Here is a 94,057-nt window from a genome sequence, read left to right as displayed (position 1 = left end):
GCCAAGCACGCCCACGGCCAGACCGTCGAGGTCACCGTCGCCGCCGACGGGACCCGGCTGCGCATCGGGGGGCCGGGCCGAGGCGGCCGGTGCCCGGCTGACCAGGGCCAGCGCCTCGGCCACGGCCTTCTCGTCGGCCTCCCGCAGCCCGGTGCCGTCGCCGCCGCCCGGGCCGTCGGGGGAGCCGGTGGCACCGGGGCCGACCCAGCCCTCGGGGAAGCCCGGCGGGCCCGAGCCGGCGGGGTGCGCGTGGGCCGGCGGGAGGCCGGACGGGGTGGTGGTCATGCCGTGCCCGGACCCGTGTCCGTGCCCGGTCCCCCGGGGGCGGACTCGTCGGCCCAGCGCAGGGCGAGGGCCGCGGACTTGCGGCAGGCCTCGGAGAGCGCCGCCTTCGGATCCGCGCCGCCGGCGGCGGCCAGCGCGGCCGCGTAGCCGACCAGGAAGGTGGTCAGCGGGGCGGCGGGGCGGGCGACGCCGTGCGCGGCGTCCCGGGCGAGGTCCAGCAGCTCGGGGATGTCGACGGCGATGTCGATGCCGAGCTCGGACTTGACTGCGGTGATCCATTCGTCGAGCACGTCCCCATGCTCCCTGATCCGGGCGCGGGCCGCCGCGAGGTCGTCCCAGGTGTCGCAGTCGAACGCGGCGGCGGCCGGTCCGGCGATCCGGGCCAGTTCCAGCTCGGCGAGCAGGGCGCGCAGCGGGAGGCCGGTGAGGCCGCCGTGCTCGGCGGCGAGCAGGGCCAGTTCCCGGCGCAGCGGTTCGGCCCGGTAGGCGGCGACCAGCGGCTGGTCGCGGCCGTCGGCGTCGCGCAGCAGCGTGCCCTCGGGGCCGGGGCCGTCGAGCAGGGCCCGTACGGTCGCCCGGTCGAGGAAGGGCAGGTCCGCGGAGAGCACCAGCACCGTCTCGGCGGTGGTCTGCCGCAGGCCGGCGTGCAGGGCGGCCAGCGGACCGCCGCCGGGGGGCTCTTCGAGGGCCCAGGCGACCGGGCGGGCGGTGGCCCGGCGGCCGCCTACCACGACGGTGGTGCGGGCGTCCGCACAGGCCGCCAGGACCCGGTCGAGGAGGGTGCGGGCGCCGACCCGCAGGCCCGGCTTGTCCGCCCCGCCGAGCCGGCTGGCGGCGCCGCCCGCCAGCACGATCGCGTCGTAGCTCATGCGTCCGAGTATGGCGGGATCGTGTTTCGGGCGGGTTCCGAGCCTTACTTGGGGTTTATGGGGGTGGGGGTGAGGTGGGGGGCTTCGCGGCTCCCGACACACCGCAGGCCCACACCGGGGTCTTGCGCGGTGCGGGCCTGGGGGGCTCGGGCCGGGTGGTTCCGGCCCGAGGGCGCTCTACAGGTACGGGCCCGAGCGGATCGGGCCGTGGCCGTCCTCGTCGTCGCCGGAGGAGCCGGGCGGGAGGGCGCGGCGCATCTGCTCCAGCTGGGCGCGGGCGGCCATCTGCTGGGCGAACAGGGCGGTCTGGATGCCGTGGAAGAGGCCTTCCAGCCAGCCGACCAACTGGGCCTGCGCGATGCGCAGTTCCGCCTCGGAGGGGATGGCCTCGTCGGTGAAGGGGAGCGACAGCCGCTCCAGTTCCTCCACCAGCTCGGGAGCCAGGCCGTCCTCCAGCTCCTTGACCGAGGAGGCGTGGATGTCCTTGAGCCGGACCCGGCTCGCCTCGTCGAGGGGAGCGGCTCGCACTTCTTCGAGCAACTGCTTGATCATGCTTCCGATGCGCATGACCTTGGCGGGCTGTTCGACCATTTCCGTCACCGGGACCTCGCGCGACTCGTCATCGGCGCCGCCGACGGCCAACTCGTCCTGTCCCACGATCAGGACGTTCGGGGGGCTGTCCTGCGACCGTTCACTCCTCGGCATCTCCATGCCGCCATTCTCTCGCACACCTACGTCATCACCAGGTGTGCCCCCGTACCGGGGTGATCCACCCTGTACGGGGGCACACGATGCGCCGGTGCGCTATCCGGCGGCGCGGCGGGCCAGGGCGCCGGAGGAGCGGGTGAGCAGGGTGGCGAGCAGGGCGGCGCCCAGCGGGACGGCCACCAGCAGGACCGCGAGGGTGGTCCAGGGCACCATGACCGGCACCCAGGGGGCGCCCTCGGAGGTCATGCCCCAGCCCTTCCGGAGGGCCTCCTGGTAGAGCGCGGTGCGTTCGTGCCGCTGGCTCAGCCGCAGGCCGATCGCGGGGAGCACCCCGGCTGCCGAGCCGAGCAGCACGCCCATGACGGCCACCACCCCGCACTGGAAGCCGCTGAGGGTGCGGCGGACCCGCGGGGGCGCGCCGACCGCGGCCAGGGTCTTGAGGTCGGCCTCGGCGTCGGCCTGGGCGAGGCCGGTGGCGATGCCGGCCGCGCCGATGGTGATCAGGCCGGCGAAGACCGTCAGGGCCAGCAGCACGATGTTGTTCTTGCTGGTGTAGCCCTTCTCGATGTGGACGCTGAGTTCGGTGCCGATCTTGTCGAGGGCGCCGTCGAAGCGCTGGCTCTGCTCGGAGCTCGGCCGCTGGTCCAGCGTGAAGTACGTGCCGTACGGCAGGGTCTTCAGGCCCGCGGACTTCGCGGCCGCCGGGGAGAGCACGACCTTGATGCCGTAGCCCGGGTCCTTGACCTGGTGCACGCGGAAGGCGGACTTCAGGCCGGGGGCGTCCTGGTGCTTGTTCGCGGCCTCGTCGGCCTTCTTCTGGTCGGTGACGCGGACCAGCGTGACCTTGCCGTCCTGGACGAACTGGCGGTCGAAGGTGATCGCGCCGCCCTCGCGCAGGGTGCGCTCGGCGACCGGGTCGTGGACGTTCAGCGCGGTGAGCAGCTTGGCGTCGGCGACCACGACCGGCTGGTCGGTGTAGACGCGGTCGTTGGCGCAGCGCCAGTCCGCGGCCCACTTGCGCCGGGTCGCCTCGGGGAGGTCCATCGGGTCGTCGACGGAGTAGAGCAGGCAGTCGTTCGCCTTGGGCGTGACCAGTTCCAGCGAGCCGCAGCCCTTGTCCATGGACCAGACGTCGCAGTCGGCCCGGCCGACCAGGATGCGCGAGACGTCCGCCCGTACGGAGACCGGGAGTTCCTTCTCCAGGGCGGCCCGGACGGCCGGCAGGTCGCGGAAGGCGCCCGGCTCGGTGGTGGTGAACATGCCGGACCGGTCGGGGAGTTGCGCCACGTAGGCGTGGCGGGACTCGGCGTCGCTGCTCTCGGCGTAGGTGGCCACCGCGACGGTGCCGGCCACCGCGGCCAGGACCGCGGCCACGGCCGGGGCCGTGCGTCCCCGGTTGCGGACCGCGTCGCGCAGGGCGAGGCGGGGGGACAGCGGCAGCCAGCGTCCGGTCCGCCCGAACAGGCCGACCAGGACCGGGGTGAGGGCGACGACGCCCAGCTCGGCGAGGCCGCTGCCGCCGGCGACGAAGAGGAATCCGTCGCCGCTGACGGTCGTGCCGTACAGGGCGACGGCCACGCCTGCGGCGACCGCGACCAGGCCCAGCACGGGCAGCACCCGGTTGGCCCGGCGGACGCCCCGGCGGCCGGTGAGGGAGGCCAGCACGGTCTGCCGGGAGGCGGTGATGGCGGGTACCACGGCGGCCAGCAGGCCGGTCAGCACGGCCAGTGCGGCGATGCCGAGCAGTTCCAGCGGGCGGAGGTCGAAGCCGCCGAAGCGCTGGCCCATCTTCTCCTCCAGCACCGGCTGGAGGGCGAAGGTGAGCGCGATGCCGAGGGTGGTGCCGACGACGGCCGCCGCGGCGCCGATGACCAGGCCGCCGGAGAGGACGATGGCCCGGATGTGGCGCCGGTCGCCGCCGTTGGCGCCGACCAGGCCCAGCTGGCGGCGGGAGCGGCGGGCGCCGACGGCGAAGGCGGGTCCGGCCAGCAGGCAGATCTCCAGCATCGCGAGGGCGACGATGGTGCCGCCGATGGCCAGGGCCTCGGCCTTCGCCGCGTCCGAGGTCTCCTGGTGGCGCTCGTGGAGGGGTTCGCGGTAGAGCGGTACCTCGGACTCGGCCGGCGGGTCCAGGGCCACGGCGCGGGAACGGACCAGCACGCCCTTGGCGTTGGCCTGCTGGACCATGTTCCACGTGAAACCGTCGCCGCCGACGCCGACGTAGTAGCGGCTGGTCGGGGAGACCCCGCGCATCCCCTTGGACGTCAGTTCCTTCTCCAGCCGGTCGAGCAGCGTGCCCTGGGGAGCCAGGACCTCGTCCGTGTCGAGCGAGTCGGGGAGTTCGTACGCGCCCACGATCCGCAGCGGCAGGTCCTCGGCGCCGCGCACGACCAGCCGGGAGCCGACGTACAGGCCCGCGGAGTCCAGGAAGTGCGTGGTGGCGGCGACTTCGCCGGCCTGGGTCGGGAAGCGTCCGCGGTCCACCGCGAGCATCCCTTTCACCAGCGGGTCCCCGGCGTTCAGTTCGCGGACGCCGGTGTTCAGGAGGCCGGCGCGGGTGCGCACGCGCGCGTCCCCGGTGGTCTCCTTGAGGGTCTTGGCGCCGTCCGGGAAGGCGGCCGGGATGTCCGTCGGGCCGTCCGGCATCGGCCGGTCGTCGGGGTAGCCGCCGACCGGTGCGTAGTCGTTCCCGTCCGGGGCCTGCAGGATCGCGGCGCCGGCCATGCCGGTGCCCTCGAAGCGGGCGTCGGCGGCGCCCAGCTGGCGGCTCTGCTTCTGCTCGGGGGAGAGGTCGGCGCTGCGCACCGTGAGGTCGGCGGCGCTGACGCCGACGATCGGCAGGGCGATCATCGCGAGGACCAGGAAGCTGCGGCCCTTGGAGCGCCAGGCGTCCCGGCGGGCGATCCGGACCGCCGCGATCCAGGAGTGGTACCAGGAGTTCACCGGCCGGCCGCCCCGCCCGAGAGGAGGGAGTCGGGCTGGGTGCGCAGGGTCTCGTCGACCACGGAGCCGTCGCGCAGGAAGACCACCCGGTCCGCCCAGGCCGCGAAGCGCGGCTCGTGGGTGACGAGGATGCCGGCCGCGCCCGCGTCGCAGCGCGCCCGCAGCAGCGCCAGGACGGACTCGCCGGTCTCCGAGTCGAGGGCGCCGGTGGGCTCGTCGGCGAGCACCAGGCGGCGGTCGCCGACCAGGGCGCGGGCGATGGCCACCCGCTGCTGCTGGCCGCCGGACATCTCGTCGGGGAAGCGGTCGGCGAGGTGGCCCAGGCCCATCTCCTCCAGTGCGGCCAGGGCGGAGCCGCGGGCCTTGCGGGCGGATATGCCGTCCAGTTCGCGGGGCAGGGCGACGTTCTCGGCCGCGGTGAGCGCGGGGATCAGGTTGTAGTCCTGGAAGACGTAGCCGATGCTGCGGCGGCGCAGGGCGGCGAGCTCCTTGCGGCCGGCGGCGGTGATGTCGGTGCCCTCGACGACGACCCGGCCCCCGGAGGGGGTGTCGAGGCCGCCGGCGAGGGTCAGCAGGGTGGACTTGCCGGAGCCGGACGGGCCCATGACGGCGACGAGTTCGCCGGGGTGGACGGCCAGGTCGATACCGCGCAGGGCGTGCACCTCGGTGGCGCCGCTGCCGTGGACGCGGGTGAGCTGCTGCAGTTGCAGCACGGGCTGTGAGTGGTCAGGCATGGATGAGGGGTCCTTCGGGGACGGATTCAGTTCCGCGGGGCCGGCGTGGCGCCGGTCGCGGACGGGGTCTCGGTGCCGGCCGGGGCCGCGGCGCGGGCGGGTGCGGCGCCGGGCGCCGTGCCGGGGTCCGCGGGGCTCTGGGCGGCGATCCGCACCAGCCGGGTCTCGCTGTGGTCGAGCCAGCGGACCTCGGCCTCGGTCTGGAAGATCAGTTGTTCCACGACGAGCAGCCAGGCCAGGTCGTCGCGCTCCTGGGAGCGGCCGGACTCGATCGCGGCCAGGGCCTGCGCCTTGAGGCGCGTGTAGTCCTGCATGGCCCGGACCGTGGCGTAGCGCTGGGCCTGGATCACGGCGCGGATGTCCACGCCGGGGGCGCCGACGGCCATGGCGAGCTTGATGGCCAGCTCGTCCCGGGGCGGGCTGGTGCGGTCGACCGGGCGCTCGTACCAGTCGCGGAGTTCGGTGCGGCCCTGGTCCGTGATGGCGTAGAGGGTGTGGCCGGCCTCGTCGGCGCCACCGGGCGCGACCAGGCCGTCCCGCTCGAGGCGGGCGAGGGTCGTGTAGACCTGCCCGACGTTCAGCGGCCAGGTGGCGCCGGTGCGGGATTCGAATTCGGTACGCAGCTGGGAGCCGTACCGGGGCCCGCGTTCGAGGAGGGCGAGCAGTCCGTGGCGGATCGACATACTCAGTATGTATACCGAGTATGTCGACGTCCGCAACCACCCCCCGGAGTACATCTCAAGGGGGACCCGCCGGTTCCGTCACTCGGACAGCCTGTCCGAGATGCCCTATTTGTCGGTTCGTGTGAACCTGACCTTGATATCTCGGCGGCTCGGGACGGGAGGGGCACCCCGTGATGCGATCTGTCCTGCTCGCGCGGTGGACCGGCGCGGCGCTGCTCACCTGCCTGCCCGCCCTCGCCCTGGCCTCCACGGCGTACGGGGTACCGGTGCGCCCGGTCGTACCGGTCGCGGCCGCCGAGGCCACCGCCGAGGACCCGGACGCCGACGCGGACGTGCTCGACCCCGAACTGGCCGGCAGCGTCGCCGGGGCCGGCCGGCCCCGCCCCGGCCGGATGGCCGACGAACCCCCGCTGCCCGCGGTGGCCCCCGCGGTCCGGCCGCGCCAGGCCCCCCGGCCGCAGCCCCCGCACCCCACCCCGGAACCCAGCGAGCCCCCGGCCCCCGCCCTCGGCGTCGGCCCCAACGCCCGGGCCGCTGACCTGGCGGCGCACGTCATGCCCCTCGGCGCCGGCCTCGCCCTGATGGGCCTGGGCCTCGGCTACATGGGCGTACGCCTGCGGCGCGGCTGAATCCCAGCCGCGCCGCAGTCGAAGAAGGGGACTCCTACTGGGGGTTGCCCGTGGAGACGTTCAGCGTGATCTTGGCGTTCTTCGGGTCGAGGTCGTCACCGGGGGTCGGGAACTGGTCGAGGACCGTGCCCTCGCCGTAGACCGCCTCGTCCCGCGGCTGCTCGGTGATGCTCCAGCCGGCGCCCTGGATGCACTTCTTGACCGATTGGATGTCCTTGTAGCGGAAGTCCGGGGTGCGGACCTTGGAGGAGTCGTTGTACGCCTCGTCCGGTGAGGTGCACTTGTCCAGCTCGATCGTGCGGCTGCGGTCCGGGCCGCGGTGCCCCGGCTTCGTCGAGGAGCTGGCGGAGGAGTCCTTGGCCGACGGGGTGTCGCCGCCCTTGTCCCCTTCCATGTTCAGGATCAGGGCCGTGACCAGGCCGCCGACCGCGAGGAGGGCGACCGCCACCGCGCCGACCGTGACCGAGGTGCTGCGCTTGCCGCCGCCACCGCCGTCCCGCCGGGCCGGGGCCGTGGTCGGCGAGATCGTGTACGGCGGGGGCGTGGCCGCGCCGTGCGGCGCGGGCTGCGCGGGGTAGCCGTAGGCGCCCTGCTGCGGCACCGAGGGCGGCGCCGGGGTGTGCGGGGCCTGGTAGGCCGCAGGGGTGTGCGGCGTCGGCGTCGGCGCCGGGCCGTACGGTCCCGGGTAGGGCTGCTGCACCGACGGCGGCGGCGCCTGCAGTGCCGCGTCCACCGGCGGGAAGACGGCCGAGCCGACGCCCGCGCCGCTGTTCACCGGGCCGCCCGGCACGATGACCGGCGCACCGGTCTGCCCGGCCGACAGCACCCGCAGGCACTCGTCGCGCATGGCCGCCGCGGTCGGGAAGCGCTCGTTCGGGTTCTTCTTCAGTGCCCGCGCCACCAGCGCGTCCATCGCCGGGGTCAGCGAGCGGTTGACCGAGGAGGGCGCCACCGGCTCCTCCTGGACGTGCGCGTACGCGATCGCCAGCGGCGAGTCCGCCTCGAAGGGCAGCCGCCCGGTGAGGAGCTGGAAGAGCATGATGCCGACCGAGTAGAGGTCGGAGCGGGCGTCCACGCCCCGGCCGAGCGCCTGCTCGGGGGAGAGGTACTGCGGGGTGCCGACCACCATGCCGGTCTGGGTCATGGAGGTGACCCCGGACTGCATGGCGCGCGCGATGCCGAAGTCCATGACCTTGACCAGGCCGCGCTTGGTGACCATGACGTTGCCCGGCTTGATGTCGCGGTGCACCAGGCCCAGCTCGTGGCTGGCCTCCAGGGCCGCGAGCACGTCGCCGGTCACCTTCAGGGCCTTGTCCGCGGGCATCGCGCCGTACTGGTGGACGTCCGCCTGGAGCACCGAGCCGAGCGGCTGGCCCTCGACGTACTCCATGACGATGTAGGGCATCAGCGCGCCCTCGGCCTCGCCCGGGACGGCGACCGTGTCCTCGCCCGTGTCGAAGACCGAGACGATGTTGGTGTGCGACAGTTTCGCCACAGCTTGCGCCTCGCGGCGGAAGCGCTCGCGGAAGGACTGCTCCCGGCCGAGTTCGGTGTGCATCGTCTTGATCGCGACCTGCCGGTCCAGCGCGGCGTCGTACGCGAGGTAGACGGAGGCCATGCCCCCTTCGCCGAGCAAGTCCCTCAGCTGGTAACGGCCGCGGGCCAGGGAGCCGCCTGCATACCGGCCCTGTGTGCCGTCCTGGCTCATGACTGTGCTTCCCCTCGGCGGTTCTCGGCGATCCGTAACGGGCCACAGTCTGCCGGAGGGCGAGGACCAGTCAAGCCGGGTGCCCGTTCCGTGACCACACGGGGACGGGGCGCAATCCCGGACCGGGCAGCCGTGTGAAGGCTGTAGCGTTCGTCGGAGCACCCTGGAGAAGACGTACCGCGCACGCGGCTGGAAACGGACGGCGAGGACTGATGGCACCCGAACCCGAGGGCAACGGCGGCGGGATGTCTGACGTTCCTGAACAGTTCGGCGCAGGCGGCCTGGTGGGCGACGGCCGGTACCGGCTGACCCACCGTCTGGGCCGCGGCGGCATGGCCGAGGTCTTCGCGGCCGAGGACGTCCGGCTGGGCCGCACCGTCGCCGTGAAGCTGCTGCGCGCCGACCTCGCCGAGGACCCGGTCTCCAAGGCCCGCTTCACGCGCGAGGCGCAGTCCGTCGCCGGCCTCAACCACCACGCGGTGGTGGCGGTCTACGACTCCGGCGAGGACCGGGTCGGCCCCAACGTCGTCCCCTACATCGTCATGGAGCTGGTCGAGGGCCGGACCATCCGGGACCTCCTCATCAGCGCCGAGGCGCCCGGCCCGGACCAGGCCCTGATCATCGTCTCGGGCGTGCTCGAGGCGCTGGCGTACTCGCACCAGCACGGCATCGTGCACCGCGACATCAAGCCCGCCAACGTCATCATCACCACCACCGGCGCGGTGAAGGTGATGGACTTCGGCATCGCCCGCGCCCTGCACGGCGCGCAGTCGACGATGACCCAGACCGGCATGGTCATGGGCACGCCCCAGTACCTCTCGCCCGAGCAGGCCCTGGGCAAGGCCGTCGACCACCGCAGCGACCTGTACGCCACCGGCTGCCTGCTCTACGAACTGCTGGCGCTGCGGCCCCCGTTCACCGGCGAGACGCCGCTGTCGGTGGTCTACCAGCACGTCCAGGACGCGCCGGTGCCGCCCTCCCAGCAGTCCCCCGGCGTGCCGCCGGAGCTCGACGGCCTGGTGATGCGCTCGCTGGCCAAGGACCCCGACGACCGCTTCCAGAGCGCCGAGGAGATGCGGGGGCTGGTCCAGTACGCCCTCCAGATGCTCCAGGAGCAGGGCCCGGGCACCGGCACCTGGAACACCGGCCCGGTGACGATGGCGCTGCCGCACGGCCCCGGCGCCACCTCCATGAACCCGACGACCCCCGGCCCCGGCGTCCAGGCGTACCCGTCCCACGCGACCACCTCGCAGTTCGGGCAGCCGATGGTGCCCCCGCTCAACCCGGACGACGGCTCGGCCTACTCCGGCGGCGGCGGGTACGGCGGTGGCGGCTACGGCGACGACCGGACCGCGCAGGGCGGCGGCAGCGGCCGCTGGAAGATGTGGCTGCTCGCCGTGGTCGCGCTGCTCGCGGTCGCCGGCGGCGTCACGTACGCCCTCGACAAGGCGGGCGACAAGGGCGGTCAGCAGCAGGGGCCCGACCAGCCGGGCGTCTCGGCCAGCCAGGACCCCGAGACCGACACCCCCTCGCCCGAGGAGTCCTCCCGCGGCGCGACCGAGGACGGCTCGACCAGCGGCGGCGAGGAGAGCTATTCGCCCAAGCCGCAGCGCTCGCACCGGCCGCCGACGCAGGAGCCGTCGAACGAGCCCTCGACCGAGCCGTCGACCACGGACCCGACGCACAGCGAAGAGCCCAGCAACGAACCGTCGGACACCCCGTCCACGGATACCTCCACGCCGCCGGACGACGGCAGCAACGAATCGCCCGGCACCAGCGAGGGCACAGAGGGCCAGGGCGGCGCCTGAGCGCCGCTGGAGCGGCTTGAGGACCCCGCCGGGACCCCCGGGCGGGGTTCTCCCGCGTCCGGGCCTCAGAGGGCGTGCTGGAAGTGCCGGTCGGCGGTCGGGGCGAGCGTGTGCACGGTGACGAACTGCGGCTCTATGCGCATGTACACCGGGTCGAAGAGCTCCCCGTCGACGTAGTGCGGGCCGGGGCCGAAGAGCTCCAGCTCGGCCGTGGTCGGCTCGACCAGCTCGGCCGTACCGGTGAACTGCACCGCCCACAGGCCGGGGTCGCCGGTGTTGAAGTTGTCGGCCCCGTAGGCGACCACGCTCCCGGCGCAGGCCTGGTGGTAGCCGAACCCCGCGTGCATCCGCAGCACGACTCTGCCGTCCACCACGATGTGCCGGGCGGCCGCGAGGAAGGGCAGCGCGCGCATGCTGGTGGCCACCCGGCCGTACGGCACCCGGCGCAGCAGTTCGATGGCGTGAAGATCCTCTGGGGACATGACCCCACTCTCCGGCGGGGACGGGCCGCCGGGAAAGAGGCCGGGGCCCCCAGGACCGGGGACATAAGTCCCGATAGGGAGGGCGGGTCCCGGGGCATCAGGGCCCCGGGAAACACCCCCGCGCATTCCCGCCGGCCGGGGCCGGGATCATGCCGTCCGCGCTGGTCAGCGCTTTTCCGCCTGGAGGCGCGCGACATAGGCCGCGGCCTGCGAGCGGCGTTCCATGCCGAGTTTCGAGAGCAGGCTGGAGACGTAGTTCTTGATGGTCTTCTCGGCCAGGTGCAGCCGCTCGCCGATGACGCGGTTGGTCAGCCCCTCGCCGATGAGGTCGAGGATCTTCCGCTCCTGGTCGGTGAGGTTCGCCAGCCGGTCGTCGCCCTTGCCGTTCTTGCCGTCGCGCAGCCGCTCCAGCACGCGGGCGGTGGCCACCGGGTCGAGGAGGGACTTTCCGGCCGCGACGTCCCGGACGGCGTTCAGCAGCTCATTGCCGCGGATCGCCTTCAGGACGTAGCCGGAGGCGCCGGCCATGATCGCGTCGAAGAGCGCTTCGTCGTCGGCGAAGGAGGTCAGCATGAGGCACTTGATGTCCTCGTTCTGGGAGCGGACCTCCCGGCAGACCTCGACGCCGCTGCCGTCCGGCAGCCGTACGTCGAGCACCGCGACGTCCGGTCGGGTGGCCGGAATCCGCACGAGGGCGTCGGCGGCCGTACCGGCCTCACCCACGACTTCGATGTCCGATTCGACCGACAGGAGCTCGTAGACGCCCCGACGCACCACTTCGTGGTCGTCAAGGAGGAATACCGTGATTTTTCCATCTTCGCGCACGGAATCAGTTTCACACACTCCCCCCTTCCCTGCCGTGGTTACCCGGGATAACGTGCCGTTGTTCCGGCCCCCTGCAAGGCTGTGACCAGTGGTTGTTCCGCAATCCCCGGATTTACTTGGATTTCCAAGCAAAATGGCTGGTCAACTGGGGTTTCGCGGTGATGCGGCGCACTGGGTAACGTGCTTCGCGCAGGGCACTAAGCCGGGGCACCTGTCACGCCTGTTTCCCGCCGAGTCGCACACACCCCGTGCGCCGGCGGAAAGACGGGCGAGCCGCACTGGACCCCGGACAGACCCCGGGTGCCGGACCGACGGAGGAGCACACGTGACCGTGGAGAGCACTGCCGCGCGCAAGCCGCGACGCAGCAGCGGCACCAAGCGGACGGCCGCCAAGGCCGCCGCGCAGAGTGCCGAGCCCCAGCTCGTACAGCTGCTGACGCCTGAAGGGGAGCGGGTCGACGACCCGGAGTACGCCCCCTACGTCGCCGACATCACCGCCGACGACCTGCGCGGGCTGTACCGCGACATGGTCCTGACCCGCCGCTTCGACGCCGAGGCCACCGCCCTGCAGCGCCAGGGCGAGCTGGGCCTGTGGGCCTCGCTGCTCGGCCAGGAGGCCGCGCAGATCGGCTCCGGCCGCGCGCTGCGCGACGACGACTACGTCTTCCCGACCTACCGCGAGCACGGCGTGGCCTGGTGCCGCGGGGTCGACCCGACCAACCTGCTGGGCATGTTCCGCGGCGTGAACCACGGCGGCTGGGACCCCAACGGCAACAACTTCCACCTGTACACGATCGTCATCGGCTCCCAGACGCTGCACGCGACCGGGTACGCCATGGGCATCACCAAGGACGGCGCCGACTCGGCCGTGATCGCCTACTTCGGCGACGGCGCCTCCAGCCAGGGCGACGTCAACGAGGCCTTCACGTTCTCGGCCGTCTACAACGCCCCCGTGGTGTTCTTCTGCCAGAACAACCAGTGGGCCATCTCGGAGCCCACCGAGCGCCAGACCCGCGTGCCGCTCTACCAGCGCGCCTCCGGCTTCGGCTTCCCGGGCGTCCGGGTGGACGGCAACGACGTCCTGGCCTGCCTCGCGGTCACCCGCTGGGCGCTGGAGCGGGCCCGGAGCGGCGAGGGACCGACCCTGGTCGAGGCCTTCACCTACCGCATGGGCGCGCACACCACCTCCGACGACCCGACGAAGTACCGCCGGGACGAGGAGCGCGAGGCCTGGGAGGCGAAGGACCCGATCCAGCGCCTGAAGGCCTACCTGCTGGCCTCCGGCGGCGCGGACGACGCGTTCTTCGCCGAGCTGGAGAGCGAGAGCGAGACGATGGGCAAGCGCGTCCGCGAGGCCGTGCGCGCCATGCCCGACCCGGACACCATGTCGATCTTCGAGAACGTCTACGCCGACGGCCACGCGCTGGTCGACGAGGAGCGCGCGCAGTTCGCGGCCTACCTCGCGTCTTTCGAGGAGGGTCACTGATCATGGCTGTTGAGAAGATGTCGATCGCGAAGGCGCTCAACGAGTCGCTGCGCAAGGCCCTCGACACGGACCCCAAGGTCCTGATCATGGGCGAGGACGTCGGCAAGCTCGGTGGTGTCTTCCGCATCACCGACGGCCTCCAGAAGGACTTCGGCGAGGAGCGGGTCATCGACACCCCGCTGGCCGAGTCCGGCATCGTCGGCACCGCCATCGGCCTGGCCCTGCGCGGCTACCGCCCGGTGGTGGAGATCCAGTTCGACGGCTTCGTCTTCCCCGCGTACGACCAGATCGTCACGCAGCTCGCGAAGATGCACGCCCGTGCGCTGGGCAAGATCAAGCTCCCGGTCGTCGTCCGGATCCCGTACGGCGGCGCGATCGGCGCGGTCGAGCACCACAGCGAGTCCCCCGAGGCGCTGTTCGCGCACGTGGCGGGCCTGAAGGTGGTCTCCCCCTCGAACGCCTCGGACGCGTACTGGATGCTCCAGCAGGCGATCCAGAGCGACGACCCGGTGATCTTCTTCGAGCCGAAGCGGCGCTACTGGGACAAGGGCGAGGTGGACGTCGAGGCGATCCCCGGCCAGCTCCACACGTCCCGCGTGCTGCGCGAGGGCGACCAGCTCACCCTCGCCGCGTACGGCCCGATGGTGAAGGTCTGCCTGGAGGCGGCCGCGGCCGCCGCCGAGGAGGGCAAGTCCGTCGAGGTCCTGGACCTGCGCTCGATGTCCCCGGTGGACTTCGACGGCATCCAGGCGTCGGTGGAGAAGACCCGCCGACTGGTCGTGGTCCACGAGGCCCCGGTCTTCCTGGGCGTGGGCTCCGAGATCGCCGCCCGCATCACGGAGCGGTGCTTCTACCACCTGGAGGCCCCGGTGCTGCGCGTCGGCGGTTTCCACACCCCCTATCCGCCCGCCCGCGTCGAGGAGGAGTACCTTCCCGGCCTGGACCGCGTGCTCGACGCAGTCGACCGCTCGCTGGCGTACTGAGGGGAAGGGTCGTGACGACGATGACGACGACACTGCGCGAGTTCAAGATGCCCGACGTGGGCGAGGGACTCACCGAAGCCGAGATCCTCAAGTGGTACGTCCAGCCCGGTGACACGGTCACCGACGGCCAGGTCGTGTGCGAGGTCGAGACGGCGAAGGCGGCCGTGGAGCTGCCGATCCCCTTCGACGGGGTCGTGGCCGAGCTGCGCTTCCCGGAGGGCACCACGGTCGACGTCGGCCAGGTGATCATCGCGGTCGAGACGGGTGACGGCGGCGCCGCCGCCCCGGCCGCTGCCGCCGTGCCGGCCCCGGCCGCCGAGCCCGCCCCCGCGGCACCCGCCGAGGACGAGGCCCCGGCGGCCCGCCAGCCCGTCCTGGTGGGCTACGGGGTCGCCCAGAGCTCGACCAAGCGCCGGCCGCGCAAGGCGGGTGCGGCCCCGGCCGCCGCCGCCCCGGTGGCGCCCGCCGCCCCGGCTCCGGTCCCGGCCGCCCCGGCGCCCGCGCTCAACGGCCACGGCAGCCCCGCCGGGGACCGCCCGCTGGCCAAGCCGCCGGTCCGCAAGCTGGCCAAGGACCTCGGGATCGACCTGGCGCAGGTCACCCCGACCGGCCCGGACGGGATCGTGACCCGCGAGGACGTGCACGCCGCGGCCGCGGCCGTGCAGCAGCAGGTGGCCGCCCCGGCGGCTGCGCCGGCCGCTGCGGAGCCCGTGGCGGTCCCGGTGGCCGCCGCTCCGGCGCCCGTGGCCGGTGCCCGGGAGACCCGGATCCCCGTCAAGGGCGTCCGCAAGGTCACCGCGCAGGCGATGGTGAACTCCGCCTTCACCGCCCCGCACGTCACCGAGTTCATCACCCTCGACGTGACGCGCACGATGAAGCTGGTCACCGAGCTCAAGACCGACCCGGACCTGGCCGGCCTGCGGATCAACCCGCTGCTGCTCATCGCCAAGGCGGTGCTGGTCGCGCTGAAGCGCAACCCGGACGTCAACGCGTCCTGGGACGAGGCCGCCCAGGAGATCGTGCTCAAGCACTACGTCAACCTGGGCATCGCCGCGGCCACCCCGCGCGGGCTGATCGTGCCGAACATCAAGGACGCGCACGACAAGACCCTCGCGGAGCTCTCCGGGGCCCTGTCGGACCTGGTCGCCACCGCCCGCGAGGGCAAGACCTCGCCGGCGGACATGCAGGGCGGCACGATCACCATCACCAACGTCGGCGTCTTCGGCGTCGACACCGGTACGCCGATCCTGAACCCGGGCGAGTCCGCGATCCTCGCGGTCGGCGCGATCAAGCTGATGCCCTGGGTCCACAAGGGCAAGGTCAAGCCCCGCCAGGTCACCACCCTGGCGCTGTCCTTCGACCACCGGCTGATCGACGGCGAGCTGGGCTCCAAGTTCCTCGCCGACATCGCCGCGGTGCTGGAGCAGCCCAAGCGGCTGATGACCTGGTCCTGACGGACCGAAGGCGTGATCCGGCCGGCCGGTCCCGCAAGGGGCCGGCCGGCCGCGTTTCCACGCCCACCGGACCGCCGGTCCGGCACCGGCGGCCGGCTGCGATGCTGGCGGTCATGAAGATCGCCGCAGCCCAGCTGACCTGCGTCCCCGCCGACATAGCCGCCAACGTCCGCACCGTGGTGGAGCTGGCCGCCCGGGCGAAGGAGGCGGGGGCGGAGCTGGTCGTCCTCCCCGAGCTGGTCCTCACCGGCTACGAGCTCGGTGCGCTGGCCGCCGACCCGGGCCTGTGGACCGGCCCGGACGACCCGCGGCTGGACCCGGTGCGCGCCACCGGCGTCGCCACCGTGGTCAACTGCGCCGCCCCCTCCGACGACCGCCGGCCCTGGCTCTCCTCGCACGTCTACGGCCCGGACGGCGAACTGCTGACGACGTACGCGAAGCAGCACCTCTACGCGCAGGAGCGGGAGCTCTTCCGCCCCGGCGGGCGGGACGGCCGCTTCGAGCTGGGCGGCATCCGCTTCGCCCTGGCCACCTGCTACGACAACCACTTCCCGGAGCTGACCGGCCGCGGGGTGTCCGACTGCTGCCGGGTGCACTTGGCCAGTTCCCTCTACGGCACCGGCGACGGCGTCCGCGAGCGCGCCGAGCTGTACCCGGCGATGGCGAAGGCCACCGGCATGTACGTCCTGCTGGCCAACCACGTGGGCCCTGCCGGCCCCTGGACCGGCTGCGGCGGCGCCGCCGTCTGGTCCCCCGACGGCACCCCCCTCGCCGAGGCGGACAGCAGCACCCCGGGCGTCGTCGTGGCGGACGTCCCGCTCCCGTAGCTTCCCCGTGCCGCGGCCGCGCGCCGGGCGCGGGCGTCCGGGTGACCCGGGGGGCGGCCGCCCGGGTGATGGTGTGACCACCACACGGTCCTACTTGAGTGTCGGCCGTGGTGAGGCTCGTGTTCCGCCCGCAGTCTGGCTGCGCCGCGCTCGCGGTGTGCCGGATCAAGGACACAGGGACGGAAGACGCTGCATGGCTGTCAGGAAATGGGCCGTCGGGCTCGCTGTCGGGGCCGTACTGGCCGCAAGTACGCCCGCACTGGCCGCAGCGGCGGCCCGTACCGCCCCGGAGCCGCCGCCGGTGAAGATCGCCGCGGCCCTGCCCGGCGGCCTCGGACCCTGCCTCCCGGGCCGGTGCCCGACCACCCCGCCGGGGATGCCGCCCGTGCACACCGGCGACCCGACGTACGAGGACGCCAACATCGCGGTCTACGTCGGCGGCAACTTCCTGGTCCGCGGCCGGGCCGCGGAGGCCGAGGGCAAGGTCGTCGTCCTCGGCAACTTCGACCAGGACAAGGTCGCCGGGGCGAGCACGGTCTACAACGTCGGCATCGTCGGTGCCGGCTCCCAGATCCGCCCGCCGGTCGGCTCGGACTTCCTGACCACCGGCGGGAACGTCTCCGTCGCCGCGGGCGAGACCTTGATGGCCGACGGCGGCATCAGCCCCACCACGGGTGTCGTCCGGCACGCCGGGACGCTGACGGGCACCGTCAGCGGGACCGTGGTCCGCGATGTCGAGGCCGTGGACCAGCACGAGGGACTGCGCGACCAGCTCACCGACGCCAGCCTCTGCTACGCCCGCTCGGCGGCCACCGGCACGGTGAACAACGCGGGCTACGCCACCGTCTTCACCGGTGACGGCACCTCGATGCTCCAGGTCTTCAACCTCGCGGCGAACGTGGCCAACTCCACCGGCGGGGCGCAGGGCATCGAGTTCCACCAGATCCCGGCCGGGGCGACGGTGCTGGTGAACATGGTCGGCAGCCCCTCCGCCACCATCAACACCTACGTCGACGCGGACCCGGCGCTGCGCGAGCGGCTGCTGTGGAACTTCCCGAACGCCGCGACCGTGAACCTGACCGGCAGCGGGCAGTTCTTCGGCAGCGTGCTGGTCGGCAACGCCTCCTCGACCACCACCGTCAGCCTGCCCGGCATGAACGGCCGCTTCTACACCGCCGGCAGCCTCACCCACACCTCGGACACGGCCGGCGCCGAGTTCCACAACTACCCCTTCAACGGCGACCTGCCCGACTGCGGGGGCCCGGTCCCGCCGACCGATGGCCAGGTCACGGTCCTGAAGGTCGACGCGGACACCGGCGCCGCGCTCCCCGGCGCGGTCTTCGAGCTCTGGCACGAGACCAACGGCCGGGAAGGCCTCCAGACGGACGGCATGACCCCGGACACCAAGGTCGGCCAGACCTGCACGACGGGTGCCAACGGCGTCTGCACGCAGCGGATGCCGCTCGGCTCGTACTACTGGCGCGAGACCAAGGCCCCGGACGGCTACGACCTGCCGGACCCGGCGGTCTTCGGCCCGCTGACGCTGACGGCGCAGAACGCCGAGGAGGGCGTGTCGGTCCTGGTCGGTGACACCCGGACTCGGGTCAGGGGCGAGGTCCGGGTCCTGAAGGTGGACGCGGAGACGGGAGACCCCCTCGCGGGCGCCGACTTCCGCCTCTACCGCGAGACCAACGGCATCCCTGACCTCCAGACGACGGGGGCGAACCCGGACACCTCGGTCGGCGAGGCCTGCCTGACCGGAGCCGACGGCTACTGCCGCCGGACCGTCGAGCCGGGCACGTACTACTGGCTCGAGACCGCGGCCCCCGACGGGTACGACCTGCCGGTGGACCCGGTCTTCGGACCGCTGGTGCTGACCCCCGAGAACGCCTCCCAGGGCGTGAGCGTGACCGCCGCGGACAACCGTACGGTCGTCCCGCCGGCCCGCGGCGAGGTCCGCATCCACAAGGTCGACGCGGCCACCGGCGCCTCGCTGGCCGGCGCGGAGTTCCGCCTCTGGCACGAGACGAACGGCACGGCGGGCCTCCAGACCACCGGGATGAACCCCGACACCTCGGTGGGCACCTGCACCACCGGCGCGGACGGCCGCTGCCTGCGGACCGTCGAGGCCGGGACGTACTACTGGCAGGAGACCAAGGCGCCGAACGGCTACGACCTGCCGGACCCGGCGGTCTTCGGCCCGCTGGTGCTGAACTCCGACAACGCCTCGCAGGGCGTCACGCTCACGGCCCGGGACACCAAGACCCCGCCGAAGCCGCCGTACGAGGGCCGGATCCTGGTCCTGAAGACGGACGCGAAGACCAAGCGCCCGCTGGCGGGCGCGGTGTTCGAGCTGTGGCGGGAGACCAACGGCACGCCGGGCCTCCAGATCCGGGGCGTCAACGCGGACGAGCGGGTGGACGACTGCGCCACCAGCGCCCGTGGCACCTGTGAGTTCGAGGACCTGCCGACGGGTGCGTACTACCTGCGGGAGACGGCGGTCCCGGAGGGCTACGTCCTGCCGCGGCAGCCGGTGACCGGCCCGATCGCGGTCTCGGACCGCAACGAGTCGAAGACGGTCACGGTCCGCCTGTCCAACAAGCGCGGCGAGCCGGACAAGGGCGGCAACAAGCCCGAGTAGTCGGCTAGGCGAGCGGGAGTTCGGCCCAGGTGGTCTTGCCGACCACCCGGGCCGCCACCGCCCACTCCGCACACAGCGCGTCCACGATCCGGAGCCCGCGCCCGAACTGATCCTCGGGCCCGGGCCTCCGGATCGTCGGCATCCGCTCCCCGCGCGGATCGGTGACCCCGATCCGCAGCGCCTCCCCCTTGACGCGGAGCTCGACCCTGACGAACCGGTCCTCGACGCTCCCGTGCAGCACGGCGTTGGTGGTCAGCTCACTGGTCACCAGCGCTGCGTCGTTGGCGATCTGCGGATACCCCCACGCACACGCGAGCCACGCGGCCCTCCTCCTGGCCGCCGTCACGGAATCCTGCCGCGGCTCGTAGTCCCGCACGTCGTACCGCTGCCGATGCTGCATGCCCGACCTCCTGATGTGGGGCCTCTGCGGTGGCGTTGCCGTGCGTGCGCACGGTGCTCTTCCGCGTGCCACGCCTGGGCGTGAGCGGCCATGCACCGACGGTAGCGAGAGAAATCTGCTCGCAGCAATCGAACGGGACAGAAATTTCTACCGAGGCGGGTTGTGGCGTTCCGGCGGGCAGGTGGAGACTGGCCGTCCGCTGAGGGAGGGACGTGGGATGCCGGGTAGGAATCCGGACCGGGGTGTGTCGGTGTCGACGGTCCTCGGTCGCCGGCTGGGCGGCGAACTCCTCCGTATGCGAGAGGCCTTGGGCCTCCGTCAGGCTCACGCGGCCGAGGCGCTGACGGCGTCGGTCGCCAAGGTGGCGAAGATGGAGCGCGGGCTGGTCCCGATGCGGGACCCCGACGTGCGCGCCCTGTGCCACCTCTACGGCGAGGATGACGACGACGTCGTCGACGGGCTGCTCGCCCTCGCGCGGCTCGACCGCGAGCGGCGGCGCGCTCGGGGGTGGTGGCACCACGGCCCCGACGTGGGCGGACTGGGCGAGTACATCGCCATGGAGGACGCGGCCACCCAGATCCGCACCTGGCAGACGGCCCTGGTCCCCGGCCTGTTGCAGACGGCCGACTACGTGCGTGCCATGTGCGTGGTGTCGGAGACCTGGAAGGACCCGGGCGAGATCGAGCCGGTCGTCACGGTCAGGATGAAGCGCCAGGCGCGGCTGGCGGGCGAGCGGCCGCTGCGCTTCCACGCCGTGATCGCGGAGGGCGCGCTGCGGCAGCAGGTCGGAGGCCGGGACGTGATGCGCGCGCAACTGGCGCACCTCGTGCAGATGGCCGAGCTGCCCAACGTCCACGTCCAGGTGCTGCCGTACAGCGCCGGGGCGCACCCGTGCATGTCCGGTGCCTTCAGCATCCTGTCGTTCGCCGAGCCCGGTGCCGTCGACGTCGGGTACACCGAGGGCATCGCCTCCGCGGTGTGGGTCGAGAGCGCCGCCGGAACCGCGATCTACGACCGTTCGTTCGACCGCATCGCTCGCATGTGCCTTGCTCCCCGTGCTTCTGTGGACCTGATCCATGGTGTCGGCAAGGGGATGTAGGCATGGCCGAGTTCGAGTTCGTGAAGTCGAGCTACAGCGGGGGTGACATGAACGAGTGCGTAGAGGTCGCGCGGAACGTGCCGGGGGTCGTCGCGGTCCGGGACAGCAAGAGGCCCGCGGGCCCCATCGTCACGATGGGCCCGCGGGCCTGGCGCGCGTTCAGTGAGGGACTGAGGTAATCCGGGCGGACCGCGGCAAGCGGAGCCATGCGGTGCTCTCGCAGTCCCAGCCCCGCAGGACGGCGGTGCCGTGCCGCGTCTCCACGGGGCGCCCCTGGGTCAGCAGGAGTCCGCCGAGGGTGAGGTGTACGGCGTGGTGGTCGGCCGCGACGCGGTCCCACGCCACCCGCACCCCGTCGGCTCCGTCCGGGGCCCCGTACCGGTCGCACAGCCGGGCGTAGTCCGCCGCGCCCCGGATCGTGGACACGTCCAGCTCGGCCCGGTCCGCATCGAGGTCCCGCCAGCCGGAGCCCGCCGCCACGGAGACGTACCCGGAGTCCAGGATGACCTGCCAGGCCGGCACCCCCGTGGGCAGGCGGCTGGAGCTCCAAACAGCCCCGCGCGGCTTCCCCGAGAGTCCTGGTGCCCCCAGCTCGGCTGGATCCGGGTTGTCCAACGGGCCGTCGGCAGGCCCGAAGACGGCCTGCGGCAACGGATACCTGCACGACGTCCCTTTTCCATCAGCCGTGAACGCAGAAGTGCCGGGCCGCCACGGAGGGCGGCCCGGCACCGGGTGCGGACCAGTATTAGTCCAGGACGTCCTTCACCGCGGCCGCGTCAGAGCGCATCGGCGCGGACGAGGCGGCGCTGGCGCCGAAGGTCCAGTTCAGCAGGTTCACCGCGTCCGGGTACCGCGCGTCGTCGTTCAGCAGGACGCCGATCACGGTCTTGCCGTTGCGGACCGCCGAGAAGACCAGGCAGCGGCCGGCCGGGGTGTTGGTTCCGGTCTTGATGCCGATGGCGCCCGGGTACTCCAGGCCGCCCGGGGTCTTGGCGTTCTTCGGCCGGACCAGGTTGTTGGAGTTGTCCCAGCTGTAGTAGCGGGGGCGGCCGTTGGTCGCGATGGCGGTGGCCTTGCCCCCACCGTCCACGATGCCGCGGAAGGTCGCGCTCTTCATGCCCTGCTGGGCGAGCTTCGCCATGTCGCGGGGCGTGGAGTAGGTGCCCGTCCGGACCGGCGAGTTGCCGTCGAACGAGTCGAAGTGGGTGTTCTTCATCCCGTACAGCTTGGCCTTGGCGTTCATCTGCTTGATGAAGTCGGCGAAGCGGGCGGCCTGGGTGGAGCCCTTGCCGAAGGTGTCGGCCAGAGCGGCGGCGGCGTCGCAGCCGGACGGGGTCAGCATGGCGTTGAGCCAGCCGCGGACGGTCAGCTTGTCGCCGACGACGATCCAGGCCTTGCTGCCCTGCACCTTGGCGGCGTAGTCGTTGTACGCCTGCTTCATGGTGATGCGCTTGTCCAGGTCGAGACCCGGGGTCGTGAGGACGACGCGGGCCGTCATGATCTTCGTGGTGCTGGCCAGCGACAGCTTGGTGTCCGCCGACTTGCTGTACAGGACGGAGCCCGTGCTGCTGTTGATCATGATGGCGGCCTTGGCGGACGTCGCCGGCGCGGAGGCGGCCGTGGCGGACGTGGCCAGCGGGGCCGCGAGGAGCGTGCCGGCGACGGCCGCCACGGCGGCGGTGCGGCGCACGCGGGTGAGGCTGAGTATCAAGTCGATGTCCCCGAGTTCGCGAATGTCGGATTTGTCCAACAGGCCGACGATGGCGGCCCTTTGGAGCAAGACGTGCCAGGGGATCACATGGATGCAGGATTGCGCGAACTCTTGACCGATTCGAGATCCACTCGCGTCAACCTCGCGGGGCGTTCCGGATCGTGGAACGGGTGCAGACGTGCATCCCTGTTGTATCTATGATGTGCGCATGCCTGTCTCAGCCCCCGCCAAACAGCCCCCCGCCGCCGACCGTGTCTACCAGCACATCAAGGAAGGCGTACTCGAGCGCCGCTACGAGGGCGGCACGCTCCTCACCGAGGGCGAGCTGGCGGAGGCCGTCGGGGTCTCCCGGACGCCGGTGCGCGAGGCGCTGCTGCGGCTGGAGACCGAGGGGCTGATCAAGCTCTACCCGAAGAAGGGCGCCCTGGTCCTGCCGGTCTCCGTGCAGGAGATCGCCGACGTGGTCGAGACCCGGCTGCTGGTCGAGGAGTACACCGTCCGCCGGGCGGTGCCGGCCGCGCCCGCGCTGCTGGACCGGCTCGAGGAGCTGCTGGCCGCCCAGCGGCGGCACGTGGAGAGCGGCGACCTGGCCGCCTTCGCGGTGGACGACCGCTGCTTCCACGCCGAGATCGTCCGCAGCGCCGGCAACCAGATCCTGGCCCGCCTCTACGACCAGCTGCGGGACCGCCAGCTGCGGATGGGAGTCGCCGTGATGCACGCCCACCCCGACCGGATCGCGCAGAACGTCGTCGAGCACGGCGAGATCCTGGCCGCCCTGCGCGCCGGGGACGCGGAGGCCGCGGCCGCCGCGGTGCGCGCCCATCTGGGCCGGGTCGGCTCCCTGGTCCGGGGCGAGGTCCGATGAGCGCCCCGACCCCCGCGGACGCCCCGATACCCGGTGCCCGTCCGGCCGTCCTCCCCGATCCGCCCGGCGGCTCCCGGGCGCTGGCCGTCTGGTCCATCGGCGTGGCCGTCTACTTCGTGGCGGTGATCTTCCGTACCAGCCTCGGCGTCGCCGGACTGGACGCCGCCGAGCGGTTCCACGTCAGCGCTTCCGCGCTCTCCACCTTCTCCCTCCTCCAGTTGCTGGTCTACGCGGGCATGCAGGTGCCGGTGGGGCTGATGGTGGACCGGCTGGGCACCAAGAAGGTGCTGACCCTGGGGGTCACCCTCTTCACCCTGGGCCAGCTCGGCTTCGCGCTGGCGCCCTCGTACGGCACCGCGCTGGCCGCCCGCGCCCTGCTGGGCTGCGGCGACGCCATGACCTTCATCAGCGTGCTGCGGCTGGGCACCCGCTGGTTCCCGCCGCACCGGGGCCCGCTGATGGCCCAGCTCGCCGGGCTGGTGGGGATGGCCGGCAACCTGGTCTCCACGCTCGTCCTGGCGCCCGTCCTGCACGGCATCGGCTGGGTGCCGGCCTTCGCGGGCAGCTCCGTGCTCGGGCTGGTGGTGCTGGTGCCGCTGCTGCTCTTCCTGCGGGACCACCCCGAGGGCCACGAACCGGCGCCGGCGGCCCGGCCCGGCTTCGCCTTCGTCCGCAGCCAGATAGGCGAGTCCTGGCGGGAGCCGGGCACCCGGCTCGGACTGTGGGTGCACTTCACCACCCAGTTCCCGGCCATGGTCTTCCTGCTGCTGTGGGGGATGCCCTTCCTCATCGAGTCGCAGGGCCTGGACCGGAGCACGGCCGGCGGCCTGCTGACCCTGATCGTGGCCTCGAACATGGTCCTGGGGCTGGTCTACGGGCAGGTCCTCGGCCGCCGGCCGACGGCCCGGATCCCGCTGGCCCTCGGCACGGTCGCGGTCACCGCGCTGCTGTGGGGGGCCGTCCTCGCCGCCTCCGGGGACCGGGCGCCGATGTGGCTGCTGGTGACCCTGTGCCTGGTGCTGGGGTCCTGCGGACCGGCCTCGATGATCGGCTTCGACTTCGCCCGGCCCGCGAACCCGCCGGAGCGCCAGGGCACCGCCTCCGGCCTGACCAACATGGGCGGCTTCATGGCCTCCATGACCACGCTGCTGGCGGTCGGCGTGCTGCTGGACGCGACCGGGGACGACTACCGGATCGCCTTCTGCTCGGTCTTCGTGCTGGAGGCGCTGGGCGTGACGCAGATCCTGCGGCTGCGCGGCCGGGTGCAGCGGCGCGAGCGGGAGCAGGAGCAGGAGCGGGCGGCGGCCCTGACCGGCGGGCCGGTGCTCCCGGCCCAGGCCGCGGAGGGCTCCCCCGTCACCGCCTGACGCGCTACGGCGTGACCGCGAACTCCCGCAGGATGGCGTCGGCCAGCTCCTGGTCGCCCTCGACCTTGAGCCGGTCGGCGACCGCGTGCGGCCGGACCCGGCCCGCGGCCAGCCGGACGTACGTCTCCCAGTCGGTGGTCAGCGTGACGGCCGGGCCGAGCGAGACGGTCGAGTCGATCGAGCCCCGGCCCTCCGCGTCCACCCGCACGGTGCGCAGGAACTCCAGCGGGCCGTGCACGTCCAGCACCACCGCGGAGCCCGCCGGCGCCCCGGCCTTCTTCGCGACCACCTTGGGCAGCCCGTGCAGCAGCATGTCCCGGGCCACCAGCGCGCCGGGGGAGTCCAGGTTCCCGGGCTTGCCGAGGGCGGTGCGCAGGTCCTGCTCGTGGACCCACACGTCGAAGGCGCGCAGTCGCAGCGAGAGTTCGAGGCTGATCTGCTCGCCGAAGGGGCCGCGCACCAGCGTGGCCGGATCCCGCTTCTCGTTCCGCAGCTGCCGCTGCCGCCGGATGACCGTGTACTCCAGCTCGCCGACCATCTCGGGGGAGGTGTGGTGGCGGCGCACGTCCACCTGCACCTCCATGTACCGGCTGGGCTCGTCGACGACGTGCCGCAGGTCCCTGGGCAGCGAGTGGATCGGCCGCGGGTCGCCCAGCGCCTCGCACTCCAGGCCTATGACGTGCGAGACCACGTCCCGGACCGACCAGCCGGGGCAGGGCGTCGCCCGGTTCCACTCGCTCTCCGGCAGCGTCCGGACGAGCTCGGATATCGCCTCGATGGAGTGCGTCCACGCATCGGCATAGGGCTGGAGGACGGGCTGGACGGTCACGGGACCCCTCGTGCTGTTCGGTGGCGCGGTGGCGCGGCGTTCGGACGGAACGGAGTGGGAGGCGGGAGGCTTTCTGCCAAAGTTACGCTGCTGGGGAGCGCCCCGGCAGTGCTTTCGTGTGACGATCGTAGGCCCGAGTTGACGACGTGTGAGCCAGGGCCCTGGCGGAACGGTGGTAGTGTGCGCGCCTCCCTCATCCAAATCGCCGTGAACGACGGCGAGTCGGCTGATTCCCGGCGGGCCCGCGCGGGCGAGCTGGTCCGCGCGCAGCGCGGCTCGGACCTGGTGGTGCTGCCCGAGCTGTGGCCGGTGGGCGCCTTCGCCTACGAGGAGTTCGAGGCCGCGGCGGAGGAGCTGCGGGGCCCCACGTACCGGGAGATGTCCGAGGCGGCCCGGGCGGCCGGGGTCTGGCTGCACGCCGGCTCGGTGGTCGAGCGGGGCGCGGACGGCCGGATGTACAACACCAGCCTGGTGCTCGACCCCGCGGGCGAGCTGGTGGCGTACTACCGCAAGATCCACCGCTTCGGCTTCGACCAGGGCGAGGCGGTGATGATGGGCGCCGGCGACGAGCTGCTGACGGTGGCTGCCGCGGGCCTCACCCTGGGCGTGACCACCTGCTACGACCTGCGCTTCCCGGAGCTGTACCGGGGCCTGGTCGACGCCGGTGCGGACGCGCTGGTGGTCTCGGCCGGCTGGCCGGCCCGGCGGCGGGCGCACTGGACCCTGCTGGCGCAGGCGCGGGCCGTCGAGAACCAGTCGTACGTGCTGGCGGTGGCCTGTGCCGGGACCCATGCGGGCGTGGAGATGGCCGGCCACAGCATCGTCGTCGACCCCTGGGGCGAGGTGCTGGCGGAGGCCGGTCCGCAGGAGGAGGTACTGGTCGTGGAGCTCGACCCGGCCAAGGTCGCGCAGACCCGGGAGCAGTTCCCGGCCCTGAAGGACCGGGTCCTGGGGCTGCCGGTACCGCCGCGTCCGTGATTCCCTTGCGGTCGCCCTGTCCGGAAAGCGACGGGGCAGGCCACTGCTCGGGGGGAGCACGCGTTGAGCACCGACAGCGCCGCGCCAGGCGGCGCGCACACCACGGAGAGAGCCGGGACCGTCGAGGAGGAGCGCCGGGTCACGACCCTGGAGCTCTTCTTCGACCTGGTCTTCGTCTTCACCGTCACCCAGCTGACCGTCCTGTTCGCCCACGACTTCTCGCTCCCGAGCCTGGCCCGGGTGGGACTGATCTTCGCCGTGCTCTTCTGGATGTACGGCGGCTTCGCGCACCTCACCAACCAGGTGCCGCCGGACCGGCCGCGCCGTCGGCTGTCGCTGATGGTCGCCATGTGCGGCTTCCTGCTCTGCGCGCTGGCCGTGCCCACCGCCTTCGCCGACGGCGGGGTGCCCTTCGGCCTGGGCTACCTGCTGGTCACCCTCGTCCACAGCCTGATGTACGGCGAGGCGCACGGCCGGAGCGTCGTCTGGTTCGCCACCCCGAACCTGCTGTGCGCGCTGTCGGTACTGGCCGCCGGGTTCTTCGACGGGGCGCCGGCCTGGGCGCTGTGGGTGCTGGCCCTGGTCTTCCAGTTCAGCACCCAGCTGATCGTGCGGTTCGCCGGCACCGCGCCCGAGGTGGCCGAGGAGACGGTCAGCGGGCAGCTCGGCGGGATGAGCGCGGCGCACCTGGTGGAGCGGCACGGCCTGCTGCTGCTCATCGTCTTCGGCGAGTCGGTGATCGCCATCGGCATCGGCGTGCAGGGCATGCCGCTGACGGCCGGGCTGATCGGGGGCGCCTTCCTGGCGCTGGCCATCGCCTCCGCGCTGTGGTGGATGTACTTCGTCCGGGACGAGGGCCGGGCCGAGCGGGCCCTGGCGGCGGCCGACGGGCCCGAGCGGTTCCGGCTGTCGATGCTCGCGTACTACTACTTCTTCGTGCCGGTGCTGATCGGTGTCGCGGTCTTCGCGGCCGGGGTCAAGAAGGCCCTCGGGCACCTGGGCGACCCGCTGGCCGGCGGGCCCGCGCTGGCCCTGGCGGGCGGGGTGGGGCTCTACCTGGCCGGGGACATGGCCTTCCGGAAGGTGCTGCGGATCGGGACGGTCCGGTACCGGGCGGCGGCGCTGGCGGGGGTGCTGGCCACGGCCGCGGCGGGGCACCGGCTCAACGGCGCGGCGGAACTGGCCGCGCTGCTGGCCGTACTGGTCGCCGCGCTGGTCGCGGAGACCCGGTGGAGCCGCCAACTGCCCTGAGCCGGGGCCCGCTTCGGCGCCCACGGCCGTGATCCGGACAGGAACCGGCCGGAGCCGAGCATTCCGTCGGTGGGTGCGGGACAATCGCCGCGGACCGGCCGGGGCGAGGCCCGGCCGGCACGGGGCGGAAGGCGGCGGCAGGGATGGCGACTCGCACGGCGGAGACGGACCGGACGGTGCCGGGCCCGGCCGGACTCCCGTTCCTGGGCTCGATGTTCGACATGAGGCGGGACACCCTCGGTACCTTCCTGGCCGCGCAGCGCGAACACGGCGACGTGGTGCGGATCTGGGCCGGCCCGCCCGGGCTGCGCGCCGAGGTCTACGCCGTCTTCTCCGCGGAGGGCGTCCAGAAGGTGCTGGCCACGGACTCGGCCAACTTCCGCAAGGACAACGTCTTCTACGAGGAACTGCGGGAGTCCTTCGGCAACGGCCTGCTGACCGCCCAGGACGAGGACTACCTGCGCCAGCGCCGGCTGGTCCAGCCGCTCTTCACCCGCCGCCGGGTGGACGGCTACGCGGCCGCGGTGGTGGCCGAGACGGAGCGGATGACGGCCGGCTGGGGCGAGGAGGTGGAGCTGGTCGGGGAGATGACCCGCTTCACGCTCCGGGCGGTGGCCCGGATCCTCTTCGGCACGGACGTGGACGCGGCCGTCCAGGTGGTCGAGGAGTCCTTCCCGGTGATCGGGGACTACGTCCTGCGCCGCGGCTACGCGCCGGTCAGCCTGCCCCGGACCTGGCCCACCCCCGACAACCGGCGGGCCGCCGCGGCCACCGCCCGGCTGTACGCGGTCTGCGACCGGATCATCGAGCAGCGGCGGGCCGCCGGGGCCGGACCGGCCGAGGGGCCGGAGGCGGACCTGCTGGGCCTGCTGGCCGCCGCGGAGAGCGCCGAGGACGGCAGCTTCGATGCGGCCGAGCTGCGGGACCAGGTGCTGATCTTCCTGCTGGCCGGGCACGAGACCACCGCCACCTCGCTGGCCTTCGCGCTGCACCTGCTGGCCCGGCACCCCGAGGAGCAGGCCCGGGCCCGCGAGGAGGTCCGGCGGGTGCTGGGCGACCGGGCGCCCGGGGCGGCGGACCTGGAGGCGCTGCCGTACCTCACGCAGGTGCTCAAGGAGGCCATGCGGCTCTACCCGGCCGCGCCGGTGATCGGCCGCCGGGCGGTGGCCGCCGCCGAGATCGACGGGCAGCTGATCCCGGCGGGGGCGGACGTGCTGCTGGTGCCCTGGGTGACGCACCGGCACCCCCGCTACTGGGGCGAGGACCCGGAGCGCTTCGACCCGGCCCGCTTCGAGCCGGCGGCGGAGAAGGCCCGGGCCCGCTACGCCTGGTTCCCCTTCGGCGGCGGCCCCCGGGCCTGCATCGGGCAGCACTTCTCGATGCTGGAGTCGGTCCTCGCCCTGGCCCTCCTCCTCCGCGACTTCGATTTCGAGTCCCTGACCGAGGAGGTCCCGGTCAGCACGGCGATCACCCTGCAGGCGGAGGGGGCGGCGCGGGTGCGGGTGGGGCGGGTCTAGGGGGCGGGTCCGGGGTGTGCGGGTCCCCGCACACCCCGGACCCGCCGCGGGGGGTTACGAAACCCAGCCCGAGGTGAAGTCGAGGACGGTGGAGCCGTCCTGGTCGGTGAGCTTGAGGGCGGTGAAGGCGCGGGCCTGGTCGGAGGTCTGGACGCGGAGCGGCGGGCGGTCGGCGTTCAGGGCGTCGATCAGCGGGACCACGCTCTCGGCCGGGGTCTGGGCGGCCCCGAAGGAGCCGGTGGCGTGGCCGATGTACTTGCGCAGGGCGTCGCCGTAGGGGCCGGCGGCGGCCGTCATGGCGTCCACGTCCACCCCGATGTTGTTGACGAACTCGCTCGCCACGGCGCCCGGTTCGACCAGGGTCACGGCCACGCCGGCGGTGGCGGCCACCGGGGCCAGCGACTCCATGAAGCCCTCGACGGCGAACTTGGCCGCGCAGTAGGCCTCGTTGAAGGGCTGGCCGACCACGCCGCCGACGCTGGTGACGGACAGCACCCGGCCGCCGGCCGCGCGCAGGTGCGGCAGGGCGGCCTTGGTGACGTGCAGGACGCCGAAGAAGTTGACCTCCATCACGGCCCGGACGTCCTCGACGGTCTCCTGCTCCAGGGTCCCGACGTGGCCCGCGCCGGCGTTGTTGACCACGGCGTCGAGCCGGCCGTGCTCGGCGACCACCGCGTCGATGCAGGCCGTGACGGAGGCCGGGTCGGTGACGTCCATCTGCCGGACCTCGACCAGGTCCGCCACGCCGGCCGCCGCGGCGGCCTCGCGCAGGGCCCCGGCGCGGCTCGTGTCGCGCATGGTGGCGACCGTGTGCCAGCCGGACCGCGCGGCGGCCACGGCGGCGGCCAGGCCGATGCCGGTGGAGGTGCCGGTGATCACGACGGTCTTGGCGGGGGAGGTGGTGTTCATCGGGGGCCTGCTCTCGCTGGGGGCGACGGATGCTTGCCGTCCATAATTATTGGGCTCCATAACTATGAGCCCGCATATTTGCGGCTGTCAAGCGAGCGGTTACATTGGAAGGCATGCCGCACCGCCCCGACGAGGTCTCCCAGCGAGTCATCGCGCTCTTCGCCGCGATCAACCGCCGCTACGCCCACGAGTCGGAGAGCGCCGCCGCCGGACACGGCCTCACGCCCCTCCAGGCCAAGGCCCTCCAGGCGGCCCTGGAGCCCACCCCGATGCGGAAGGTCGCCGAGCAGCTGGGCGCCGAGCCCTCGAACCTCACCCCGGTCGTCGACCGGCTGGAGGCCCGGGGGCTGGTCGAGCGCAGCCCCTCCCCGGACGACCGGCGGGTCAAGGTGGTCGCGGCCACCGAGGAGGGCCGGACGGTCGCCGCCGACCTGCGGGCCCGGATGCCCTTCGCTGCCGACCCCCTCCAGGCCCTCGACCCGGCCCAGCGCGCCGCCCTCGGCGACCTCCTCCAGCTGATCGCCGACACCCGGCCGTAGCCCGTCCGGGCCGGACCGGGCTCAGTCCTCCTCGCGCTCCTTCTCGGCCATCCGGATCACGCAGACCGCGACCGCGATCAGCAGGACCGGGTCGGCGTCCTCCCGGATCACGTCCACGGCGTACGTCTCGCGGATGTGGAACCACTGCCGGGAGACCAGCGCCAGCAGCTCGCCCTCGTAGTCGATCCGGAACTCCCGGTCGAGCACCCGGCCGTGCACGTCGAGTTCGGTGCCCTCGACCAGGGTCACGCGGTAGTGGTTGCGGATCAGCGAGAGCCGCTTCTTGCGGACGGTGGCCAGCGGGGCCTGGTCCCGCTCCAGGGTCATGGTGTCCCGCAGGCTCAGCAGCTTCTGCCGCAGGGTGATCAGGATCCGGCCGTCCGGGTCCTTGATCTCGAGGGTGTCCCGCAGCCGCAGCGCCTTGCCGTCGACGAGGAAGGCGTGCCGCCCGTACTCGTCCTCGATCCAGTAGTCGTCGCCGACCGCGAGGAGTTTGTCCCGTACGAGGTATTTCATGCGGTGATCACTGCCCGGGCTACGGTGGCCCCATGCCCCTCCTCTACGTGACCGACCTGACCTACCCCGCCCGCGGCCGCCGGTACGGCGACGAGGACGTCCTGCTGACCGGGCTGCTGCGGGCGGAGTTCCCGCTCGCGCTGTGCCACCCGCTGGACGCGGCCGAGCTGATGGGCGGCTTCGATGCGGTGGTGGTCCGCAACAGCGGGCCGGTGCTGGGCCACCAGGCCGCCTACGACGACTTCCGGGCCCGGGCGCTGGCCGCCGGGGTGCCGGTCTACAACCCGCTGACCGGCCGCGGGGACATGGCCGGCAAGGACTACCTGCTGGAGCTGACCCGGACCGGCCACCCGGTGATCCCCACCGTGGACGACCCCGCGGACCTCGCGCTGCTGCCGGCGGTCCCCGAGTACGCGGTCAAGCCCAAGCAGGGCGCCGACTCCATAGGCCTGCACTTCACGGCCGCCCCGGGCGGCCCGGCCGGCGAGGTGCTGATCCAGCCGCGGATCCACTTCGCGTACGAGGTCTCCTTCTACTACGTCGACCACGTCTTCCAGTACGCCCTGTACGCCCCCGACCCGGCCCGCCGCTGGGAGCTGGTCCGCTACCACCCCACCCCCGCCGACCTGGCCTTCGCCGAGTCCTTCATCGCCTGGAACACCCTCAGCCACGGCATCCAGCGCGTCGACGCCTGCCGCGCCCCCGACGGCGCCCTCCTCCTGGTCGAACTCGAAGACCTCAACCCGTACCTCAGCCTGGACCTCCTGGACGCGGCCACGCGTGACGGCTTCGTGAACTCCCTCAAGGCCTCCCTGCGCGACTTCCTGGGCTGATCGGAGGGATGGCAAGCTTGAAGGATGAACGATGCTGCTGCGGCGCCCACCCCTGCGCCCGCACCCCGTAAGCGTGCCCGTGTCCGTGCTCCTGAGCTGGTCGGCAAGGGGGGATGGCTGAACACCGGCGGGAAGGAGCTCGCGCTCGCGGACTTCCGCGGGAAGATCGCGATCCTCGACTTCTGGACCTTCTGCTGCATCAACTGCCTGCACGTGCTCGACGAGCTGCGGGAGCTGGAGGAGAAGCACCGGGACACCGTCGTGATCGTCGGCGTGCACTCGCCGAAGTTCGTGCACGAGGCCGAGCACGCGGCCGTGGTGGACGCCGTGGAGCGGTACGGGGTCGAGCACCCGGTCCTGGACGACCCGGAGCTCGCGACCTGGAAGCAGTACGCCGTGCGCGCCTGGCCCACGCTCGTGGTGATCGACCCCGAGGGGTACGTCGTCGCCCAGCACGCCGGCGAGGGCCATGCGCACGCCATCGAGAAGCTGGTCGCCGAGCTGGAGGCCGAGCACGAGGCCAAGGGCACCCTGCGGCGCGGCGACGGCCCGTACGTCGCCCCCGAGCCGGTCGCCGGCGACCTGCGCTTCCCCGGCAAGGCGCTGGTGCTGCCCGGCGGGAACCTGCTCGTCTCCGACACCACCCGGCACCAGCTCGTGGAGCTGGCCCCGGACGGCGAGAGCGTGCTCCGCCGGATCGGCACCGGCAGCCGCGGCTTCGGCGCCGACAGCCTCAACGAGCCGCAGGGCCTGGCCCTGCTGCCGGACGGCCGGGTCGTGGTCGCGGACACCGTGAACCACGCGCTGCGGGTCCTGGACCCGGCCACCGGCGCCCTGGAGACCGTGGCCGGCACCGGCCGCCAGTGGTGGCAGGGCTCGCCCACCAGCGGGCCGGCCCTCGAGGTGGACCTCTCCTCCCCCTGGGACGTGGCCTGGTGGGCGGACCGGGTCTGGATCGCCATGGCCGGCGTCCACCAGCTGTGGTCCTGGGACCCGGCCACCGGCACCGTCCGCGTCGAGGCCGGCACCACCAACGAGGGCCTGGTCGACGGACCGGCCGCCGAGGCGTGGTTCGCGCAGCCCTCCGGGCTGGCCGCGGCCGGCGACCGGCTCTGGATCGCCGACTCCGAGACCAGCGCGCTGCGCTACGTCGAGCGGGACGGCGAGGACGCCGACGCCTTCCGCATCGTGTCGGCCGTCGGCACCGGCCTCTTCGACTTCGGCCACCGCGACGGCGACGCCGCCCAGGCGCTGCTCCAGCACCCCCTGGGCGTCACCGCCCTGCCCGACGGCTCGGTCGCGGTCTGCGACACGTACAACCACGCGCTGCGCCGCTACGACCCGGCCACCGGCCAGGTCAGCACGCTCGCCACCGACCTGCGCGAGCCCAGCGCCGCGGTGCTGGTGGGCGAGGACATCGTGGTCGTCGAGTCCGCCCGGCACCGGCTGACCCGGCTCCGGCTGCCCGAGGAGGCGGTCCGGGTGGAAGGGGTCGCGCACCGCACGCAGCGCGCCGCCACCGAGGTCGCCCCCGGCACCCTCCGGCTGGACGTGGTCTTCCAGGCCCCGGCCGGGCAGAAGCTCGACACCCGCTACGGCCCCTCCACCCGCCTGCTGGTCAGCTCCACCCCGCCGGAGCTGCTGGCGGGCGGCGAGGGCGCCGGCACCGACCTCTTCCGCGACCTGGTGCTCGCGGACGGGGTCACCGAGGGCGTCCTGCACGTCTCGGCGATGGCCGCCTCCTGCGACGACGACCCCGCGAACGAATACCCGGCCTGCCACGTCCACCAGCAGGACTGGGGCGTGCCGGTCACGGTCGCGGCGGGCGGCGCGGCCCGGCTGCCGCTGGTGCTGGCCGGCCTGGACGCCCAGCCGGACCAGGGCTGATCCGCGGCCGGTGACGGACGGACGAAGGCCCCGCCGGGTGGTACCGACGGGGCCTTCTCCGCATCCTGCCTAAGCGGCTCACTCCGCGAGGAACGCCACCAGCGCGTTCGCCAGGTGGAAGGGGTCGTCCGCGCCGCACAGTTCGCGGGCGCTGTGCATGGAGAGGATGGCCACGCCGATGTCCACCGTCTGGATGCCGTGCCGGGCGGCCGTGATCGGGCCGATGGTGGTCCCGCAGGGCATGGAGTTGTTGGAGACGAAGGACTGCCACGGCACCCCGGCGCGCTCGCAGGCCGCCGCGAAGACGGCCCGGCCGCTGCCGTCGGTGGCGTAGCGCTGGTTGACGTTGACCTTCAGGATCGGGCCGCCGTTGGCGCGCGGGTGGTGCGTCGGGTCGTGCCGCTCACCGTAGTTGGGGTGCACGGCGTGGCCGGTGTCGGAGGAGAGGCAGATCGTGCCGGCGAAGGCGCGGGCGCGGTCCTCGTACGAGCCGCCGCGGGCGAAGACTGAACGTTCCAGCACGTTGCCCAGCAGGGGACCGTCGGCGCCGGTGTCCGACTGGGAGCCGTTCTCCTCGTGGTCGAAGGCGGCCAGCACCGGGATGTAGCCGAGCTTCTCCTGCGCGGAGACCGCGGCCAGCGCGGCCGTACCGGCGTGCACCGAGAGGAGGTTGTCCATCCGGGGGCCGGCCAGCAGCTCCCGGTCGCGGCCGAGGTAGGCCGGCGGGTCGATCGAGTGGACCATCAGGTCCCAGCCCGCCACCTCGCCCTGCGGCAGGCCCTCTTCCTCCTCCAGGAAGGCGATCAGATCGCCCTCCTGGACGTCGCCCAGGCCCCAGATCGGCTGCATGTGGCGCTGCTTGTCGAGCTTGAGGCCGTCGGTGTTGACCGAGCGGTCCAGGTGCACGGCCAGCTGCGGGACCCGCAGCAGCGCGCGGTCGACGTTGACCAGCCGGTGGCTGCCGTCGCGCAGGGTCAGCCGGCCCGCCAGGCCCAGGTCCCGGTCCAGCCAGGTGTTGAGCAGGGTGCCGCCGTAGATCTCCACGGCCACCTGGCGCCAGCCCTGGGAGCCGGTGTCCGGCAGCGGCTTCACGCGGAGGTTGGGCGAGTCGGTGTGCGCCCCCACGATGCGGAAGGGGGTGTGGGCCGCAGCGCCCTCCGGGACGTACCAGGCGATGATCGCGCCCCCGCGGAGCACGAACTTGCCGCCGGCACCCGCGTCCCAGGCGTCCGTCTCCGACAGCTGCCTGAAGCCGGCCTTCTCCAGCCGCTCGGCGGCGTTCGCCACGGCGTGGTACGGCGACGGGCTCGCCGCCAGAAAGGTCATCAGGTCGTCGGTGTGGCCGCGGTCGAAGCGGGCGGGAGAGCTCATGTGGTTCACCTTAACGACGGTCGTGTTCGCCATGTTCGGACTGCGGCGGGTAGCCGAAGAGGCGGGTGCAGTGCACGCCGCCTCATGGTGCGGGGCGGCGCACGGCCCGGACTCAGCCCGTCGGACGGTCGAAGCGCCGCTGCAGCTGTCGCCGTTCGCCCCGGCGGATGCGCGGCAGCATCTCCGGGGTGCCGGGCGAGCGCTGGGAGCGGCGCTTGCGTCCGGCGCAGAAGATACAGGCCTCACCTGGGGGCGCGTCGGGATCGACGGGGGCGCCCGGGTGCTCGGTGCACCCCGACGCGCCCCGCGGCCGGGACAGCTCCCGGGCCACGATGAACGCGCGGTGGACGTCGTCCGCCAGCCGGACGAAGTCCGCGTCGGGCGAGGAGAGGTTCAGGTGGAAGCGCTGTTCCTCGACGGTGCGCAGCAGGTCCCGCAGGCCCTGGAGGGTGTAGGGCGGGTCGGGGACCGGATAGCCGAGCCGGGGCTGCTCCCCGGCGGGCCGGGGCGCGCCGCCCTGGCCGCGCCGGCCCAGGCGCCGGCGGTCGTTGCAGATCAGGCAGCGGCCCCAGCCCTCGGGCGCCTCCGGGTCCAGCGCGCCGTTGGGGTGCTCGGGGCAGCCGGTGTAGGAGCGGGCGGGGGCCAGCCCGGCGGCGGTCTGGAAGGCCGCGTGCAGGGCGTCGGCGACGGGTTCGTACTCGGCCGGGTGGGCCGTCTCGTACAGCTCCCGGGCCTGGTCGCCGAGGGCGCCCAGGGCCGCCTGCAGCTCCTTGAGGGCGTACGGCCGCCCGGTCGGGACGGAGTACCCCCTGCTGCCCGGCTGCTCGTGTGGACTCATACGTACGAGCCTGCCACGGACCGCTGACAACGGACCAGCGGCGCCGGGCGGGCCGCGCACCGGATACCGACGAAGGGCGTGCGGTCCGCGATCCCGCGGCCCCGCACGCCCCTCACCGACTGATCGGTGCGGCCGCCTGCCCGGCGGCCCGGAAGGCCGGCCTTAGAAGGCGGCCTCGTCGAGCTCCATCAGGGTGTTGTCGACGGCCTCGGCCAGCTTGCGCTGGACCGAGACGCCCGGCAGGACCTGGCCGGCGAAGAACTTCGCGGCCGCGATCTTGCCCTGGTAGAAGGCCTTGTCCTTGGCGGACGCGGTGGCGAGCTTGGCGGCGGCCACGGCCGCGCCGCGCAGCAGCAGGTAGCCGACCACGACGTCGCCGGAGGCCATCAGCAGGCGGGTGGTGTTCTGGCCGACCTTGTAGATGTTCTTGACGTCCTCGCCGGTGGCGGTGAGGTCGGTGATCATCTGGCCGACGATCGCCTCGAGGTCCACGGCGGCCTGGGCCAGCGCGTCGCGGGCCGGGGCCAGCTCCTCGCCGCCCTCGCCCTCCGCGAGGAACTTCTTGATCGTCTCGGAGAGCAGGTTCAGGGACGCGCCCTGGTCGCGGACGATCTTCCGGAAGAAGAAGTCCTGGCCCTGGATGGCCGTGGTGCCCTCGTAGAGGGTGTCGATCTTGGCGTCCCGGATGTACTGCTCGATCGGGTACTCCTGCAGGTAGCCGGAGCCGCCGAAGGTCTGGAGCGACTGGGCCAGCTGCTCGTAGGACTTCTCGGAGCCGTAGCCCTTGACGATCGGCAGGAGCAGGTCGTTCAGGCCGACGGCGGCGGAGGCGTCCTCGCCGGCCGCCTGCTTCAGGGCGATCTCGTCCTGGACCGAGGCGGTGTAGAGCACCAGGGCGCGCATGCCCTCGGCGTAGGCCTTCTGCGTCATCAGCGAGCGGCGGACGTCGGGGTGGTGCGTGATGGTGACCTTGGGCGCGGCCTTGTCCATGAACTCGGCCAGGTCCGGACCCTGCACGCGCTCCTTGGCGTACTCGAGGGCGTTGAGGTAGCCGGTCGAGAGGGTCGCGATGGCCTTCGTGCCGACCATCATGCGAGCGAACTCGATGATCATGAACATCTGGCGGATGCCGTCGTGCTTGTCGCCGATCAGCCAGCCCTTGGCGGGGTGCTGGTCGCCGAAGGTCATCTCGCAGGTGTTGGAGGCCTTGAGGCCCATCTTGTGCTCGACGTTGGTCGCGTAGACGCCGTTGCGCTCGCCCAGCTCGCCGGTCTCCCAGTCGAAGTGGAACTTCGGGACCAGGAAGAGGGACAGGCCCTTGGTGCCGGGGCCGTGGCCCTCGGGGCGGGCGAGGACGTAGTGGAGGATGTTCTCCTCCATGTCGTGCTCACCGGACGTGATGAAGCGCTTGACGCCCTCGATGTGCCAGGAGCCGTCGGCCTGCTGCACGGCCTTGGTGCGGCCGGCGCCGACGTCCGAGCCCGCGTCGGGCTCGGTGAGGACCATGGTGGAGCCCCAGCGCTTCTCGACCGCGATCTGGGCGATCTTCTTCTGCGCCTCGTTGCCCTCCTCGTGGAGGATGCCGGCGAAGGCCGGGCCCGAGGAGTACATCCACACGGCCGGGTTCGAGCCCAGCAGCAGCTCGGCGTACGCCCAGATCAGGGAGCGCGGGGAGGTGGTGCCGCCGATCTCCTCCGGCAGGCCCAGGCGCCAGTACTCCGAGTCCATGAAGGCCTCGTAGCTCTTCTTGAAGGAGGCCGGGACCGGGGCGGTGTTGGTCGCCGGGTCGAAGACGGGCGGGTTGCGGTCGGCGTCCTCGAAGGAGGCGGCGAGTTCGTTCTCCGCGAGGCGGGCGATCTCGCTCAGGACGTCCTTGGCGGTCTTGGTGTCCATCTCCGCGAACGGGCCGGTGCCGTACAGCTTGTCGCGGCCGAGCACCTCGAAGAGGTTGAACTCGATGTCGCGGAGATTCGACTTGTAGTGGCCCATTGCGACGGCTCCGTAAGGCTCGGGGAGGCAGGATTCGAACTCGTACCAATCAGTAACGTCATGATGCTACCCGCGGGTAATAAGAAGCAACCCTTCCTCGACGACTGTGACCAGAGTCAATCGAGTCCTGCCTGAGTGCACCTCTCGGTACTCTTGCGCCCATGTACGGCTACGACCAGAACGTGCCGCCGCAGCAGCAGTACGCGGCCCCGCAGCCCCCGCCGCAGCAGATGGCCGGGGGCTACGCCGAACAGCCGCTCTACCCCGAGCCGTCCCCGCCGTCGCTCTCCGACGCGGTGCGGGCCTTCACCACCGGGCAGCTGGCCGCCGAGGACTTCCAGCAGATCTTCGCGACGTCCAAGGTCTACTGCCCCCGCGGGGAGAACCCGGGCTTCCTGGCGCTGCACAACACCCAGCAGCCGGTGATCCCGATGTTCACCACGCTCAAGGAGCTGCGCCGGTACGCCGGCAAGGAGTCCAAGTACTTCGTGATCACCGGCGCCGAGGTGATCGACCTGCTCCCCACCGGCTACGGCTTCGTCCTCGACATGGAGGGCGACCACCGGATGGTGTTCGACGCCAAGGCCGTGGAGCAGATGGTCGACTTCGCGATGCGGCGGATGTACGGCTGACCGAGGGGCCGGCCACCGGGCCGGGGACGGGGGGACGGCGTGCTTCGGGTGCACTTCGGTGCGGAGGACCTGCTCGGCGTCACCTTCGCCGCCGAGCCCTATCCGCTGATGGAGCTGGCCATGGCGCTGGTCGCCTGGCAGCGCACCGACGAGTCGGCGGTCTTCGGCCGCTTCCGGGCCCGGCTCGGGCGCGAGCTGCCGGCCCGGGTCCGCCCGCTGCTGGACCTGCTCCGTCCGGACGGTGACAACCCCTCCTTCGTCGAGCCGCTGGTCGGCGGCCTCGACGAGGCCGTCGAGGCGGTCCGGGCGTCAGCCGGCCGGCTGACCGGCCCCGAGCTGCTGCGCACCGCCGCCCGGGCGCCCGGGACGGACTCCTGGCTGCGGGCGCTGTGGCGGCGGGACCCGGACGCCTGGGACGTGCTGGAGGCGGCGCTGCGGGCCGGGTATGAGAGCGCGGTCGCGCCCCACTGGCCGCGGATCCGGCAGTCCTTCCACGCCGACGTGGCCTGGCGGACCCGGCTGATGGCCGCCCACGGCATCCGCGCCGCGCTGGCCAGCACCCACCCGGCCGCCCGCTGGAGCGGCACGGTCTTCGAGGTGGGGCTGCCCCCGGACTACGAGGTCGACCTCGGCGGCCGGGGCCTGCTGCTGATGCCGTCCGCGCTGTGGACCGGCCGGCCGCTGCTGGCGGCCCTGCCGGACGGCGTGAACCTCCTGCTCTACCCCGCGATGACCCCCCTGCCGCTGCTCGGGGACGCGCCGGCGGACCACGCGCTGGACGCCCTGCTGGGCCGGACCCGGGCGGCCGTCCTCCAGCGGCTGACCGAGCAGCGCACCACCAGCGAACTCGCCCGCGACCTGGACATCAGCCTGCCCTCGGTCTCCGAGCACACCCGCACGCTGCGCGCGGCCGGGCTGATCACCACCGTCCGGGACGGCAAGGCCGTCCTGCACTCGGCCACCGGTCTGGGCGTCGACCTCCTCCACAGCGGCGCCTGAGCCCTCGGGCCGCGAGGTTTCGGCCCACCCCGAAACCATCGCCGCCGCCCCCGGCCGCCGCGCAGTATCGGTTCCGCGGGGGAAGCAACGGGGGACCCCGCAGCAGCAGGTGAACGGGGGTCGGACCCCCGGGAGGAATACCTCCCGGGGGTCTTCCGTTTGCGGGTGTGGCAGAAAGTTCGAGTTTCAACTAAACTCGGAGCGAGAAGGAGGCCCGACCATGCCTGCAGTGACTGTTGAGAACCCGTTGACGCTTCCCCGGGTCGCCGAGCCGGTCCAGGAGACGGCCGCGCGGCGCGTGCTGGCCGTGACGACCGCGCCCGGTGGCTTCGAGGGCGAGGGATTCCCGGTGCGCCGCGCGTTCGCCGGGATCAACTACCAGTACCTCGACCCGTTCATTATGATGGACCAGATGGGTGAGGTGGAGTACGCCCCGGGCGAGCCCAAGGGCACCCCCTGGCACCCGCACCGCGGCTTCGAGACCGTGACCTACCTGATCGACGGCACCTTCGTCCACCAGGACAGCAACGGCGGCGGCGGGGTCATCAACGGCGGCGACACCCAGTGGATGACCGCCGGCGCCGGCCTGCTGCACATCGAGGCCCCGCCGGAGTCCCTGGTCATGACCGGCGGGCTCTTCCACGGCCTCCAGCTGTGGGTCAACCTCCCGGCCTCCGACAAGATGATGCCCCCGCGCTACCAGGACATCGGCGGCGGCCAGGTGCAGCTGCTGTCCACCCCGGACGGCGGCGGCCTGCTCCGGGTCATCGCGGGCGAGCTCGACGGCCACCAGGGCCCGGGCATCACCCACACGCCGATCACGATGATCCACGCGACCGTCACCCCCGGCGCGCAGATCACCCTGCCCTGGCGCGAGGACTTCAACGCCCTGGCGTACGTGCTCGCCGGCCGCGGCACCGTCGGCACCGAGCGGCGGCCCATCGAGACCGGGCAGACCGCGGTCTTCGGCGAGGGCGGCTCGCTCACCCTGCGCGCCGACGCCACGCAGGACTCGAACACCCCCGCCCTCGAGGTGGTGCTGCTCGGCGGCCGGCCGATCCGGGAGCCGATGGCCCACTACGGCCCGTTCGTCATGAACAGCCGCGCCGAACTCCAGCAGGCCTTCGACGACTTCCAGGCCGGCCGGCTCGGCACCATCCCGACCACCGCCCGCACCGGCCTCGGCCACCGCGGCACCGGCCGGGTGGACGAGGAGGAGCAGGCGTAAGGCCGCCCGCCGGAGCGCCGGTCCCTCACTCGGGGGCCGGCGCTCCGGCGTCCGGGGCGGCGTACCGGCCCCGCAGCTCGGACAGCACGCCGAAGCCCGCGGCGGTCAGCGGGACCGCCAGCAGCATCCCGAGGATGCCGGCCACCCCGGCCCCCGCGGTGATGGCCAGCATGACCACCGCCGGGTGCATCTGGACGGTCCGGCTCTGGATCACCGGCTGGAGCACGTGGCCCTCCAGCACCTGCACGGCCAGCACCACGCCCAGCGCCCACAGCCCGATCAGCCAGCCGCGGTCCGCGAAGGCCACCAGCACCGCCACCGCGCCGGAGATGAAGGCCCCCAGGTAGGGGATGTACGCGCCGACGAAGACCAGCGCGCCCAGCCCCACCGCCCCCGGTACCCGCAGCACCAGCAGGCCGACCGTGATGCAGAGCGCGTCGATCAGCGCGATGAAGGTCGTGCCGCGCATGAAGCCCTCCACGGCCTCGAAGGCCCGCCGGGCCATCGCCTCGGCCGGCTCCCCGGCGCCGCGCGGGGCCAGCGCGCGCAGGGTGCCGGCGGCCCGGTCGGAGTCCCGCAGGAAGAAGAAGACCAGGAACATCGCGAGCACCGCGGTGGCGATCACCTCGCCCACCACGCTGATCCCGGTGATCACCCCGGAGGCGGCGGTGCCGCCGAACTTGGACAGCAGCTCCTTGGCGTTGGCGGCCAGGTCCTCCAGGGAGGTGCCGGCCGCCCCGAAGTGCTCCGCGATCCCCGCGCCCGCCTCCTTGAGGCTCGCCACGATCTGGTCGCCGGTCTCGATCAGCGCCGCGACCACCACGTACCCCGCCCCGCCGACCACCGCGACCACCGCGAGGCAGGTGAGCGCGGCCGCCAGCGAGCGGTTCACCCGCATCCGCAGCAGCCGGCCGTGCAGCGGCCGCAGCAGCGCGGTGCCGAGCAGGGCCAGCAGCACCGGGGTGACCGCGGTCTGGAAGAGGGTGCACAGCCAGATCAGCACCGAGACCACGCCGCTGACGAGCAGGAAGACGATGCACCAGGCGGCCAGCCGGCGGACCGGTTCGGGGAGGAGCGCGCTCAACATGGGCCCATCCAATCACCGACGGACCGTCAGCAACCGGACGGAACCGGGGTGAACCACCCGCCCAGGGACCCCTCAGGCGGAGTCCGGCTTCGTCCGCTCGTACAGCTCGAACCAGATGGACTTGCCCTCGCCCCGCGGGTCCACGCCCCAGGTGTCGGCGAGCATCTCCATCAGGAGGACCCCGCGGCCGCTGCTGGCCATCTCGCCCGGCTGGCGCTTGTGGGGCAGCTCGTCGCTGCCGTCCGCGACCTCCACCCGCAGCCGCCGGGCCCCCGGGTCCCCGCTGATCTCCGCGATCAGCACCGCGTCGCCGTCCGTGTGCATCAGGACGTTGGTGACCATCTCGGAGACCATCAGCACACCGGCGTCCACCTGCTCGTCGTCGGCCCAGTCGTGCAGCAGCTCCCGCACCTGGCGGCGGGCCCCGGCGATCCGCTCCGGTTCGGCCTGGGCGACGGTCAGCATGGTCCGCCGGACCGGCCGGACCAGGTGCTCGCCCGGGCTGCCGCAGCCGCAGCCGGGGCCCTCCCGGCAGAGCAGCACCAGCGCGATGTCGTCCTCGCGGCGGTCGGCCAGCGGGCCGGTGGTGTGGTGCGAGGAGGGTCCGTGCACCGCCGAGACCAGCGCGTCGGCCAGCTTCTCCAGGCCCCCGGCCCCCTCGGCCTCCTGGAGGTCCGCCTCCAGCACCGAGCGGAGCCGGGCCCAGCCGGTGTCCAGGTCGTGCCCGCCGGTCTCGATCAGCCCGTCGGTGCAGAGCATCAGGGTCTCGCCGCGCTCCAGGGCGAAGCGGGTGGTCGGGTAGTCGGTGTCCGGGACGATGCCCAGCGGCAGCCCGCCGGCCGTCGGGCGCATCAGGACGGTCCCGTCGGCCATCAGGATCACCGGGTCGGGGTGCCCGGCCCGGGCCACCTCCAGCATCCCGGTCTCCGGGTCGCACTCCACGTACAGGCAGGTCGCGAAGCGCGGACTGCGGAAGTCCACGTCGTCGTACGGCTCCGCGCCCGCCTCCGAGGACGTGTGCAGCCCCGCCAGGAAGCGGGAGGCCCGGGAGAGCACGGCGTCCGGCCGGTGCCCCTCCGAGGCGTACGCGCGGACCGCGATCCGCAGCTGGCCCATCAGCCCCGCGGCGCGCACGTCGTGCCCCTGGACGTCGCCGATGACCAGCGCGAAGCGGCCCGAGGGCAGCGGGATCATGTCGTACCAGTCGCCGCCGACCTGGAGCCCGCCGCCGGTGGGCACGTACCGGGCGGCCACCGTCATGCCCGGGATGCCGTCGCCCAGGGAGGGCATCATCGAGCGCTGCAGCCCGGTGGTGAGCTCCTTCTCGGACTCGGCCACCCCGGCCCGCTGGAGGGCCTGGGCCAGCATCCGGGCCACCGTGGTCAGCACCGAGCGCTCGTCGGGGGTGAAGGTCACCGGGTGCTTGAAGGCGGCCATCCAGGCGCCCATGGTCCGGCCGGCGACGATCAGCGGCAGGAAGGCCCAGGAGATCCGGCCGAACCGCTGGGCCAGCGGCCAGGTCGCGGGGAAGCGCCGCTTGTACTCGTCGGGGGTCGGCAGGTAGATCGCCCGGCCGGTGCGGACCACCTCGGCGGCCGGGTAGTCGGTGTCCAGCCGCATGTCGCTGAAGGGGGCGTCGTCCCCCGGGCCGTGGCCGTGGTGCCCGATGATCGACAGCCGGTCGCCGGCCACGCCGAAGACGGCCAGCCCGTCCGGGCTGAAGCCGGGCATCGACAGCGAGGCGGCCACCCGCAGCACCTCGGCCGTGGACCGGGCCTCGGCCAGCGCCCGCCCGGCGTCCAGCAGGAAGGCCTCCCGGGAGCGCCGCCAGTCGCCGGTGATGGGCGTGTGGGCGGCGGTGGTGCCGGGCTGCGGCTCGGCGATCTCCTGGATGGTGCCGATCAGCTGGTAGTCCTGGTTGCCCGCCGGGCCGAGCGAGAGGACCGGCTTGGAGCGGCTGCGGACGGTGCGCAGCACCCGGCCGTCCACGTCCATGATCCGCAGCCGGGCCTCGGCCAGGGTGCCCTCGGCCACGGCGAGGTTCACGATGCCGTTGATCTCGTTCCAGTCCACCGGGTGGAAGCGGGCCCGGGCGGCCGCCTCGGGCAGCTCCACGGCCTCCGCGGGCAGCCCGAGCAGCCGGGCGGCCTCGCTGTCGAGGGTGACCGTCCCGGAGGCGTTGTCCCAGCGCCACAGGCCGGTCGCGATCGCGGCCAGGACGTCCTCGGTGCGCATTACCTCATATTTACAGGTCATAGTGGCGCCGCGCCCGTTACGACGGCCCGGGTACCCTTGGGAGGGTTGAATCACACCCTGCTATCGCGTCGGAACGACGCGCTGTCGCGAAGAACTGGATGAACGATGCATCGGTACAGGTCCCACACCTGCGGCGAGCTCCGCGCCTCTGACGTCGGCTCCGACGTCCGGCTGAGCGGCTGGCTGCACAACCGTCGAGACCTGGGCGGCATCCTCTTCATCGATCTGCGCGACCACTACGGCATCACGCAGCTGGTGGCCCGCCCCGGCACCGCCGCCGCCGAGGTCCTGGACAAGCTCTCCAAGGAGACCACCGTCCGCATCGACGGCAAGGTCGTCTCCCGCGGCGCCGAGAACATCAACCCCGACCTCGCCACCGGCGAGATCGAGATCGAGGCCGCCGAGGTCGAGGTGCTGGGCGCCGCCGCCCCGCTGCCCTTCACGATCAACACCGACGACGGTGTCAACGAGGAGCGCCGCCTCGAGTACCGCTTCCTCGACCTGCGCCGCGAGCGCATGCACCGCAACATCATGCTGCGGTCCGCCGTCATCGGCGCCATCCGCCACAAGATGGTGTCCCTCGGCTTCAACGAGATGGCGACCCCGATCCTGACCGCGACCTCCCCCGAGGGCGCGCGCGACTTCGTGGTCCCCTCCCGCCTGAACCCGGGCAAGTTCTACGCCCTGCCGCAGGCCCCGCAGCAGTTCAAGCAGCTGCTGATGATCTCGGGCTTCGACCGCTACTTCCAGATCGCGCCCTGCTTCCGCGACGAGGACGCCCGCGCCGACCGCTCGCCGGGCGAGTTCTACCAGCTCGACGTCGAGATGTCCTTCGTCGAGCAGGAGGACGTCTTCCAGCCGATCGAGAAGCTCATGACCGAGCTCTTCCAGGAGTTCGGCGGCGGCCGTCCGGTCAGCTCCCCCTTCCCGCGGATCCCGTTCCGCGAGTCGATGCTCAAGTACGGCAACGACAAGCCCGACCTGCGCACCGCGCTGGAGCTCGTCGACATCTCCGACGTCTTCGAGAACAGCGAGTTCAAGGCCTTCGCGGGCAAGCACGTGCGCGCCCTGGCCGTGCCGGACACCGGTGACCAGCCGCGCAAGTTCTTCGACGGCCTGGGCGACTTCGCGGTCTCCCTGGGCGCCAAGGGCCTGGCCTGGGTCCGCGTCGGCGAGGAGCTGGCCCTGACCGGCCCGATCGCCAAGTTCCTCACCGAGGAGAACGTCAAGGTCCTCGCCGACCGCCTGGGCCTCAAGCCCGGCCACGCCGTCTTCTTCGGCGCCGGCGAGTTCGACGAGGTCTCCAAGATCATGGGCCCGGTCCGCGTCGAGGCCGCGAAGCGCGCCGGCCAGTTCGAGGAAGGCGTCTTCCGCTTCGCCTGGATCGTCGACTTCCCGATGTACGAGAAGGACGAGGAGACCGGCAAGATCGACTTCTCGCACAACCCCTTCTCGATGCCGCAGGGCGGCCTCGAGGCCCTGGAGACCCAGGACCCGCTGGACGTCCTCGGCTGGCAGTACGACATCGTCTGCAACGGCATCGAGCTGTCCTCCGGCGCCATCCGCAACCACCAGCCCGACATCATGTTCAAGGCCTTCGAGATCGCCGGCTACAGCCGCGAGACCGTCGAGACCGAGTTCGCCGGCATGCTGCGCGCCTTCCAGTTCGGCGCCCCGCCGCACGGCGGCATCGCCCCGGGCGTGGACCGCATCGTGATGCTGCTGGCCGACGAGCCCAACATCCGCGAGACCATCGCCTTCCCGCTCAACGGCAACGCCCAGGACCTCATGATGGGCGCGCCGACGGAGCTGGAGGAGGTCCGCCTGCGCGAGCTGAACATCGCCCTGCGCAAGCCGGTCGAGAAGAAGGAGACCGGCGACCGCCCGGTCGCCGACGCCGTCCACCCGGACGCCGCCCGCTAGGTCCGGCACCGGTCACGACGGGAAGGGCCCCGGATCCTTGTGGATCCGGGGCCCTTCCCGTCGTGAGAGGCCTAGGAGCGGCCGGTGCGGCCGGCGACCGCCGGCACCGGGACGCTGCCGGCCGCCCACAGGGTGCCCGCGTCGGGGGTGTCCTGGCGGGACCACACGGCCAGCGCCCGGCCGCCCGGGCCGGCCACGACCTCGGCGTCGAGTCCGGGGCCCGCCGCGGCCCTCATGGGGGCCACGGTCCACCGGCCGCCGGCCGGCCGGACGGCCTGCACCAGCTCCTGGGCCGGGAAGGTCCGGCGCTCGGTCCACAGCACCCTCGCGGTGCCGTCGGGGCCGGTGGAGACGTCGTACCCGGCGATCGAGGGTCCCGACGAGAGGGCTTCGACGGGCGACCAGCGGTCGGCGGCCCGCGGCAGCGCGGCGGTCAGCAGGCGGCTCTGACCGTCCGTCCACAGCAGGGTGACGGTCCCGGCGCGGTCGAGCTGCGGCCGGGCCGGCCGCCCGGCCAGCCCCTCGGGCTCCGCGGTCCTGCGGACCACCGGCCAGCCGGCCGCCGCGTCCGCGGTGGTGGCGACGTGCACCGGCCCGTGGCCCATGTGGTCGGGGGAGCCGTCCTGCCAGACCAGGGCCAGCGACCCGGCGGCGGGGCCCTCGGCGAGCACGGCGGGGGCGCGGCCGTAGCCGCGGAACCGGAGCGCCGGGGCGGACCAGGTGCGGGAGCCGGCCCGGCGGGTGACCGTCAGGACCCGGCTGCTCTCCTCGCTGTCGGCCTGGGTGTAGGCGATGACGGTGGTGCCGCGCCGGTCCACGGCCACCTGGGCGGTGCCGTACAGACCGGTGTAGGAGTTGACCGGGCGGCTCACGGTCACGGCCGCGGACCAGCGGCCGGACGCCGGGCGGGTGGCCGTGCGGACCTCCTTCGGGGCCGCGTACGACTCCGGGCGCCCGTCGCCCCAGGCGGCCGTGACGGTGCCGTCGGCGGCCGCCGCCAGCCCCGGCCGGGACAGCTTGTGTCCGGCGCGCGCGGTCGCCACCGGCACCGCGGCCGACCAGCTGCCGCCCGCGAGCGAGGCGCTGACCAGCCGGGTCGCGGTGTAGCCGCCGCCGGGTGCGTCCGTCCAGAGGGCGGTGGCCCCGGCGCCGACGGCCACCAGCTTCACTTCGTGGATCTGCGCGGCGCCGAGCCGCCTGGGCGCGCCCCAGGCGGTGGCACCGGGCCGGCGGACGGCCGCGTAGAGCGCGTCGGCCCCGGCCGCCGCGGGGCGTTGGGTCCAGAGCGCCACGGCCGTGCCGTCGGCGGTGAGCACCAGCTCCCGCACGTCGCGGACGGCGGTCCGGGTGGTCACCTTGGCCGGCTCGGCCCAGGCCTGCGGCACGGTGACGGCCGCCGTGGTCCGGGCGTGGGCCGTGGCCGTCCCGGCGGCGAGCAGCGGCACCGCCGCCGCGACGGCGGCCAGCGCCAGGCCCGAGGCGAGCGTGCGCAGGCCTCCGGCGGTGGAGTGATGGGACATGTTCCCCCCGTTACGTTCATGGATCTACGCACGGGGTGACCCCGCTCCGGGGCACAAGGTTGTACGGACCGTCAGGAACGGTGCGGGACGGGGCGGATCAGGGGGACGGGGGAGGGGCGGCGGGATGGCCCGCCCCGCCCCCGTACCGGGGTTCCGGTTCCGGTCCGGAGCCGGTCGGCTCCGGCGCTGCCGGTCAGCGGAGGAAGTCGCCGAGGATGCCCTTGACCAGGGCGGACGAGGCCAGTTCGGTGGGGGCCGGGCCCGCGTGGAAGAAGCCGGCGTTGTCGGCGTCCAGCTTCCGGAGGAAGTCGAAGGCCTTGTTGTCCTCGTCGCCGAAGGCCACGAACTGCCAGTGGACGTGCTTGGCGGCGTCGGCCGCGGTGGCCAGGGCCTGCCGGGCCGGCTGCTTGGCGTCCGGGGCGCCGTCGGTCTGGAAGACCACCAGCACGGGGGTGCCGGCGTCGGGGCCGGCCGCCACGTGCTCCAGCACCTGCTCGATCGCGCGGTGGTAGCTGGTGCGGCCCATGTGGCCGAGGGCCGCGTGGGTCTCGGCGACGGTGGCGTGGGTGGCGGGGGTCAGGTCCGCGGTGCCGTCGATGTCCGTGGAGAAGAAGACCGTGTGCACGGTCGCGGACTCGTCCAGGTGCGCGGCCAGCGCCACGGCGTGGTCGGCGAGGTACTGGGCGCTGCCGTCCTTGTAGAACGGACGCATCGAACCGGACCGGTCCAGCACCAGGTACACCCTGGCGCGGGCACCGGCAGCAGCCCGCCCGCGCAGCACGCTCCCCGCAGCCTTGTACGCATCCGCGAGCCCGGGCGCGACCCCCCGCACCTGCGCGAGCGTCAACGCGGGCCCGCCCTCGACGACCGCCTCCGCAGCCGGCTCGGCCTCGGCGACGACCGGCTCCGCCACGACGACCGCCTCGGCAGCCGCGGCAACGGGCTCGGGCTCGACGACGGCCTCGGCCTCCGGCTCGGCGGCCGCGGCGACGGGCTCGGGCTCAACGACCTCGTCCGCCGCCTCGGCGGCCGCGGCGACGGGCTCGGCCTCGGTGGCGACCTCGACCTCCGCTGCGACGGTCTCGACCTCGGCAACGGGCTCGACGACCGGCTCTTCGGCCGCGACGGTCTCGCTCTCGGCCGCCACGGCCTCGGCGTCCTCGGCGACGACGACATCACCTTCGGCGGCGGCGGGGGCAAATCCAGCCTCGCCGGCGTTTGAGGCGCGGGGGTGTGGGGGCAGCGCCCCCACGAGCTCCGGCCCGGCCTCCGCAACCGGCTCCACCTCGACGGCCTCCGGCTCGGCGACGGCCTCGACGACCGCGGCAACGGGCTCGGGCTCGACCACGGGCTCGGCGGGCTCCGAGGCGGCGGGCTCCGCAGGGGCCGGCTCCGCAGGGGCCGGCTCCGCGGCGGAGGCCGGCTCCGGCACCGCCTCCCGCCGGGCCTCCGGCACCGTCGCATCCGGCACCGGCGCCACGTCCACGCTCTGCCGAGGCGCGTCCGCGCCGCCGACAAGCGCCGGCTCCGGCTCGCGCGGCGCGGACTGCGGCGGCACGGTCGGGTTGTCGAAGGAGGCCGCGACCAGCTCCGCCGCCGCGTCCAGCGCCGTCTTGTCCGAGCCGGGCGACTGCGCCGGGACCATCGGCTCGGACCGCTCCGACTGCCCGGTACCCGAGGTGGCGTCGGACTCCGCACGCTCGCGGCCGAACACCTTGCGCAACAAACTCCGAATACCCATGGGCGAGGCCTTTCGCATGAGCTGGGGGTGCGATGTTTGTCCGTCCTGCGGGGTAATCGGCGAAAGATCCCTGACCAGAGTGGACACGTAAGGTTATCGGGAGCGCCCCCTGGAACAAGGGAGGGGAGGCCGTACGCGGCCGTCCCGTGACCTGCGCAAGGTCCGCGCGGGTGAACTCCCGCCCCTTCGTGCCGGATTCACCCTTCGTTCACGCGCCGTCCGCCGCCCCGGCCCCGCGTCCTCCTAGCGTCTCGGCTCGGATTTGGTTCCGACACGATGTCGGCGCGGCGAGCGCCCTCGTGCAGCCCACCGGAGGACATACGTGCGCAAGCTCCTGCCGCTCATCAGCACCCCGCACGCAGGCGGCCGTTCCGCTCTGACCTGCCGCTACCGCTGCGGTGACGCCTGCTTCCACGAGGTGCCGAACACCAGCGACAACGAGTACGTCGGCGATGTCATAGCCGGGGCGCTCTCGCGCCGGTCGATGCTGCGCACCGCCGCCGTGGTGACCGTGGCCGCCGCGGCCGGCACCACCGCCGTGGCCGGCCGGGGCGGCACGCAGGCCGTCGCGGCCGAGGGCGGCCTCGGCGCCGCTTCGGCCGCCGCCGAGCGCGCCGCCCGGGGCCTGCGCTTCACCGCGGTCGCCCCCAACACCGACGACAAGGTCACGGTCCCCGCGGGCTACGAGCAGAACGTGGTGATCCGCTGGGGCGAGCCGATCCTCCGCGGCGCCCCGGCCTTCGACCCGAAGAAGCAGACGGCGGCCGCCCAGGCCGGCCAGTTCGGCTACAACAACGACTTCCTGAGCCTGCTCCCGCTGGGCTCGGGCTACGAGCGCCAGCAGATCCTCGTCGCGAACCACGAGTACACCGACGAGAACCTGATGTTCGAGAAGTACGACCCGGCCAACCCGACCCGCGAGCAGGTCGAGGTCGCCTGGGCCGCGCACGGCCTCGGCGTGGTCGTGGTCCAGGAGGACCACCGCAGCGGCAAGCTGACCGCGGTCCGCCGCCACGAGCTCAACCGCCGCCTCACCGCGACCAGCCCGTTCCGCCTCACCGGCCCGGCCGCCGGCAGCGCGTACGTCAAGACCTCCGCCGACCCGGCCGGCACCACCGTGCTGGGCACCCTCAACAACTGCTCCGGCGGCACCACCCCGTGGGGCACCACGCTGCACGGCGAGGAGAACATCAACCAGTACTTCGCCAACGCCGGCACCGTGACCGAGCCGGTCCAGTCCGCCCGCCTGAAGCGCTACGGCATCACCCCCGGCGCCACCGAGCGCAAGTGGGAGCTCTTCGACAAGCGCTTCGACGTGGCGCAGGAGCCCAACGAGGTCAACCGCTTCGGCTACGTCGTCGAGCTGGACCCGTACGACCCGCAGTCGGTCCCGCGCAAGCACACCGCCCTGGGCCGCTTCAAGCACGAGGGCGCCCAGCCCCGCCTCACCGAGGACGGCCGCCCGGTCGTCTACATGGGCGACGACGAGCGCTTCGACTACTTCTACAAGTTCGTCTCCAGCAAGCGGATGAAGAAGGGCACCTCCCGGGCCGCCCGCGCGCACAACCTGACCCTGCTGGACGAGGGCACGCTGTACGTCGCGAAGCTCACCGGCGACTCCCCGGCCGCGGAGATCGACGGCAGCGGAAAGCTCCCCGCCGACGGGCAGTTCGACGGCACCGGCCAGTGGATCCCGCTCGCCACCGCCACCGCGGACGGCGCCGTCTCGCACGTCGAGGGCATGACGGCCGAGGAGGTGTACGTCTTCACCCGCCAGGCCGGCGACATCGTGGGCGCGACCAAGATGGACCGCCCCGAGGACATCGAGCCCTCGCCGCGCACCGGCCGCGTGTACGTGGTGCTCACCAACAACACCAACCGCGGTCTGCCCGGCAAGGCGGCGGCCGACGAGGCCAACCCGCGCAACGCCAACAAGCACGGCCAGATCCTGGAGCTCGCCGAGAACTTCGACGACCCGGCCTCGGACGGCTTCGCCTGGCGGCTGTTCCTGGTCGCGGGCGACCCCAACGACCCGGCCACCTACTTCGCCGGCTTCCCGAAGGACAAGGTCAGCCCGATCTCCTGCCCGGACAACGTCGCCTTCGACCCGCACGGCAACCTGTGGATCTCCACCGACGGCAACCAGCTCGGCTCCCACGACGGCCTGTTCGGCGTCGCCACCGCCGGTGAGCGGCGCGGTGAGCTGAAGCAGTTCCTGACCGTCCCGCGCGGCGCCGAGACCTGCGGCCCGCTGGTCCAGGACCGCCGGGTGCTGGTCGCGGTGCAGCACCCGGGCGAGATCGACGGCGCCTCGGTGGAGAACCCGCAGTCGGTGTGGCCCGACGGCCCGGGCAAGATCGTCCGTCCCGCGGTGGTCTCGGTGTGGCGCACGGACGGCAAGAACATCGGCGTCTGAGCCTGATATGTCCCCGATGTCGGGGAGTTGGGTGATCCGGGGGTGTGTTTCACGTGAAACACACGCCCGGACACCCCCGGACCGCCGGCTCAACTGCCGTCCAGCGGAACCTTCACCGGTAGCCGCAGGGTCGTCACCGCGCCCCCGTCCGGCGCGTTGGCGAACTCCAGCCCGATCTCCAGCACCTCGGCCTGGCCGGCGACGATGGTCAGCCCCAGGCCGTGGCCCTTGCCCCGGCCCGGATCCCCGGTGCGGAAGCGGCGGGGCCCGCTCGCGATCAGCTCCTCGGGGTAGCCGGGGCCGTGGTCGCGGACCCGGATCACCGGTCCGTCCACGGTGACCTCGACGGGTGGTTCCCCGTGCCGGTGCGCGTTGACGATGAGGTTGGCGAGGATCCGGTCCAGCCGGCGCCGGTCCGTGAGGACCACGGCGTCGGTGACCACCCGCACCTCGGCGGCCAGCCGGGTCGCGCCGACGGCCCGCTCGACCGCCGGACCGAGCTCGCACCGCCCGAGGTCCGCCCGCTCCACCCCGGAGTCCAGCCGGGAGATCTCCAACAGGTCCTCGGTGAGGGCGTGCAGGGCGTTCAACCGGTCGACGATCATCTCCTTGGGCCGGCCCTCGGGCAGCAGCCCGGCCGCCGCCAGTGAGCCGGTGAGCGGGGTGCGCAGCTCGTGGGCCACGTCGGCGGTGAACCGCTTCTCGGCCTCCAGCCGGCTCTGCAGGGCCCCCGCCATGGAATCCAGGGCCACCGCGACGTCCCGTACCTCGTCGTCGCGGCGGCGGCTGCCGGTGGGGAAGCCCACCCGGGCGTCCAGGTCGCCCTGGGAGATCCGCCGGGCCACCGCGGCGGTGGCGGCGAGCCGGCTGCTGATCCGGCTCGCGAGGAAGAGACCGGCGAGCGCCACCAGTCCCGCGGCCAGCGCCGCCGAGGCGAGGATCGCCATGTCGATGTCGGTCAGCCGCCGACGGGTGCCCTCGTACGGCAGCCAGACCGCCAGGGCCTTGCCGTCGGCGGGGGCGGCCGCCCACATCACCGGCTTCCCGCCGTGTTCGCCGGTCATGGAGCCGGTGTCCCCGCGCGCCACCAGCTGCTTCAGTTCCCCGGGCAGGTCCGGCGGGTCCAGGGAGCTGTTCACATCGCCGTGGCTGGTGCCGTACTGGTAGTGCCCCAGGGCGTGGTCGAGCTGGGCCAGGGTGTCCTTGCGCACCTCGCCGACCAGCTGCCGGGCCACGACGTTGTGCACGAGGATGCCCAGGACGAAGGCCACCGCGCAGCACACCGCGGTGATGGTGACGGCGATCTTCCAGCGCAGGCTGCCCACGTCAGGGGCCGCTCTGCGGGCAGGAGGCGCCGCTGCTCTTGGCGCCGGGGCAGTCGTCGAGGGTGACCTGCGAGAGGACCATGGCCTTCGCCTGCGCGTCCCAGACGTAGTCGGAGATGGCCACCAGGGCCGGGTTGGAGGTGGGTTCCCGCACCGCCAGGTGCTCGGCGGCCACCTCCACGCCCTCCAGGACTCCCCGCCGGGCGAGCACCCGGGTCACCTTCCCGTCCCGCAGGGTGTAGACCCGCAGCTCGGTGAGGCGCCCGTCCACGTCCACGGCCGTGATCAGGTCGTCCTTCCCGTCCCCGGTGAGGTCGTAGTAGACCGGCGGGCGGACCGGGCAGCCCGGGTCCGGTTTCCCGCTCTGCGCGCACAGCGCCAGCCGCTGGACGGTCCGGGGGTCGGCGAGCCGGCCGGTGCCGGTGTCCTCGCGGGTGGCCGCGGAGACGTCGGCCCGCAGGATGCCGAGCACGTCGGCCTCGTGCAGGTCCCCGCCGGGCACCGCCGGGGCCCCCGGGACCACCACGGACTCCCCGGCCTTCTGCCCGGGCCCCAGGGGCGACGGATGGCTGTCCGGCCACAGGGTCAACGGCGCGCGCACCTCCCCCAGGTCCCCCTCGCTGCGCAGCCCCTCCTCGTCCGCGCACCCCGCGAGGGCCCCCACCAGCACCAGCCCGCACAGGACCCGGGCGCCGCGGGGGGACGAGCTGCGCAGGGGCATGCTCCGATGCTGCCCCGGGCCGGGGGACGGGGCTTGGGGGGTGGGCCGGACGGGTGAGGGGCCGGGCCGGGAGCCGCCCCGGTCAGAGCTTCGCCACCGCGATGGCGCAGGCCCCCGCCACCTCCTGCCGCAACGGTCCCAACACCCCGTCGTCGGGGTCCGGGGCCTGGTCCGGGCCGGGGCCCGGGACCGGGGCGGGGGTACCCTCGCGGACCGCCACGGCCAGCGCCCGCAACCGCCCCGCCAGCTCGGCCACCTCCGCCGCCCCCGGCTCGGCCGCACCGAAGTTGACCCGTACCCGCGCCGCCGTGGTCGCGTCCACCACCCGCTCCACCGCCACCACCAGCGGCCACCACGCCGCCGCCCGCGGACCGGTGGGCGGCGGTTCGGTCAGGGCCCGCTGGAACTCCGAGCGCACCGCGGACATGTCCCGGTAGATCCGCCGCCGGGCCTGGATCCGTGCCACCCGCGCGGCCCGCAGCGCCTCCGGGTCCCCGTCCACCCCGGTGCGGAAGGACTGCTCGACGTACCGGGCGGCGTCGTCCACCGCGTCGGCCAGCCGGAGCCCGATCCGGGTGCGCCAGCTCTCGGGCCACAGCAGGTACCCGGCGACCAGGGTGATCGCACAGCCGATCAGCGAGTCCAGCAGCCGGGGCCGGATCAGGTCGAAGCCCTGGTGGTTGAGGAGGTCCGACAGGAGCAGGATCACCGGGGTGATCGCCGCGGTCTGGAAGGCGTATCCCTTGGCCGAGAAGGCCGGGATCAGCGCGGCCAGCACCGCCAGGACCGGTACGTCCCACCAGCCGCGCGGGACCTCCGCGAGCACGCCCGCGGCCAGCACCAGCCCGAGCGCGGTGCCCACCGCCCGCATCACGGCCCGGGAGAAGACCGAGCCGAAGTCCGGCTTGAGGACGAAGGTGACGGTCAGCGCCACCCAGTACGAGCGCTCCACCTCCACCAGTGACACCAGGGACTGGGCCAGCCCGATGCACAGCGCCAGCCGCAGCCCGTAGCGCCAGCTGTCACCGGAGAGCATCACCCCCCGCACCGCCCGGCGCAGCCGGATCCGCAGCGCGGCGGGGCGGCCCAGCCGGTCGTCGACGTTGTACGGGTCCGGGTCCGGTTCGTGCACGATGGCCGCCGCGTGCCGCAGCGCCCCGTCCAGGGCCCGTTCGGCCGGCGTGGCCGGGTCCGGCAGCAGGAGGGGTTCCGGGGTGCCGGTGCGGCCCTCCTCGACCGCGTCGGCCAGGGCGCGGACCGCGGCGGGCAGTTCGGGCGGCAGCGGGCGCCCGCGCTGGTGCACCGCCGGCGCCGCCTCCACCAGCGGGATGACCACGTTGAGCTGGGCCAGCAGCCGGACCAGGGCGGGGCTGCGCCCGTGCACCCGGGCGCGGCGGGCCAGCACCAGGTCGTAGGCGTGGTTGAGGGCCGCGGTCGTCGCGTGCCGGCGGTCGTCGTACCCGGCGCCGCCGGCCGCCTCCAGCAGCGCGGCCAGCGCCCGGTAGGTGCCGGCCACCGCGGACCGCTCCGGCCCCCGGCCGCGCAGCGGCCACCCCAGCAGGCTCAGCAGCAGGACGAACAGCCCGCCCGCGGTGAGCAGCAGCGGCGCGGTCCACCAGGGCTCCGGCATCGCCAGACCCGCCCCGACCACGGCGTTCAGCAGGAGCAGCAGCCCGGAGACCGAGGCGACGGTGCCGATCGAGGAGATCATCCCGGAGACCAGCGCGATCAGCGTCAGCGCGGTGACGGCCAGCCAGCCGTGGCCGTAGACCAGGGTGCCGAGGGTGACGCCCACCGCGCCGAAGAGCTGCGGCACGGCGATGTTGAAGACCCGCATCCGGTACGCGTCGGCGGTGTCGCCGATCACCCCCGACAGGGCGCCCATCGAGGCGAGCGCGCCGTACTCCGGTTCCCCGGCGGCGATGCCCACCGCCAGCGGCACCGCCAGCGCGACGCCCGCGCGGAGCACCGCGGCCCAGGGGACCGGGGCGGAGCCCGGCCGCAGGCCGCCCAGCAGCCAGGCGGGCGGGGCCAGCGGATGCGGCCGGGAAGGGGCCGGCCGTGCCTCGTGCATGCTCATTCCGCTTCCGTGGCTCCCGGTCCGTGGTGCAGTGCCGTGCGCGCCGGCGCTTCGCGAATCGTTCCTTCCCCGTACAGAACCGAGCTTATGGGGTGCGGGTGCGCCGTCGGAGCCCGGCCAGCCACGCGCCCAGGGCCAGCGCCACGCCGGCGGCCAGCACCACCCAGGCCGTGGTCCGCAGGAAGGCCGTCAGCGCGTCGTAGACCGCCCCGGCGGCGTCCCGGTCCACATCGGCCGGCAGGTCGTCCAGGGTCAGTCCGCGCAGCAGCGGCACCGCGGCCGCCAGCAGCAGTGCCCCCGCAGCCAGCCCCACCCCGGCGGCGACCAGGGTGGTCCGGCGCCGGGCCGAGAGGGCGACCGCGGCCGCGGTCAGCACCAGGGCCCCGACGGGCAGCCAGATCCCGGCGATCTGGAGCACGTGGAAGCCCCGGCGGAGCGCACCCAGGTTCTCGTACTCCATGACCGTGATCACCGTGTGCGATTCGGGGATGTGCTCGACGAAGGGCACCCCGTCCGCCGCCAGGTCGTCCTTGACCTGCGCGATCACCGGTGCCAGGTCGACCGAGACCTTGTTGCCCGTACCGCTGTCGAGCGAGGTGAAGAAGGCCGCGTGGGCGGCGCGGTTGGCGGCGTTCCAGGCGGTCCGGAAGGACGCGGTGCCCACGAACGAGTCGACCGCCTCGCCCAGCAGGGCCCGTACCGCGGGCTGGAAGGGGCCCGCGTCGAGCTGCCCGTCGATGGCCTCGGTGGCCTGCCGGGCCACCGCGCCGCGCACCTTCGGATTCCCCGCGAGCGGGGACATCGCGGCCACGTAGGCGTCCTCGTCGGCCAGCACGCGGTCGGCCCAGACCGCGGTGGCGCCCAGCGGTACGAGGACGGCCAGCAGCGCGACCAGGACGCCGTTGAGCACCGGGGTCAGAGAACTCCGCACGGCACCAGGGAAAGCCCGCCGCCCGGCCCGCCGCCACCGGGGCTGCTGCGGCCGGGTGAGGCGTTGATCCACTTGCCGGTACCGGGACCCGGGTGTGCCCTGGAGGGTGGGGAGGCCGGGCCGTGCGGCGCGGCCACCGAAAGGAGCGCGTCATGGCACACGCGGCACCCACCGCCCCCGGGCGGCAGATCGGCGGCATGAGGAGCATGGGCGGCGGGGCGCTGGCCCTCCCCCTGGTGCTCGGCCTGCTCTACGGCGTCTACGCGGCCTTCATGAAGCGCGACCAGAGCGCGGTCACCGTGGGCAACGTCTTCTACGGGATCCTCTGCGGCGCGGTCTTCGCCGTGCTGCTCTTCGGGCTCCGGCAGATGGGGCGCGGGATACCGCAGGAGCTGCGGGCCGCGGCCTGGGGCGCCTTCGCGGGCATCGCGATCGGCTACCTGTACAGCATGGTCGGCTTCAGCCTCTGGCGGACCGTGGTGGTCGCGCTGGCCGTGGCCGTGCCGACGACGGTATACTTCATGTACCGCTACCACACCCGCGAGCCGTAGCGCCGGGCCGAGCCGTAGCGCCGGACCGAGGCCCGGCCCCGGGTCCGTACTTTCGGCCGGACGATCCGGGACGAAAGCCCGATACCGGGCGGCGCGGGCTTCCCGGAGACTGGTTCGTGGCGCCGGTTCCCGTGCCCCGTGGTCGAACCTCACGTGACCACTCTCCGTTGCCGAGGGCATCGGGGACCGGCGCTTCCCCCTACCCGGTCGAGGGCCGCTCGAGGACCCAGCGGGGATCGAGCGGGCCCCGGACATACTGCCCACCATGACCGAGACTGCGTACACGACGGACCCCGCGGACACCTCCCACGCCGGTGGCGCGGAGGCCTGGCTGCGGGAGTGGATCGAGGCCCACGGCGGGGTGGCCGGCACCGTGCACCTGCGCCAGGACGAGGACATGGTCCTGGCCGCCGCGGTGAACATCCCCCCGAAGGTGGTCGCGATCGTCGGCCTGGTGCCCAAGGGCAAGGGCATGTGCGGCCTGGCCTTCGAGCGGGACGAGCCGGTGTCGACCTGCAACCTGAAGACCGACGAGACCGGGGACGTGCGGCCGGGTGCCCGGGCGGTCGACGCCAACGCCGCCGTGGCCATCCCGGTGCACGGCCCGGACGGCGCGGTGCGGGGCGTCGCGGGCATCGCCTTCCTCGGCGAGCGGGACATGGACGAGGCCGAACTCGCCCAGCTCCGCCGGGAGGCCGAGGCGCTGCCGCTCTAGCGGGCCGCCGCGGGCGTCAGGCGGCGGTGGCGAAACCCGCCGCCATGGCCGCCGCGCCCAGCACCACGGCCGCCAGGTGCACGCCGGCGTGCCCGTAGTCGCCGTACACCAGCTGCCGGACCAGCCCGCCGAGGGCGGTCAGGGTGGTGACGATGGCGATCTGGGGGACGAGCAGGACGTGGAGGAAGGGCACGAGCGCCAGCAGTAAGGCGTTCAGCCACAAGGGTGCGGAGCCGGTCCAGCCGTGCCACTGCCACACACCGGTCTTCTCGATCTGCACGCTCACGGCGCCGCCCCCGGGTAACTCGCCTCGTTGAAAGGCCTGTTGTACCCGAAGGGGCGGCGTCCGAAGTAGCCTCAGGACACGACGGCCGCAGATTCGCGGGCTGCGGCGGCCGGGGCCGGCTGGAGCAGGCGCTGGGCCAACTCGCCGAAGACCAGCCCGAAGACGGCCCAGAGGGTGGCCTGGATCGCCAGCGAGGCGAGCCGGAACTGCCACATGAGGGTGGCCGGGAAGTCGGCCGGGACCTCGTTGACCGCGGGCAGGAAGGCGTACGCCAGCCCGATCGCGGCCACGAAGGCCACGCCCGCGACGACACTGGCGTGCCAGTTGCCCAGGCGCGGCGCCAGCCGCCGGCCGAGGATCACGGCGCCGGCCGCGAGCAGCAGGCTCAGCGCGATCATCAGCAGGTACAGGGTGGTGCGCTCGCCGACGGTGTCGGGGTCGCCCACCGACGGCGGGTTGGCCGGGTACTTGAAGAACGGCACCAGCGTGACGGCGACGAACGCCCCCACCGCCACCAGCGCGACGGTGGCCCGGGCGTGGAACCGCCCGATCCGGCCGAGCAGGAAGCAGGTGACCAGCGCGGCGATGCCGCCCAGGGCCACCCCGAAGAGCACCACGCCGGTGGTCAGGCCCGCGGTGGACTGCAGGGCCCGGCTGACCAGTTCCTCGCCGTGCTCGTGCCCGGCGGCCTCGTGCGCCTCCTCGAAGGCGATGGCGGAGTCCACCCGGGGCTCGCCCAGGAGGTAGGAGACGAGGGCGGCGAACAGGCTCGCCACCAGGCCCGCGACCATGCCGCGGACCAGGAGGGCGCGTACCGAGACGGAGTTCACGATCGGCGTTCCTCCGCGGTGGGTCAGTGGCAGGGGAAGCCGAGGAGGTGGCGGCCGTCGTGCATCCACTCGTGGATGGTCTCGCCCTGGAAGACCGAGGTGGCGCCCTGCTCGGCGCCCACGAAGTAGAGCATCACGAGCATCAGGACGCCGACGAAGACGGCCCACGGGGCCAGTTCCTTCAGCGAGACGGGGGCGACGGCCGGAACCGCGGTCGTCGCGGGCGCAGTCGACTGAGCCATGGCAGAACCTCCAGGGGGAACACGCGTCCCGGTCAGTGGTGCACTAGCCGACGGTTACGGGTCTGACTCATCCCCGGGGGGACTCACAGTGGCGCGACCGTGCCGGATTCTCACCGGTACTTCCGTCATACCGTCGTCATGTCGTTCGCGACCGTACCGCGTTTATGCTGCGCTTATGAACCCCTCAACGGTACGAGTTGTCCTGGTCACACCAGCGATGCAGCGTTCGTCGAGGGAACACCGTTTCGAGCCCGCCGGACCCTTCGCGATGGACGCCGGGGAGTGGACCGGACGGACCCTGGACGAGGTCGCCGCGGCGGATCCCGCCGCGCTCCACAACTGGCTCACCGACCCCGCCTACGCGCCCCCCGGCGGCGAGTCCGTCGAGACGCTGGTCGCCCGGGCCGGCGCCTGGCTGGCCGGACTCGAGCCCGGTACGCACCGGATCACCGCGGCCCAGGCCTTCGTCCGGGCCGCGGTGGTGCACGCACTGGACCTCCCGCCCGCCGTCTTCTGGCGACTGGACGCCCGCCCCGCCACGGCCACCGAACTCACCGGCCGAACCGGCCGCTGGAACCTCCGCCTGGGCGTCCCGGACGCCGAGCCCGCCTCCTAGGACCTGTCCGGGGATCAAACCGGGCTCGATCCTGGGGACTCGGTACCGCCGGGGTGGTCCGGAGCCGCCCCGCCGGACCGGACGCCGATCGGCTTGCGGTAGCGGACGTATTCGTTCCTGCGCCGGTACCCGGCTGCGAGCAGCAGCTCCGTCGCATCCTTCTCGGAGGCCATGGCGTTCGCGCCGAACACGGCCGTCCGTGCGGTTCCATGGTGCTGCACGAGCCGACGGATGCGGGCCTCGGCCCAGTCCAGCATGGCCGAGCCGATGCCCGCACCGCGGTGCTCGGGCAGCAGGTAGCCGCGGTGCAGGTACAGCCAGGTCCCGTCCCGCACAGCCCAGCCGCACCGCGACCATCGCGCCGTGGTCCTCGGCGCCGCGATACGGCCGGAAGAGGCAGCTGGGCTGCCGTCCCGGCGAGCCGTTGCCGCTGCCGCCGTTCTCGCTCATGCCGAAGCCTCCCGCTCCGTCGGGCACGTGGTCAGCGAGCGTGGGCCGTGCCGGCCGGACGCCGGGTCCTAGGCGGTGATCCAGTCGCTGGTGGCGATGACCGGGGTCACGCCGTCGCGGTGGATGGTGCCCTCGATCAGGCCGTACATGCGGTCGGCCGCGTAGTAGACCTCGTTGTCGTTCTTGAGGCCGAAGGGCTCGAGGTCCACCAGGAAGTGGTGCTTGTTGGGGAGGTTCAGCCGGACCTCGTTGACCCGGGGGCAGTTGTCGAGGACCCGCTCGGCCATGGCGTTCAGCGTCTGCTGGAGCGAGTACGAGTAGGTCTCGGCGAAGGCCTCGAGCATGTGCTTGCGCACCTTCTTGTACGAGGCGTCCCAGTCGGTGGCCGGGTCGTCGGAGGCGAGCGCCGAATGCGCCCAGCGGGAGGTCACCTTGGTCGCCAGGATGCGGTCGTGCGCCTCCTGGAGGGTGGTGTACCTGTCCTTGATGAAGCCGTGGAACTCGGAGTTGGTGGAGTTCATCACCGTCAGGTCCTTCAGGCCGGAGATGACCTGGAGGCCGGTGGTCTCGCTGTAGGTGATCTGCGCGGTGCGCACCTCCTGGCCCTTGCGGACGAAGGAGTGCTGCTCCTTGCGGGTCGGCACCGGGATGCGGTCCCAGCCGTACTCCTCGATGCGGATCTGCGCCTCGCGGATCGGCGACTGGGAGGAGACGAAGTGCTTGGCGAGCAGGATCCCGAAGGCCTCGGGCGAGTCGACGCCGTGCTCCTTGGCGAAGGCGTAGACGGTGTTCTTCGTCGTGTCCGTCGGCAGGCAGTTGGCGTTGTCGCCGGTCAGGTGCACGTCGCGGAACTCGCCGCGGAGCGCGACCGAGACGTTGAGGTCGCGGATCTCGTGCCAGGAACCGTCGTTGCCCTTGCGGGTGACCTTGACGATGCGGTTCTCGGCCTTGCCGTACTGGTTCTGGGCCAGGACGTGCTTGCTCATGGCTGACTTCCTTCGGGTCTACGGAGTCCGGCTGACTGGATCCCGTACGCCCGGCGTCCGGCGGCCGTGCCGATCTGCTGCCCGGCCCGCCCCCCGCCGTTCGGTCCGCGAAGGACCGCCCCGGGACTGACGTGCATCCCGGTCCGTAGGTGCTGCTCCGGATTGCAACACGGCCGTCAGGGGTTCGGCCCGGCGCGGATCCTCCGAGACGGCCGCCGGTTCCTGGTGGGAACCGACGACCGGCCGGGGGCTCGTCCGGAGTCAGTCCATCAGCGCGTCGGTGACGGACAGGGCCTCGTCCAGCACCGCCAGCCCCTCCTTGGCCTCCGCCTCGGAGAGGGTGCACGGGGGCGCGATGTGGGTGCGGTTCATGGTGGTCAGCGGCCACAGCCCGCGCTCGCGGCAGGCCGCGGCGAAGGCGTTGACCGGCGCCATGGCCGCGCCGGCGGCGCCGTACGGCACCAGGGGCTCCCGGGTCTCCCGGTTGCGTACGAGCTCCAGCGCCCAGAAGGTGCCCAGGCCCCGCACCTCGCCCACGGAGGGGTGCCGCCCGGCCAGCTCCCGCAGCCCCGGGCCCAGCACCCGCTCGCCGATCCGGGCGGAGTGCCCGATGACGTCCTCCTCCGCCATGGTGGTGATGGTGGCGACCGCGGCCGCGCAGGCCAGCGGGTGACCGGAGTAGGTCAGGCCGCCCGGGTAGGGGCGGGTGGCGAAGGTGTCGGCGATCTCCGGGGAGATGGCCACGCCGCCGAGCGGGACGTAGCCGGAGTTGACGCCCTTGGCGAAGGTCAGCAGGTCGGGGGTGACGTCCCAGTGCTCGGCGGCGAACCACCGGCCGGTGCGGCCGAAGCCGACCATGACCTCGTCCAGGACGAAGACGATCCCGTACCGGTCGCAGAGCGCGCGCACCCCCGCCAGGTAGCCCGCCGGCGGCACCAGGACGCCGGAGGAGCCCGGGACGGTCTCCAGCACGATCGCGGCGATCGAGGACGAGCCCTCGAAGACGATGGTGTCCTCGAGGTGTTGGAGGGCCCGCTGGCACTCCTCGGCCTCGGTGGTGGCGTGGAAGGGCGAGCGGTAGAGGAACGGCCCCCAGAAGTGGACCGTGCCGGCCGTGCCGGTGTCCGAGCCCCAACGGCGCGGGTCCCCGGTGATGTTGATCGCCCCGGAGGTGGCCCCGTGGTACGAGCGGTAGGTACTGAGGACCTTGGGGCGGCCGGTGTGCAGCCGGGCCATCCGGACGGCGTTCTCGATCGCCTCGGCGCCGCCGTTGGTGAAGAAGATCTTGTCGAGCTCGCCCGGGGTGCGCTCGGCGATGAGGCGTGCGGCCTCGGAGCGCGACTCCACGGCGAAGCCGGGGGCCAGGGTGCAGAGCTTCCCGGCCTGCTCCTGGATGGCCGCGACCACCTTGGGGTGCTGGTAGCCGAGGTTGGTGTAGACGAGGGCGCTGGTGAAGTCGAGGTACCGGTTGCCGTCGAAGTCCCAGAGGTAGGAGCCCTGGGCGCCTTCGATGGGCAGCGGGTCGATCAGGGCCTGGGCGGACCAGGAGTGGAAGACGTGCCCCCGGTCGCCGGCCCGGACCCGGTCGCGGGCCGCCCGGCGGGCGTCGGCCACGGTGGGGGCGGTGGGGTGCGGCGCGTGCCGGGGGTCCTGCGCGTGCTCAGACAATGTGCCGGCCTCCGTCGACGGTGAGGACGTCGCCGGTGGTGTAGCCGGCGTTGACCAGGTACCAGGCGGCCTCGGCCACGTCCTCGGGGGTCCCGACGCGCTGCAGGGGGGTGTTGGCGGTGATCCAGTCCCGGGAGCTCTCCCAGACCTCGTCCGCGCCCTCGTACCAGGGGGTGTCGATCAGCCCGGGCGCGATCGCGTTGACCCGGATCCCGGGGCCGAGCTGGGAGGCCAGCAGGCGGGTCATGTGGTTGACCGCGGCCTTGGAGACCGCGTAGGGCACCGAACTGCCCAGCGCCCGGGTCGCCGACACCGACGAGACGTTGACGACCGAACCGGCCCCGGACGCCTTCAGGTGCGGCACCGCGGCCGTGGTCAGCTGCCAGGCGCCGATCACGTTCACCTCGAAGATGTCCCGCCAGGCCGCGCCGTCGGCCGCCTCCAGGTCGGACAGCGGGATGAAGCGCGTGGTGCCCGCGTTGTTCACCAGCACGTCCAGCCGCCCGAAGGCCGCCACCGCCTCGGCCACGATCCGCCGCGCGTCCGCCGCGTCCGACACGTCGCCCTGCACGTACACGGCCTCCGGCAGCTCCGCGGCCAGCGCCTTCCCCGCCGCCTCGCTGCGCGCCGAGTTCACCACGACCCGCAGGCCCTCGGCGGCCAGCCGGCGGGCGACGGCCGCTCCGATGCCGGACGAGGATCCTGTGATCAGCGCGACGCGACTCTCACTCATGCAGTGCCTCCGGGACGGTGCCGACGGGGTGCCGACGGGCTGGTCAGGAGCCGGGAAGCATAGCCGATGTACCGCTGTACGGAAATGTGTTTCCGACATACGGAATATGAAGGAGGTGTCGCGGCCCGGGCCGCCGCGTCAGAGGGCCGTCTCGAAGAAGGTCAGGTCCTCGATCAGCCGGGTCAGGACGGCGGGCGGCAGGGTCCCGCCGAGCAGTTCGCGCAGCTGGGCGGTGTGCGCCTGGAGGGCGCGGTGCAGCTTCTCCCGTCCCAGCGGGGTGTGCCGGAGCAGGAAGCCGCGGCCGTCCGCGGGGTCCGGTTCGCGGCTGATCAGGCCCTTGGCGAGGGCTCGCGCCACCAGGCGGGTGGTGCCGCTGGAGGTCAGGCCGATGGCCTCGCCGAGCGGGGCCGCCTGGGCGGTGTGGCCCGGCTGCTGCCAGAGCCGCAGCAGCAGTTCGAACTCGGGGCCCTCCAGGCCGGAGGCGGCGGCCATGACCGGCCGGGTGCGGTTGTGCAGCAGGTGCACCACGCGACTGAGGTGTCCCAGCAGGCGTACGCCGTCCGTCGCCGCCAGGGCCTCGATGCTCTCTCCCATGGGGGTCATCCTCGGCTATCGCCGGAGGTGGGGGTCTCCGGGCCCTTGAAAATATACCTGCCTGCGCAGGTATATTTGCGGGCATGACTGCTCCCCGACCCGCCGCCGGGCCCGCTGCCGTGTCTGCCGGGCCCGCCGGGCCCGCCGCCGAGCCGGCTGCCGCGGCAGCCGTCGAGCCGGCCGTCGGGTCGGGCTCCGTGCCGGGCCCCACCACGCCGGGCACGGCCGCCGGTGACGGCGCCGCGCCGCGTCCCGCGCTGCGGATGGTGCTGGTGCTCGGGGCGCTCTCCGCCTTCGGCCCGCTGAGCCTGGACATGTACCTCCCGGGCCTGCCGCAGCTCGCCGGGGACTTCGGCGCGAGCGCCGCCGACGCCCAGCTCACCCTCACCGCCTGCCTGCTGGGCCTGGCCCTCGGCCAGCTGGTCGCCGGGCCGCTCAGCGACGCGGTGGGCCGCCGCCGCCCGCTGCTCTGGGGGCTCGCGGGGTACGCCCTGGCCTCCGTCCTGTGCGCCTTCGCGCCCTCCGTCGGGGCGCTGACCGGGCTGCGGTTCCTCCAGGGCGTCGCGGGCGGCTTCGGCATCGTGATCTCCCGCGCCGTCGTCTCCGACCGGTACTCCGGGACCGCCGCCGCCCGCGTCTTCTCCCTCTTGATGGTGGTCAACGGCAGCGCGCCGATCCTGGCCCCGCTCTTCGGCGGCCAACTGCTGCGGCTGACCGACTGGCGCGGGGTGTTCTGCGCCCTGTCGGTCGTCGGCGCGCTGATCCTCGCGGGGGCGGCGCTGGTGCTGCGGGAGACCCTGCCGCCGGAGTCCCGCGGCGGTCGGGGGATCGGCGAGACCGTCCGCGGCTTCGGCCGGCTGCTGCGCGAACGCCGCTTCCTGGGCGAGACGTTCACCAGCGCCTTCGGGTACGGGGCCCTGATGACCTACATAGCGGGCTCGCCCTTCGTGCTCCAGCAGGTGTACGGCCTGAGCGCGCAGCAGTTCAGCCTCGCCTTCGGCGCCAACGCCCTGGGCATCGTCGTCCTCGGCCGGCTCAACGGCCTGCTGCTGCGCCGCCTTTCGATGCGGACCCTGGTCGGCTACGGCGTGCTCCTGCTGGTGTCCGGGGCGGCGCTGCTGATGACCTCGGTGCTCGCCGGGCTGGGGCCGGCCGGGGTGCTGCCCGCGCTGCTGCTGATCGTCTCCAGCATGGGCCTGCTGGGCCCCAACACCGCCGCCCTGGCCTTGCAGGGCCGCCCGCGCACGGCCGGTTCCGCCTCCGCGCTGCTGGGCCTGTGCCAGTACGCCCTCGGCGGGGCGGCCGCCCCGCTGGCCGGCCTCTCGGGCACCACCTCGGCCCTCTCCATGGCCGTGGTGATCGCCGTCTGCGCCGCGCTGTCGGCCCTGACCTACCTGTTCGTGGCCCGGCCCGGCACGTCCTCGTAGAGCGCGAACAGGCGGGGTTCGCCGGGTCCTCCCGGGAGCCGCCGCAGCCGCTCCCAGGCCTCGGCCGCCAGGGCCCTGGCCCGGGTGCCGGCCCAGTCCGCGGGCAGCAGCTCCGGCGGTAGCAGCGGGTCCGGTTCCATGGCCCGGGTGAACTCCGCCGCGAGCTCGACGGCGTACCGCAGACGCTCGACCGGGGTGGGCCCGGGCGCCGGGCCGTCCGCCGCCCCCGCGGCCCCGATCCGGGTCAGCCGGTCGTGGGCCAGCGCGGCCAGCGTCTCGTACCGCGCCGCGATCTCGGGCAGCGGCCAGAGCGCGGCGGCCAGTGCGGCCGGCTCCGAGGTGCTCCCGATCCGCAGGTCGGTGCTGGTCGCCCGGGTGAGCGCGGTCCGGATCCCGAGGCGTTCCGCGGCCTGCTCCACGTATCCCCCGATCGGGTGCGGGCTGACGTACAGCCCGCCCTGGACCGGGGCCGCGCCCAGCCGCAGCAGCTCCTCCCGCAGTGCGTCCCGGGCCGCCCGGGACTGCTCGGGGACCGCGAAGGCGAAGAGGTGCCAGCGGCCGTCCCAGGGCTCCGCCCCGGCGTCCTGCCGGTAGGCGAGGCGGACGAAGGCGGCGTCCGGGGCGAGCGCACCCGAGGTGTCGGCGACGGCCCGCAGCACGGCCTTGCGGCCCCGCCCCTCATGGGTGAACGCCCCCTCCGCGACCAGCCGCTTGATGCACAGCCGCACCTGCTGGTCGGTCATCCCGAGCGTGCCCGCGACCTCGTACAGCTCCTCGGCCGGCACGCTGCCGTCCGTCCGGACCAGGGCCTGGACGAGCAGCCGGGTGGGGATCTGCGGCGCCTCCGTATCGGTCATGCGACAACTGTAGTACGTTCAAAATAAAAACGATCGTTTCTCGTTCGATAGAAAGAGGTGGATCGATGGCGGGGACGGGGAGGGGGCGCCGCTGGTGGCGGGTGGTCCTGTGGGCGACGGCCGGGGTGCTGCTCGCCGGAGCGGTGCTGACCGGGCTGGCGGCCTGGCAGAACACGTACGAGCTCAGGGAGGAGCGGGTCCGCATCACGGCCGGCGGGCAGCCGCTGGACGCGGTGCTGGCACTCCCGCGGGGCGGGCGGGGGCCGTTCGGCCTGGTGGTCTTCGTGCACGGGGACGGGCCGGCGGACGCCACCCGCGACACCTACTACCGGCCCCTGTGGGAGTCCTTCGCCCGGGCCGGGTACGCCTCGCTGTCCTGGAACAAGCCGGGGGTGGCCGGCTCCCCCGGCGACTGGCTGGGGCAGAGCATGGATGACCGGGCCGCCGAGACGGCCGGCGCCGTCGCCTGGGCCCGCAGCCGACCGGAGGTCGACCCGGCCCGGATCGGGCTGTGGGGGGTCAGCCAGGCCGGCTGGGTGCTGCCGAGGGCGGCCGTCGACACACCGGGGGTGCGGTTCGTGATCGCGGTCTCGCCCGCGGTCAACTGGCTCCGGCAGGGCCGGTACGACACCCTCGCCGAGCTGACCGACCGGCACGCCACGAAAGAGGAGCGGCGCACCGCCCTGGAGCGCTGGGACGCCGGGGTGCGGGTGCTGCGCCGGGGCGGCTCGTACGCGGACTACCGGGCGGCGGTGCCCTCGGACACCGGGATGACCGCCCGGCGCTGGCACTTCGTCAGCCGTAACTGGACCGCGGACGCCACCGCCGACCTGCGCGCACTGGGCTGCCGGGGGATCCCGGTCCTCCTGGTCCTCGCCGGCCGCGACCGGAACGTGGACGTGGCGGAGACCGAGGCCGTCTACCGCCGCGAACTCCCCGCCGCGGCGCTGCGGGTGGCCCACTTCCCCGACGCCACCCACGGCCTCGCCCGGCCGGCGGTGGAGCACTCCGCCCTCACCGGCCTGCTGACGGCCCTCTTCGCCCCGCGGGAGATCTATGTGAAGGGCTACGCAGCCACGATGAGCCGGTTCGCCACGGCCGCGGGGGGCGGCTCCGCGACGCCCTCCGTGCGCGCCTGCCGGTCGCGACCGACGGCCGGCTCACCCTTTCCGCCCGCGCCTGGGCGGTCCGGGGCCGCCGGCCGGGCCCGGGGTGAAGGACCCGCTCAGGGGCGGAGGTTGGCGAGGTGCCCCGGTGTCAGGTGGCGCGCCAGTACCTCGAGCGCGTCGGCGACCTCGCGCACCGCGTCCGGTTCGGCACCGCCGAGGGCCGCCGCGAGCGCGGCCTCGATGGTGGTCGAGCGGACCTGCGCCACCCGCTCCGAGGGCTCGGCGGCCGGACGCACCAACTGGCGGCGGCGGTCCCCGGGATCCGGAGCCGTGACCACCGAGCCGGCCTCCTTGAGCCGGGCCACGGCCGTCGAGACCTGGCTCTGCGGCAGTCCCGTGCGCTCGGCGATCTCGCCGATGGCGCTGTCCGGGTGGGCCACGATGTCGCTCAGCGCGACCAGTACGGCGCGCGTGCCGCCGCCCCGGGTGCTGCCGGCCTCGGGGGCGGGCATGGCCTCCTCGCCGATCTTCATCAGCGTGCGGCCGAGCAGGAAGAGCTGCACCCCGTTCATGGCACTCATCGCAGTCATGGCCCCGACCGTACCCGCAACGCATCCAACCCGATGCATCGCGCGGGATTCATCGAACTCGATCCATCGGTATTGATGCATCGAATTCGATGGGATACGGTGAAGGCGTCGAAGGAGATGCCGGCGATCGGGCCGGCCATCCGGAGGGGGATTTCCGATGACCACGCCCACGCACGCGCCCACGCGCACCGCGTCCGCACCCGTACCCGCGGGGGAGACCGCTCGCGCCACGACCGCCGGCCCGGCTCCGCGTTCCGGCCGCCTGGCCGTCCCCGGTGCCGAGCTGTACTACGAAGTCCGCGGCAGCGGGCCCGTGTTGCTGATCGCCCAGAGCGGTGAGGGGGACGCCGGCCGGAGCGTGGACCTCGTGGACCGGCTCGTCGAGCGGTACACGGTGATCACGTACGACCGCCGCGGACTCTCCCGGAGCGTCCTCGCCGACCCGCGGGCCGCGCTGGGCCCGGCGGTCCACGCCGAGGACGCCCACCACCTGCTGGCCGCGCTGACGGACGGGCCGGTGGCCGTACTCGGCCTCAGCATCGGCGCCGTCATAGGCCTCCACCTGGCTCTGCGCCATCCGGAGCAGGTGCACACGCTCATCGCGCACGAACCGGTCGCGCCCGCCCTGTTGCCGGCCGCCGCCCGGGACCACCACCGCGGTGAACTGCTCGAGCTGCGCGAGCTGTACGAGCGCGAGGGCCTGGCGGCAGCCTGCCGGGAGACGGCGAAGGTGCTGGGCATCGACCCCGGATCCACCGACCGGGAAGCCGGCCTGACGGAGCATCCGGTCGACGCCCGGCGGGTCGCGAACTTCCACCTCTTCTTCACCCGCGAGCTGGCCGGCATCGCGGCCGACCCGCTCACCGCCGAGCAGGTGCGGGGCCTGCGGGGCGGCCCGGTCCGGATCGTGCCGGTCGCCGGCCGGACCACCCCGAGCGAGGTCTTCGACTACCGCTGCGCCGAGGAGCTGGCGGCCCTGCTGGGCACCGCCCCCGCCGAGTTCCCCGGCGGTCACAACGGCAACCTCGCCCACCCCGCCGCCTACGCCGCCCGCCTGCGCGAGGTCCTTGACCGCATATGACCCTCCGCCGGGAGGCGGCCGAGCGCGCGGGCGGCGCACGCGACGGGGGTGCGGGCGGCGTCGGGAGCCCGGCCGGGGCGGGGCGGCGGGCCGACGGGTTGGCGGGGTGAGGGTGAGGGCGGGGGTGTCGGCCGGTGTCGGCCGGGTCGTCTCCGGAAGAGGCGGGTTAGGACAGGTAGCCGCCGTCGATGTCGAGGACCGCGCCGGTGACGAAGGAGGCCGAGGGGCTGGCCAGGAAGGTCACGCCGGCCGCGATCTCCTCCGGCCGCCCGAAGCGGCCGAGGGCGTTGGCCGACCGCTGGGCCTCGGCGGTGGGGCCCTCCGGGGGGTTCATGTCGGTGGCCACCGACCCGGAGCGGACGACGTTCACCGTGATTCCGCGCGGTGCCAGGTCCCGGGCCGCGCCCTTGCTGAAGGCGACCACGGCCGCCTTGGTCGCGGCGTAGTCGGCGAGCCCGGGGGAGCCGGGGCGGGCCGAGAGGTTGGACCCGACGGTGACGATCCGGCCGCCGTCGGCCATCACCTTGGCGGCGGCCCGGATGCCGGAGGTCACCCCGCCGAGGTTCACGGCCAGTTGGTGCTCCAGCGCGGCCGCGTCGCCCTCCTCGTCCACCCGTGCGGCGGCGATCACCCCGGCGTTGTTGACCAGGACGTCCAGCCGTCCGAAGTCGGCGGCGACGGTCTCCACCAACTCCGCCACCTGCGCGGGGTCGGCCTGGTCCGCCCGGTAGGCGGCGGCCCGTACGCCGGCCTCCTCCAGGGCTCCGACCACCGCGGCCGCCCGTCCCGCGGAGGCCGCGTAGCTGATCGCGACGTCCGCCCCCTCGGCGGCCAGCGCCCGTGCCGTGGCGGCTCCGATGCCGCGCGAACCCCCGGTGACGAGCGCGACCTTGCCGTTCATGCTCCCCATGACCCCTCCTTGAATACCGATCGGTACAGAATGAGAGGACGGTACTATATCGATCGGTACACAATCAACGAGAAGTGTGGAGGGAGCGCCGATGCCCACCGGTCGCCCACGCGAGTTCGACCTGGACGAACGCCTCGACCGCGCCATGCGCGTCTTCTGGCGCCTGGGGTACGAGGGCGCCGGGATGGCCGAGCTCACCGAAGCCATGGGGATCAGCCGGCCGAGCCTCTACGCCGCGTACGGCAACAAGGAAGAGCTGTTCCGCAAGGCCGTCGAGCGGTACGCGGCCGGCCCGGCCCGGCATGTCGACGAGGCGCTGCGCGAGCCGACCGCGCGCGCCGCCGCGGAGCGCCTGCTGCGCGGCGCCGCCGAGGTCACCACCTCCCCGGACAACCCCTCGGCGGGCTGCCTGATCGTCCAGGGGGCCCTGGCGACCGGCACCGCAGCGGCCGGCCCCCGCGCCGAGCTGGCCGCGCGCCGTCGCGAGACGGAGGAGCTGCTGCGGGAGCGGTTCGAGCGGGCCCGCGAGGAGGGCGAGCTCCCGTCGGACGCGGACCTGGCCGACCTGGCCCGCTACGTCACCACCGTGGCGTACGGCCTCTCGGTCCAGGCCGCCGACGGCGCCACCCGCGCCGACCTGCTGCGCACCGTGGACACCGCACTCCGCTGCTGGCCCACGGCCTAACGGCCGGAAGCAGAATCGGGTCCGGGAGCTGGCCCGGGTTCGGGTCCGGGATCGGGTCCGGACCCGGGTTCCTGGTCGGGGGACTCCAGGCGGTGCATGCCCACCTTGGCGGCGCCGACCAGGATCTTGGCCACCCCGCCCACCACGACCAGGTCGGCCACCATCTGCGCGGTGACCAGGGCCCGGCCGACCTCCGCGACCGGGGCGATGTCCCCGAAGCCGACGGTCGCGAAGACCGCGACCGTGAAGTACAGCGCGTCCGTGCGGTCCAGCGGTTCGGAGAAGGCCCCGGGGTCCTCCAGGGCCAGCAGGTAGTAGGAGGCGGCGAAGAGCACCAGGAACAACGGAATAGCGGTGATCAGGGCCTCGACGGCGCGCAGTCGGGGATGCTCCGCGCGGGTGATGGCGGCGACCTGCCAGGCCACCACCCCGCCGAAGAGGACCAGCCCGAGCAGCAGCATCCCGAGGCTGAGGGCGCCGAAGCCGCGGTCCAGCGGGGCCACGTAGTAGAGCAGGGTGATCAGGCTCGCGGTGGCCACCGACCCGAGCAGCCGGCCGGCCATCGCCCGCCGTTCCCGGCGGTCCCGGGGCCCGCCCTGGCTCGCCACCCCGTCAGCTCGTCAGTCCGTAGAGGGACCGGCTCACCAGCCACAGCCCCAGACCCAGGCAGGCCACCACGACGGCGGGCTCCTTGTGCGCCGACAGCCAGGCCCGCAGTCGGGCCAGCGCTCCGCGGGCGCGGTCGGGGGCGAAGACCATGTACAACTCCATCGCGAGCAGGCTGGCGGTGGCGAGCAGGCAGAAGCCCATCAGGGCCAGGTAGGACGCGAGGTGGTCGAGGTCCGCCTTGACGACGGTGGCCGCCCCGGCCCCGACCATCCCCCACGGCTGGAGCAGGACGGCCAGCCCCGCCGCGGACCAGAGTCCGGCCCGGTCCACCCGTTCCATGGCGGAACTCCCCGCGCCCTTGCGGGTCTTCACCCGGTCGCCGCGCGTGCGGCGGCGGTGCGCGGCGTAGCCGACGAGCCCGGCGCCGATGGCCAGCTTGACCGCCAGGGCGGCGGTGGACGGGGGCGAGCGGTGGACCAGCGGTTGACCGCCGGTGATGAGCAGCACCGAGGCGATCACCGCGACCAGGCAGCCCAGCCACGCCAGGATGAAGGCGAGCCCCTTCCAGACTCCCCGGGGCGCCGAGAGCACCAGCACGAAGGCCATCACGGGCAGCGGGTACAGCGTGATGACCAGCCCGATCACCAGCAGGTCGAGCAGCACCCGCCCATCCTCACCCGGGCCCCTCGGGCGGGCAAACGATGACCTTCCCGACATGCGGCTTCAATTCCGCACAGGTATGAAGGAGACATGGACGACTATCCGCTGCTGAACCTCTTCTGGACGATGCTCTGGCTGTTCCTGTGGATCATGTGGTTCTTCCTGCTGTTCAAGGTGATCAGCGACATCTTCCGGGACCACAGCCTCGGCGGCTGGGGCCGGGCGGGCTGGCTGATCCTCGTCCTCCTCCTGCCGTACCTGGGCGTCCTCGTCTACCTGATCGCCCGCGGCCGCAGCATGGGCGAGCGGGACGTGAAGCAGGTCAAGGAGCAGGAAGAGGCCTTCCGCACCTACGTCCGCAAGGCCGCGGCGACGGATCCACCCGGCTCGGCCGCCGAGCTCCACGCCCTCTCGGCCCTGAAGGACAAGGGTGACCTCACCCAGGAGGAGTTCGATCGGGCCAAGGCCAAACTCCTCGCCTGACCCGGACCCTTGGTGCGGGGCTAATCTGGTCGCACGGCGCGGGGTCGTTCGCCCTCACTGCGAATGAGGGCGAGCGGCCCCGCGCTGCTGTCCCGGTGGCCGGATCGGTGGCCGGATCGGTGGCCTGCGGTGGGGTGGAGGGGGTGCCCGGCGGTGGCCGAAAGGCGGCTGGGGAGTCAGGGGTGCGCTGTGGAGCGGCCCCTGACAGGCTGGCATACTGCACGCGTATAGCCCTTCGCGCATCCCCCGTCGCGAAGGGCTATACCCGTAGGTGGGCGCCGGCGGCAGACGCGCGGCGTCCGCACGGGCAGGGGACTCCCCTGTGGTCCCCTGACCGTGTTTTTTGCAGTTAACAGTGACGTAGAGTGTTTACGCAAGCCCGGACGCTTGCGCCGGTGCGTGATGCGAACAGTGGGTAACCGGATGGACAACGGCGAAGACCGCGTGCCCGAACTGCACTCGCTGCAGCAGAAGGTCGAGTACATGCTGGAGAAGACCTTCCCGGGCCAGAAGGTGTCCGGCCGGACCTTCGCCGAGCTGGTGAAGGAACGCGGCGGCGCGCTCTCGCACAGTTACTTCTCCAACATCCTGGCCGGCAAGGTCACCCAGCCCTCTGAAGACATCCTCAAGGCGCTCGGACTCGGCTTCGGAGTGGACTGGCGGTTCTTCAAGGAGGAGTCGGAGGTCGTCGGCGACGTGGTCGCCGGACTCCAGTTCCTCGCCAAGCGCCGCACCGGCGAGATCAGCGGCGTGGCCGGCCGGGGTGTCGAGGACGACGGACTGCCCGCGGAGCTCCTGGAGTTCGCGCTCTCCCTGCTGGCGGACACCAAGGCCAAGCAGCGGTCCGAGACCGCGCCGGACGGGGAACCCGGCCCCGGGGCCTGACCCGGTCGCCGCCCCGGGGCCGCACCCCAGAGCCCGCCGCCACGCACCGAACGCCGGCCGCCACCCGACGCACCGCCCCCACGCGCCCCGGTGGCAGCGGGGGGCGCGTTCGTTAAACTCGCGGATCGCCCGTCACACACGCGTGACGACGACCAAGAGGCCCCCATGTCCCTGCGTGAACTGCGCAAAGAGTGCGAAGCCGGCCTGGCCGAGCTCCCCATACCCGCCCCCTTCACCATCGAGGCACTGGTGGCGAACATGGAGGCGGCCCGCGGTCGGACCATCGTCCTCCAGGAACTGCCCGAGCGGCTGGCCCGCGTCAACGCCGCCTGCGGACTGCGGCTGAAGTCCGGCGGCACCAGCTACGTGCTCTACCGCCGCCGCCCTACGGCGTACCAGACGCAGCACGTCATCCTGCACGAGCTGTGCCACGAGTGGTTCGACCACGGCACCACCCTGGACGCCGACCAACTCCGGCGGCTGCTGCCGGTCTTCGACACCTCGCTGATCACCCGGGTGCTCTCCTCCGACACGGTCCAGGCCCGGGCCCAGTACGACACGCACGACGAGCGGATCGCCGAGTTCGGCGCCTCCCTGATCCCGCGCATGGCCCGCGACGTGACCAGCGACGACATGGTCGGCCGACTGGCCAACTCGCTCTCCCGGCCGGTCGCCCACCGCCGCCGGCCGTTCTCCCCCCGCTCCCTCTTCCGCCGCACGGCGCCACCCGCCGGCCCCGCCGGGGGATCCGCCGACGGATCCGCGGCCCCACCCGCAGACCACCCCGAGGAACTCACGTGAGCGCGCTCGACCTCGCCGGCTACTTCATAGCCGGCCTCATGACCGCCGTCGCCCTGTGGCGCATGCCGGCCGCACTCTGGGGCGACGAGGAGGACAAGCGCCGCCGCGCCCTGTGGGGTTGTTACGCCGGCTTCGCCGTCGCCCTGTGGACCAAGACGCAGGTGGTCCGGACGAGCCTCAACAACAGCGACGTGGTGGACCTGGCGGTGCTGATCAAGCACTACACCTCCACCATCGCCATCCTGGCGATCCTCAGCTACATCGTCGCCATCTACGGCCACTACCCGGAGGACGGCGAGGTCCCGCGGCACGTCCGCTTCGCCCGGCTGGTCCAGCAGGTGGCCGCCAAGGCCTCCGTGGTCACCCTCGTCCTGCTGACCGTGCTCTTCTTCACGGTGGTGGACCGCTCGGTGCCCGCGGACCGGTTCGTGGCCGAACACGCCGGCCAGTGGGGCGCCACGCTCTACATGAGCGTCTTCTACCTGTACCTGGGCGCCGCGTCCGCGGTCTGCGCCTACCAGTGGGCGCTGGCCACGGCCGACGCCAAGCTGCCGCACCTGCGCATCGGCCTGGGCATGATGACCTTCGCGATGTTCATCGGCGTCGGCTACACCCTCAGCCGCACCCTGTTCCTGTGGATCAGCGTGGTCGACCGGCCCGGCGAGAGCTTCGCCCTGCACTTCGACGAGGTCACCGAGGCCGCCCAGGTGGTCCTCTTCGCCTTCTTCGCGCTCGGCGCCTCCCTCCCCGCCTTCAGCAAGGGCTGGCGGCGGGCCCGGCTGTGGCGGGCCCAGGTGCAGTTGCACCCGCTGTGGCGCGAGCTGATGACGGCCTTCCCCGACCAGCCCTTCGCTCCGCCGGCCTCGCTCACCCGTGAGCTGACCCGCTTCGACACCCCCGCCGACCTGCGGGTGGACCGCTGGTCGGCGGACATCGCGGACGCCGTCGAGAAGCTGCGCCACTACGTGCCGGACAGCCTGCTCACCGCCGCCAAGGAGGCCGCCGCGGGCGAGCGGGCCGACCCGGAGCAGGCCGGCGCGCTCGCCGACGCCCACTGGATCAGGGCGGCGCTGGTCGCCAAGGCGGAGGGGGCGCCGGCCGGCCGGGCAGCCGCCTTCGAGACCAAGCACGCCACCGACCAGGACGGCGAAGTCGCCTGGCTGGTCAGGGTGGCCGCGGCCTACACGTCCATCCCGGAGCAGCGCACCCGCGCCGTCCTGCAGTCCTGCCTGGAGCCCAGCGCATGAGCGTCACCGACAGCACCACCGGCACCGGCCCGACCGGGGGCGGTCCGGTCACCGCGGCGGCCCGCCTGGTCACCGACGTCCTGCAACCCCGCAACGTCCTGCTCGTCGGCATGCTCGGCATCGGCTGGGCCGCGTCCGGGCGTTGGACCGGGCTGCTCTGGGGTCTGCTCGGCGCGCTCTGCGCCGGGCTGGTCCCGGCCGGCTACATCGAATGGGAGCGCAAGCGCGGCACCTGGGGCGACCGGCACGTGGTCGACCGGACGCAGCGGGCGCCCATCTTCTTCGTCATCCTCGGTTCCCTCGGCACCGGTTCGCTGGTGATGGTCCTCGGGGGCGCGCCCACGCCCATCCTGGTCGCGATGCTCGGCCTGTGGGTGATGACCATCGGGCTGCTCGCCGTGAACACCGTCTGGAAGATCTCGGTGGACTCCGCGGTGGCCTCGGCGGTGGTGGCCCTGCTGGCCGCGGTGCACTCGCCGTGGTGGCTGCTGGGGTACGTGCTCACGGTCGCGGTCTGCTGGTCCCGGGTCGCGCTGACCTACCACACGGTCGCCCAGACCGTGGCGGGTGCCGCCCTCGGCGCCGCCACCACGGCCGCCTTCCTCTTCGTCTGAGCCGGCCGGGCGGGCCCGGGCGGGCGGGCCCGGGCCCGGTCGCGGTACGGCAGCGGGGCCCCGGAGGAACTACTGCACCATCTGCCGCCCCACCGGAGCAGCGAGCCGGACCGCCGGTGAATACAATCGGCTCCCATGTCGATGCCTGACGAGTTGCTCGTTGACGTCGCCACCATGGTGGAGTCCGGGCAGAGCAATCAGATGTCCCTGACCGTGGTGACCGGCGGTGCTGTGATCACGGGACGGCTGGCCCCCGAGGCCGTGTGGCGCGAGCGGGTGTCCGAGGTGCTGGCGGAGTCGTCCCGGCTGCGGGAGTTCGCCAAGACCTTCACCGCGGCGGGGCGCCGCGAGGGGCCACCCACCCATCTGCACTTCCACGTCGCCCGCATCCTGCAGGGCATGGTGGGGATCCCCGAGACGGGCGGGATGTACCGCGTCTCGATCGCCGACGTCACCGCCTGGACGATGGGCGACTTCAGCTACTCGGACCACTGACCGGACGCGCGCGGCAACGCCCTCCCGGCACGCGGGAGGGCCCGGCCGGAGCGTGCCGGCCGGGCCCTTCGCCGTGTGGGTGCCCGCGGGCACCCGTCCCGCGGTCAGGAGACCTCGTGGCCGCCGAGCAGTGCGTCCGCCTGCTCCCGCGGGCTGAGCACGTCCGCGGCCGGGGCGGTCCCGGGAAGGCCGCGGCAGGTGAAGCCGAGCTTGGTCATGGCCCGGACGACCTCGCCCGCGGTGAAGTCGCGGCGGTCCTGGCCGGTGACCACCTGGCCGACCTGCTTGACCGGGTAGGTGCGGCGCCCGATGATCACGGACTCGCCGGTGATCTCCTCGGGCGTGACGCCCTTCATGGCCTCCAGGACGCCGGCCTTGGTCAGGTCGAAGGGGAAGCGGGCAATGACACAGCGCATGAGGCCTCACATGAAAAGTGGGGAAATTGCGGGAACGGCCCGAGCAGAATGCGGTTTCGGGTGCCGACTCGATGGGAAGAGAAGGCCGCGCGGAGGTGACGGAAATACGAACGGAATTCCGGGGTGCCGCGGTCCGGTGGCGCGGCGGCCGGATTCCCGGACCGCCGTCCCGCCCCGGGGCCGCCGTGAAATGCGCGTGGCCGGGGCCGGCACCCCGAGGGGTGCCGGCCCCGGCCACGTCGTGCGCGTCGGTGTCAGGCGGGGACGATGTTCTCCGCCGTCGGGCCCTTCTGGCCCTGCGCGATGTCGAAGGTGACCTTCTGGCCCTCGCGGAGCTCGCGGAAGCCCTGGGCGGCGATGTTCGAGTAGTGGGCGAACACGTCGGCGCCGCCACCCTCCTGCTCGATGAAGCCGAAGCCCTTTTCCGCGTTGAACCACTTGACGGTGCCGGCAGCCATGTCTTTTCTCCTCTGGGCAGTGCATCGGCATCCGATATGACGAATACCGCGTCGCCGCGATGATGCCCTGCCAGGGGTACCAAAACTGCAACCGGATTCGACGTTAGCACGGCGTCGCGGATCGGGTGCGGGAAATTGTTGTTTCTGCGCGGTCGCCGCAAAAAGCCTCCGGGCGGGGGCGGTCACATCCTCACACCGCGACCACAGGTATTCCGCCGCGGCGGGGCGGGCCCGGCCCGTGGTGCCCGCGGTCCGCGGAGCCGGGTAACGTCGTGGCCATCGTCTTCACCGGGAGAACCCGTGACCAAGAGCAAGAACATCAACAACCCCATCGGCCAGGGCGGCGGCCAGCGCAAGCGGCTGTCCCGCGCCGAGCGGGCCGCCAACGGCCCGCACCGCAACCTCGACCGCCGGGGCGCCGCCGACCAGAAGGCGGAACTGGTGCGCAAGATGCGCGAGAAGGCCGCCGTGGCCGAGGGCGCCGACCAGCCGGACGGCGACACCCCCCAGAGCTGACCCGTACAACCTTCCGGCCGTTCGGGGGTCTCGAATGGGTGGGCGCACGGTGCGCCCGACGCCTTCGGGAGGAATGTTCGTGCCCCTGGCCCGTTCGACGCGGCGCCGGCTCGCCGGCTCCGTCACCACTGTTCTCGCCGTCACGCTCGGGACGACCGCGGCGGTCGTCCCCGCGTACGCCGCCCCGCCGGCCGCCGGGGTGCCCGCCGCCGAGGCGGCTGCGGCCGCAGCCGCGGCCCCGGTCGTGTACCCCAAGGGCGCCAAGCTCTCCGGGGCCGGGGTCACCGGCTTCCTGACGACCTCCCCCGCGGGCATCACGTCCTTCCACCGCTACTCGGACGGCGGCGGTCAGGGCTACGACGGCCCCGTCCACCTGCGGTCCACCGCGACGGCCGACTTCCTGGTGTTCCCGGGGCACTACGCGATCACCCAGCGGGCCATCGGGCGCAACGGCATCCTCCAGGTCCCCGTCGGTTCCCGGCCGGGTGACGCGCGGTGGGCGGGCGCCGCGGGCGACGCCGTCTTCACGACCGCCGACACCCCGGCGGGCACGGTGCTGCGCAAGTACGTCGACGAGGCGCCCGTGGTGACGGTCACCGGCCTGCCCGCCGACGCGACCGCCGTCATGGTCAGGCCCGCCACCACCGCCCAGGCCATGGTCACCTACACGCAGGGCGGACAGAGCCGGTGGGGCCTGCTCGACCTCGCCACCGGCGTCCTGGTCCCCGGCGCCTCCGCGACCCGTCCGCAGGCGTTCTCCCCGACCCGGACGGCCTGGTCCGCCGCCTCGGCGACGGACCGGGGCCCCCGGGTCCTCGTCGCGGACCGGGCCACCGGCGCCGTCCAGGAGGCCCCGGTACCCCAGGAGCCCTCGCAGGGCCTCCTCCAGGTCGGTCTGGCCGGGGACTGGGTCGTGTACGCGCAGAAGGACGGCATGGACCTCGGCGGGCCCAACGCCCACCAGGCCGTCACGGCCCACCACCTGACCACCGGGACCACGGTCAAGGTCCTCGACCACGCCCACGAGTTCACCGCCGCGCCCGACGGCAGCCTGTACGTCCGGGGCGGCCTGGTCGGCCGGGGCGAGGGCGTGTACCGGCTCGCGGACACCGGCGGCGACTCCCTGTCGGCCGAGCAGGTCGCGGCGACCGGCGAGCCCACCGAGGTCGTCGCCACGGGCGCCACCGTGCCGCCCGCGGTGCTCGACCTGGACCGGACCGACGGCTTCGACTTCAGTTGGACGTTCTCGCGGGAGGTGCGGGAGTCCCGGCTCGTCGTCCGCCACGTGCGGACCGGCCGGACCCACACCATGACCTCGCAGGCCGGCACCGCGGCGCCGGTCTTCGGCTGGAACGCGAACAACTGGGACGAGGACGTCCCCAACGGCGCGTTCACCTGGGAGCTGACCGCCGAGCCGGCCAACGGCATCGGACCCGCCGTCACCGCCCACGGTGGCTTCACGGTCGTCCGCGCGGCCCAGCCGCACGACTTCGACGACGACGGCAGCCCCGACCTGCTCAGCCGGGACTCCGCCGGCCGGCTGTGGCGGACCGGCCTCTTCTACCGCCCGATCGACACGGGACGAGGCATCCACGAGGCCGGGGCCAGGACCTCCCTCGGGACGGGCTGGGGCGGCTACGACCGGCTCGAGGCTGCCGGGAACCTGGGCGGCACGCCGGTCGGCGACCTGCTGGCCCGCGACCGGTCCGGCGTGCTCTGGCTGTACCAGGGCAAGGGCACCGGCGGCTTCGCCACCCGCGTGAAGGTGGGCGGCGGCTGGCAGGTCTACGACAAGATCACCGCCGGTGGCGACCTGACCGGCGACGGCCGCACGGACGCGCTGGCCACCGACGCGTCCGGCGCCCTCTGGCTCTACCGCGGCACCGGGAACGCCACGGCGCCCTTCCTGGCCCGCAGGAAGATCGGCAGCGGCTGGGGCGTCTACAACGACGTCACGGCCGTCGGGAACATCGCGGGCGCCCCGGCGGGCGACCTGGTCGCCCGCGACAAGGGCGGTGTGCTGTGGCTCTACCTGGGCAGGGGCGACGGCACCTTCGCGTCCCGGGTGAAGATCGGCGGCGGCTGGAACGCCTTCCGTCCGCTGATCGCCGCCGGCGACGCGGACGGCGACGGCCGCCCGGACCTGATGGCCCTCGGCACGGCCCGCCAGACGCCCCGGCTGTACAAGGGCACCGGCGACTGGAAGGCGCCGTTCCGGACCGGCGAGGCCATGTACCTGGACCATGTCACCGCGAACACCGCGGACTTCGTGTTCTGACCCGCCCGCACCGGGCGCGGCCGGCGCCGCCCCCGCACCCCGCCGGACGGCGGGGGCGCCGGCCCGCGATCCCCGCCGACCGGCGGGTGCCGCCCCGGCCCGCGATCCCCGAGGATCGTGGCACCGGCGGCGCACGCCGTCCGGTGCCCGTCCGAGGAGATCGCCACCCCCGTAGTGGCGGGAGGGTGATCCGATGTCCGACCGCACGCCCGGGCCGGGGTGCTGACGTGGCGGCGGACGCCATGGTCGAGCACGAGTGCGTGCGGGCGGCCTGGGAGGGCTGCCGGGTCCTGGACCGCGGGGCCTCCGAAGCGGAGTACCGCCTGGTGCGGCAGCACGTCCGGCTGGCGGCGGCCGTCCACGGCGTGCAGGAGCTGCGCCGGGCCACGGTCTTCCTGATCGGGGTGGTCGTCGCCGGGCTGACGGCGGGCCTGGACCGCGGGGCGCGCGCCGCCCGCCTCGACGGGCTGGTCGCCCTCCTCCCGCACGCGGTGCGCAGGCTGGCGGGTCTGGAGCTGGGCGACCGGACGCAGGTGCCCATGGTCGTGGGCGTGTTGGCCGCGGCCACGATGGACCTGGACGTCGTGGCGTGGCGGGACGGGTTCGGCGAGATCTCCCCGTCGGAGGGCCTGCACCACCACTTCACCCTGTGGCTCCTGGCCGATCTCCACGACTCCCTCCTCGCCCACCCCGGCGCCACCGACACCCTCGTCCGCACCACCCTCGCCCGCCGGGAGACACCACTCACCTGACCCGTCCGGGCCGGCAACGCCGGGTCGCGGGCGCGACGGGTGTGTCGTGCGCCGGATGAAGGATTCTCCTTCGGCCGGTGGTGATCGAATACGTCCGCGACCGGTCTGCCCGGGTGCCCGGCCCTCGCGTACGGCGTGGCCGCAGACGTGCGCCCGCGCCGATTCCGCCCCCTCCGACGTAAGGAACTCCCGTGCGCCTCCGCCGTCTCACGCCCGCCCTCGCCGCGCTCGCCCTCGCGCTGGCCCTGCCCGGCTCCGCCCACGCGGCCACCGGCACCTTCACCGCCCACTTCTTCGCCGGCGGTGACGATCAGACGGCCGAGCTGACCGACCCCGCCGACGACACCTGCCACGACCTGGCGGACGACTCCGGCGCCAGCGGCGCCATCAGCTCCGCCGAGAACGCCACCGACGCGACCGCCACGCTCTACGACAACGACGGCTGCACCGGCACCACCACGGTCCTCGCCCCGGGCGCAAACGCCGGCGACACCGGCTTCCGCTCGGTGAAGTTCACCACCGCGACAACCTGACCCGAGTGCCCAGGGGCAGACGAGCCTCGTCGGGACTGCGATTGATCGCTGGAGGGAGTATCCGACGGCTGTCGACGCCAAGCGTGCCTGGAAGAAGTCCCCTGCCCCTGGTGCCTCTGGACTCACTGCGAGCGGGGTATGCATTTGGCATATCCCCTTCACGGTTTCCAGAGTGTCGCCGCAATTTCAAGACATCGCCTGCAGCAGCCTCTTGGCCATCTATGATGCTCACTCGATGGGCGCGCGACGGGGGGTCGATGACGACGCAATCATCTTCCGAAGGCATCATGGCTGATGAGCGTGAACGCATGCTGGACACCGTGTTGGGGCCGGTCAGTGAGGCGTACTACGCCGAGCGCGTCCGATCAGGCAGCGGGGCACGGGCCCGGGCGCAGGCGGCCCAGTCCACCGTCACGTTGTTTGCGGGCGGCATCGTGGCGGCGCTGACCTTCACCCAGCTCGCTGACCGGCCATTGAGTACGCAGGTGGTCGGCGTAGGAGCGGTGGCCATGTGGCTGTTTGCCGCCGTCCTCTATCTGCGTGCAGTGGCGCAGCCGGTGGGGGCCTTGGCCGGGCCCAGCCATGCGCGCGACCGGTTGGACCTGCTCAACGCTGTGCTGAAGAGGGCTGACGACGAAGCCGCGCAGGTCGACAAGCGACAGAAGCATGCGAACTGGGTGGTCATGGGGGCGTTGGCCGTCAGTGTGCTCACGATCGGGCTCGCGGCGATCGGTGGGCCGAAGGAGGAGAAGGCATCCGGATCGGTTGTCGTATCACCTGCCTATGTGCAGAGCGTCCGGGCGTTGTGTGCCAAGAAGGGCGGGCAGGTGATCGGCGGCCAGATCGACAAGGCCTCGCTCGGCAGTCCCTTTCTGAGCATCACGGTAACCTCCGAGGAATGCGGCGGTAAAAAGGGCGAGGAAACAGAGCTGGTGATTCCTAAGTCCGCCATCCAGGCAATTGCAATGGAAGGGGAATGACCATCGAAACGGGTGCAGTCCTCCATCTCTTGTGCTTTACACCGCTTGTCCAGCGCGAATCCGCGCTCGAGACCGTGCGATCCGTTCACGCCAGACACGATCGAATAGACGGCATCCTCGTGCTGGGCTCCTGCGCCGACGAGCCGCGACACGTGACTCCTGCCGAGACCGATGACTTCCTCGACATCGTGATGTTGGAGTGCTTGGAGGCCGGCGCAGAGCGGTTACCTCCCGTGGTGCCCGTGCCGGGACGGCACGACGTCCGCCGGCTCGGCCCCGGCCACGGAATGCTCACCAAAGCGCTCACCCGCTATTGGAGCGACACGGAGCGAGGGCTGTGGCGGGGTGATGAGGCGGACATCGTCGAGGCCCTGCGCGATGCCGCGTTGTCCGACTTCGTCGCGTGGTCCGAACCCCGTGCGACCTTTCCGCAATGGCGATCGGGCGTTCTGCCGGGCGAGGGCTCCGTCAGGCTCGGGACGAGCGCTGGCACCCTCGGCCTCGTCGTCGCGAACACCGTCTTCCGCATGGCGGTACCCGACAGCACTGCCGACATGGCCACCTGCACCTCGGGACAACTGGACAGCGCGGTCGGTGATGAGTACCTCAGTTGGGCCGGCGCGAACGACCTCACGCTCGTGGTCGCGGGCCACTCTGCGGTCGTTCCGAAGGCACTGGCACCTGTGCTGCCGAAGACCGTGCTGATCGCTCCCGACGGTGAGTCCGACCGGTCCGGTTCGGCCTCGCGGTGGCTGGTCACTTCTCGTGGTACGACGCGCCAGCACAGGCTTCTGCGGGTGGAGTTCGCGGGTGCCGGACGACCGAAGGTCCGTGATCTCGCAGCGCCCCCCGCTGAGCAGCCGGTCCCCCTGCCGAGTCCCAGGCGCATCGTCAACCTCGCCGCGGTGGCCGGCCAGACCGCACAGGCGGCTTACGACGAGCAGAGTGCGGTGGCGGACTTCTACCAACAGATCGGCACCGGTCGGATGATCCTGGTGGCCGTCTCGGGCGTCCATGGTGAGAGCAGCCCCTTCGACACCGACGCGCTCACCCGGCTGTTGACGCAGGCGGTGTACGGCGAGGTGCCGGAGCCGGCGCCGACCGCCTCCGAGATCTGGAGCACCGCCCTCGCCGAACTGGGCTCCCGGACGGTCGACCAGCACGTCGCCGCGCTCCGAGGAGCGGACGTCGAGTCCACGAACGCCGCACGACGGGTCCTGCAGAGCCCTTGGTGGCGCATCTACGACTTCACGGCCACCGACATCTTCTCGTCGCTGCTTGAAATCGACCCGCTGACCGCGGAGACCAGTACGTTCGTCGATGCCTTGATGCGCAAACCTGCGGCAGGTAGCGCCACGGTCGAGACGGTCGCCATGCACGGCAACCCCACCGGTCCCGGAGCCCTCGACTTCACCATTCCGGCGGACGACGACCTCTCGCCGCGCGCTCTGTGGTTCCGGAGGTTGAAGGCGGAACTGCTGACTCATCCCGCGGCGTTCATGGCCGCCTCCCCCAGCAGCCGGTCGCTGTGGAACACCCTCGCCCTCACCCAGCCGCAGACCGAAGCGGGGCAGTTCCCCCGATTCCTCATTACGGTCCCGGGGACCGCGGCGGAGCGCGCCCGGATACGACGGGCCGGGCTGACGCACATCCAGGTCCCTCCGCACGAGTTTGCGATGCAGCAACTGCGGCCCGGACTGGAGATACTCCAACAGGGCAAGAAGCGACTGGCGGACATTCGAGTCGGTGCACGACGTGGCTCCGGAATCAAGCTCGTCTCGTCCCTCGTGGACAACGCACCGACGGGCAGCGTGGAGTTCCTGAAGGGGCAGGACCCGACGTGGGGCGATGTCAAGGACGGCTTCGCCGTGAAGCTCTCGATCACCGACCGCATCCGTGCCGGTGCCCGTCCTGCCGAGGACGGAAGGCGCAGGATCCTCCTGGTGGAGGGCCGGGCCGGCTCGGGCAAGACCACTGCCCTCATGCAGTACGCGTACGAACTCCACCAGGCGGGGCGAAGCGTGGCCTGGATCGACCGTGAGGCGACCGATCCGCTGCCCAACCTGAAGGCACAGGCGCTCAGCATATCGGCGGACGCCATCTTCGTAGACGATGTCGACATCTTCGGAAGCCTCGGTGCCTCCCTGCTCAGGGAGCTCAGCAATGGTGGCAAGGTGCTGGTGGTCGCGGCGATCCGCACGAGCCGTTCCGACGAACTCGACGTCACCTTCCAGTCCCGTCGGGTGTCGGCAGACGAGCCTTTGAAGGACGAGGACCTGGGGCACATCGTCGACGTGCTGCACCTGCACGGTCTGCCGGGGATACTCAAGAAGCAGAAGCTCCGACCCGAGAAGATCGACAAACTGCGGGAGCTGTGTGACCGCAGTCTGCTCGCGGCCATGATCCAGGTGGTCACGGGCAAGCGCTTCGAGGAGAAGGTCGCCAGTGAGTACCGCGAACTCGATCCCGAGCAGGTTTCGGTCTACGCGACCGTGTGCGTCTTCGAAGCTGCCATCGTCTTCAAGAAGCGTGGCATCGAGCAGGAGGACCTGCTTCAGATCGTCTCCGGCCCGGGTGCCCCGAAGCCCTCACTGAACAGGGCGATCATCCGGCTTGTGGACAGGCGCTTTCTCACCCTTGCCCCGGACGGGACCGTACGGTGCCGGCAGCGCACCATTGCGGACACCGTGGTGGACACGGTCCTCAAGAAGAACAAGAACCAGCTGGCCGCCGTCATCGAGCACCTGCTGAGGTTCTACGCGCAGTACGCGGCTGACGTGAAGGACAACGACGACCCCTATCGCAGGATCCTGATCCGGTTGCTGAGCCACTCCCTCATGGTGTCGCTCCGGCTCGATCCCACCCAGGTCCGGGGCATTTACAGCATCGTGCACGAACTGCTCCAGGACAATTTCCACTACTGGTTGCAGCGTGGTGAGTACGAGCTCGAACGGGGTGATCTCGGCATAGCCGAGAACCATCTGGAGACCGCCCAGGGATGTGAAGGAGGGGCGACCGATCACTTCGTCCTCACCGCCTGGAGCGCGATACGACTGCGCCGGTCCACTGAGCGCCCTGCCGACGGCAGCCTGCGTGACCGGGCGTTCGAGGCCATAGGCGTGCTGGAGGATGTCACGCGGCGCCACGGTGGTGCCTCTCCGCACTCCTTCTCGGTGATCGCACGACGGGGGACCGAGTGGGTCGAGGCGTGCGAGGTGTCGCTGCCCGTGGGGCAGGTCGACGACACCCTTCGCCGGATCCTGGCAGCCGTCGAGGTCGGCCGACGGTTCTGCAAGGACAACCATGAATTCATGCGCATCGCAGACGAGTTCGAGCCGAAGCTGAACCGGCTCCTGGAGCGCAACAAGGGAATTCCGTTGTAGTGCTCGGCGGCGGTGCCGTCTCCCTGCCACTGGGAGACGGCGCCACTCCGCCGGGCGCGTCGCGTGACACGTCGAGCCGTGCGCGAACCACTGGCCCAGATAGTGGAACAGCCCCAGGACCCCTTCGGTCCAGAGAGCTGACGGCGAAAGTCGACGATCCCCTGACAGGGAGTGCGCGATACACCGGCCGGCAGGGGGGCGCCCTTCCGCCGTACGACGTTCGGTCGGAAGTGGAAGAAGGCGCGTAAGGCGGCAGGGCTGCCGGACTCGTTCACCTTCTACGACCTGCGCCACACCGGGCACACGCTCTCGACGCAGTCGGGCGCGACGCTCAAGGACACGATGGTGCGGGCCGGGCAGTCCTCGGAGAAGGCCGCCATGATCTACCAGCACTCGGACCGCGAGCGGCAGAGGGAAGTGGCGGCCGGTATCCACGCCCGTGTGCAGGCCCTGCGGTCCAAGGCTTCTGGCACGGATCTGGCACGGGAGCGGTAGGCGTTCGAGGCAACCAAAAGCCCCAGGTCGCTGACCTGGGGCTTTGTCGTGGAGCGGATGACGGGAATCGAACCCGCGCTATAAGCTTGGGAAGCTCATGTTCTACCATTAAACTACATCCGCATGGTGCATCAGTTGTGTGTGATGCATCGTCGCACACTGTACCCCATGGGCGGCCCCCGGTGAATTTCCGGTGGGCCGTTTCGTCGTTGCGCGGTCGTGGAGCGGTGTGGGGGGCGGGAGTTGAGGCGTACGCTCGGCGGGCGGAGTGCCGTGTGGAGCGGGCTCCGGTTCATCCCCTAATGTGGCGATTCGTCGCAGTCGGCTCGGTAGGGGAAAGGGACTCGATGGACTCGATGGAGCACACCGTCGTCCGTTGTGCCGGAGGGCACGTGTTCAGCACCGCTTCGTTCCCGATGCAGCAGCTCGGGGCCGGACGGATCGGCCCGGCGCGGCTCATCCGGTGTCCGCGGTGCGCCCGGCTGCGGCATGCGGTCCGGATCAAGCGGTAGCGGCGGGTCCACCCGTTCGGACCTGGGGCGCGCGGGCCCGTCCTGATTGGGGCGGGGCCGTGCGCCGTGCGTATCCTCGGGACGTGCTTCTCTCAGACAAGGACATCCGGGCCGAGATCGACAGCGGACGGGTGCGCATCGACCCGTTCGAGGAATCGATGGTGCAGCCCTCCAGCATCGACGTACGTCTCGACCGGTTCTTCCGGGTGTTCGAGAACCACCGCTACCCCCACATCGATCCGGCCGAAGAGCAGGCCGATCTCACCCGCATGGTCGAGCCGGAGGGGGACGAGGCCTTCATCCTCCACCCGGGCGAGTTCGTGCTGGCGTCGACGTACGAGGTCATCTCGCTGCCCGACGACATCGCGTCCAGACTGGAGGGGAAGTCCAGCCTGGGCAGGCTGGGGCTGGTCACGCATTCCACGGCCGGGTTCATCGACCCCGGCTTCTCGGGCCACGTGACCCTGGAGCTGTCGAACCTCGCCACGCTCCCGATCAAGCTCTGGCCGGGGATGAAGATCGGGCAGCTGTGCATGTTCCGGCTCAGCTCGCCCGCCGAGTTCCCGTACGGAAGCGAGCGGTACGGGTCGCGGTACCAGGGCCAGCGCGGCCCGACGGCATCGCGGTCCTTCCAGAACTTCCACCGCACCGAAGTCAGGAAGTGAAGGCCGGTATGAGTGCAGTACGCGAATCCCTGACGTACGACGGCTTCGGCCGCGCGGTCCGTCAGCTGGCGCAGACCATCGCCGACGACGGCTACGAGCCGGACATCGTGCTGAGCATCGCGCGCGGCGGTGTCTTCGTGGCCGGCGGCCTCGCCTACGCGCTGGACTGCAAGAACATCCACCTGGTGAACGTGGAGTTCTACACCGGCGTGGGCACCACCCTCGAGATGCCCGTCATGCTGGCGCCCGTCCCCGACGCGATCGACTTCTCCGACAAGAAGGTCCTGATCGCCGACGACGTGGCCGACACCGGCAAGACCCTCAAGCTCGTGCACGACTTCTGCGTGGGCAACGTCGCCGAGGTCCGCTCCGCGGTCATCTACGAGAAGTCGCACTCCCTGGTGAAGTGCGAGTACGTCTGGAAGCGCACGGACGACTGGATCGAGTTCCCCTGGAGCGTCGAGCCGCCGGTCGTGCAGCGCGCGGGCCAGGTCCTGGACGCCTGAGCCGAGCTGCCGTACAGCAGTGGGAAGGGCCCCGCCGGAGTGATCCGGCGGGGCCCTTCCGCGTGCGTACGAGGGGCTAGATCGTGCCCAGCTTGATGAGCGACAGGAGGGCGACCAGCTGGATGGCCGAGGCGCCCAGCGCCTTGGGCCAGGGCAGGTCGTGCACCTTGCTGATCAGGGAGGTGAAGAGCGCGCCGGCGGCCAGCCAGGTGATCCAGCCGAGCACCTGCACCAGGCCGTTCTCGCCGCCGAGGAAGATCGCGAAGAGCAGCCGGGGGGCGTCGGTGACCGACATGACCAGCATCGACAGGCCGACGGTGGGCTGCCAGGAGCCGTCGCCGCCGAACTGGCGGGCCAGGGTGTGGGTGACCGCGCCGAGGATCAGCCCGCAGACCACGAAGGCGATCCCGGTCGAGAGCACGATCGGCACGGCCTTGGAGAGGGTCGCGTTGATCGCGTCGTCCCGGGCCCCGTCCAGGCCGAAGACGGCCAGCAGCCCGTAGACGAAGGTCACCGTCAGGGCCGGGGCCCAGACCTGGTGGTCGCGCATCTGGAGGAAGGTCGCGCCCGGGCGCATGACGATGCCCTTCAGCAGCTCCTTCCAGGGCAGCCGCGGGCCGGCCGGGGCCGCCGGGGCCTGGCCGGCCCGGTAGGTGGCGCCGTCGCCGTAGGGGTCCTCACCGACCGAGAAGGCCTGGGTGTGCCCCGCGTCGTTCGCGTACGCGTCGTAGGAGCCGCCCTGGCCGCCCGGCGGCCGGCCGTGGTCCTCGCCGTACGGAGCGCCGCCCCGGGGGCCGTAGCCGCCGCCCTGGGGAGCCTGCTGGTACGGGTCGAAGTACTCGGGCTCGCCGTGTTCGCCCGGGCCCTGCTGGGGCCACTGCTGCTGCGGGGTCCCCTGGGGCGGGTACTGCTGCTGCGGGTACCCCTCCCGTCCGTACGGGGGCACCTGCTGCTGCCCGTACGGCTGTTGCCGAGGGGGTTGTTGGGGGGTGCGGTTGTCCCGGCCGCGTCCGATCCTGAATCCAGCCACGTGATCGAACGTACCTGGTCGGGCGGGGGCCGGTGGGCGGGCGGCCGGAAGACGGGGCCATTGCGGCTGACCTGTGACATCCCTTAGGGGGACCCTGACGGGCCAGCCCCCGCCCGTTTTATGTGGTCTGTACGGGTTTACAGGGCTGCGGGAGACTCTGGGGCTGGTCGTTACATTGCCTACGGATTGCCTAGATATTCGGTCCGTACCTTCGTTCATGTCGCCGCCCCAAGGGGCCACGCAAGAGGCCCGAAACCGAAGCCCACGCCTCACGAACGAAGCCACGAGGAACCACCATGCGCGCCATCCGCCGTACCGTCCGCACCGCCGCCCTCGCCACCGGCACCCTCGCCGCCCTGGCCCTGCCCGCCCAGGCCGCCATGGCCGACTCGCCGGCCCAGCCGGCCGGGCAGACCCAGGACCAGGCCCGGCCCGGTCAGGACGAGGTCACCCCGGAGGTCCTGCCGGGCACGGACGACGTCAAGCCGGAGGTCCTCCCGGAGATCCAGCCGCCGGTGAAGCCCGAGACGAAGCCGGAGACCAAGCCCGAGACCGGCAAGAAGCGGGTCTTCGTCACCACCGTCAAGCTGGCCGACGGCTCGGTCGCCAAGGTCTACAAGCTCGGCCCGAACCACTTCGAGGCCGTCCTCTCCTACAAGGGCGTCGTCCAGGACACCCTGGTCAGCAAGGACGGCAAGCCCGCGTACGGCCAGAACAACGGCCTGCACGTGGTCCTCCAGCCGAACGGCACCGTGACCTCCTGGGTCGAGGGCGCCACGAAGCCGGACCAGAACCGCAAGCCGCACAAGCCCCAGCAGCACAAGCGCGCCTCGGTCACCAAGATCACCATGCCCGACGGCCGCATCGCCAAGCTCATCAAGGGCGCCCAGGGTCCGCGCGTCGAGCTCTCCATGCCGAACGGCAACCACCTCGGCACCCTCGACCTCAAGCACCGCAGCGCCCTGAACGACGGCTGGACCTACAAGATCGTCATGGACGGCAAGAAGGCCACCTTCGTCGTCATCGACGGCAAGAACGGCGGCAACAGCTGGGTCTACGACTTCGACGGCAAGCTGATCGCGCAGTACAAGGTCGACCGCCACGGCAAGAAGACCCCCCAGCCCGTCAAGCCGGTCAAGCAGGCCGAGCGCACCGTGGTCGTCCCCAAGGGCGGCGTGAAGGCCGGCGCCGAGGGCGTCGAGCAGGGCTCCTCCGACACCCCGAAGCTGGTCGCCGCGGGCGGCGGCATGGCCGCGGCCGGCGCCGCCGGGCTGGGCTTCGCGCTGCTGCGCCGGGGCCGCCAGAACTGACCCGGCCACGGGTCCCGCAGACGGACGGACGGCCGGTCCTCGCCACGGGGGGCAGGACCGGCCGTCCGTCTGCTGTCTCGCAGGCCTCGGCAACCCGTACGGGCTACTGCGCGGGCTCCGGCTCCGGCGCCACCGCGTCCTCGCCGTCCGACTCCGGCTCCGCCGGGGTCTTCACGGACTCGAGCAGCAGCTGCGCCACGTCCACGACCTGGACGGACTCCTTGGCCTGGCCGTCGTTCTTCTTGCCGTTGACCGAGTCGGTCAGCATGACGAGGCAGAACGGGCAGGCGGTGGAGACGATGTCCGGGTTGAGGGACAGGGCCTCGTCGACGCGCTCGTTGTTGATGCGCTTGCCGATCCGCTCCTCCATCCACATCCGCGCGCCACCGGCGCCGCAGCAGAAGCCCCGCTCCTTGTGGCGGTGCATCTCCTGCTGGCGCAGGCCCGGGACGGCCGACATGATCTCGCGCGGCGGCGTGTAGACCTTGTTGTGACGGCCCAGGTAGCAGGGGTCGTGGTAGGTGATCAGGCCGTCGACCGGGGTCACCGGCAGCAGCTTGCCCTCGTCGATGAGGTGCTGGAGCAGCTGCGTGTGGTGGATGACCTCGTAGTCGCCGCCCAGCTGCGGGTACTCGTTGGCGATGGTGTTGAAGCAGTGCGGGCAGGTGGAGACGATCTTCTTCGCCGACTTCGGCTTCTTGGTCGACTCGTCCTCGTCGTCCTCGCCGAACGCCATGTTCAGCATCGCGACGTTCTCCTGGCCCAGCTGCTGGAACAGCGGCTCGTTGCCCAGGCGGCGCGGCGAGTCACCGGTGCACTTCTCCTCGCCGCCCATGATCGCGAACTTGACGCCCGCCATGTGCAGCAGCTCGGCGAAGGCCTTGGTGGTCTTCTTGGCCCGGTCCTCCAGGGCGCCGGCGCAGCCGACCCAGTAGAGGTAGTCGACCTCGGACAGGTCCTCGACGTCCTTGCCGACGATCGGGACCTCGAAGTCCACCTCCTTGGTCCACTCCACGCGCTGCTTCTTGGCCAGGCCCCAGGGGTTGCCCTTCTTCTCCAGGTTCTTGAGCATCGTGCCGGCCTCGCTGGGGAAGGCGGACTCGATCATCACCTGGTAGCGGCGCATGTCGACGATGTGGTCGATGTGCTCGATGTCGACCGGGCACTGCTCCACGCACGCACCGCAGGTGGTGCAGGACCACAGCACGTCCGGGTCGATGACGCCGTTCTCCTCGGCGGTGCCGATCAGCGGGCGCTCGGCCTCGGCCAGCGCGGCGGCCGGGACGTCCTTCAGCTGCTCCTCGGAGGCCTTCTCCTCGCCCTCCATGGTCTTGCCGCCGCCGGCCAGCAGGTACGGGGCCTTGGCGTGCGCGTGGTCGCGCAGCGACATGATCAGGAGCTTGGGGGAGAGCGGCTTGCCGGTGTTCCAGGCGGGGCACTGCGACTGGCAGCGGCCGCACTCGGTGCAGGTGGAGAAGTCGAGGATGCCCTTCCAGGAGAACTGCTCGACCTGGGAGACGCCGAAGACGTCGTCCTCGGCCGGGTCCTCGAAGTCGATCTCCTTGCCGCCGGAGGTCATCGGCTGGAGCGCGCCGAGCGCGGAGGCGCCGTCGGCGTTGCGCTTGAACCAGATGTTCGGGAAGCCGAGGAAGCGGTGCCAGGCCACGCTCATGTTGGTGTTCAGGCCCACCATGATCATCCAGATCATGGAGATGCTGATCTTCAGCGCGGCCACGCCGTACATGACGTTCTGCTGGGTCTCCAGCGAGAGCCCGCGGAAGGCGGCGACCAGCGGGTACGAGGCGAAGTACGCGAACTCGTAGCCGTCGACGTGGTGCAGCGCGCCCTCGAGGCCGCGCAGGGTGATGATCGCCAGGCCGATGCTGAGGATCACGTACTCGACGAAGTACGCCTGCCAGGCGGTGGAGCCCGCGAAGCGCGACTTGCGGCCGGCCTTGGAGGGCAGCGAGAGCAGCCGGATGACGATCAGGACCAGGATGCCGAGGACGGTCATCAGGCCGATGAACTCGGTGTAGAGCTCGAAGGGCAGCCAGTCGCCGACCCACGGCAGCAGCCAGTCCGCCTTGAAGAGCTGCCCGTACGCCTGGACGAGGGTGGGCGGCAGCGTCAGGAAGCCGATGGCCACGAACCAGTGCGCGAAGCCGATGATGCCCCACCGGTTCATCCGCGTGTGGACCAGGAACTCCCTGGTCAGCGTGATGGTGCGGGCCTTCGGGCGATCGGTGCGGCTGCCCTTCGGGACGGGCTGGCCGATCTGCACGAACTCATAGATCGACGCAATGGCTCGGCAGAACAGCGCGACGCCGACCACGGTCAGGACCAGCGACACGATGATCGCGGCGAGTTGCATTGGGGGCTCCTCGGGCGGGCACTTACTAAGCGGTAACTTATTCAGTCAACTGAGGTTACCCACTCTCCGCGCCGCACTGTAGCCGTGCGGGCGGTGATCTGTGTCGCTCAGGCCGCCCTTCCTTGCGCGGCTGGGGTGCGCTTCGAGTGCGGCGCCCGGACGCGGAGCGCCGCGCGGGGCGTCTGGGCGAGGATCGCGAGGTCCATCCCGAGCCAGTGGTGCTCGACGTAGTGCAGGTCGAGCAGGGCCATCTCCTCCCACGGCAGGTCCGACCGGGCGCTCACCTGCCACAGGCCGGTCATACCGGGGCGTACCAGGCCGCGCTCGCGGGGGGCTCCTGCGCCGGGGGGCAGCGGCCGGGGACCGACCAGGGACATCTCGCCGCGGAGCACGTCCAGCAGCTGGGGGAGCCCTTCCAGGGCCCAGGGGCGCAGCCAGGCCGCCCTCGTGGTGCGGAAGAGGTGCCTGCGGTACGTCCGGCCGCCGAGGCCCGCCGCGGGCTCGCGGGTGAGGGGGGTGCCGCGCTCGGCCAGGGCCACTGCGGCCGCCAGGGCCAGCAGGGGGAGCAGGGCGACGGCCAGGACCAGCGCGGCCCCGGCGGCGTCGAAAGCCCGCTTGGCCGTGCCGGGTGCGGGGCGCCGTACGGCTGCGGGCAGGGTGATGGCGCGCATCCCGCCACGGTCTCGCCGGGGCTCCGGTGGCCCTCGCGCGCCGCGCAAGCGGGTCCCCCGCTCGCCGCGATTTTTCCCCCACCCCGCCCCTTCCCGAAACCGGGGCTCCGCCCCGGACCCCGCGCCTCAAACTCCCCCAGCTACCGCTGGGAGGTACCCCCAGCGAGGCTGGAAGGGCAACCTCCGGTGAGGCTCGCCCTGAGCGTAAGGGTGGCGTAAGAGTTGAGTCGCCTC

General features: G+C 72.7%; 85 protein-coding genes, 1 tRNA gene, 4 pseudogenes and 1 riboswitch. Of the genes and pseudogenes, 45 read left to right on the top strand and 45 right to left on the bottom strand.

From position 1 onward, the window contains the following. The 6 genes and pseudogenes from AB0O40_RS12285 to AB0O40_RS12260 form a co-directional block, all read right to left on the bottom strand. A pseudogene (locus AB0O40_RS12285) lies at positions 1 to 285 on the bottom strand (hypothetical protein); the annotation flags it as partial. Then, positions 282 to 1,154, bottom strand: coding sequence for an NTP transferase domain-containing protein (locus AB0O40_RS12280; protein WP_365038900.1), 873 nt, complete (start codon positions 1,152 to 1,154; stop codon positions 282 to 284). The gene AB0O40_RS12280 and the pseudogene AB0O40_RS12285, both read right to left, overlap by 4 nt. Before the next feature lie 177 nt (positions 1,155 to 1,331). Then, a complete protein-coding gene (locus AB0O40_RS12275; RefSeq protein WP_365038897.1) occupies positions 1,332 to 1,865 on the bottom strand; it encodes a bacterial proteasome activator family protein in 534 nt (177 codons plus the stop codon). A gap of 93 nt (positions 1,866 to 1,958) precedes the next feature. After that, a complete protein-coding gene (locus AB0O40_RS12270; protein ID WP_365038894.1) occupies positions 1,959 to 4,805 on the bottom strand; it encodes an ABC transporter permease in 2,847 nt (948 codons plus the stop codon). Beyond that, the gene (locus AB0O40_RS12265) at positions 4,802 to 5,539 is read right to left on the bottom strand and encodes an ABC transporter ATP-binding protein (protein ID WP_365038891.1); all 738 of its coding nucleotides are present in this window, start codon (positions 5,537 to 5,539) and stop codon (positions 4,802 to 4,804) included. The genes AB0O40_RS12270 and AB0O40_RS12265 overlap by 4 nt, the downstream gene beginning before the upstream one ends. A 26-nt stretch (positions 5,540 to 5,565) precedes the next feature. Beyond that, complete coding sequence (locus AB0O40_RS12260; protein WP_365038888.1) at positions 5,566 to 6,222, bottom strand: PadR family transcriptional regulator; 657 nt, start codon at positions 6,220 to 6,222, stop codon at positions 5,566 to 5,568. A gap of 170 nt (positions 6,223 to 6,392) precedes the next feature. Between AB0O40_RS12260 and AB0O40_RS12255 the strand changes: the two genes are divergently transcribed. Continuing rightward, the gene (locus tag AB0O40_RS12255) at positions 6,393 to 6,851 is read left to right on the top strand and encodes a hypothetical protein (protein ID WP_365038885.1); all 459 of its coding nucleotides are present in this window, start codon (positions 6,393 to 6,395) and stop codon (positions 6,849 to 6,851) included. Between the two features lie 34 nt (positions 6,852 to 6,885). Here AB0O40_RS12255 and AB0O40_RS12250 read toward each other — a convergent pair whose 3' ends face one another. Continuing rightward, entirely contained in the window at positions 6,886 to 8,559 is a 1,674-nt protein-coding gene (locus AB0O40_RS12250; protein ID WP_365038882.1) for a protein kinase, read from the bottom strand. Positions 8,560 to 8,771: 212 nt separating this feature from the next. On the opposite strand from AB0O40_RS12250, the gene AB0O40_RS12245 reads away from it, so the two are divergent. Continuing rightward, on the top strand, positions 8,772 to 10,367 hold the full coding sequence (locus AB0O40_RS12245; RefSeq protein ID WP_365038879.1) for a protein kinase: 1,596 nt from the start codon (positions 8,772 to 8,774) through the stop codon (positions 10,365 to 10,367). A gap of 65 nt (positions 10,368 to 10,432) precedes the next feature. On the opposite strand, the gene AB0O40_RS12240 is transcribed toward AB0O40_RS12245, so the two are convergent. Together AB0O40_RS12240 and AB0O40_RS12235 are read right to left on the bottom strand one after the other, a co-directional pair. Next, positions 10,433 to 10,849 carry a pyridoxamine 5'-phosphate oxidase family protein gene (locus tag AB0O40_RS12240; protein WP_365038877.1) on the bottom strand — a complete coding sequence of 139 codons (417 nt, stop codon included), beginning with the start codon at positions 10,847 to 10,849 and terminating at the stop codon, positions 10,433 to 10,435. 165 nt (positions 10,850 to 11,014) lie between these two features. Next, on the bottom strand, positions 11,015 to 11,674 hold the full coding sequence (locus AB0O40_RS12235) for a response regulator transcription factor (RefSeq protein WP_365038874.1): 660 nt from the start codon (positions 11,672 to 11,674) through the stop codon (positions 11,015 to 11,017). A 325-nt stretch (positions 11,675 to 11,999) separates the two neighbouring features. Here AB0O40_RS12235 and pdhA point away from each other — a divergent pair, with 325 nt between their 5' ends. The 5 genes from pdhA (at position 12,000) to AB0O40_RS12210 (ending at position 19,065) form a co-directional block, all read left to right on the top strand. Then, a complete protein-coding gene (pdhA, locus tag AB0O40_RS12230; RefSeq protein WP_365038871.1) occupies positions 12,000 to 13,160 on the top strand; it encodes a pyruvate dehydrogenase (acetyl-transferring) E1 component subunit alpha in 1,161 nt (386 codons plus the stop codon). A 2-nt stretch (positions 13,161 to 13,162) separates the two neighbouring features. After that, positions 13,163 to 14,143, top strand: coding sequence for an alpha-ketoacid dehydrogenase subunit beta (locus tag AB0O40_RS12225; protein WP_365038868.1), 981 nt, complete (start codon positions 13,163 to 13,165; stop codon positions 14,141 to 14,143). Between the two features lie 11 nt (positions 14,144 to 14,154). Then, entirely contained in the window at positions 14,155 to 15,597 is a 1,443-nt protein-coding gene (locus tag AB0O40_RS12220) for a dihydrolipoamide acetyltransferase family protein (RefSeq protein WP_365038865.1), read from the top strand. A gap of 113 nt (positions 15,598 to 15,710) precedes the next feature. Then, positions 15,711 to 16,424 carry a carbon-nitrogen hydrolase family protein gene (locus tag AB0O40_RS12215; protein WP_365038862.1) on the top strand — a complete coding sequence of 238 codons (714 nt, stop codon included), beginning with the start codon at positions 15,711 to 15,713 and terminating at the stop codon, positions 16,422 to 16,424. A 193-nt stretch (positions 16,425 to 16,617) separates the two neighbouring features. Further along, the gene (locus AB0O40_RS12210) at positions 16,618 to 19,065 is read left to right on the top strand and encodes a SpaA isopeptide-forming pilin-related protein (protein WP_365038859.1); all 2,448 of its coding nucleotides are present in this window, start codon (positions 16,618 to 16,620) and stop codon (positions 19,063 to 19,065) included. A gap of 4 nt (positions 19,066 to 19,069) precedes the next feature. On the opposite strand, the gene AB0O40_RS12205 is transcribed toward AB0O40_RS12210, so the two are convergent. Continuing rightward, positions 19,070 to 19,465 (bottom strand): ATP-binding protein, encoded by a 396-nt coding sequence (locus AB0O40_RS12205; protein WP_365038856.1) that lies wholly within the window; start codon positions 19,463 to 19,465, stop codon positions 19,070 to 19,072. A 217-nt stretch (positions 19,466 to 19,682) separates the two neighbouring features. On the opposite strand from AB0O40_RS12205, the gene AB0O40_RS12200 reads away from it, so the two are divergent. Then, positions 19,683 to 20,564, top strand: a complete 882-nt coding sequence (locus AB0O40_RS12200) for a helix-turn-helix transcriptional regulator (RefSeq protein ID WP_365038854.1) — start codon at positions 19,683 to 19,685, stop codon at positions 20,562 to 20,564. 2 nt (positions 20,565 to 20,566) lie between these two features. Beyond that, positions 20,567 to 20,743: a DUF397 domain-containing protein gene (locus tag AB0O40_RS12195; RefSeq protein ID WP_365038852.1), complete on the top strand. Its 177-nt coding sequence runs from the start codon at positions 20,567 to 20,569 to the stop codon at positions 20,741 to 20,743. Here AB0O40_RS12195 and AB0O40_RS12190 read toward each other — a convergent pair. Further along, entirely contained in the window at positions 20,724 to 21,086 is a 363-nt protein-coding gene (locus AB0O40_RS12190; protein WP_365038850.1) for a hypothetical protein, read from the bottom strand. The two genes, AB0O40_RS12195 and AB0O40_RS12190, sit on opposite strands and share 20 nt — an antisense overlap. 223 nt (positions 21,087 to 21,309) lie before the next feature. After that, positions 21,310 to 22,275, bottom strand: coding sequence for a D-alanyl-D-alanine carboxypeptidase (locus AB0O40_RS12185; RefSeq protein ID WP_365038915.1), 966 nt, complete (start codon positions 22,273 to 22,275; stop codon positions 21,310 to 21,312). Between the two features lie 208 nt (positions 22,276 to 22,483). Here AB0O40_RS12185 and AB0O40_RS12180 point away from each other — a divergent pair, with 208 nt between their 5' ends. Continuing rightward, positions 22,484 to 23,140, top strand: coding sequence for a GntR family transcriptional regulator (locus tag AB0O40_RS12180; protein ID WP_365038848.1), 657 nt, complete (start codon positions 22,484 to 22,486; stop codon positions 23,138 to 23,140). Next, the gene (locus tag AB0O40_RS12175; protein ID WP_365038845.1) at positions 23,137 to 24,507 is read left to right on the top strand and encodes an MFS transporter; all 1,371 of its coding nucleotides are present in this window, start codon (positions 23,137 to 23,139) and stop codon (positions 24,505 to 24,507) included. Before AB0O40_RS12180 ends, AB0O40_RS12175 begins: the two co-directional genes overlap by 4 nt. Before the next feature lie 4 nt (positions 24,508 to 24,511). On the opposite strand, the gene AB0O40_RS12170 is transcribed toward AB0O40_RS12175, so the two are convergent. Next, on the bottom strand, positions 24,512 to 25,336 hold the full coding sequence (locus AB0O40_RS12170) for a maleylpyruvate isomerase family mycothiol-dependent enzyme (protein WP_365038842.1): 825 nt from the start codon (positions 25,334 to 25,336) through the stop codon (positions 24,512 to 24,514). Positions 25,337 to 25,516: 180 nt separating this feature from the next. Between AB0O40_RS12170 and AB0O40_RS12165 the strand changes: the two genes are divergently transcribed. The 3 genes from AB0O40_RS12165 (at position 25,517) to AB0O40_RS12155 (ending at position 29,082) form a co-directional block, all read left to right on the top strand. Beyond that, positions 25,517 to 26,314: a carbon-nitrogen family hydrolase gene (locus tag AB0O40_RS12165; RefSeq protein ID WP_365038839.1), complete on the top strand. Its 798-nt coding sequence runs from the start codon at positions 25,517 to 25,519 to the stop codon at positions 26,312 to 26,314. A 63-nt stretch (positions 26,315 to 26,377) separates the two neighbouring features. After that, a complete protein-coding gene (locus AB0O40_RS12160) occupies positions 26,378 to 27,565 on the top strand; it encodes a low temperature requirement protein A (RefSeq protein WP_365038836.1) in 1,188 nt (395 codons plus the stop codon). 143 nt (positions 27,566 to 27,708) lie between these two features. After that, a complete protein-coding gene (locus AB0O40_RS12155; protein WP_365038833.1) occupies positions 27,709 to 29,082 on the top strand; it encodes a cytochrome P450 in 1,374 nt (457 codons plus the stop codon). Positions 29,083 to 29,136: 54 nt separating this feature from the next. On the opposite strand, the gene AB0O40_RS12150 is transcribed toward AB0O40_RS12155, so the two are convergent. After that, a complete protein-coding gene (locus tag AB0O40_RS12150; protein WP_365038912.1) occupies positions 29,137 to 30,069 on the bottom strand; it encodes an SDR family NAD(P)-dependent oxidoreductase in 933 nt (310 codons plus the stop codon). Between the two features lie 35 nt (positions 30,070 to 30,104). Here AB0O40_RS12150 and AB0O40_RS12145 point away from each other — a divergent pair, with 35 nt between their 5' ends. After that, positions 30,105 to 30,530 (top strand): MarR family transcriptional regulator, encoded by a 426-nt coding sequence (locus tag AB0O40_RS12145; protein WP_365038831.1) that lies wholly within the window; start codon positions 30,105 to 30,107, stop codon positions 30,528 to 30,530. A gap of 21 nt (positions 30,531 to 30,551) precedes the next feature. Here AB0O40_RS12145 and AB0O40_RS12140 read toward each other — a convergent pair whose 3' ends face one another. Next, positions 30,552 to 31,046 carry an LURP-one-related family protein gene (locus AB0O40_RS12140; RefSeq protein ID WP_365038829.1) on the bottom strand — a complete coding sequence of 165 codons (495 nt, stop codon included), beginning with the start codon at positions 31,044 to 31,046 and terminating at the stop codon, positions 30,552 to 30,554. A gap of 32 nt (positions 31,047 to 31,078) precedes the next feature. Here AB0O40_RS12140 and AB0O40_RS12135 point away from each other — a divergent pair, with 32 nt between their 5' ends. Both AB0O40_RS12135 and AB0O40_RS12130 read left to right on the top strand, forming a co-directional pair. Further along, the gene (locus AB0O40_RS12135) at positions 31,079 to 31,879 is read left to right on the top strand and encodes a hypothetical protein (RefSeq protein WP_365038826.1); all 801 of its coding nucleotides are present in this window, start codon (positions 31,079 to 31,081) and stop codon (positions 31,877 to 31,879) included. A 24-nt stretch (positions 31,880 to 31,903) separates the two neighbouring features. Further along, a complete protein-coding gene (locus AB0O40_RS12130) occupies positions 31,904 to 33,766 on the top strand; it encodes an NHL domain-containing thioredoxin family protein (RefSeq protein ID WP_365038823.1) in 1,863 nt (620 codons plus the stop codon). A gap of 78 nt (positions 33,767 to 33,844) precedes the next feature. Here the strand turns inward: AB0O40_RS12130 and AB0O40_RS12125 are convergent, their stop codons facing one another. From AB0O40_RS12125 to AB0O40_RS12115, 3 genes are all read right to left on the bottom strand, one after another. Further along, positions 33,845 to 35,137 (bottom strand): M18 family aminopeptidase, encoded by a 1,293-nt coding sequence (locus AB0O40_RS12125; protein WP_365038820.1) that lies wholly within the window; start codon positions 35,135 to 35,137, stop codon positions 33,845 to 33,847. 112 nt (positions 35,138 to 35,249) lie between these two features. Then, positions 35,250 to 35,975: a hypothetical protein gene (locus AB0O40_RS12120; protein ID WP_365038817.1), complete on the bottom strand. Its 726-nt coding sequence runs from the start codon at positions 35,973 to 35,975 to the stop codon at positions 35,250 to 35,252. 162 nt (positions 35,976 to 36,137) lie between these two features. Then, complete coding sequence (locus AB0O40_RS12115; protein ID WP_365038814.1) at positions 36,138 to 37,964, bottom strand: acyl-CoA dehydrogenase; 1,827 nt, start codon at positions 37,962 to 37,964, stop codon at positions 36,138 to 36,140. Positions 37,965 to 38,125: 161 nt separating this feature from the next. Between AB0O40_RS12115 and AB0O40_RS12110 the strand changes: the two genes are divergently transcribed. The 3 genes from AB0O40_RS12110 (at position 38,126) to AB0O40_RS12100 (ending at position 40,823) form a co-directional block, all read left to right on the top strand. Continuing rightward, complete coding sequence (locus AB0O40_RS12110) at positions 38,126 to 38,596, top strand: SseB family protein (RefSeq protein WP_365038811.1); 471 nt, start codon at positions 38,126 to 38,128, stop codon at positions 38,594 to 38,596. Positions 38,597 to 38,635: 39 nt separating this feature from the next. Beyond that, entirely contained in the window at positions 38,636 to 39,595 is a 960-nt protein-coding gene (locus AB0O40_RS12105) for a winged helix-turn-helix domain-containing protein (RefSeq protein WP_365038808.1), read from the top strand. A 220-nt stretch (positions 39,596 to 39,815) separates the two neighbouring features. Next, positions 39,816 to 40,823, top strand: a complete 1,008-nt coding sequence (locus AB0O40_RS12100; RefSeq protein WP_365038805.1) for a pirin family protein — start codon at positions 39,816 to 39,818, stop codon at positions 40,821 to 40,823. 25 nt (positions 40,824 to 40,848) lie between these two features. On the opposite strand, the gene AB0O40_RS12095 is transcribed toward AB0O40_RS12100, so the two are convergent. Continuing rightward, positions 40,849 to 41,910, bottom strand: coding sequence for an AI-2E family transporter (locus AB0O40_RS12095; RefSeq protein WP_365038802.1), 1,062 nt, complete (start codon positions 41,908 to 41,910; stop codon positions 40,849 to 40,851). Positions 41,911 to 41,982: 72 nt separating this feature from the next. Continuing rightward, positions 41,983 to 44,145 (bottom strand): SpoIIE family protein phosphatase, encoded by a 2,163-nt coding sequence (locus AB0O40_RS12090; protein ID WP_365038799.1) that lies wholly within the window; start codon positions 44,143 to 44,145, stop codon positions 41,983 to 41,985. A 126-nt stretch (positions 44,146 to 44,271) separates the two neighbouring features. On the opposite strand from AB0O40_RS12090, the gene aspS reads away from it, so the two are divergent. Then, positions 44,272 to 46,089 (top strand): aspartate--tRNA ligase, encoded by a 1,818-nt coding sequence (aspS, locus tag AB0O40_RS12085; RefSeq protein WP_365038796.1) that lies wholly within the window; start codon positions 44,272 to 44,274, stop codon positions 46,087 to 46,089. Positions 46,090 to 46,160: 71 nt separating this feature from the next. Here the strand turns inward: aspS and AB0O40_RS12080 are convergent, their stop codons facing one another. Beyond that, positions 46,161 to 47,609 carry a hypothetical protein gene (locus AB0O40_RS12080; protein WP_365038793.1) on the bottom strand — a complete coding sequence of 483 codons (1,449 nt, stop codon included), beginning with the start codon at positions 47,607 to 47,609 and terminating at the stop codon, positions 46,161 to 46,163. Between the two features lie 193 nt (positions 47,610 to 47,802). Then, complete coding sequence (locus AB0O40_RS12075) at positions 47,803 to 49,350, bottom strand: VWA domain-containing protein (protein ID WP_365038791.1); 1,548 nt, start codon at positions 49,348 to 49,350, stop codon at positions 47,803 to 47,805. A gap of 322 nt (positions 49,351 to 49,672) precedes the next feature. Between AB0O40_RS12075 and AB0O40_RS12070 the strand changes: the two genes are divergently transcribed. Beyond that, positions 49,673 to 51,766, top strand: a complete 2,094-nt coding sequence (locus AB0O40_RS12070) for a PhoX family protein (RefSeq protein WP_365038788.1) — start codon at positions 49,673 to 49,675, stop codon at positions 51,764 to 51,766. A gap of 89 nt (positions 51,767 to 51,855) precedes the next feature. Here AB0O40_RS12070 and AB0O40_RS12065 read toward each other — a convergent pair whose 3' ends face one another. From AB0O40_RS12065 to AB0O40_RS12050, 4 genes are all read right to left on the bottom strand, one after another. Further along, positions 51,856 to 53,091, bottom strand: a complete 1,236-nt coding sequence (locus tag AB0O40_RS12065; RefSeq protein WP_365038786.1) for a HAMP domain-containing sensor histidine kinase — start codon at positions 53,089 to 53,091, stop codon at positions 51,856 to 51,858. A gap of 1 nt (position 53,092) precedes the next feature. After that, entirely contained in the window at positions 53,093 to 53,812 is a 720-nt protein-coding gene (locus AB0O40_RS12060) for a hypothetical protein (protein WP_365038783.1), read from the bottom strand. A gap of 82 nt (positions 53,813 to 53,894) precedes the next feature. Continuing rightward, positions 53,895 to 55,886 carry an FUSC family protein gene (locus AB0O40_RS12055; protein ID WP_365038909.1) on the bottom strand — a complete coding sequence of 664 codons (1,992 nt, stop codon included), beginning with the start codon at positions 55,884 to 55,886 and terminating at the stop codon, positions 53,895 to 53,897. Between the two features lie 91 nt (positions 55,887 to 55,977). After that, a complete protein-coding gene (locus AB0O40_RS12050) occupies positions 55,978 to 56,823 on the bottom strand; it encodes a hypothetical protein (RefSeq protein WP_365038780.1) in 846 nt (281 codons plus the stop codon). Between the two features lie 152 nt (positions 56,824 to 56,975). Here AB0O40_RS12050 and AB0O40_RS12045 point away from each other — a divergent pair, with 152 nt between their 5' ends. Together AB0O40_RS12045 and AB0O40_RS12040 are read left to right on the top strand one after the other, a co-directional pair. Further along, positions 56,976 to 57,374: a hypothetical protein gene (locus AB0O40_RS12045; protein WP_365038777.1), complete on the top strand. Its 399-nt coding sequence runs from the start codon at positions 56,976 to 56,978 to the stop codon at positions 57,372 to 57,374. Between the two features lie 265 nt (positions 57,375 to 57,639). After that, a complete protein-coding gene (locus AB0O40_RS12040) occupies positions 57,640 to 58,089 on the top strand; it encodes a GAF domain-containing protein (RefSeq protein ID WP_365038774.1) in 450 nt (149 codons plus the stop codon). A gap of 16 nt (positions 58,090 to 58,105) precedes the next feature. Here the strand turns inward: AB0O40_RS12040 and AB0O40_RS12035 are convergent, their stop codons facing one another. From AB0O40_RS12035 to AB0O40_RS12025, 3 genes are all read right to left on the bottom strand, one after another. Beyond that, positions 58,106 to 58,375: a hypothetical protein gene (locus AB0O40_RS12035; protein WP_365038771.1), complete on the bottom strand. Its 270-nt coding sequence runs from the start codon at positions 58,373 to 58,375 to the stop codon at positions 58,106 to 58,108. 71 nt (positions 58,376 to 58,446) lie between these two features. Continuing rightward, complete coding sequence (locus AB0O40_RS12030; RefSeq protein ID WP_365038768.1) at positions 58,447 to 59,205, bottom strand: CbtA family protein; 759 nt, start codon at positions 59,203 to 59,205, stop codon at positions 58,447 to 58,449. Positions 59,206 to 59,228: 23 nt separating this feature from the next. Beyond that, complete coding sequence (locus AB0O40_RS12025) at positions 59,229 to 59,447, bottom strand: CbtB domain-containing protein (protein ID WP_365038765.1); 219 nt, start codon at positions 59,445 to 59,447, stop codon at positions 59,229 to 59,231. A gap of 35 nt (positions 59,448 to 59,482) precedes the next feature. Next, positions 59,483 to 59,617, bottom strand: a riboswitch (cobalamin riboswitch). A 5-nt stretch (positions 59,618 to 59,622) separates the two neighbouring features. On the opposite strand from AB0O40_RS12025, the gene AB0O40_RS12020 reads away from it, so the two are divergent. Further along, positions 59,623 to 60,063: a histidine phosphatase family protein gene (locus AB0O40_RS12020; RefSeq protein WP_365038762.1), complete on the top strand. Its 441-nt coding sequence runs from the start codon at positions 59,623 to 59,625 to the stop codon at positions 60,061 to 60,063. Between the two features lie 119 nt (positions 60,064 to 60,182). Here the strand turns inward: AB0O40_RS12020 and AB0O40_RS12015 are convergent. The 5 genes and pseudogenes from AB0O40_RS12015 to AB0O40_RS11995 form a co-directional block, all read right to left on the bottom strand. After that, a pseudogene (locus AB0O40_RS12015) lies at positions 60,183 to 60,513 on the bottom strand (GNAT family N-acetyltransferase); the annotation flags it as partial. A 68-nt stretch (positions 60,514 to 60,581) separates the two neighbouring features. After that, positions 60,582 to 61,499, bottom strand: coding sequence for a factor-independent urate hydroxylase (pucL, locus tag AB0O40_RS12010; protein ID WP_365038759.1), 918 nt, complete (start codon positions 61,497 to 61,499; stop codon positions 60,582 to 60,584). A 261-nt stretch (positions 61,500 to 61,760) separates the two neighbouring features. Further along, the gene (locus AB0O40_RS12005) at positions 61,761 to 63,113 is read right to left on the bottom strand and encodes an aspartate aminotransferase family protein (RefSeq protein WP_365038906.1); all 1,353 of its coding nucleotides are present in this window, start codon (positions 63,111 to 63,113) and stop codon (positions 61,761 to 61,763) included. Positions 63,114 to 63,159: 46 nt separating this feature from the next. Continuing rightward, positions 63,160 to 63,900, bottom strand: coding sequence for a glucose 1-dehydrogenase (locus AB0O40_RS12000; RefSeq protein ID WP_365038756.1), 741 nt, complete (start codon positions 63,898 to 63,900; stop codon positions 63,160 to 63,162). Positions 63,901 to 64,038: 138 nt separating this feature from the next. After that, positions 64,039 to 64,494, bottom strand: a complete 456-nt coding sequence (locus AB0O40_RS11995; RefSeq protein WP_365038753.1) for a MarR family transcriptional regulator — start codon at positions 64,492 to 64,494, stop codon at positions 64,039 to 64,041. 83 nt (positions 64,495 to 64,577) lie between these two features. On the opposite strand from AB0O40_RS11995, the gene AB0O40_RS11990 reads away from it, so the two are divergent. Further along, a complete protein-coding gene (locus AB0O40_RS11990) occupies positions 64,578 to 65,921 on the top strand; it encodes a multidrug effflux MFS transporter (RefSeq protein ID WP_365038750.1) in 1,344 nt (447 codons plus the stop codon). Here AB0O40_RS11990 and AB0O40_RS11985 read toward each other — a convergent pair. Continuing rightward, positions 65,885 to 66,778 (bottom strand): PaaX family transcriptional regulator C-terminal domain-containing protein, encoded by an 894-nt coding sequence (locus AB0O40_RS11985; RefSeq protein ID WP_365038747.1) that lies wholly within the window; start codon positions 66,776 to 66,778, stop codon positions 65,885 to 65,887. The genes AB0O40_RS11990 and AB0O40_RS11985 overlap by 37 nt on opposite strands. Positions 66,779 to 66,843: 65 nt before the next feature. On the opposite strand from AB0O40_RS11985, the pseudogene AB0O40_RS11980 reads away from it, so the two are divergent. Then, positions 66,844 to 67,752, top strand: a pseudogene (locus AB0O40_RS11980) (CocE/NonD family hydrolase); the annotation flags it as partial. A 251-nt stretch (positions 67,753 to 68,003) separates the two neighbouring features. Here the strand turns inward: AB0O40_RS11980 and AB0O40_RS11975 are convergent. Then, positions 68,004 to 68,459, bottom strand: a complete 456-nt coding sequence (locus tag AB0O40_RS11975) for a helix-turn-helix domain-containing protein (protein ID WP_365038903.1) — start codon at positions 68,457 to 68,459, stop codon at positions 68,004 to 68,006. Positions 68,460 to 68,634: 175 nt separating this feature from the next. On the opposite strand from AB0O40_RS11975, the gene AB0O40_RS11970 reads away from it, so the two are divergent. Then, positions 68,635 to 69,558, top strand: a complete 924-nt coding sequence (locus AB0O40_RS11970; RefSeq protein ID WP_365038745.1) for an alpha/beta hydrolase — start codon at positions 68,635 to 68,637, stop codon at positions 69,556 to 69,558. A gap of 166 nt (positions 69,559 to 69,724) precedes the next feature. On the opposite strand, the gene AB0O40_RS11965 is transcribed toward AB0O40_RS11970, so the two are convergent. Beyond that, positions 69,725 to 70,468 carry an SDR family oxidoreductase gene (locus AB0O40_RS11965; RefSeq protein WP_365038742.1) on the bottom strand — a complete coding sequence of 248 codons (744 nt, stop codon included), beginning with the start codon at positions 70,466 to 70,468 and terminating at the stop codon, positions 69,725 to 69,727. A 91-nt stretch (positions 70,469 to 70,559) separates the two neighbouring features. On the opposite strand from AB0O40_RS11965, the gene AB0O40_RS11960 reads away from it, so the two are divergent. Continuing rightward, positions 70,560 to 71,153, top strand: coding sequence for a TetR/AcrR family transcriptional regulator (locus tag AB0O40_RS11960; RefSeq protein ID WP_365038739.1), 594 nt, complete (start codon positions 70,560 to 70,562; stop codon positions 71,151 to 71,153). On the opposite strand, the gene AB0O40_RS11955 is transcribed toward AB0O40_RS11960, so the two are convergent. Further along, entirely contained in the window at positions 71,150 to 71,761 is a 612-nt protein-coding gene (locus AB0O40_RS11955; protein WP_365038736.1) for a potassium channel family protein, read from the bottom strand. The genes AB0O40_RS11960 and AB0O40_RS11955 overlap by 4 nt on opposite strands. A 4-nt stretch (positions 71,762 to 71,765) precedes the next feature. Further along, positions 71,766 to 72,425, bottom strand: a complete 660-nt coding sequence (locus tag AB0O40_RS11950) for a GAP family protein (RefSeq protein ID WP_365038733.1) — start codon at positions 72,423 to 72,425, stop codon at positions 71,766 to 71,768. Positions 72,426 to 72,512: 87 nt separating this feature from the next. Here AB0O40_RS11950 and AB0O40_RS11945 point away from each other — a divergent pair, with 87 nt between their 5' ends. The 6 genes from AB0O40_RS11945 (at position 72,513) to AB0O40_RS11920 (ending at position 76,947) form a co-directional block, all read left to right on the top strand. Continuing rightward, a complete protein-coding gene (locus tag AB0O40_RS11945; RefSeq protein ID WP_365038730.1) occupies positions 72,513 to 72,905 on the top strand; it encodes an SHOCT domain-containing protein in 393 nt (130 codons plus the stop codon). Positions 72,906 to 73,328: 423 nt separating this feature from the next. Continuing rightward, positions 73,329 to 73,790, top strand: a complete 462-nt coding sequence (locus AB0O40_RS11940) for a hypothetical protein (RefSeq protein ID WP_365038727.1) — start codon at positions 73,329 to 73,331, stop codon at positions 73,788 to 73,790. A gap of 165 nt (positions 73,791 to 73,955) precedes the next feature. Beyond that, positions 73,956 to 74,591, top strand: coding sequence for a toxin (locus tag AB0O40_RS11935; protein ID WP_365038724.1), 636 nt, complete (start codon positions 73,956 to 73,958; stop codon positions 74,589 to 74,591). Continuing rightward, a complete protein-coding gene (locus AB0O40_RS11930; RefSeq protein ID WP_365038721.1) occupies positions 74,588 to 75,838 on the top strand; it encodes an MAB_1171c family putative transporter in 1,251 nt (416 codons plus the stop codon). The genes AB0O40_RS11935 and AB0O40_RS11930 overlap by 4 nt, the downstream gene beginning before the upstream one ends. Beyond that, positions 75,835 to 76,452, top strand: coding sequence for a hypothetical protein (locus tag AB0O40_RS11925; protein ID WP_365038718.1), 618 nt, complete (start codon positions 75,835 to 75,837; stop codon positions 76,450 to 76,452). The genes AB0O40_RS11930 and AB0O40_RS11925 overlap by 4 nt, the downstream gene beginning before the upstream one ends. Positions 76,453 to 76,587: 135 nt before the next feature. Beyond that, complete coding sequence (locus AB0O40_RS11920) at positions 76,588 to 76,947, top strand: hypothetical protein (protein ID WP_365038715.1); 360 nt, start codon at positions 76,588 to 76,590, stop codon at positions 76,945 to 76,947. A gap of 104 nt (positions 76,948 to 77,051) precedes the next feature. Here the strand turns inward: AB0O40_RS11920 and AB0O40_RS11915 are convergent, their stop codons facing one another. Further along, positions 77,052 to 77,363 carry an SCO5918 family protein gene (locus AB0O40_RS11915; protein WP_365038712.1) on the bottom strand — a complete coding sequence of 104 codons (312 nt, stop codon included), beginning with the start codon at positions 77,361 to 77,363 and terminating at the stop codon, positions 77,052 to 77,054. A gap of 254 nt (positions 77,364 to 77,617) precedes the next feature. After that, a complete protein-coding gene (locus AB0O40_RS11910) occupies positions 77,618 to 77,821 on the bottom strand; it encodes a cold-shock protein (RefSeq protein ID WP_365038709.1) in 204 nt (67 codons plus the stop codon). Positions 77,822 to 78,121: 300 nt separating this feature from the next. Here AB0O40_RS11910 and AB0O40_RS11905 point away from each other — a divergent pair, with 300 nt between their 5' ends. The 7 genes and pseudogenes from AB0O40_RS11905 to AB0O40_RS11875 all read left to right on the top strand — a co-directional run. Then, positions 78,122 to 78,337: a DUF6243 family protein gene (locus AB0O40_RS11905; protein WP_365038706.1), complete on the top strand. Its 216-nt coding sequence runs from the start codon at positions 78,122 to 78,124 to the stop codon at positions 78,335 to 78,337. A 73-nt stretch (positions 78,338 to 78,410) separates the two neighbouring features. Continuing rightward, a complete protein-coding gene (locus AB0O40_RS11900; protein ID WP_365038703.1) occupies positions 78,411 to 80,615 on the top strand; it encodes a VCBS repeat-containing protein in 2,205 nt (734 codons plus the stop codon). A 227-nt stretch (positions 80,616 to 80,842) separates the two neighbouring features. Further along, the gene (locus AB0O40_RS11895) at positions 80,843 to 81,367 is read left to right on the top strand and encodes a hypothetical protein (RefSeq protein ID WP_365038700.1); all 525 of its coding nucleotides are present in this window, start codon (positions 80,843 to 80,845) and stop codon (positions 81,365 to 81,367) included. Between the two features lie 191 nt (positions 81,368 to 81,558). After that, complete coding sequence (locus tag AB0O40_RS11890; RefSeq protein WP_365038697.1) at positions 81,559 to 81,900, top strand: hypothetical protein; 342 nt, start codon at positions 81,559 to 81,561, stop codon at positions 81,898 to 81,900. A 257-nt stretch (positions 81,901 to 82,157) separates the two neighbouring features. Then, the gene (locus tag AB0O40_RS11885) at positions 82,158 to 82,880 is read left to right on the top strand and encodes a hypothetical protein (RefSeq protein WP_365038694.1); all 723 of its coding nucleotides are present in this window, start codon (positions 82,158 to 82,160) and stop codon (positions 82,878 to 82,880) included. Further along, the gene (locus AB0O40_RS11880; RefSeq protein ID WP_365038691.1) at positions 82,877 to 86,263 is read left to right on the top strand and encodes a hypothetical protein; all 3,387 of its coding nucleotides are present in this window, start codon (positions 82,877 to 82,879) and stop codon (positions 86,261 to 86,263) included. Before AB0O40_RS11885 ends, AB0O40_RS11880 begins: the two co-directional genes overlap by 4 nt. 192 nt (positions 86,264 to 86,455) lie before the next feature. Continuing rightward, positions 86,456 to 86,758: pseudogene (locus AB0O40_RS11875) on the top strand (site-specific integrase); the annotation flags it as partial. Positions 86,759 to 86,807: 49 nt separating this feature from the next. On the opposite strand, the gene AB0O40_RS11870 reads toward AB0O40_RS11875, so the two are convergent. Continuing rightward, positions 86,808 to 86,881, bottom strand: a tRNA-Gly gene (locus tag AB0O40_RS11870). A gap of 472 nt (positions 86,882 to 87,353) precedes the next feature. Between AB0O40_RS11870 and dcd the strand changes: the two genes are divergently transcribed. Together dcd and AB0O40_RS11860 are read left to right on the top strand one after the other, a co-directional pair. Next, positions 87,354 to 87,935, top strand: coding sequence for a dCTP deaminase (dcd, locus tag AB0O40_RS11865; RefSeq protein ID WP_365038688.1), 582 nt, complete (start codon positions 87,354 to 87,356; stop codon positions 87,933 to 87,935). An 8-nt stretch (positions 87,936 to 87,943) separates the two neighbouring features. Next, on the top strand, positions 87,944 to 88,441 hold the full coding sequence (locus AB0O40_RS11860; RefSeq protein ID WP_365038686.1) for a phosphoribosyltransferase: 498 nt from the start codon (positions 87,944 to 87,946) through the stop codon (positions 88,439 to 88,441). Between the two features lie 76 nt (positions 88,442 to 88,517). On the opposite strand, the gene AB0O40_RS11855 is transcribed toward AB0O40_RS11860, so the two are convergent. After that, the gene (locus AB0O40_RS11855) at positions 88,518 to 89,471 is read right to left on the bottom strand and encodes a Yip1 family protein (protein WP_365038683.1); all 954 of its coding nucleotides are present in this window, start codon (positions 89,469 to 89,471) and stop codon (positions 88,518 to 88,520) included. A gap of 296 nt (positions 89,472 to 89,767) precedes the next feature. On the opposite strand from AB0O40_RS11855, the gene AB0O40_RS11850 reads away from it, so the two are divergent. Then, positions 89,768 to 90,781 (top strand): hypothetical protein, encoded by a 1,014-nt coding sequence (locus AB0O40_RS11850; RefSeq protein ID WP_365038681.1) that lies wholly within the window; start codon positions 89,768 to 89,770, stop codon positions 90,779 to 90,781. A 103-nt stretch (positions 90,782 to 90,884) separates the two neighbouring features. Here the strand turns inward: AB0O40_RS11850 and AB0O40_RS11845 are convergent, their stop codons facing one another. Continuing rightward, positions 90,885 to 93,152, bottom strand: a complete 2,268-nt coding sequence (locus tag AB0O40_RS11845) for a (Fe-S)-binding protein (RefSeq protein ID WP_365038678.1) — start codon at positions 93,150 to 93,152, stop codon at positions 90,885 to 90,887. A gap of 107 nt (positions 93,153 to 93,259) precedes the next feature. Next, complete coding sequence (locus AB0O40_RS11840) at positions 93,260 to 93,823, bottom strand: sugar transferase (RefSeq protein WP_365038675.1); 564 nt, start codon at positions 93,821 to 93,823, stop codon at positions 93,260 to 93,262. Positions 93,824 to 94,057: the final 234 nt, after the last annotated feature.

It is taken from the genome of Streptomyces sp. NPDC089919 (genome assembly GCF_040684615.1).
In the GTDB taxonomy this organism is placed as follows: Bacteria; Actinomycetota; Actinomycetes; order Streptomycetales; family Streptomycetaceae; genus Streptomyces.
Note: the sequence above shows the minus strand (reverse complement) of the source record. Positions and strands in the feature narration are given on the sequence as shown.

Coding starts and splice junctions, on each gene's coding strand:
- AB0O40_RS12025 (WP_365038765.1), bottom strand. CDS start 59,447: ATGGCTCAGTCGACTGCGCCCGCGACGACCGCGGTTCCGGCCGTCGCC.
- AB0O40_RS11925 (WP_365038718.1), top strand. CDS start 75,835: ATGAGCGTCACCGACAGCACCACCGGCACCGGCCCGACCGGGGGCGGT.
- AB0O40_RS12265 (WP_365038891.1), bottom strand. CDS start 5,539: ATGCCTGACCACTCACAGCCCGTGCTGCAACTGCAGCAGCTCACCCGC.
- AB0O40_RS11935 (WP_365038724.1), top strand. CDS start 73,956: ATGTCCCTGCGTGAACTGCGCAAAGAGTGCGAAGCCGGCCTGGCCGAG.
- AB0O40_RS11900 (WP_365038703.1), top strand. CDS start 78,411: ATGTTCGTGCCCCTGGCCCGTTCGACGCGGCGCCGGCTCGCCGGCTCC.
- AB0O40_RS11850 (WP_365038681.1), top strand. CDS start 89,768: ATGCGCGCCATCCGCCGTACCGTCCGCACCGCCGCCCTCGCCACCGGC.
- AB0O40_RS11885 (WP_365038694.1), top strand. CDS start 82,158: ATGACGACGCAATCATCTTCCGAAGGCATCATGGCTGATGAGCGTGAA.
- AB0O40_RS11860 (WP_365038686.1), top strand. CDS start 87,944: ATGAGTGCAGTACGCGAATCCCTGACGTACGACGGCTTCGGCCGCGCG.
- AB0O40_RS12100 (WP_365038805.1), top strand. CDS start 39,816: ATGCCTGCAGTGACTGTTGAGAACCCGTTGACGCTTCCCCGGGTCGCC.
- AB0O40_RS12055 (WP_365038909.1), bottom strand. CDS start 55,886: ATGCACGAGGCACGGCCGGCCCCTTCCCGGCCGCATCCGCTGGCCCCG.
- AB0O40_RS11975 (WP_365038903.1), bottom strand. CDS start 68,459: ATGAACGGGGTGCAGCTCTTCCTGCTCGGCCGCACGCTGATGAAGATC.
- AB0O40_RS12275 (WP_365038897.1), bottom strand. CDS start 1,865: ATGGAGATGCCGAGGAGTGAACGGTCGCAGGACAGCCCCCCGAACGTC.
- AB0O40_RS12210 (WP_365038859.1), top strand. CDS start 16,618: ATGGCTGTCAGGAAATGGGCCGTCGGGCTCGCTGTCGGGGCCGTACTG.
- AB0O40_RS12135 (WP_365038826.1), top strand. CDS start 31,079: ATGCCCCTCCTCTACGTGACCGACCTGACCTACCCCGCCCGCGGCCGC.
- AB0O40_RS11880 (WP_365038691.1), top strand. CDS start 82,877: ATGACCATCGAAACGGGTGCAGTCCTCCATCTCTTGTGCTTTACACCG.
- AB0O40_RS12115 (WP_365038814.1), bottom strand. CDS start 37,964: ATGGGCCACTACAAGTCGAATCTCCGCGACATCGAGTTCAACCTCTTC.
- AB0O40_RS12195 (WP_365038852.1), top strand. CDS start 20,567: ATGGCCGAGTTCGAGTTCGTGAAGTCGAGCTACAGCGGGGGTGACATG.
- AB0O40_RS11965 (WP_365038742.1), bottom strand. CDS start 70,468: ATGGGGAGCATGAACGGCAAGGTCGCGCTCGTCACCGGGGGTTCGCGC.
- AB0O40_RS11845 (WP_365038678.1), bottom strand. CDS start 93,152: ATGCAACTCGCCGCGATCATCGTGTCGCTGGTCCTGACCGTGGTCGGC.
- AB0O40_RS12090 (WP_365038799.1), bottom strand. CDS start 44,145: ATGCGCACCGAGGACGTCCTGGCCGCGATCGCGACCGGCCTGTGGCGC.
- AB0O40_RS11970 (WP_365038745.1), top strand. CDS start 68,635: ATGACCACGCCCACGCACGCGCCCACGCGCACCGCGTCCGCACCCGTA.
- AB0O40_RS12110 (WP_365038811.1), top strand. CDS start 38,126: ATGTACGGCTACGACCAGAACGTGCCGCCGCAGCAGCAGTACGCGGCC.
- AB0O40_RS12040 (WP_365038774.1), top strand. CDS start 57,640: ATGACCGAGACTGCGTACACGACGGACCCCGCGGACACCTCCCACGCC.
- AB0O40_RS12145 (WP_365038831.1), top strand. CDS start 30,105: ATGCCGCACCGCCCCGACGAGGTCTCCCAGCGAGTCATCGCGCTCTTC.
- AB0O40_RS12245 (WP_365038879.1), top strand. CDS start 8,772: ATGGCACCCGAACCCGAGGGCAACGGCGGCGGGATGTCTGACGTTCCT.
- AB0O40_RS12155 (WP_365038833.1), top strand. CDS start 27,709: ATGGCGACTCGCACGGCGGAGACGGACCGGACGGTGCCGGGCCCGGCC.
- AB0O40_RS11995 (WP_365038753.1), bottom strand. CDS start 64,494: ATGGGAGAGAGCATCGAGGCCCTGGCGGCGACGGACGGCGTACGCCTG.
- AB0O40_RS12120 (WP_365038817.1), bottom strand. CDS start 35,975: ATGAGTCCACACGAGCAGCCGGGCAGCAGGGGGTACTCCGTCCCGACC.
- AB0O40_RS12225 (WP_365038868.1), top strand. CDS start 13,163: ATGGCTGTTGAGAAGATGTCGATCGCGAAGGCGCTCAACGAGTCGCTG.
- AB0O40_RS12095 (WP_365038802.1), bottom strand. CDS start 41,910: ATGTTGAGCGCGCTCCTCCCCGAACCGGTCCGCCGGCTGGCCGCCTGG.
- AB0O40_RS11940 (WP_365038727.1), top strand. CDS start 73,329: ATGGACAACGGCGAAGACCGCGTGCCCGAACTGCACTCGCTGCAGCAG.
- AB0O40_RS12260 (WP_365038888.1), bottom strand. CDS start 6,222: ATGTCGATCCGCCACGGACTGCTCGCCCTCCTCGAACGCGGGCCCCGG.
- AB0O40_RS12000 (WP_365038756.1), bottom strand. CDS start 63,900: ATGAGTGAGAGTCGCGTCGCGCTGATCACAGGATCCTCGTCCGGCATC.
- AB0O40_RS12060 (WP_365038783.1), bottom strand. CDS start 53,812: ATGCCCCTGCGCAGCTCGTCCCCCCGCGGCGCCCGGGTCCTGTGCGGG.
- AB0O40_RS12175 (WP_365038845.1), top strand. CDS start 23,137: ATGAGCGCCCCGACCCCCGCGGACGCCCCGATACCCGGTGCCCGTCCG.
- AB0O40_RS12080 (WP_365038793.1), bottom strand. CDS start 47,609: ATGTCCCATCACTCCACCGCCGGAGGCCTGCGCACGCTCGCCTCGGGC.
- AB0O40_RS12280 (WP_365038900.1), bottom strand. CDS start 1,154: ATGAGCTACGACGCGATCGTGCTGGCGGGCGGCGCCGCCAGCCGGCTC.
- AB0O40_RS12180 (WP_365038848.1), top strand. CDS start 22,484: ATGCCTGTCTCAGCCCCCGCCAAACAGCCCCCCGCCGCCGACCGTGTC.
- AB0O40_RS12250 (WP_365038882.1), bottom strand. CDS start 8,559: ATGAGCCAGGACGGCACACAGGGCCGGTATGCAGGCGGCTCCCTGGCC.
- AB0O40_RS12125 (WP_365038820.1), bottom strand. CDS start 35,137: ATGAGCTCTCCCGCCCGCTTCGACCGCGGCCACACCGACGACCTGATG.
- AB0O40_RS12140 (WP_365038829.1), bottom strand. CDS start 31,046: ATGAAATACCTCGTACGGGACAAACTCCTCGCGGTCGGCGACGACTAC.
- AB0O40_RS12200 (WP_365038854.1), top strand. CDS start 19,683: ATGCCGGGTAGGAATCCGGACCGGGGTGTGTCGGTGTCGACGGTCCTC.
- pucL (WP_365038759.1), bottom strand. CDS start 61,499: ATGAGCAAGCACGTCCTGGCCCAGAACCAGTACGGCAAGGCCGAGAAC.
- AB0O40_RS12215 (WP_365038862.1), top strand. CDS start 15,711: ATGAAGATCGCCGCAGCCCAGCTGACCTGCGTCCCCGCCGACATAGCC.
- AB0O40_RS11990 (WP_365038750.1), top strand. CDS start 64,578: ATGACTGCTCCCCGACCCGCCGCCGGGCCCGCTGCCGTGTCTGCCGGG.
- AB0O40_RS11945 (WP_365038730.1), top strand. CDS start 72,513: ATGGACGACTATCCGCTGCTGAACCTCTTCTGGACGATGCTCTGGCTG.
- AB0O40_RS11840 (WP_365038675.1), bottom strand. CDS start 93,823: ATGCGCGCCATCACCCTGCCCGCAGCCGTACGGCGCCCCGCACCCGGC.
- aspS (WP_365038796.1), top strand. CDS start 44,272: ATGCATCGGTACAGGTCCCACACCTGCGGCGAGCTCCGCGCCTCTGAC.
- AB0O40_RS12045 (WP_365038777.1), top strand. CDS start 56,976: ATGGCACACGCGGCACCCACCGCCCCCGGGCGGCAGATCGGCGGCATG.
- AB0O40_RS11915 (WP_365038712.1), bottom strand. CDS start 77,363: ATGCGCTGTGTCATTGCCCGCTTCCCCTTCGACCTGACCAAGGCCGGC.
- AB0O40_RS11920 (WP_365038715.1), top strand. CDS start 76,588: ATGTCGATGCCTGACGAGTTGCTCGTTGACGTCGCCACCATGGTGGAG.
- AB0O40_RS12240 (WP_365038877.1), bottom strand. CDS start 10,849: ATGTCCCCAGAGGATCTTCACGCCATCGAACTGCTGCGCCGGGTGCCG.
- AB0O40_RS11960 (WP_365038739.1), top strand. CDS start 70,560: ATGCCCACCGGTCGCCCACGCGAGTTCGACCTGGACGAACGCCTCGAC.
- AB0O40_RS11910 (WP_365038709.1), bottom strand. CDS start 77,821: ATGGCTGCCGGCACCGTCAAGTGGTTCAACGCGGAAAAGGGCTTCGGC.
- AB0O40_RS11985 (WP_365038747.1), bottom strand. CDS start 66,778: ATGACCGATACGGAGGCGCCGCAGATCCCCACCCGGCTGCTCGTCCAG.
- AB0O40_RS12130 (WP_365038823.1), top strand. CDS start 31,904: ATGAACGATGCTGCTGCGGCGCCCACCCCTGCGCCCGCACCCCGTAAG.
- AB0O40_RS12020 (WP_365038762.1), top strand. CDS start 59,623: ATGAACCCCTCAACGGTACGAGTTGTCCTGGTCACACCAGCGATGCAG.
- AB0O40_RS12205 (WP_365038856.1), bottom strand. CDS start 19,465: ATGCAGCATCGGCAGCGGTACGACGTGCGGGACTACGAGCCGCGGCAG.
- AB0O40_RS12075 (WP_365038791.1), bottom strand. CDS start 49,350: ATGGGTATTCGGAGTTTGTTGCGCAAGGTGTTCGGCCGCGAGCGTGCG.